Genomic DNA, 82,952 nt, shown 5'->3' on the forward strand with positions numbered 1-82,952 from the left:
GTTCAATTCCTTCTACACCGTGAAGCCCGAGGAACGCTCGGTCGAGCTGATGTTTGGCCAGTATTCGGCCACCGGCAATCCGGGCCTCAACTTCGCGCCCTGGCCGGTCGTGACCTTCGAAAAGGTGCAGGTGACGCGCGAACAGGTGACCGATATCGGCACCGGGCGCGGCGGCGATATGGATACCGGGCTGATGCTGACGGGTGACCAGAACATCGTCGATGTGGAATTCCAGGTGGTCTGGAACATCAACGACCCGGCGAAATATCTCTTTAACCTCGCCGACCCCGAGGAAACGATCCGCGCCGTGGCAGAATCCGCGATGCGCGACATCATCGCGCGCTCGAACCTTGCACCGATCCTCAACCGCGACCGCGGCGTGATCGCGGCAGACCTGCGCGCGGGCGTGCAAGCCACGCTCGACAGCTATGATGCGGGCATCAACGTGGTTCGGGTGAACTTCAACCGTGCCGACCCGCCGCGCGAAGTGATCGACAGCTTCCGCGAAGTGCAGGCCGCGCAACAAGAGCGTGACCGGCTCGAGAAAGAGGCCGATGCCTATGCGAACCGCGTGACCGCGGGCGCGCGCGGTGAAGCGGCGCAGCTGCGTGAACAGGCTGAAGCCTATCGCGCGGAAACCGTCAATACCGCCGAGGGTGAAGCGGCACGCTTCAACTCTGTCTATGCGGAATACATCAAGGCACCCGACGTGACCAAACGCCGGATGTTCCTCGAAACCATGGAGAAGGTGCTTGCCGGGGTGGACAAGGTGATCGTCGACCAAAGCAGCGGTGGCTCGGGTGTTGTGCCCTACCTGCCGCTCGACCAGCTGCGCAGACCGACCACGACGACCGAGGGGGCGAACTGATGTCCAAGATTACCTTCCTTCTGCCTGTGGCCGTGATCGCGGGGGCGCTGGCGCTTTCGTCGATCTTCGTGGTGGACGAGCGCGAAAAGGCGCTGGTGCTGCAATTCGGTCAGGTCAAGCAGATCAAGACCGAGCCGGGGCTGGGCTTCAAGGTCCCCTTCATTCAGGAGGTCGTGCGCTATGATGACCGCATCCTGAGCCTGCCGACCCGCCCGCTCGAAGTGACGCCGCTCGACGATCGTCGTCTGGTGGTCGATGCCTTCGCGCGCTGGCGGATCGTCGATCTGGTGAACTTCCGCGAGGCGGTGGGCGTTGGCGGCGAGGCGACGGCGAAGTCGCGTCTCGACAGCATCATCAATGCGGCCATCCGCGAGGTTCTGGGTTCCGTGCCTTCGACCTCGGTGCTCTCGGCCGACCGGACACCGCTGATGAACCAGATCCGCGATCTGGCCAAGCGTGAGGCGGCAAGCCTTGGCATCGACGTGATCGACGTGCGTCTGACCCGCACCGACCTGCCCGACCAGAACCTGGCCGCGACCTATGCCCGGATGCGGGCAGAGCGGGAACGCGAGGCGGCGGATGAGCGGGCGCGCGGCGGCGAGGCGGCACAGCGCGTGCGGGCTACCGCAGACCGGACCGTGGTGGAACTCACCTCGGAGGCGCGCAAGCAGGCCGAGATCATTCGCGGTGAGGCCGATGCCGAAGCGAACCGGATTTATGCCGAAGCCTATAACCGCGATGCCGGGTTCTTCGCCTTTACCCGTGCGCTCCAGTTCTACGCAGAGAGCATGAAGCCGAACAGTTCGTCGCTGGTGACGCAGCCCGACAGCGTCTATTTCGACTATAACCGCTTCCTGCAAAGCATCGGCGACACGGCTCAATGAGCTGGGTTCTGACCGGGCTTGCACTGGTGCTTGTGATCGAGGGGCTGGCGCTTGCGCTGGCCCCTTCGCGTATCGAGGAGGCGCTGGACCTGTTGCGCGCGATGCGGCCCGAGCAACGCCGATTGCTGGGGCTTGCGGGCGTCGCCGCCGGTGTCGCGCTTTTGTGGGTCTTGCGGATCTGGGGCGCGGCTTGAATACCTATCGCGCAAGGCTCACACTGAATTGAGCGCGCGCGATGGTCTTTCATTTGCACGCAACGCGCCCTAGGTATTTATCCAATGACAGAAGATCGGGCCGCGCCCGACCGCAGGAAACGGGAGCATATGATGAAAAAATTTGACCTGTCCCAGCTCACCCCGCGCCGTGCGGGCGGCGCTCTGAGCGTGGCGCTGCTGGCGGCGACGCTGGCCATCGCGCCGATCGCGCCGGAGCCCGCCTTCGCGCGCGCCGCCCCTGAAAGCTTTGCCGATCTCGCCGAGAAGATCAGCCCCTCGGTCGTGAACATCACCACCTCGACCACCGTCGCGGCCCCCGCCGCCCCCGGTCCGATGTTCCCCGAAGGCTCCCCCTTTGACGATCTGTTCCGCGATTTCGGCTTCCCGAATGGCCCGCAAGGCCAGCAGCGCGGCCCGCGCCGCTCGAACGCGCTTGGATCGGGCTTCGTAATCTCCGAGGACGGCTATATCGTCACCAACAACCACGTCATCGAAGGCGCGGACGAGATCGAGATCGAGTTCTTCTCGGGCGAGCGTCTTGCCGCCAAGCTGATCGGCACCGACCCCAAAACCGATGTGGCGCTGCTCAAGGTCGAGAGCGACAAGCCCCTGCCCTTCGTCAAGTTCGGCGATAGCGACAAGGCCCGCGTGGGCGATTGGGTGATGGCGATGGGCAACCCGCTCGGCCAAGGCTTCTCGGTCAGCGCGGGCATCGTCTCGGCGCGCAACCGCGAGCTGTCGGGCACCTATGACGACTACCTGCAAACCGACGCGGCGATCAACCGCGGCAACTCGGGCGGGCCTCTGTTCAACATGGATGGCGAGGTGGTCGGCGTGAACACCGCGATCCTCTCGCCCAACGGCGGCTCGATCGGGATTGGCTTCTCGATGGCCTCGAATGTCGTGCAAAAGGTCGTCGGGCAGCTTCTGGAATTCGGCGAGACGCGGCGCGGCTGGCTCGGCGTGAAGATTCAGGACATCACCCCGGACATGGCCGAGGCGCTTGGTCTTGCCTCTGCCGAGGGTGCGATGATTTCCGAAGTGCCCGAAGGCCCCGCCAAGGAAGCGGGCATTGAGGCGGGAGACATCATCATCAGCTTTGATGGCGGCGAGGTGAAATCGACCCGCGATCTGGTGCGCCGTGTGGCCGATGCGCCGGTCGGGTCCGCCGTGCGGGTGACCGTGCTGCGTGATGGCAAGCAAGAGACGCTTCTCGTCACGCTGGGCCGGCGCGAACTGGCCGAGGGCGAAGCCGTTCCGGCCGCCGTGCAAAAGCCGCAAGAGACCGAAAAGGATCTGCTCGGGCTGACCGTGACGCCGCTCACCGACAGCCTCTCGACCGAGATGGGGCTGCCGTCCGGCACCGAAGGTCTGGTCGTCAAGTCGATCGACGAGGCCAGCTCCGCCTTCGAGAAGGGGCTGCGCGCAGGCGACCTGATCACCGAAGCCGGGCAGAAGCCGGTCGCCTCGATCACCGATCTGGAGGACCGGATCGCCGAGGCGGAGGATGCCGGGCGCAAATCGGTTCTTCTGCTGATCCGTCGCGGCGGCGAGCCGCGCTTCGTGGCGCTGCCGATCGAGTGATGTCCAGCCAATCGGAGTGTGAAAGGGCGCCTCTCGGGGCGCCCTTTGCTATTCTTCGGTCCAGATCAGAAGGCCCATCTCCTGCGCGGCACGGCGCGCGAGCACATCGCTTTCGAGGCCGCGCGGCGCTTGGTAGGCGCGGATCGCGCTGCGGGTGGCCTTGGTCATCTCACCATTGACCGGCCCGCGATAGAGTTGCCGGGCTTTCAACGCGCGTTGCAGCATGGCGATGAAGCCCGGCGTCAGTTCCGCGGCGCAGAGCGTCTCGAAGGCCAGTTCTTCGCCCGGATCGGTGACGGTCTGGAATTCCTGTTCCTGATAGACCGCGGGCTCGAGTTCGGTGCCAGTGGCCGGGTCAATCACGGCGGGCCGGATCTCGACCGAGCGCAGAACGGTGCCGAATTGCACGGGCTTCACCTCGATCGCGGCGTAACATCCCGGCGCGCCCTCGGGTGGGGCCGCACCGGTCACGCGGGCGAGCGTCGCCTCGGGCGCAATAGCCGGCATCGGCGGCTGCGCGGCGCAAGCGGCGATCACAAGGGCTGTGCCCAGAAGCGGTATAACAAGCGGTTTCACGCGGGAAGGCCCCTTTCGGTTCGGCCCCCTTGTAGCGGCTTTCACCTGCGCCGGGAAGGTGCCGGAACCATGCGCGCGAAGCTGTGCGCAATTGCCCGCCCGCCCCTCTGGTCAAGCGCGCGCGCTTGTCCTAAACCCTTGGGCCAAGCGAGTTCTGCAAGCAAAGAGACGAGCCATGGCGAAGATTACCTATATCGAACACAACGGCACCAAGCACGAGGTCGAGGTCAAACCCGGCATGACCGTGATGGAAGGCGCGCGCGACAATGGCGTGCCGGGGATCGACGCCGATTGCGGCGGCGCCTGTGCCTGTTCGACCTGCCACGTCTATGTCGCCAAGGAGTGGGTCGAGAAGCTGCCCGCCAAGGACCCGATGGAAGAGGACATGCTCGATTTCGCATGGAACCCCGACCCCGAGACCTCGCGCCTGACCTGCCAGATCAAGGTGACCGAAGCGCTGGACGGTCTGGTTGTCAACATTCCCGAAAAGCAGATCTGATGTGGGGCCGCGCGGCGCTCCTCGGGCTGGGGATGCTTGCCGCGACGGCGGGCACAGGTGCTGCGCAAAGCGCGCAAGAGGCGCGATATGTCGAACCGACCGACCGCTATGGCCATGATGCGCTTGGGCCGGGCCATGAATGGGAGGCGCTTGAGGTCACGGTCGCAGGTGGTGCGAAGGCTCTGCGCTTCGAGGCCGGGCCGGAGCATGTCTTCGAGGATATTGCGCCCCGGCTGTGGGATGTGGATGGCGACGGGCAGACCGAAATCGTCACCGTGCAATCGCATCTCGAACGCGGCGCGCGGCTTTTGATCCTGAAGCCGACCGCGAGCGGGCTCACCCCGCTGAGCGCCAGCCCCTATATCGGCGCACGGCATCGCTGGCTTGCCCCCGTGGGGATGGCGGATATCGACGCCGATGGCGTGCAGGATCTGATACTGGTGGATCGCCCGCATCTGGCCAAGGAGCTTGTCTTCTATGCCTTCGCCCCCGGAGCCCTGCGTGAAATGGCGCGGGTGCCGGGCTACACCAACCACCGTTTTGGCGAGGACCGGATCATCGGCGGCATCCGCGATTGCGGCACCGGCCCCGAGGCCATCGTTGCCTCTGGCGACTGGCACGAACGTGTCGCCTTCGGTTTCGATTCGCGCGCAGGCGCGCTCTACCGTCAGGTGATCGGCCCCGGCACCGCCTCCGAGGACTTCGCGCGCGCCCTGTCCTGCCGCTAGGCGCGCCGTTTTTCACGCAGCCCCGGTCGCATCCGCGCAGGCGGCAAACCGCGCGCCGAAGGATTGTGCGCAAGAACGGGGCAGGCTAGAGGTCGCCCCAAGGATAAAGGGACCCACCGATGACGAGCTATGTGCTGACTGTGCAATGCCCCTCGACCCGCGGAATCGTCGCGGCCATTGCGAATTATCTGGCCGATCAGGGCTGCAACATCACGGATTCGCACCAGTATGACGATCCGCTGACCAAGCAGTTCTTCATGCGGATCACCTTCAGCTCGGAAACGGGCGCCACGCTTGACGCGCTGCGCGAGGGTTTCGAGCCGGTCGCGCAGGCGATGGCGATGGACTGGGCGATCCATGACGGCAGCCACAAGACCAAGGTCCTGCTGATGGTGTCGAATTTCGGCCATTGCCTGAACGACCTGCTCTATCGCTGGCGGATCGGCGGTCTGCCGGTCGAGATCGTGGGCGTGGTGTCGAACCACATGACCTATCAAAAGGTCGTCGTGAACAACGATATCCCGTTCCACTGCATCAAGGTTACCAAAGAGAACAAGCCGCAGGCCGAGGCGCAACTGATGCAGGTGGTCGAGGACTCGGGCGCGGAGCTGGTGGTGCTGGCACGCTATATGCAGGTTCTCTCGGACGCGATCTGCGCCAAGATGTCGGGTCGGATCATCAATATTCATCACTCCTTCCTGCCGAGCTTCAAGGGTGCGAACCCCTACAAGCAAGCCTATGAACGCGGCGTAAAGCTGATCGGCGCGACGGCGCATTATGTGACAGCCGATCTCGACGAAGGGCCGATCATCGAGCAGGACACGGTGCGCATCACCCATGCGCAAAGCCCCGAGGACTATGTGAGCCTTGGCCGCGATGTCGAGGCTCAGGTGCTCGCCCGTGCGATCCACGCGCATATCCATCACCGGGTCTTCCTGAACGGGAACAAGACGGTTGTCTTCCCGGCCAGCCCCGGTGGCTATGCGTCGGAGCGGATGGGCTGAGGCGCACAGGGGGCGCTGCCCCCTCTGGCGCGTTGCGCCATTCACCCCCGGGATATTTCGGGCAGACTGACAGGGCGCGTCTGTACGATGCGCCCATGTCGTTTTCAGGATGGACGGCACGCGGGAGCGGGTCTAGCGGTGGGATATGAATCGTCAGGATCGCATATTGGCCGGCATCGCGCTGATGCTTGGGTTCTGCATCATCGCCCCGCTGATCGACGTGGCCTCCAAATTGGCGGCCCAGGAGGTCGCCGTGGGAACGGTGACGCTTGGGCGTTTTGTGGTACAGGCCGCGCTGATGGCGCCGGTGCTGGCGCTGATGGGGCTGTCCTTTGGCCTGCCGCGCAACCGACGGGCACTTGCTTTGAGTGTCGCGCGCGCCGCCTTTTCGATCCTCGCAACCTTCTGTTTCGTGGCCGCGGTGCAAGTGATGCCGATTGCCGATGCGCTGGCCATCGCCTTTGTCGAGCCTTTCGTGATCCTGCTGATCGGGCGGTTCGTGATGAGGGAAGAAGTGGGGCCTCGGCGCCTTGGCGCGGCGGTCGTCGGCTTTATCGGCGCGCTTTTCGTAATCCAGCCCTCCTTCGCGACTTTCGGCGTGGTGGCGCTTTTTCCGCTTGGAACAGCGGTAACCTTCGCCGCCTATATGCTGGTGACGCGGGCCCTGTCGAACTATGTCCACCCGGTGCAGATGCAGTTTCAGACCGCGTTGATCGCCGCCGTGCTCTGCGTGCCATTGCTCGGTCTGGGCGGCGCTTTGGGCATGGATGAGCTGCGCTTCGATCTGCCCGAGGGGATCTTCTGGATCTGGGTCTTCTGCGTGGGGCTGGCGGCGACGATCAGCCATATGGCGATCAGCTATGCGCTGAGCTTCGCGCCCTCATCGACGCTGGCGCCTCTGCATTATTTCGAGATGCTGACGGCAACGCTGTTCGGGTATCTGTTCTTCGAGGATTTCCCCGATTTCGCCACCTGGATCGGAATTGCGATCATCACCGGCTCGGGGCTCTACATCATTCACCGGGAACGTGCGACCGAAGCGACAGCGCGTCGAGCACGGCATGCAGATGCGGCTTCGGAAGCAGCACGAGCGCCGATCCGGTCAGGCTCAGGCGCAGCGGGCCGCTGATCTCGTTCGAGGTGCTGACCCGCCCGTCCGGCGCAAGCGAGAGCCCGTCAATGGGCCAGCGCAGCCCCTCGGAGCGCCCGGTGACGGTTCCGAAGGGGAAGATCGAGAATCGCTCGCCCGGCGGCAGGTTGAGGGTGATCTCGGGCGGCGCGCGGAAGATCAGATCCTCCTCGCCGATCAGAATCACCCGCTGTGTGGCGCGCTGCGCGACATAGGAAAGCGTGGCGAGCGTGTGATCGAGCCGCAACCCGGTGAACCCAAGCGCCAGATAGAAGGGCGCGGTCACATGGATCAGGCATTTGCCGAAATCGGTGCTGTCCTGCTCGGGGATATGGTGGACGCGCGGGCCGAATTCGGCGCGCGCCGCCTCTGACAGGCTATCGAGATCGCCGATTACGGCCTCGGGCGTCAGGCCCAGTTCCCGCGCCCGATCCCCGCCCCCATCGGCGGCAACAAGGGTCGGCGCGATTGTCAACGCATCGGCAACATCGGCGGGCCGACTCGCCCCGCCGCCCAACAAGGTCACCCCGTGATTTGAATGGACAATTCCCCCTGACATGGGATGATTGATGCCGATTAAGGCAAAGAAACACAATCGGAACCGGGAAAATTCCTTCTAATTGCCCTTTTTCGTTCACGCGAAAGCACCAGTTGACCGGGATGGTGGACGGAACTTGGTTTAAGAGAAAGCGAGCGTTCCAATGGTTGGTGCGAACAGCAAGATTCTCACGGTATCTTATGGGACCTTCTCGTGCACGCTTGAGGGGTTCGACGAGCCGTTCAACACGATGAAGGCAATCGCGGAGTATTTCCGCGATCTCGCAGCGGATGACCGCTATTTCGGGGCCGAGCCCCCGACCCCGGATGCAGAGATGCTCCACAAGATTGCCGAGCGCGAGATTCAGCGCCGGGTCGAAGCGAAGATGGAGACCAATGGTCTCATTCTGCGCCCCGCCGACCGCGTGCCCGCCGAGATGCCCGCGCCCCAGGCCGAAACGCCCGCCGAGGCCGAGGTTGTGACGCCTCCGATGGCCGAGCCGGCCGCGCAAGCCCCGGCCTCTGCCGAGCCCGCCCCGCGCACCGAGACCGCCGCCATCGCCGCGCCGGCCGGTCCCGAGAGCGTCGCGGAAAAACTACAGCGGATTCGCTCTGCCGTGGCACAGGCGCGCGCGTCTGCGGCCCGTCAGGACGACTATCTCGAGGACCAGCCCGAGCGTGAGCCGGTGGCGACATTCTCGTCATTCGAGGACGCGACGCCCGGCGTCGAATCCGAGGATTTCGGCTATGAACTCGACATTTCCGGCCCGCTGAACGCGGCGGAGCTGGAGTCGCATGAGCCGGTCGCGGAGGAGGTCGCCGCAGAAGAACCGTCCCAAGAAAGCCCCACCGAAGAGGTCGTCGCAGCGGCGCCGGAGGTTGACACGGAGGCCGAGGACGAGGCCCGCCGGGCCCGCATCGCCGAGCGGATGAAACGCCGTGCGGCACGCGCCGCGGCCCTGGCCGCTGCCGCGGCCGAGGAAGTTCGCAGCCAGACGACCGCGCCCGAGCTTGAGGAAGACCCCGCAGAGGTCGAAGCGGAAGCGCCCGTAACGGTCGCGGAAGCCGCTGCCGAGGACGTCGAACAAGACGCTGCGCTCGAAGCCGAAGCCGAAGCCGAAGCCGAAGCCGAGACCTTCGAAATCGACAGCCTGATGTCCAGCCTTGCCGAATCGCACGAGCTAGAAGCGCCGGTTGAAGACGTCGCGCCCGAGGGTCTCAGCGAGGTCACCGAGGACACGATCGCCGCCGCGCTTGCGGATTTCGAGCAGCAGGACGAAGCCGAGGATAAACCGCGCATCCGTGCCCGCGTGATCAAGGTCCGCCGCAGCGAACCAGCCGACGCCACGACCACCACCCCGGAGATCGAAGACGCCGAAACCATCGCGGATGAAAATGTCGCGCATGATGATCTGGCCTCGGCAGAGCCGGTGGCGGAGGAGGAAGCGACGCTCTCGCCCGAGGCCGAAGCCGACCTGATGCGCGAACTCGCCGCCCTTGAGGAAGACACCCACACGCAAGACGCGCCGGACATCGAAGACGCGGCCTATGCCGACATGCCCCTGCCGGTCCAACACGACGATGCGGCGGAGGCCGCAGAGCTCGACGATGGGCAGATGGATGTCGATGCCGTTGAGGCGGAGACCGTGATCGAGGAAGCCGAGGTCGAAATGGCTGAGATCGAGGCGCCCGAGGTTGCCGAGATCGCCGCCCTCGAAGATATGGCAGAGCCCGTTCTCGAGACTGCGGAGCCCGCTTTCGAGGCAGAGACCGAAAGCGCGGTTCAAGAGAGCGAAGCCCCAGAGGCGGAGCCCCCCGTCGAAGAGGCGTTCGAGGCAACCGACGCAACGCCCGAAGAGGCCGCGCAGGAAGACAGGCCGAAACGAGCCGAGCATGAGCGCGAGCTGACCCGTCTCATGGACAAGGCCGACTCGCAGCTTTCGGTGCCGGAAAACCGGCGTCGCCTCTCCGCGATCTCGCACCTCAAGGCCGCCGTCGCAGCAACCGTCGCGGATCGCCGTGCGCTCGGTCAGGATACGGCCAAGGGCGCGCAGGACGAGGACAAATCCGAAGCCTATCGCGAGGATCTTACCCATGCGGTGCGCCCGCGCCGCCCGGTGTCGAAACATGCGCAAACCGCGCGCCCCGAGATCGCGCCGGCCCGCCCGACGCCGCTGGTTCTGGTGTCAGAGCAGCGCGTGGACCGCGATGCGACCGACACCTCCGAGGCCGTGCGCCCCGCCGCCGTGCGCCCGCGCCGGATTTCAGCCGCGCAGGTGATGCAGGTCGAAGCGGATGAGGATGAGGCCGAGACCGACGCAGCGCCGCTGAGCGCCGAGGACGCGACGAGCTTCGCCGAATTTGCAGAAGGCCTTGGGACGCAAGGCCTGTCGGATCTGCTCGAAGCCGCGGCGGCTTACACCGCTGGCGTCGAGGGCCGTCCGCATTTCTCGCCGCCCCAGATCATGCGCAAACTGACCAGCGTCGATGGCGGCGAAGAGTTCACGCGCGAAGATCGCCTGCGGGTGTTCGGCAAGCTGCTGCGCCAAGGCAAGATCACCAAGGTGAAGCGCGGCCAGTATGCGATCACCGAAGCCTCGCGCTACTGGAACGAAGCCAAACGCGCGGGCTAAACTGGACCGACGCCCATCGCAAAATGCAAAACGGAGGGGATTTCCCCTCCGTTTTCAATTGGTTCAGCGCTGTTCGTGATCCTGTGGCGCATCCGGATCGGGTCGCCCCACGCCGGTGAAGATCGGCTTGAGCGGCAGCGCCCAGAGGAAACCCAGCCCGATATAGACGAAGATCTCCGCCCAGATCGGCAACCGCCCGAAGCGCGCGTCGAACCAGTTCACCAGCGTTACGGCGGCGGCGATATAGAGCGGCAGGCCGACGACCAGTGCGAGGATCGACAGCCGCCGCTTCGCCTTGTAGCCGAGCGCCATCAGTCCGCGAACGGGTCGGTCACGAGGATCGTGTCGTCCCGCTCCGGGCTGGTCGAGAGAAGCGCGACCGGGCATTCGATCAGCTCTTCCACGCGCTTAACGTATTTGATCGCGTTCGCAGGCAGATCGGCCCAGCTCCGCGCGCCCTCGGTCGACTCGGACCAGCCGGGCATCTCTTCGTAGATCGGCTTGCAGCGGGCTTGGCTGTCGGCCGCGGTCGGCAGGTAGTCGAGCCGTTCCCCGTCGAGATCGTAGCCCACGCAGATCTTGAGCGTCTCGAACCCGTCGAGAACGTCGAGCTTGGTCAGCGAAATCCCGGTCACGCCCGAGGTTGCGCAGGTCTGGCGCACGAGCGCCGCATCGAACCAGCCGCAACGGCGCTTGCGCCCGGTGACGGTGCCGAACTCATGGCCACGCTCGCCGAGGCGCTGGCCATCTGCGTCATGCAGTTCGGTCGGGAACGGGCCTTCACCGACACGGGTGGTGTAGGCCTTGACGATGCCCAGAACGTAATTGATCGCCCCCGGCCCGATGCCAACGCCGGTTGCAGCCTGTCCAGCGATCACGTTGGACGAGGTCACGAACGGATAGGTGCCGAAATCGATGTCGAGCAGCGCACCTTGAGCGCCTTCGAACAGGATGCGTTTGCCGGCTTTGCGCTTTTCGTTGAGCACCTTCCAGACCGGGGCGGCATAGGGCAGGATTTCACGGGCGATGTCCTTGAGATCGGCGATCAGGCGATCCCGGTCCACCGGCTCGATCCCCAGCCCTTTGCGCAGCGGGTCATGGTGTTGCAGCGCGCGGTCGACACGCGCGATCAGCGTCGCATCGTCTGCGAGGTCAGCAACGCGCACGGAACGGCGGCCCACCTTGTCTTCATAGGCGGGGCCGATGCCGCGCCCGGTGGTGCCGATCTTAGTCCCCTTGGAGGCGGCCTCTTCGCGCGCGCGATCGAGTTCGCCGTGGATCGGCAGAATGAGCGGGGTGTTTTCCGCGATCATCAGCGTCTCGGGCGTGATCTCGACGCCCTGCTCACGGATCGAGGCGATTTCGCGGATCAGATGCCACGGGTCGAGCACAACACCATTGCCAATGACAGAGAGCTTGCCCCCGCGCACCACACCCGAAGGCAGCGCGTTCAGCTTGTAGACCTTGCCGTCGATCACGAGCGTATGGCCCGCATTATGACCGCCCTGGAACCGCGCGATCACGTCCGCACGTTCGGACAGCCAGTCCACGATCTTGCCCTTCCCCTCGTCACCCCATTGGGCGCCGACGACGACGACATTGGCCATTGCTCTCTCCTTGGAGGTTGGAAAAACCGCGTCACCTATAGCGAGGCACGGGCGCATGCGAAACCGGTTTTTCACCCGCATCCCCGCCCGAGGGAGGAATCCGGGGGTAAAGCCGGGGCCTGATCGCGGTTCCGGACCAGAAAGCGGCGCAAACAGCCTTGCGCCCTGAGCCTCATACGCCTAGATAGGCGCGTCGATTGAAAGAAGGCTCGGTCCCCGATGGAAAACGTCATCCTCTCGATCCACCTGATTCTGGCTCTGCTGCTGATCGGTGTGGTGCTGCTGCAACGCTCCGAAGGGGGCGCGCTCGGCATGGGCGGTGGCGGCGGTGGCGTGATGAGCGGTCGTGCGGCGGCCAACGCGCTGACCAAGATGACCTGGGGCCTTGCGATCGCCTTCCTGATTACCTCGGTGACGCTGACCATCATCGCCGCGCGCAATGCCGAAGAGGGTTCGGTCGTCGACCGGATCACCGCGCCCGAGACCGCGCCTGTCGAAGCGCCGGCCGTGCCCGCGCCGCTCGACGTCGCCCCCCCGCCTGCGGCGGATGCACCGGTGACCCCGCCCAGCGCGGAATAAGCGCGCGCCACAACCCTTTGGGGGCGGCGCGGCATTTTACCCAATAGCTTGCGGTCTGGTTGCGGGCGGACTGCGAATCGTGTAAGCATTAAATCCCGTGATGCAGGTCCTGCTGGACCGCGCAAAACTTCGAATATTGACGTGATCACGGGGGCTTCCATGGCAAGATATGTTTTCATCACGGGTGGCGTGGTGTCCTCGCTCGGCAAGGGTCTGGCTTCGGCCGCACTCGGGGCGCTGCTGCAAGCGCGCGGCTATACCGTGCGCCTGCGCAAACTCGACCCCTATCTCAACGTCGACCCCGGCACGATGTCGCCCTTCGAGCATGGTGAGGTCTTCGTCACCGATGATGGCGCCGAGACCGATCTCGACCTTGGCCACTACGAGCGCTTCACCGGTGTCTCCGCGCGCAAGACCGACTCGGTCTCGTCGGGCCGCATCTATTCGAACGTGCTCGAAAAGGAACGTCGCGGCGAGTATCTCGGCAAGACCATTCAGGTGATCCCGCACGTCACCAATGAAATCAAGGACTTCATCAATGTCGGCGACGACGAGGTCGATTTCATGCTCTGTGAAATCGGCGGCACCGTGGGCGACATCGAAGGCCTGCCCTTCTTCGAAGCGATCCGCCAGTTCGCACAGGACAAACCCCGCGGTCAGTGCATCTTCATGCACCTCACGCTGCTCCCCTATTTGGCGGCGAGCGGCGAACTCAAGACCAAGCCCACGCAGCACTCGGTCAAGGAGCTGCGCTCGATCGGCCTTCAGCCGGACGTCCTGGTCTGCCGCTCGGAGCATGTGATCCCCGAGAAGGAACGCGCCAAGATCGCGCTCTTCTGTAACGTGCGCCCCGAGGCGGTGATCCCCGCCTATGACCTGAAATCCATCTATGAGGCACCGCTGGCCTATCACCGCGTGGGTCTCGATCAAGCCGTGCTCGACGCCTTCGGCATCGCCCCCGCGCCGAAGCCTGACCTGTCGCGTTGGGAAGACGTGATGGACCGCCTCGAGAACGCCGAAGGCGAGGTCCGCGTGGCCATCGTCGGCAAATATGTTCAGCTTGAGGACGCCTACAAGTCGATCGCCGAGGCGCTGACCCATGGCGGCATGGCGAACCGCGTGCGCGTCAGGGCCGAATGGATCGACGCCGAAATCTTTGAGCGCGAAGATCCCGCCCCGCATCTCGAGCGCTTTCACGCGATCTTGGTGCCCGGCGGCTTCGGTGAGCGCGGCACCGAAGGCAAGATCCGCGCCGCGCAATTCGCGCGTGAAAAGGGCGTGCCCTATCTGGGCATCTGCCTTGGCATGCAGATGGCGGTGATCGAAGCCGCGCGTAACCTCGCTGGCGTGACCGACGCAGGCTCCGAAGAGTTCGACCACGAGGCCGGAGCCAAGCGCTTCACCCCCGTTGTCTACCACCTGAAGGAATGGGTGCAGGGCAATCACCGGGTCGAACGCAAGCTCGACGACGACAAGGGTGGCACGATGCGCCTTGGCGCCTATTCCGCGGCGCTCAAAGAGGGCTCGAATGTCGCGAAGGTCTACGGCACCACCGAGATCGAAGAGCGTCACCGTCACCGTTATGAGGTGGACGTAAAATATCGCGAGCCGCTGGAAAGCTGCGGGCTGGTCTTCTCGGGCATGTCGCCCGATGGCCGCCTCCCCGAGATCGTCGAACACAAGGACCACCCCTGGTTCATCGGCGTGCAGTTCCACCCGGAACTCAAATCCAAACCCTTCGCGCCGCACCCGCTGTTTGCCGGCTTCGTGAAAGCCGCGCTCGCGCAAAGCCGTCTGGTCTGACGGGATGAGGCGAAGGGGGCGCTGCCCCCTCTTTGCCCAAGGGCAAATTCACCCCCGGGATATTTCGGGCGATTGGAAACCGCAAAGGTTTCCTTAACCAGAATCGGTTTAGTTGACAGAACGGGACAGGCGGGGACGCCGATGGCCGTGCGATTGGAAACACCCGGCTTGCCCTCCCCTCTGAGGCCCGAGCCGGGTGTTTTTCGTTTCCAATCGCGTCAAATACCCCGGGGGTGAATGGCCGCCAGGCCAGAGGGGGCAGCGCCCCCAAGTTGCGCTCCAATCCCGGCTGACCTCACGCGCCCCATTGACGCGCCGCGCCGGAAAGCTAGCCTGAGCGCAACTCAGACAAGGAGGCGCAACATGCGCGACGCGAATTCAAACAGCTGGGAAGCCCGGGCCGAGGAGTACTCGCTTTACGGCTTTACCGATCTCCCCTCGATCCATCAGCGCGGCACGGTCGTCGTGACCCATGGCGAGGGGCCCTATATCTTCGACACGCGCGGGCGCAAATATCTCGATGCGAATTCAGGTCTGTGGAACATGGTCGCGGGCTTCGATCATCCCGGGCTTATTCAGGCCGCCCAGGATCAATATGCCCGTTTCCCCGGCTATCACGCCTTCTTTGGTCGGATGTCCGATCAGACTGTCATGCTCTCCGAGAAACTTGTCGAAGTGTCCCCCTTCGAGAGCGGAAAGGTGTTCTACACCAATTCCGGTTCCGAAGCGAATGACACGATGGTCAAGATCCTGTGGTTCCTGCATGGCGCCGAGGGCAAACCGCAAAAGCGCAAGATCCTGACCCGTTGGAATGCCTATCACGGGGTGACGGCAGTTTCCGCCTCGATGACCGGCAAGCCTTATAACTCGGTCTTCGGTCTGCCTTTGCCGGGCTTCATCCACCTCACCTGCCCCCATTACTGGCGTTTTGGCGCCGAGGGAGAGACCGAGGAACAGTTCACCGCACGCCTTGCAGCAGAGCTTGAAGCCACGATCATCAAGGAAGGCGCGGACACGATCGCGGGCTTCTTCGCAGAGCCGGTGATGGGCGCGGGCGGTGTTATCCCGCCCTCCAAGGGATATTTCCAGGCCATCGCACCGATCTTGAAGAAATACGACATCCCGCTGATCGCCGATGAAGTGATCTGCGGTTTCGGGCGCACCGGGAACACCTGGGGCTCGCAGACCTATGACTTCATGCCGGACGCGATTATCTCGTCGAAGAACCTCACGGCGGGGTTCTTCCCGATGGGCGCGGTGATCCTCGGCCCCGAACTCTCGACCCGTGTGCAGAACGCCGTCGAGGCGATCGAGGAATTCCCGCATGGCTTTACCGCCTCGGGCCACCCGGTCGGCTGCGCCATCGCACTCAAGGCGATTGATGTTGTGATGAACGAGGGCTTGGCCGAAAACGTGCAACGCCTCGCCCCTCGGCTCGAAGCGGGGCTCGCCCAGATCGCACAGAATCCCAATATCGGGGAACTGCGCGGCGTGGGCTTCATGTGGGCGCTCGAAGCGGTCAAGGACCGGGCCACGAAGACACCCTTCGACAGTGCGCTTTCAGTCTCGGAGCGGATCGCCAATACCTGCACCGATCTGGGCCTGATCTGTCGCCCGCTCGGGCAATCCATCGTGCTCTGCCCGCCCTTCATCCTGACCGAGGGGCAGATGGACGAGATGTTGGAGAAACTCGACGCGGCCCTGAAAAAGGTCTTCGCCGAGGTTGCCTGACGCAAGTGTCAGAGGGGCGCTCCGGTGCCCCTCTCATTCTGCCCCCAATATCCCGGGGGTCCGGGGGCAGCGCCCCCGGCCACGGGTTGAGGCCTGGGCGTCGAGCGCTTACTCTGCCCTCGAAGGAGGACCCCCATGACCGAATACCTGACCACCAGCGAAGGCCGCCGTATCGCGTTCAACCGCAGCCCGGGAAGCGGGCCGGGCATCGTCTTTCTTGGCGGGTTCAAGTCGGACATGGAAGGGACCAAGGCGCTCGCGCTTGAGGCATGGGCGCAGGCTCAGGGGCGGGCGTTCCTGCGTTTCGATTATTCGGGGCATGGTGCCTCGGAGGGCGCTTTCACCGATGGCGCTATCGGTGATTGGTTCGAGGATGCGCGCGATGCGATCATGTCCCTGACCGAGGGGCCGCAGATCCTTGTTGGCTCATCGATGGGCGGTTGGATTTCGCTGCTGATGTGCCGCGACTACCCGGAGAAAGTCGCGGGCCTCGTCACCATTGCCGCCGCGCCCGATTTTACCGAGGACGGCTACTGGGCAAGCTTTGACAAGGACACCCGCCGGCAACTCGAACAGGAGGGACAGGTCGCCGTGCCCTCCGATTACGGCGAGCCCTACATCATCACGCGCCGCCTCATCAACGAAGGGCGCAACCGGCTGGTCTTGCGTAGCCCGCTGCCCCTGCCCTTCCCCACCCGGTTCCTGCAAGGGACGGCGGATGAGGCGGTCTCGACGGAAACCGCGCTCCGGCTGCTGGATCATGCCGAGGGGGCGGATATGCGCCTCACGCTGGTCAAAGGGGCCGATCACCGTTTTTCGGACCCCGATTGCCTCGCCCTGATCGGGGCGGCCGTGGAGGATGTGCTGGCACGTCCGCGGGCAGCGGCGGGTTGACGCCAAGGTGATCGCAAAGCGCTTGCACTGACCGATCAGTCGGGCAGACTGACCCAAAGAGCGCATAAGCGCCCAAAAGTGAACGCCCGGCACGAGGTCAACGAGCAATGTCCAAAGACCCCTTGGTCTTTCTTCCCGGTTTCATGTGCGATGGACGGCTGTTCTGGCACGCCCTGCTTGAGTTTTCGGCCAAGCGCACGGTGATTGTAGCCCGGCTCAACGGGGCGACGATCGAGGACATGGCCACCGCGGTTCTGGCCGAGGCCCCGCCGAAATTCGCGCTGATCGGGCATTGGCTGGGCGGGCTGGTCGCCATGGAGGTGATGCGGCGCGCGCCTGAGCGTGTCTCGCAGATCGCGCTGATCGACGTGAACCCGCTCTCGGAGACGCCGCAAATCGCCGGGCTGCGCGAGCAGCGGATCGTGCGCGCGCGTGCAGGGCGGCTGGACGATGTGATGCTCGAAGAAATCCCTTCCGGCACGCTCGCCCCCGGAGACGGTCAGCAGCAGGTTCAGGCCGTCATGCTGGAAATGGCCCAAGCACTTGGCGCGGAGGCGTTCGAAGCGCAAAGCCGGGCGCTGATGCGGCGCCCCGATCAACAGCGGGCGCTGCGCTCGACCAAGATTCGGGCCATGCTGATCGCGGGCGAGTTCGATACGATCTGTCCGCCCCGTCGGCACGAATTCCTTGCAGAGCTGATGCCCCATGCGGAATTCCGCCTGATCCTGAGCGCGGGGCATCTCTGCCCTCTGGAACAGCCCGAAAAAGTCACCAATGCGCTGTGCGACTGGCTCGAGGCCCCTTTGCTCCTGAAATGAAAAAGGCGCCCGCGCGGCGCCTTTCTCTGATCTGTCGTAGCGGGTCGTTCAGGCTTTGGCTGCCCGGATCGGGGTCACCTTGCTCGCCCCTTTCGGCGCGCCTTTGCCATGCGCCTTGACCGGGCCGTTGGCATGTTCGTCGATGAATTCGAGCACCAGCGGGCGGATATTGTTGCGCCAGGACGAGCCGGCGAAAATGCCGTAATGGCCCGCGCCGGGCTCCAGATGCTCGGCCTTCATCTCGTCGGGCAGCCCGGTGCACAGATCGAGCGCCGCCACACATTGCCCCGGTGCCGAGATGTCGTCATTCGCGCCCTCCACTGTCTTGACCGCGACGGTGGTGATCTTGCCGATATCGACCGGCTTGCCCTCGATGGTAAAGCGGTTCTGCGCGATCTCGAGACCTTTGAAGATGCGCTCGACGGTCGAGAGGTAGAACTCGGCGGTCATATCCATCACCGCGAGATATTCGTCGTAGAAGCGGTTGTGGTGGTCATGCTCGGAGCCATCACCCTTGGCCTCGGCCAGGATCTTGTCCTGAAACGCCTGCGCGTGCTTCTCCGCGTTCATCGAGATGAAGGACGCAAGCTGCATCAGGCCCGGATAGACCATCCGTCCCGCCCCGCTATACTTGAAGCCGACACGCTGGATCACAAGCTGCTCAAGCTGACCCATGGTCACGCGACGCCCGAAATCGGTCACTTCGGTGGCCGCGGCATCCGGGTCGATCGGCCCGCCGATCAGCGTCAGCGTGCGCGGCTGAGCGTCCGGCTCTTGCTCGGCCAGATAGGCGGTGGCCGCGAGCGTGAGCGGCGCCGGTTGGCAGACCGCGATCACGTTGATGTCGGGCCCGAGATGTTTCATGAATTCGACAAGATAGAGCGTGTAGTCTTCGATATCGAACTTGCCGGCAGAGACGGGGATATCGCGCGCATTATGCCAATCGGTGACATAGACATCCGCATCGGGCAGCAGCGATGCCACGGTCGAGCGCAGGAGCGTTGCGTAATGCCCCGACATCGGCGCGACCAGCATGATCCGGCGCGGCATCGGATCGCGGCCCGCGACCTTGAAGTGGATCAGTGCGCCAAAGGGTTTGTCGACCAGCGTCTCGACCTCGACAAGGTGGTCGCGGCCATCTTCACCCGCGATCGAACGGATGCCCCAATCGGGTTTGATCACCATCCGGGCAAAGGAACGCTCGGTCACACGCCCCCATGCGGACATGACCTTGAACATCGGATGCGGCGTGAGCCCCCAGATCGGATAGGAGGCCATCGCACGCGCAGAGGCACCCATCCATTCGTTCGTGTTCCTGATGGTCTCCATCAGGTCATAGCTCATCATGCCCTTCATGACACGGCCTCTCCTTGGGGTGCTCCCATGAACCTAACAAAAATCGCCGCTTTACGCTCCCTTTAAAGCGGCATTATGTTTCGTAATTGAGGATAGGGAGGAAATATCATTATGACAACTACCGACGAGGGCAAATCTGCTGCATCGCAGCAAATGCAGGAAAATCTCGACAAGATCGAGGCTTTGACGCAACGCCTCGTGGAAGCCATGTCGCACCGCCGCCCGCACACCCCCGCGCTCGATGCGCCGGGCGCCGATCTCTATCTCAGCGCGAGCGCGGCCTTCATGAAGGAATTGGCGGATCGCCCCTCGAAGATTCTCGAAGCGCAGGTGAATTACTGGGCCGATGCGATCAAGCATTACGTCGAGGCGAGCGAGGCGCTGGCCAAGGGGAAATTCCAGCCGCCCGAGAATACCGGCCCCAAGGATCGCCGCTTCAAGAACCCGCTCTGGGACAGCCACCCCTATTTCAACTTCATCAAGCAGCAATACCTGATCTCGGCCAAGGCGGTCGAAGACTCGCTGACCAAGCTCGAGGGGCTCGATGAGGTGAACCGGCGCCGGGTCGAGTATTTCACCCGCCAGATCATCGACCTGATGGCACCGACGAATTTCCTTGCCACCAACCCCGATGCGCTGGAGCGCGCGATCGAGACCGAGGGCGCGAGTCTCGTGCGCGGGCTTGAAAACCTCGTGCGCGATGTCGAGGCGAATAACGGCAACCTGCTGATTACCCTGTCCGACAAGGACGCCTTCAAGATCGGTGAGAATATCGGCACCGCAGAAGGATCGGTCGTCTATCGCAACCGGATGATGGAGCTGATTCAGTACAAGCCCACCACCGAAACCGTTCACAAGACCCCGCTCATCATCTTCCCGCCCTGGATCAACAAGTTCTACATCCTCGATCTCAAGCCCGAGAACTCGCTCATTCGCTGGATCGTCGATCAGGGCTTCACGCTGTTCGTCGTGGCGTGGAAAAACCCCGATGCGAGCTATGCCGATGTCGGCCTCGATACCTATGTCGAGGAGGGTTATCTGACCGCGATCGAACAGGTGAAGCAGATCACCGGCGAAAAAAAGGTCAACACGGTGGGCTATTGCATTGCGGGCACCACGCTGAGCCTCACGCTGGCGCTTCTGGAGAAGCGTAAGGACAAGTCGATCAACTCGGCCACGTTCTTCACCACGCTGACCGACTTTTCCGATCAGGGCGAGTTTACCGCCTTCCTGCAAGACGATTTCGTCGACGGGATCGAGGCGCAGTGCAAGACGGACGGGATACTCAGCGCCTATTTCATGACGCGCACCTTCAGTTTCCTGCGCGCCAATGACCTGATCTATCAGCCCGCGATCCGCAGCTACATGCTGGGCGAGGCCCCGCCCGCCTTCGATCTGCTGTTCTGGAATGGCGACTCGACGAACCTTCCGGGCCGGATGGCGATCGAGTATCTGCGCGGGCTGTGTCAGGCCGACCGCTTCACCAAGGAGGGGTTCGACCTGATGGGCGAGACGCTGCATATTTCCGATGTGAAAGTGCCGCTGACCGCGATTGCCTGCGAGACCGACCATATCGCGCCGTGGATTGCCTCCTTCAACGGGGTGGCGCAGATGGGGTCCGCGGACAAGACCTTCATCCTCTCGGAATCGGGCCATATCGCGGGGATCGTGAACCCGCCTTCGAAAAAGAAATACGGCCACTACACGAGCGAGGCCGAAATCAGCAGCCCCAATGAATGGAAAGCCAAGGCGAGCTATCACGAAGGCAGCTGGTGGCCGCGTTGGGGCGAGTGGCTGGCGTCCAAATCGGGCCGCAAGGTCAAGGCGCGCGAACCGGGCGATGCGGATCATCCCGTGCTCGCCCCCGCGCCCGGCACCTATGTCAGCGAAAAGGTGAAGGTCTGAGAGTTGCTGCGGCGCAGCATTGCTTTTTGAAGAGGCGCGGGATTAGTTCCGCGCCTTTATTTATTAATAATCCGAACGTGACACTGCGATGAAATTTTCCGCACCGCAGCGAAAACACTTGAAATGCTGCAATGCAGCATGTATATCTCCTTACGTAAGCGAACGGGCCCCGCATCTCCTCCCATCCATGGGCCCACATGACCGGAGCTAAGACCAATGGCTAAGACCCAAGACTTCACCAAGATCATGCAAGACATGATGGCGTCCTTCCCGATGGACACCGCGAAATTCCAGGAAGGCTTCAAATCGCAAGCCGCACTCGGCGAGAAAATGTCGAAAGTCGCTCTCGACGCCGCTGAGAAATCGACCGAAATCTCGGCCAAATGGGCCAAGGACACCATCGCGAAAGTCGGCAGCCTGTCGAAAACCAAGGAAGAGCCGGGCGAATACGCCAAGGCCGTGAGCGATTTCGCTTCGGCATCGGCTGAAATGGCTGCTGAGAACCTCGCTGCATTCGCAGAAGTTGCGAAAAAAGTGCAGATGGAAACCGTCGAGCTGATGCTGGCCGCCGGCAAGGACTTCTCGGAAGACGCGACCGCTGCGGTCAAGAAAGCGACCGACGAAGTGACTGCGGCCGCAAAGAAAGCGACCTCCGCTAAGTAATCGGAACTTGTTTCCTCCCGAACCCGGCCTTCTCCTCCCTGCCGGGAACGGTTCCTGAAGGGCGAGCGACAGCTCGCCCTTTTTTCCTTTCAAGGTCCCGAAACGGGATGTGCACGGGGCGAGACCACCCTTTCCCCGCCGGAAGCGCGCGATAAAGTTTGTTGCTTTTGCGGCATGGCCGCATAAAAATCGCTGCACTGCATAAATAATGAGCCCCGGGGAGGTCCGAATGGCCGAGGATGCTAAACCGCTGCTGATCAAGCGCTATGCCAGCCGCCGTCTGTATAATACGGAAACGAGCGACTACGTGACGCTTGAGGATATCGCGGCCTTCATCCGCGAAGGGCGCGAGGTTCAGATCGTCGATCTGAAATCGGGCGATGACCTGACCCGCCAGTACCTGCTGCAAATCATCGCCGAACACGAAAGCCGCGGCGAAAACGTGCTGCCGGTCGATGTGCTGACCGATCTGGTGCGCAGCTATACGACCTCGGCGCAATCTGTGGTGCCGCAATTCCTCGCAGCGAGCTTCGAGATGCTGCGCGAGGGGCAATCGCAGATGATGGAAAAGATGTCTTCCTTCCCGAACCCGATGGCTTCCATGCCTGGCTTCGAAGCGCTCCAGCGCCAGCAACAGGCGTTTCTCGAGTCGATGATGACCGGCTGGAAACCCGGCTCATCGGGTCCAGAGATGGAGACCGAGAGCGCGCCAGCCAAGGACGACAAGGCGGAGTTGGAGAAGATCAAGAAACAACTGGCCGAGCTTCAGACCAAGCTGTCCAAGCTCTGACCACCCTGCCCCGGTCATTTCGACACAGGCGCGCCCTTGCGGCGCGTCTTTTCGTTCGGGGCCGTTGACAGTAGCCCCGCTTGGGCGCAAAACGCAGGCCTCATAACCCGCAACCGGGCGTTCCGTGGGCGCCAAACCGACGAGGAGGACAGCCATGTCCCAGATCTCTCTCACCTTCCCCGATGGCAATTCGCGCGACTACGCGGCTGGCGTGACGCCCGCCGAAGTGGCGGCCTCCATCGCCCCCTCTCTCGCCAAGAAGGCGATCTCGGCGCAGGTCAATGGTGCGCATTGGGATCTGGCATGGCCGATCACCGAAGACGCGCAGATCGCCATCAATACGATGCAGGACGATGGGCCGGCGCTCGAACTGATCCGCCACGACCTCGCCCATATCATGGCCCGCGCCGTGCAGGAGATCTGGCCGGACGTGAAGGTCACCATCGGCCCGGTCCGCGATCACGGCTGGTTCTACGACTTCGACCGTGCAGAGCCGTTTACCCCCGAGGACCTCGGCACCATCGAGAAGAAAATGCGCGAGATCATCAACGCGCGCGATGCCGTCAAGACCGAGGTCTGGAGCCGCAAACACGCGATCGACCACTATCTGGCGACGAACGAGCCCTACAAGGTCGAGCTGATCAACCGCATCCCGCCCGGCGAAGACATCCGCATGTATTGGCATGGCAACTGGCAGGACCTCTGCCGCGGCCCGCACCTGCAGCATACCGGGCAGGTCCCGGCGGATGCGTTCAAGCTCACCCATGTCGCGGGCGCCTACTGGCTGGGCGACGCGACCCGCCCGATGCTGCAACGCATCTACGGCGTGGCCTTCAAATCCAAGAAGGACCTCGCCGCGCATATGACCATGCTCGAAGAGGCCGCCAAGCGCGACCACCGGAAACTCGGCCGTGAGATGGACCTGTTCCACATGCAGGAAGAGGCCCCCGGTCAGGTCTTCTGGCACCCGAATGGCTGGCGCATCTACACCACGCTGCAAGACTACATGCGCCGCCAGCAGGACCGCGACGGCTATGTCGAGGTGAACACACCGCAGGTGGTGAATCGCAAGCTGTGGGAGGCCTCGGGTCACTGGGAGAACTACCAGGAGAACATGTTCATCGTCGAAGTCGACGAGGATCATGCCCGCGAGAAAACCGTCAACGCGCTGAAACCGATGAACTGCCCCTGCCACGTGCAGGTGTTCAACGTGGGTCTCAAATCCTACCGCGACCTGCCGCTGCGCATGGCCGAGTTCGGCTCGTGCAACCGCTACGAGCCATCGGGCGCGCTCCATGGCATCATGCGCGTGCGCGGCTTCACCCAGGATGACGCCCACATCTTCTGCACCGACGAGCAGATCGAGTCCGAGACCAAAAAATTCATCGAGTTTCTTGCGATGATCTACGCCGATCTGGGCTTCGAGAACTGGACCATCAAGCTCTCGACCCGGCCCGAGAAACGGATCGGTTCTGACGAAAGCTGGGACCGTGTCGAGAAGGCGCTTGGCGATGCGTGCAACGCCGCAGGCTACGAGTACGAGATCCAGGAAGGCGAAGGTGCCTTCTACGGACCAAAGCTGGAATTCACGCTGACCGACGCGATCGGGCGTGAATGGCAATGCGGCACGCTTCAGGTGGACCCGAACCTGCCCGAGCGGCTGGATGCGACCTATATCGGACAAGACGGCGCCAAACACCGCCCCGTCATGCTGCACCGGGCGGTGCTGGGCTCGTTCGAACGCTTCATCGGTATCCTGATCGAGAGCCATGCGGGCAAGCTGCCGTTCTGGCTTGCGCCCCGGCAGGTGGTCGTGGCCTCCATCGTGTCGGATGCGGACGCGTATGTGCTTGAAGCGACCGAGGCGCTCCGTGCCGCTGGCATCCGTGCTGAAGCCGATACCCGCAACGAGAAGATCAATTACAAGGTGCGCGAGCACAGCCTCGGCAAGGTTCCGGTCATCCTCGCCATCGGGATGAAAGAGGTCGAGGAGCGCACGGTTTCCGTCCGTCGTCTGGGCGAGAACCGCACCGAGACCGTCTCGCTCGATGCGCTGATCGCGACTTTGAAAGACGAGGCCACCCCGCCCGATCTGCGTTAACCCCGCCGGATTCGGGATGGTTTGATCAAACAAAAGGCGCCCAGAGCTGACCCAAAGTCAGTTTTGGGCGGATTTCCGCTTTGTGCTCATGGCCTTAGACGCGTCATCAGAATTTCAATTGCATTTTGGCTAGGCTCGGGCATCCTAAAGTTGCGTGACCGCAGACTTTCTACCGCCTCCCTTCATGGGGCAGCCGGACGACCTGAAAGATTTGGCTGCACGGCCCGTTGGCAATGACGCCCGGGATTTTATGAAGGAGAACGGTATGGCCACTGGCACCGTAAAATGGTTCAACACCACCAAAGGTTATGGCTTCATCGCGCCCGATGATGGCGGCAAGGACGTGTTCGTCCATATTTCCGCGGTGGAGCGCGCAGGCCTGCAAGGCCTCAACGACAACCAGAAGATCAGCTACGAGCTGCAAGCCGGGCGCGACGGGCGTTCATCGGCCTCGGACCTCAAGCTGCTCTGAGAGAATGACCTTAGCGAAACGGCCCGCGTGAGATCGCTCATGCGGGCCGTTTTCTTTTAGACCCGCCGTTCGGGCGGTTGGGGCGTGCGGACGCTCTGTAAAGAGTATTTCCAGTCTGACGAAAGCGGATCAGAGCCAGACAGCTTGCGCATCCGCTTTCCAGCCGAGGGTCAGCCTGTCACCCTCCTCGATCACCGGGCGTTTCATCAGTGTGGGATGGGTGGCGATCAGCGCGGCGGTCGGCTGGGTGCGCTCCGCATCGGAAAGCCCGCGCCATGCGGTCGAAGATTTGTTCACAAGTTTGTCGCCAAAAGCTGCCTCGAAGCGCGCGATCTGCGCGGGCGTGAGGGGTGTTTCGCGCACGTCATGGAATTCGGGGGCTTTACCCGCCGCTTCAAGGGCCTTGCGCGCCTTGCGCACCGTGTCACAGGTCGGAATGCCGTAAACGATCATGCGTCCTCCAGTCGACCGCCGTCGAGACGCAGGATGCGATCCATCCGGGCGGCCAGTTCCATGTTATGGGTGGCGATCAGAGCAGACAAACCGGTGTCGCGCACCAGCTCCATCAGCGCGCCGAACACCGTGTCCGAGGTGGCCGGATCGAGATTCCCGGTCGGCTCGTCAGCCAGCAAGAGTTTCGGCCCGTTCGCCAGCGCGCGGCAAAAGGCAACGCGCTGCTGTTCCCCGCCCGAAAGCGCCGAGGGGCGGTGATCGGCCCGCGCCGCCAAACCCACACGCTCGAGCAAATGCTTCGCCCGCACCTCCGCCGCCTTGCGGGGCGTGCCATTGGCAAGCTGCGGCAAGGTGATGTTCTCAAGTGCCGTGAATTCGGGGAGCAGGTGGTGGAACTGATACACAAAGCCCAGATCGGCGCGGCGCGCTGCGGTGCGGCGGCGGTCGCTTGCCCCCGAGAGGTCTTGCCCGCCCAGCACAACGCGCCCGGAATCGGGCGTGTCGAGCAGCCCCGCGATATGCAGGAGCGTCGATTTTCCAGCCCCCGAGGGCGCGACAAGCGCGACGACCTCGCCGCGGGGAATCGTCAAATTCGCACCTTTCAGGACCGCAATCTCGTTTGGCTTGCCTCGGTTATAGCACTTTTCGATCATTTCGAGGGTCAGCACATCACTCATAGCGCAGCGCCTCCACCGGATTCATGCGGGCCGCGCGGCGCGCCGGAAAGATCGTCACGATAAACGACAGCCCAAGCGAAAGCAGCACCGCCTTGGCGATGTCCTTGCCCTGAAGCTTTGCGGGCAGTTCGTAAATGCCCCGGATCGAAGGGTCCCACGCCCCCCCGCCATTGAGCCAGTTCACAAAGCTCATCACCTGATCGATATAGATCGCAAAAAGGCAGCCCAGCGTCACCCCCGCGATGGTGCCGATCACGCCGGTGAAGGCGCCGCACAGGAAAAACACGCGTAGCACCGATCCTTCGGTGAGGCCCATCGTGCGCAGGATACCGATATCCCGCCCCTTATTCTTGACCAGCATGATCAGCCCCGAGGTGATGTTCATCGCCGCGATCAGCACAAGGATCGAGAGGATCACGAACATCACGTTATCCTCGATATCAAGCGCCCGCAGGAACGAACCCGAGGCGTCGCGCCAACTCCAGAGCATCGTCCCCATGCCTCCCGCGGCACTCAGCGCCCCGGCCCACTCCGCGACATCCTCGGGACGCTCGACATAGACCTCGATCTCGTCGGCGCCGGCCTCGCGGTTGAAGTAGCTCTGCGCTTCGGCGAAGGGCATGTATATGCGAGTCCGGTCAATATCCCAACGCCCCGCGGTAAAGATATAGGTGACGGTATAAGCGTTGACCCGGGGGCTTGTGCCAAACGCGGTCTTCGCGCCATTGGGCGAGATCAGCTTGACCTTGTCGCCCAGCCCCACGCCCAGCTCGCGTGCAAGACCAGAGCCAAGCGCGATTCCTTCTGCGAACTGATCGAGGCTCCCAAGGCTGGTCCCGGGGTTCGCAACGCGCGGGATCGTGCGCAAATCCTCTTCCGCGATCCCGTAGACCTCCGCCACGTTCGAGCGCTCGCCAAAGGTCACCATCACCTGCCCGCGCACCAACGGCGCGGCGCGCGTGACGCCCTCGACAGCGGCGATCCGCTCGGCCCGTTCGGCGTAGTCACGCATCAGGTTCGAATAGATGCCCGAACCTTCGACCACCTCGAGCGGCGCCGAATAGACGGTGACATGGGCGTTGGAGCCAAGGATCGTATCAACGAACTCACCGCGAAACCCGGCGCGCACGGCCAGCGTGACGATGAGTGCCGCCACGCCCAGCGTGATCCCGATCAGTGAAATCCACGTCATCACCGAGACCCCGCCCTCGGCGCGGCGGGCGCGCAGATAGCGCCACGCAATCATGAATTCGAAGGCAGAAAACGGGGCGGTGCTTTGGGCCATGACACTCTTCCTAAGGCCCCGGCAAGCTGGCCCGCGGGCCGCCAAAGGTCAAGCCCGCGCGGCATCACGGCTGCGTTGGATCAGTCCTCGAGAAGGTGCTCGTAACGCGCGTCCGTCAGTGTCTCGAGGAAGGCCACGATCGCGTCGATGGCGAAGTCGTCGAGCGCGGGGCCATGTTCGAGATCAGAGAGCGAAATATTCTCGGCGATTTCGGGTGGGCCAAAGGGCTGGCCGGTCTCGGGGTTGATCTGGCTCTCATCAAGGCGCGAGTTGTATTTGTTATAGAAAACGATCACGCTGCGGAGGTCCTCGAACACGCCATTATGCATGTAAGGTCCTGTCACTGCGACATTTCTCAGGGTTGGCACCTTGAACTTTCCGGCCTGCGTGGGGTCGGAAATGTCTGGATTGTCCAACAATCCGCGATCCCGGTGAAGGTCCCCCACGCCATTGGCCGCGCGGGCGGCAGGGTTCGCCGGGACGCCGATATTGTGATACTCATAGTTAGAAAATGTCTCATCCGGGGCAATGGGACCAGGCTGCAACTGGTGGCAAATGTTGCAATTTGTAAACTGCTCCGAGAAGAACAGCAGGCGCCCCAACTCCTCCTGATCGGTGAAACGCGCCTCCCCGCGCAGGAAGCGGTCATATTTGGAATCGAAGGGCGCGAAGAGATCGGTCTCTTCGAATGCGCCGATCGCCCGCGCCATCGTGTCAAAGGCCAGATCGGCATCCCCGAGCGCCGCATCGCCTGCAAGCGCCTGCAAGGTGGCGCGATAGCGTGGCTTTTCCCAAAGCCGCTCAGCCACGGCGCGTGCATCGGGCATGCCCATCTCGATGGGATTGAGCGGCGGGCCTTTGGCCTGATCGGCGAGCGTCGCCGCACGCCCATCATGGAACTGTCCCCCTTTGTAGATACCTTCTCCGGCCGCATGAAAAGCCGGCGAGAACCGCGCATAAGTGGCCGTGGGCGCGTTGCGATCTCCGAGGGAAACACCGTCATCCCCTAGCGACACCGCCCGTCCCGCCGGACCCTCGCGCGGATCGGTGAAGGCGAAATCCGGATCGTGGCAACTTGCGCAGGACTGGGTCCGATTGGCCGACAGGTCCGTGTCAAAGAACAGGGCTTCGCCCCAAGCCTCAAGGCTCTCGAAGGGCGCGCTTGTACCATCGTCGCCCCATGCCACGCCGGATGCGAGGCCGAGGCTCAGCCCCGTGAGGATCAGGACGGATTTGACGGGGTGCATCGTGGTCTCCTGTGCTCGCAGCTTTGACGCAGGCTAGGGGGCTCGGTCACATGCAGCCTTGACCGAAGTCAATATCCGAGTTTTTTACTCAGGTCCACTGATCAGCCCATCAAAACACCAACAGAAAAAGGGGCGCACATGGCGCCCCTTTGGCACTGTCTTCAGATCGGATCAGACCGAGGCGTAAATCTCGACGATCCGCGCTACGGCGGCTTCGGCCGACATCTCTTCGCTCTCGCCGGTGCGGCGGCTCGTCAGTTCCACGAGGTTGTTGGCCAGACCGCGCGGGCCGACGGTGATCCGCCACGGCAGACCGATCAGGTCCATGGTCGCGAATTTCGCGCCTGCACGCTCTTCGCGGTCGTCGTAGAGCGGCTCCAGCCCCTTGGCGCTCAGCGCAGCGTAAAGCGCCTCACAGGCGCTGTCGCAGGCCGCATCGCCCTGCTTGAGATTGACGATACCGCAATGAAACGGCGTCACCCCTTCGGGCCAGATGATGCCCTTGTCGTCGTGGTTCGCCTCGATCAGCGCGCCGACCAGACGCGAGACGCCGATCCCGTGCGAGCCCATCTCGACCGGCACTTTCTTGCCATCGGGCGTGTTCACGGTCGCGCCCATCGCTTCGGAATATTTCGTGCCGAAATAGAAGATCTGGCCGACCTCGATCCCGCGCGCAACGCGACGACGCTCTTCGGGGATCGCGTTGAACAGGGCTTCGTCATGGGTCTCGTCGGTGCGGGCATAGCGCGAGGTGAACTCTTCAAGGACGCCCTGGCATTGCGCACGGTCGTCATAGTCGATCTCACGGTCGCCAAAGGTCAGATCGGTCACTTCGCTGTCATAAAACACCTCCGACTCGCCGGTTTCGGCCAGCACGAGGAATTCATGGGTGTAGTCGCCCCCGATCGGGCCGCCATCGGCGCGCATCGGGATCGCCTGAAGCCCCATGCGCTCATAGGTGCGCAGGTAGCTGACGAGGTGGCGGTTATAGGCGTGAAGCGCGTCCTCGCGGGTGAGGTCGAACGTGTAGCCGTCCTTCATGTAGAACTCGCGCCCGCGCATCACGCCGAACCGCGGACGCACCTCGTCGCGGAATTTCCACTGCACGTGATAGAGGGTCAGCGGCAGTTGTTTGTAGCTCTCGACATGGGCGCGGAAGATGTCGGTGATCATCTCTTCGTTGGTCGGGCCGTAGAGCATGTCGCGGCCGTGGCGGTCGCGGATGCGCAGCATTTCTTCGCCGTAATCGTCATAGCGCCCGGACTCGCGCCACAGGTCCGCCGGTTGCAGCGTCGGCATCAGAAGCGGAATGTGACCGGCGCGGATTTGTTCTTCATGGACGATCTGTTCGATGCGCTTGAGCACCTTGAACCCCATCGGCAGCCACGAATAGATGCCCGCCTGCTGCTGTTTGATCATACCTGCGCGCAGCATCAGCCGGTGGCTGACGATCTGGGCCTCGGCGGGGTTTTCCTTGAGCACGGGAAGGAAGTAGCGGGAAAGGCGCATCGGGCGGTCCTGCATTGGGGTTTTACACTGCCGAAGGGCCTAGAGGAAATGGCCGCGCGGGGCAAGATGCCTGCGCGGCGTGCTACGGCGCTTAGGGCGTGATCAGCGGGTCTCGAACGGAAGTTTCAGCCCGACCTGCGCGACGGGAGCAGAGAAGCCGCCATCCTTGAGCGCCCGGATCTGGCCCAGCCCCATCGACAGGCGCAGGTCGTCATGGATCGCATAGTCCAATTCGGCGCGCAGGCCTCCGACCGGGCCGCCCGCGGTGTTGACGCCGCCGCCGCCCGCTGCGCCCAGATGCGCCTCCGCCGACAGGGTCCAGCGGTCGCTCAGCGGCATCTCATAGCCCAAACCCAGCATCCCGATCGCATAGCCCGCAACCTCACCGCCCAGCGCGGTCTGCGCATTGCCGGTCAGGTAGAGCCGTTCGCCCAGAAACATATCGGCAGAGCTTTCCTGCATGATCGGATTGCCAGCCCCCGGCGCGCCGGGTTTGCGGAAATCGCTGCCTGCATCCTGCATGGAAATGCCAAAGCTATACGCCCATTTCTGCGGGCCGGGTGTCGTCGCACGGGCTTCGCGCTGGAAGACGCGGGTCAGACGGAGCTGCGCGGTCTTGGCCGAAAAATCGCCGTCGGGTGCGGTGGTGGCCCCCAGCATCAGGTCAAGATCGGCCCATTGCGTGAGCGGCACCGAAATGCCAGCGCCCGCACTGACCATCGGCCCCGCGCCCGTATCCACCAGCCCGCCGCCGCCGAACCCAATCACGCCCTCGGCAAAGCCGGTAACCGGGCCAAGCTGCACCCGCTGGCGCAGACCGCCCAGCACCTGCATATAGCCCTCGGCCCCGTCCGCGGCCCCATCCCCGGCAAGCGTCAGCTCCGTCATCGGGCCAAGCGCAAAGGCCACCTCGGCCCCCGCAAGCGCCATATCCGCCTGCGCAGCGCCATTGCGGTTCGTCCCCGAGGTTGCCAGCCCCGTCGCCCGGATCGACACGCCCCGCAGCGGCAACGGCTCAGCCGCACCGCCCCGCCCCAACCCATAGGTCAGGCCGAAATTCAAGGCCGGATCGTCGATCTCCGCGCCCGCGATCTTGATCCACGAAGCGCCAAGTTCCGCCCCGAGTTTTGGCGTCACCGCGTAGTTCAGCGCGACATTGGCCCGCGTCATAAGCCCGTCGCCAAGGACCTGCGCAGCCCCACCGCCGCCGCCGACAAAGCCCGACAGGTTGAGCGACAGCGCGCCCGAAAGCGGCACCGACCTGACCATCTCGAAGCCCCAGAAGAACGCGCCCCCCGCATCCCCGCTGGCCGCTGAATAGATCGACTGGCCAAAGCTCAGACCCGGCGCGATCTCACGCCCGACATGGAACCGATGCAGCCCCTCGATCTCGGTTTGCGGGTCCTGGATCAGATCGAAGCCGGTGCCAAATTCGAAGCTGCCCGCCGGGGTCGCCCCGAGCACGGCAACAAGTGAAACAGAGGCGAGACAGCGAAGCGGGACGCGGCTGGGCATATCGGGACCTGTGAACTGCTGTAGCGGCGGTTTGCCGCCTATTCTTTCGGTCATTCTGGGTCACAGAGGCCAGAGGTCAACACAATCGCATGAATTGGCCGCCTCGCGCAGGCAATTCGCGTGCATCCGTTGCAATCCTGCCCCGGAATTTCAGCGCAGACCTTGAAACGGGGGCTTCGATGGGCAATCTGGGACAAGTCTTTGACAGGAGTGACGAATGGCTTTGCCGGTGCGACAGCAGGTAACCTATTGGGGCGTGGCGGCGGCGGGGCTTGGGTTTGCGCTCTGGGGGTTGGGCGATGTGATCCTGCCCTTTCTCGTCGGTGGCGCGATCGCCTATTTCCTCGACCCCGTCGCTGACCGTCTTGAACGGCTGGGGCTGAGCCGGGTTGCCGCAACCGCGACCATCGCCACCATCGCGACGCTTGCCTTCGTCATCCTTGCGCTGGCCATTGTGCCGATGCTCGTGCGTCAGCTTGGCCAACTGGTCGAAACCGCGCCGGAAATCGCGCGGCGCCTTCAGAGTTTCCTGACCACGAGTTTCCCCTCCTTGATGGAGCAGGGCTCCGTCATCAATGAAACGCTTGCATCGGTGGGCGAGGCGGTGAAGGCGCGCGGCGGTGAATTGGCCCAAACGGTATTGTCCTCGGCGATGGGTGTGGTGAACGCGGTCGTGTTCATCGTCGTTGTGCCCGTCGTGGCGTTCTACATGCTGCTCGACTGGGACCGGATGGTCGCCAAGATCGACGGCTGGCTGCCGCGCGATCATGCGGGCACGGTGCGGATGCTCGCACAGCGGATCGACCGGGTGCTGTCGGGCTTTGTGCGCGGGCAGATCTCGGTCTGTCTGATCCTCGCGACCTTCTATGCGGGGGCGCTGATGGCGGCGGGGCTGAATTTCGGGCTGATCGCGGGGGTGATCGCGGGCGGGCTGACCTTCATCCCCTATGTCGGCGCTCTGGTGGGGGGCGCGCTGGCGATCGGGCTGGCGCTGTTCCAGTTCTGGGGCGACTGGATGTCGATCGGTATCGTCGCGGCGATTTTCGCCGCCGGGCAATTCCTTGAGGGCAATGTCATCACCCCGCGCCTTGTAGGCAATTCGGTCGGGCTGCACCCGCTCTGGCTCATTTTCGCGCTCTCGGCGTTCGGCACGCTCTTTGGCTTCGTTGGTATGCTTGTCGCGGTGCCGGTTGCGGCGGTGATTGGCGTGCTCACGCGCTTCGCGCTGGATCACTATCTTGCGGGGCGGCTTTACATGGGGCTTTCGGGGCGCGATGAAGCGGGTCCAGAGGTGCTTGCCGCCTCCGAACCCGATGCCGAAACCCCGAAAGAAACCTGAGAGCCGATGACCCGCCAGCTTGCCTTCGACCTGCCCCTGCGCCAATCGCAGGGCCGCGAAGATTTCTTCGTGGCCCCCGCCAATGCGCTGGCACTGGCTACGCTGGACGCGCCGGAAAGCTGGCCGCAGGGGCGGATGCTTTTGATCGGTCCCGAGGGGGCCGGCAAGTCGCATTTGGCGCAGATCTGGTCCGACGATCACCAAGCGCGGATCGTGGCGGCCCGTGATCTATCGGAGGCCGGCATCCCCGCCCTCGCCACCGGCGCGGTGGTGGTCGAGGATGCGCAGAAGATCGACGGTAACCGCTCGCTTGAGGACGCGCTGTTTCACCTGCACAACCTGCTTCAGGCCGAGCGCCGCGCTTTGCTGATCACCGCCTCACGCCCGCCCCGCGACTGGGGACTGTCGCTGCCCGATCTGCAAAGCCGGATGGACGCGATGGCGAGCGTGCGGATCACGCCCCCCGATGACAGCCTGCTCGCCGCCGTTCTCGTCAAGCTGTTCAACGACCGCCAGTTGACCGTGTCGCCGCAACTCATCGACTGGCTGGTGACGCGGATGGACCGCTCCATGGGCACCGCGCGCAAGCTGGTGGCCGCGCTCGATGCGCGCGCACTGGCCGAAGGGCGCAAGATCACCCGCGCGCTCGCCGCGGAGGTTCTGGACAGTCTGTAACGCAGGGCGCAAGATAGTGTCACAGCGCCATTACAAAACAGCATCATAAGCGCGGACATGACCAAGGCAGATTTTCTCAAGACCCCCTTCGCCGCCCCTGTCGAGATGCCCAAAGAGGTGATCTCGGGGCCGGGCCGTTTCTTCAACCGCGAATTGTCGTGGCTGGCCTTCAACTGGCGCGTGCTGGAAGAGGCGATGAACCCGCGCGTCCCGCTTCTGGAGCGGCTGCGCTTCGTGTCGATCTCGGCGACGAACCTCGATGAGTTTTATACCGTGCGCGTGGCCGGGTTGCGGGAATTGGTGCGCGAGGGCAACACGACGCCCAGCCATGACGGCCTGACCCCTTCCGAGCAACTCGTGCTGATCGATCAGGATGCGCGCCGCCTGATGAGCGCGCAGCAGACGAGCTGGAACAAGCTGCGCAAGCTGATGGAGGGAGAAGGCATCCACCTGCTGACCCGCTCGAAGCTGACCAAGCGCGACAAGACCTATCTGTCCGAGCACTTCCTCGACAAGGTGTTCCCGGTGCTCTCGCCGCTGGCGATCGACCCGGCGCACCCGTTCCCCTTCATCCCGAACACGGGCTTCTGCCTCGCGCTCGAACTGGAACGCGAGACTGACAAGCGCCGGCTTCAGGCGCTCTTGCCGATCCCGCAACAGATCGACCGTTTCGTGCGACTGCCGGGCGGGGCGCGGTTCCTGCCGCTCGAGGAATTGCTGCTGCTGCATCTCGGCTCGCTGTTTCCGGGCTACCGTGATGCGGGCCACTGCGCTTTCCGCGTGCTGCGCGACAGCGATCTCGAGGTCGAGGATGAGGCCGAAGACCTCGTGCGCGAGTTCGAAACCGCGCTGAAACGGCGTCGCCGCGGGCAGGTGATCCGGCTCAAGATCACTGCGGGCGCACCGGATTCGCTGCGCCGCCTGATCATGGACGAGCTGCATGTCTCGACCGATGAGGTGGTTGAGGTGCGCGGTCTTCTGGGGATTGCCGATCTCAAGGAACTGGTGCTTTCGGAACGCTCCGATCTGCTCTGGCCGTCCTTCACCCCGCGCGTGCCGGAGCGGGTGCAGGACCATGATGGCGATATGTTCGCGGCCATCCGCCAGAAGGACATGCTGCTCCATCACCCCTATGAGACCTTCGACATGGTGGTGCGCTTCCTCAATCAGGCCGCCGCCGATCCCAACGTGCTCGCGATCAAGCAGACGCTCTATCGCACCTCCAAGGATAGCCCGATTGTCACGGCACTCTGCGAAGCGGCGGAGATGGGCAAATCGGTGACCGCTCTGGTCGAACTCAAGGCCCGTTTCGACGAAGCCGCCAATATCCGGCAGTCGCGGCGGCTCGAACGTTCGGGCGCGCATGTCGTTTACGGGTTCATGAATTACAAGACCCACGCCAAAATCTCGACCGTGGTCCGGCGCGAGGGCGATCAGCTTGTCACCTACACCCATTACGGCACCGGCAACTATCACCCGATCACCGCGCGGATTTACACCGATCTGAGCTTCTTTACCTGCGACGCGGCGCTCGGGCGCGATGCCACCAAGGTGTTCAACTATCTCTCGGGCTATGTGCAGCCCGAGGGGCTGGAAAACCTTGCAATCTCGCCGACGACGCTGAAGCCGCGCCTTCTCGACCTGATCGCGCGCGAGGCGGAATTCGCCCGCCAAGGCCGCCCGGCCGAGATCTGGGCCAAGATGAACTCGCTCATCGAACCCGAGGTGATCGACGCGCTCTATGCGGCCAGTCAGGCAGGCGTGAAGATCAGCCTCGTGATCCGCGGCATCTGCGGCATCCGACCCGGCATCAAGGGCCTGTCGGAAAATATCCGCGTCAAATCCATCGTCGGCCGCTTCCTCGAGCATTCGCGGATCGTCTGCTTCGGCAACGGGCACGGGCTCCCGTCGAAAAAGGCGCGGGTGTTCTTCAGCTCGGCGGACTGGATGGGGCGCAACCTGAATCGGCGCGTGGAAACGCTGGTCGAGGCGCATAACGACACCGTCAAGGCACAGATCGTCAGCCAGATCATGGCGGCCAATATGGCCGATGAGGCGCAAAGCTGGATCTTGCAGCCCGATGGCCGCTTCCTGCGCGATCTGCCCGAGGACAAGGGCGATTTCTTCAATTGCCACCGGTTCTTTATGGAATATCCCTCGCTCTCGGGACGTGGGTCCGCGGGGGCAAAAGATGTTCCCAAGCTTGCCCATAGCCAAGACTGACCGTAGCCTGCGGGCGGGCCACGCGGTCCGATTCACTGCCAAGGGTCCCCGATGACACCGAAATCCAAGACGTCGCGCAGTTATTCCCCCGCTGACGATTGGGACCCGTTCGGGGTGCCGCTATTCGACGATCCGGGCGCGCGCGCGCTTAGTCGCGTGGGCGTGGTCGATGTCGGATCGAACTCTGTGCGGATGGTGGTATTTGATGGCGCCGCCCGCAGCCCGGCCTATTTCTACAACGAGAAAGTCATGGCGGGGCTGGGTCAGGGGTTGGCCGAGACAGGGATGCTCAACCCGCAAGGGCGCGAGCGCGCCTTTGCCGCGCTCAAGCGTTTCTCGCTCCTGGCCAAGGGGATGGAGATCGGCCCGCTGACCTGCGTTGCCACCGCTGCCGTGCGCGACGCCGCGGACGGCCCGCAATTCCGCAAGCTGGTGGAAAAGGAAACCGGGCTGCATCTGCATGTGATCGACGGGCTCGAAGAGGCGCGGCTGTCGGCGCAGGGCGTGCTCTTGGGCTGGCCCGAGGCCGAAGGTCTGATCTGCGACATTGGCGGGAACTCAATGGAGTTGGCCGAGGTGCGCGGCGGCAAGGTCTGGCGGCGGGTCACTTCGCAGCTTGGGCCGTTCCGGCTTCAGCAGATCCCGAAAAAGGACCTGCTCGCGCATATCAAGGCGACGATGGCCGATCTTGCGCAGCAAATGGGCACGGATCACGACCGGATTTACCTTGTGGGTGGCTCGTGGCGGGCGATCGCACGGCTCGACATGGAGCGACGCAAATACCCGCTTCTGGTGCTGCACGAATACCGGATGACCCCGGAGAGCACGCTCAAGACGCTCGACTGGATCGAGAAAAACGATCTGAGCGATCTGCGCGGGCGCACCGGCACATCGAGCGCACGGATGGAGCTGGTGCCATGGGCGTCGATGGTGCTGCGAGAACTGGTCACGAGTTTCGCACCCAAGGAAATCGACGTCTCCTCCTACGGTATCCGCGAAGGATTACTTTACGAACAGATGCCCGAACGGCTTCGCCGCCGCGACCCGCTGATCGAGGCCTGCCGCCATGCGGAACGCACCATGTCGCGCCTGCCGGGCTTCGGCAAACGGCTACACCATTTCATTGCACCGATCTTCGGCACCGTGCCCGGCGAACAGTTCCGTCTGATCCGCGCAGCCTGCCTGCTGCATGATACGACCTGGCGCACCCATCCCGATTACCGCGCCGAGGCCTGCTTCGACAATGTGACCCGTGCTAATATGGCCGCGCTGAGCCACCCCGAGCGGGTGTTCCTTGGGCTGGCGCTCTTGCATCGCTACAAGAATTCACGCTCCGGGTCGCGTTTCACACCCCTCTTCGATCTGCTCAGCGACGAGCAAATCCGTGACGCAGAAATACTTGGCAAGGCGATGCGCTTCGGCGCGATGTTCGCGCTGCACTCGCCGCAGGATGCGGGTGAACTGGTCTTTGATGGCGACAAATCGGTGTTGGAACTGCGCCTGACCGAGAAAGGTGCGGGACTTTTCGGCGAGGTGGCCGAAGCGCGGTTCGGGTCGCTCGCCTCCTCGCTGAAGGCCAAGCCCAAGGTCAAAATGCCCTAAAGCTCGATTTGACCGTTCTCGTCCGGGACCGGCCCGCCCGGCAACGGCGCGGGTGGCGGCGCATCCGGGCGACGGCGAATGATGATATCGCCATTGGGCAGCCGCTCGGGCGCCTCATAATTGCGGACATCGTCGAAGAGCGCGATCAACTGATCTATCGCCGGGCCAAGCTCTTTCGCAGCGCCTTCAAGGCCCTTCTGCATCTGGTCGATGGTCGGCTCCATCTCGTCCATGAAGCCGCGCAGGATCAACTCGATCCCCCGCTCCAGAAGGCTCATCCCTTCCTCGACATCACCCGCCGGAGGCTCCAACCGATCTTGCGCAGCCAGCGGCGCGGCAAGGCTCAGGGCAATCAAACTGGGCGCAATGATCCGTTTCATGGGGCCAATATAGACGCTCCGGCACGCAATTACAGCCAGTTCAGAGCGAAATATCGACGCTCACCGGAAAGTGGTCGGAGGCCTGCAACAACGCTTCGCGCAGTTCGGGCGTTCGATAACAGGCCGGATCGTCGAACGGATGCCAGATCCGCCAATCGGGCGCATCGGCGCACAGATCGGGTGAGAGCATGATGTAATCCAGCATCGCCGAGAAATACTGCTTCTCCTCTGGTAAATAGAACCGCGCCGAGGAGGGCATCGCCGCAGTCGGATGCGGCCGGTTGATCCGGGCATGCGGATCGCGCAAGCGCCGCGCATGCGGGCCGCCCTCCCCCGCGACGATCTCGACCCCGGAACGCCCAAACAGTTTTTCATACTCGTCGAGACCCGGACCGTCGTTGAAATCACCCAGAACGATCAGGCTCTCGCCCCGATCGAGATGCCCCTCCACGCGTCTCCGGAGCCAGATACATTGCGCCAGCTGCTTGCGCCGGTTCTCGATTGCGATCCGGCTCGCCGCCTCGGGGCTGGTCGCGCCATGCGGCGCTTTCGACTTGATATGCACGCCGATCAGCCGCAACAGGCGCCCTGCCGCCGTTTCCAGCGCCACTTCGAGCGGCGGCTTCGAAAAGGTCACAAGGTCAAGCGTCGCGTCGATATCGAGATCAATCTTCAAACTGGCATCGAAGCGCGGTGCAAGCGGGGCCTCGTCAATCGGATCATGACGCGCACTCACCTTATCAGGGTCGTAGAGCAGCGCGATTTCCTGCTGCGTATCGTTCGAATAGCCAACCAGTGCCTTATTCTGCCGCAACCCGAAATGCGCCGCGAAACTTTCCAGCATCGGCACAGTCTGGCGCCGCGAATTGTTGTCGGGCGCTTCGATCACCATGATCACATCGGCATCCAGTGCAGTCAGCACTATGGCAATCGCACCCAATTGCTGTGAGCGGGTCACATTGTAGCGCGCCGACCACTCGTCATCGTCGAGCATCTGCCCGTTACGATTGAACAGATTGGCGAACCACTCGATATTATAGGTTGCGATGCGCATTCATGCCGCTTCCTTGCTGATCGCATCCCACGCCTTGTTGAGCGCAATCACCCGCTCCTCAGCAAGCCGGACCGCTTCTTGCGGCAGGCCGCGCGCGATCGCGCGGTCGGGATGCGCCTCGCGCACCAGCGCGCGCCAGCGCTTGCGCGCCTCCGCGAGCGGAACACCGGGTTCGAGTTCAAGGACGGTCCACGGGTCAGGCTCCGCCTCGGGCACGAAGCTCGCGCGGATCGCGCGAAAGCAACACGCCTCCAGCCCGAAGATCGCCGCGACCTCATGGAGGAATGCGTCCTCTGCCTCGTGATAATCGCCATCCGCAACGGCAATCGCAAACAGCCCCTCGAGCAGATCCTTGAGCACCGGATTGCCCGGCCCGAACATCGCCGCGATCTTGCGCGCATAGGCGTCAAAACCGGCCACATCGGTGCGCGCCATGTTGAACACACGTGCGGCATTCGCCTCTTCGCCGGGCGGGATCTGGAACACGCGGCGAAACGCCGCCACCTCGTCGCGCGTCACCTGCCCGTCAGCCTTGGCCATCTTCGCGCCGAGTGCGATCACCGCGATTGTGAAGGCGACCGTGCGTTCGGGCGGCGCGCGCAGCTGATCGAACACAGCCGTCAGCCCCTCGCCTCGACCAAGGGCCGAGAGCGCCTGCGCAATGCGTGACCAAAGGGAAACCGGCTTGTCCATGACGTCAACTTTAACGCCCCCGCAACCCGAATGCACCCGCAAAGCAAAAGGGCAAGGTCGCCCCTGCCCTTTCAGTCTGCCAAAAATATCCCGGGGGTTAGGGGGCAGAGCCCCCGGCCTCGCCTCAGGCCCGCGCCGCGCGTACGATGTCGAGAATCTCGCGCGCCGCTGCCGGGATGTTGGTGCCCGGCCCGAAGATCGCCTTGACGCCAGCCGCCTTGAGGAAATCGTAATCCTGCTGCGGGATCACGCCGCCGCAGATCACGATGATATCCTCGGCGCCCTTCTCCTTCAGCGCTTCGATCAGCTTCGGCGCCAGCGTCTTGTGACCTGCTGCCTGGCTCGAGATGCCGACGACATGCACGTCATTGTCGATCGCGTCCTGCGCGGCCTCTTCGGGGGTCTGGAACAGCGGCCCGACATCGACGTCAAAGCCGATATCGGCGAAGGCGGTCGCGATCACCTTGGCGCCGCGATCATGCCCGTCCTGCCCCATCTTGACGACAAGCATCCGCGGACGGCGGCCTTCGGCCTCGGCGAAGGCGTCGACGTCCTTCTGGATCTGCGCAAAGCCCTGATCGCCCTCATAGGCCGCACCGTAGACACCGGCGAGCGTCTTGACCTCGGCGCGGTGGCGGCCGAACTCTTTTTCCATAGCCATCGAGATTTCTCCAACAGACGCCCGGGCGCGCGCGGCTTCGACCGCCGCCTCGAGCAGGTTGCCACCCTCTTTCGCGCGGCGCGTCATCTCTGCCAGTGCAGCCTGACATTTCGCCTCGTCGCGGGTCGCGCGCATCTTCTCGAGGCGCGCGATCTGCGCCTCACGCACCTTGACGTTGTCGATGTCGAGAATGTCGATCGGGTCCTCTTTCGCGAGGCGATACTTGTTCACGCCCACGATAACTTCCTCGCCGCGGTCGATCATCGCCTGACGGCGCGCCGCCGACTCCTCGATGCGCAGCTTGGGCATGCCCGAGGCCACAGCCTTGGTCATCCCGCCCATTTCCTCGACCTCTTCGATCAGCTTCCACGCCTCTTCGACGAGCTTCGCGGTCAGGCTTTCGACATAGTAGGAGCCTGCCAGCGGATCGACGACATTGGTGATCCCGGTCTCTTCCTGCAAGATGAGCTGTGTGTTGCGTGCAATCCGCGCCGAGAACTCGGTCGGCAGCGCGATCGCCTCATCCAGCGCGTTGGTATGGAGCGACTGGGTCCCGCCCAGCGCCGCCGCCATCGCCTCATAGGCGGTGCGGACCACGTTGTTATAGGGGTCCTGCTCCTGCAAGCTCACGCCCGAGGTCTGGCAGTGAGTGCGCAGCATCATGGAGCCCGGCTTCTGCGGATTGAATTCGGACATGATCCGGTGCCAGAGCAGACGCGCGGCGCGCAGTTTCGCGACCTCCATGAAGAAGTTCATGCCGATGGCGAAGAAGAACGACAGACGCCCGGCGAACTTGTCGACATCCATGCCCGCATTGATCGCGGTGCGGACATATTCGCGCCCATCCGCCAGCGTATAGGCCAGCTCCTGGACGAGGTTCGCACCGGCTTCCTGCATGTGGTAGCCCGAGATCGAGATCGAGTTGAATTTCGGCATCTCGTTCGAGGTGTATTCGATGATATCCGCGATGATCCGCATCGAGGGCTCGGGCGGATAGATATAGGTATTGCGGACCATGAACTCCTTGAGGATGTCGTTCTGGATCGTCCCCGAGAGCACCGAGCGGTCATGGCCCTGCTCTTCCCCGGTCACGATGAAGTTGGCGAGGATCGGGATCACGGCGCCGTTCATCGTCATCGAGACCGAGATTTGATCGAGCGGAATGCCATCGAACAGGATCTTCATGTCCTCGACGCTGTCGATGGCCACACCTGCCTTGCCGACATCGCCGACAACGCGCGGATGGTCACTGTCATAGCCGCGGTGGGTGGCGAGGTCGAAGGCGACCGAGACACCCTGCTGACCGGCGGCCAGAGCCTTGCGGTAAAACGCGTTCGACTCCTCGGCGGTCGAGAAGCCCGCATATTGGCGGATGGTCCACGGGCGGCCCGCATACATCGTCGCGCGCGGGCCACGGGTGAAGGGCGCAACGCCCGGCATCGACCCCAGATGCTCCATCCCGTCGAGGTCGTCCTCGGTATAGAGCGGCTTGACCTCGATCCCTTCCAGCGTGTGCCAGGTCAGGCTGTCGAGCGGCTTGCCCCGGAGTTCTTTCTCCGCGAGCTTAGCCCATTCCTCTTTTTTGTTCGTCATGGAACAGTCCTTCTTCCTCTGCCGCCGCCCCCGGATGTGCCCCCGAGGTTTCGGCGTTTTCGACATAGTTGAGACCCGGCGCGGCATTGCGAAGCCGGGCGATGTCATCGTGGTAGCGTGCGAGCATCGTCGCGCGCTGCGAGGGCGAGAAAGGCATGTAGCGCCCCTCCTCACCCGGTTCAGAGCCGTCAGGCCGCGCGCCTTGGCACGGCTGGCTGGCATTTCGGATGCGCCCCGGCTCATAGAGCCCGGACGGAAGATTTATCCCCGGCGCCATGGCACGCAGTTGCGCGGGATGGTTGCCCGCGAGCGCCTCGAAGCTCCAGACCCGGATCGGGCGCGTGCCGAACGCGGCCTGCGCAGCGGCGGCCACCTCGGTCCAGCCGCGCGGATGCTGAACCAGACGGTCGAGGCCGCGAGGGCCGGGCTGCGCAAGCCCTCGCGCCCGCCCCACTGCCAGCACAGACGCCCACCACAGGTCATAGCGCCGGATCGAGAGCGCGAGCCCGGTCAAATGCGGGCCGAAGGCCCAGGCGAGCCGATCAAACCGCGCCCGTGCGTCGGGATAGAGCGTCTCTTGGTCAAGGCAATAGAGCATCGAGCCGAGCGTGTTCTCTTCGGAGATCACGAGCCGTTCGACACCCTCATCGGCCAAACGGTCGATTTCGTGCCGGATGCGGGCTGCACCGGTGCGCGCAAAAGCCTCATCCTCGGGCCCGACCAGATCGGGGCGCTTCACCAGCCCCGCGAACAGACCTGATCGCGTGCGCTCCGGCCCCCAGACCGCCGTGCCCGCGCGCGCCAGCGCATCCTCGTTCTGCAAGAGCCAAGCCTGCAACGATGTCGTGCCCGTGCGGTGTGCGCCCAGATGCAAGATCACGTCCACGATACTGCCCATCCATTGCGAGGGCAGTGCCGCTGCCGTCGCCTGTTCAACCGGATGCCAGTCTGCGCGCCGAGGTCTGGAGAACTGCTTAAAGCGCGAATTTTGCGAAAATTTGTGGTGCCGCGCATGGCGGCGGGGCCGATGCGCCCCTATATTCGAGCCCAAGGAGGACATGATGATCGCACGATTAGTCCTTGGAATCGCACTGATTTCATTCATCGGAACAGGCGCGGCGCTGCATGCGCAAGAGGCGCTCGATCCTGCATTGACAACCGAGGCGGACGCCTCCTCATTCGCCCCGATTTCGGGCGCTGATGCGGATTTGAGCCAATTTGTCTGGAAAAACCGGCCTGTCGTGGTCTTTGCAGACAGCCCATTCGACCCGGCATTCATTGAACAGATGCGGCTCCTGGAAGCACGCTGGCCGGAGCTTGAGATCCGCGACGTCGTGGTCATCACCGACACCGACCCGGCTGCGGCTTCGTCCGTGCGCAAGACGCTACGCCCGCGCGGGTTCTCGCTCGTGCTGATGACCAAGGACGGGATGGTGTCGATCCGCAAGCCGCTTCCTTGGGACGGGCGCGAGATCATGCGCGCCATCGACAAGATGCCGATCCGCCGCGAGGAAATCCGCAACGGGGCGCCGGTCACCGTCAGGTCGCGCTGAGCCATCATTGCGTGGCCTCGCTTTGCGGGGCAGGCTCGATTGTCAGGCTCGCCTCGGACGGAAGGGTCTCGGCAAAGGCGCGCATCTTTTCTTGCAAGGGCTCGGCCTGCGCCGGATCGGTCGCATAGAAGGCCACTTTCCAATCGCCCAACGCGTTGCGCGGCGGGGCCATGGTCAACTCCCCCAGACGCACCCAGTCCGCGCCCACCGCAGACGCAAACCAGCTGTCATAAATCATCGCCAGCTGGACGCCCTTGGCGCGCGCGAGCGGTCCGGCCCAACCGGGCGCGGTCTGCGCCGCCATCCGCGCCTCCAGCGCCTCGGGCGAGCCGAGACCGTAGAGATCAAGGACATAGTTCGGATTCTGCCACGCGACATAGCCCAGATCGTTCACCGCGACCGGCACCTGCGCGTAATCTTTGGCGAAACGCGCCATCTGCGCCTGTTGCAGCCCGATCGCGCGCGGCCACCAGACATAGTTGCCAACCAGCTTCGGCCAGAAGGCCCATGCCGCGAAACCAAGCGCCGCGATCACCAGCACATGGGCCGCGCGCGGTTGCGCGATCCGGTCATGACCCGCGACCAGCACCAACCCCGAAACCTGCGCGGCGATGATGTAGTGCTCATAGCGGTGCATCCAGCCGATCTGCCCCGCGATCAGATGCGCAAGCCCCGCGACACCCAGCACGATAAGCAGCGCTCCGCGCCCATTCTCCCGCATGGGACGCAGGATCGGGGCAAGGAAGCAGATCAGCGTCAGAAGGACCAGCAGCGCGCCAGCCGGTTCGATCACATTGCCAAGCAAGGTCCGAATGAACCGGCCCAGCCCGCTCGCCTCGGGGCCGGCAAGGCTCACCTTGGCGATAACGGAACCCGGCAGCGGCGCAAGACCCTGCGACATCAGGAAACCCGAGAAGGCCAGCACCGGCGCAAGCGTCGCAACGCCCAATGCAAGACCCGCACGGATACGCCCTTTGAAGATCAGCACAAGGCAGGCAAGCCCCGAAAGCGCCAGCCCCTCAAGCCGGAACAGCGGCGCGAAAAGCATCCCGAGGATTAGTAGCGCGCCGATCTGGCCGCTGCGCAGAAAGGTCCAGAGCCCCAGCACGGTGGCCAGCGCGGCGGCCGCGTGAAAGCTGTTCTCCATGCCCGTGAACCCCACGCCCGGCATGTTGAGCGCCAGCGGCCCGATCACGGCAAGAAACACCGCAACCACCCCTTGCAGCCCCGAGCGCGCGATCGCAACGCCCCAAAGCACCGCGCTCAGCACAACGGCGATCGCATTGAGCACAAGCGGCATGTAGCGCTGCATCTCGCTGCCCGCGAAGGGCGTCAGCAGCGCCGGGTAGAGAATGGAAGACGCGGCCGAGGCTGGCTCGCCCGCGTTGATGCCATAACCGCCCTCAGTCAGGCTCTCGGCCATCGCAAGGTGGATATAGACGTCATCGAGTGGGTATTCGAACTCCCAACCCGCAAGCGCCGCCGCCCCCGCTTGAAGCCCCACGAAACCCACGATCGCGCTTAGCGCGGCGATCAGAGCCAGCGGGACGGAAAAGGTTGGCGACGGCTGCATGGGTTATTCGAACTCCATGATGATGTCGTCGACCTTCAGCGAAGCCCCCGCCTCGGCATTGATGGACTTGACCACGCCCTTGCGCTCGGCGCGCAGGATGTTCTCCATCTTCATCGCTTCGACGGTCGCAAGCGCCTGACCTTCCTGCACTTCCTGACCTTCCTCGACCGAGATCTTCACGACGAGACCCGGCATCGGGCAGAGCAGGAACTTGGAGGTATCCGGCGGCAGTTTGACCGGCATCAGCAGCGCCAGCTCATGCTGACGGGGCGTGCGGACATTGACCTTGAGGTCCGCGCCGCGCACGCGGATGCGGAAGCCCATCGGGATCTTGCCGACCTTGAGCACCAACGGCTCGCCGGAGACATCCAGACGCGCGAGCGAGTCGCCCGGCGTCCAGTCGCTCTCGACGCGCAGTTCGGCACCATCCTCGAAGCGGATGGTCGAGCCGGATTTGTCGGCGGCGACATGGACCCTGAAGCTCTGATCCTGAAGCGAGACAACCCAATCCTCACCGACATGACGCTCGTGATTGCCAAGCGTGCCCGAGATGCGCGTACGACGGATTTCGGCAACCCGGTTCATCGCGGCGGCAGCGGCGGCCACGCGCTTGAGCATGAAGTCGCCCAGTTGCACGCCCTCGAAACCTTCGGGATATTCCTCGGCGATGAAGGCGGTGGTCATGTCGCCCGCGGCGAATTTCGGATGGTCCATCACGGCCGAGCAGAACGGCAGGTTGTGGCCGATGCCCTCCACCTCGAACGTGTCGAGCGCGAGACGCATCTCTTCGATGGCATGCGCGCGATCTTCGCCCCAGGTGCAGAGCTTGGCGATCATCGGGTCGTAATACATCGAGATTTCGCCGCCCTCATAGACGCCGGTGTCGTTACGCACGATGCCGCCGCCCTTGGTCAGGCCTTCAACCGGCGGCCGGTATTGGGTCAGACGGCCGATCGAGGGCAGGAAGTTGCGATAGGGGTCTTCGGCGTAAAGGCGGCTTTCCATCGCCCAGCCGTTGATCTTGAGATCGCTCTGCGCGAAGGGCAGCTTCTCGTCGTTGGCCACGCGGATCATCTGCTCGACGAGATCGACGCCGGTGATCAGCTCGGTCACCGGGTGTTCCACCTGAAGGCGGGTGTTCATCTCGAGGAAGTAGAAATTTTTGTTGCCATCGACGATGAATTCCACGGTGCCCGCCGAGCAATAATCCACGGCTTTCGCCAGTGCGACGGCTTGCTCACCCATTGCCTTGCGGGTCTCGGGGTCGAGGAACGGGGACGGCGCCTCTTCGATGACCTTCTGGTTCCGGCGCTGGATCGAGCATTCACGCTCGTGCAGGTAGACGGCGTTGCCGTGCTTGTCGGCCAGGACCTGAATCTCGATGTGGCGCGGCTGGGTCACGAATTTCTCGATGAAGATACGGTCATCGCCGAAAGAGTTGGCGGCCTCGTTCTTGGACGACTGGAAGCCCTCCCGCGCCTCATCGTCGTTCCAGGCGATCCGCATGCCCTTACCGCCGCCGCCAGCCGAGGCCTTGATCATCACCGGATAGCCGATCTGCTGCGAGATTTTCACCGCCTCGTCGGCATCCCCGATCAGACCCATATAGCCCGGAACAGTCGAAACACCGGCCTCTTGGGCCAGTTTCTTCGACGTAATCTTGTCGCCCATCGCCTCAATCGCCGAGGCCGGCGGACCGATGAAGGCAACACCCTCTTTTTCAAGAGCTTCTGCGAACTTCATGTTCTCCGACAGGAAGCCATAACCCGGGTGAACCGCTTCGGCGCCGGTCTGACGGATCGCATCCATGATCTTGTCGATCACGATATAGGACTGGTTCGCGGGCGGCGGGCCGATATGAACCGCCTCATCCGCCATCTGGACGTGCAGCGCGTGCGCGTCGGCATCCGAATAGACGGCCACCGTCTTGATGCCCATCTTGCGAGCCGACTTGATCACGCGGCAGGCGATCTCGCCGCGGTTTGCGATCAGAATTTTCTTGAACATGTCAGTCCCTTCCCATCGGGCGCCGGGGGTGAACCCCTGCCCCGCTCTTCGTGATTTCCGTTCGGTTGGCGAAATAGAAAACGCCACCGGAGGGAAGCCCCCCGGTGGCGCATGGCGACAGGTGACCCGCGAAGGTCACCGAATGGATGTTGCGATCAGTAGCGCGGCGTGCAGCCGGGCACGTTGAGATCGTCGCAATAGGTGCCGGCCAGCGCGCCGATGGCTGCGCCTGCAACCATGTTCTCGTCGGTCGCATCCGCGATGAGCGCACCGGCAGCGGCGCCTGCGAGGGCGCGCTCACCGTCGGTTTGCATGCAGCCCGCAAGGGTTGCCGACGCGAGAAGGGCGAGGATGAACGGGGATTTGCGCATGAGTATCTGCCTCCAGAAGGGTTGTTTATTGCGCCCGAATCTACCGCAACCCCGCAAAAAGCCAATTCAAATCCGCTTGTCCCGCAGCCCGTGGCGCAGGTTTCGGCGAAGCCCCGCCGATCGGCGGCGGGAAAATTCGGTCTGACCCGAAGGCCAGACCGAGAAGTAAGGGAAGGGGTAGGGATTTGACGCAAGCCAGAGCCAAGATGAGGCACAGCCCCGACTGCCCCACCATGCTGCGCCCCAAAGGCCCCGGACGCAAAGGCAAATCGCCCGCCCTCAGCAAGATGCGCGACATGCTGCCGATCAAGGGAATTGAGCGGCAAGATCATGCCCAATCCTCCTCGTCGTCGTCAGCAACCCAATCGAACGCGTCCGGGTTGTCGAACACGTCGGGGAAGGAGACACGCGCACGGCTCGCATCGATCCGCAGCAGTGCGTCATAGGAAGCCGGGTCGAAGGGGTCCTCGGCAGGCACAACCTCGCGCCCGAACAGCCAGCTCAGCCGCCCGGCATCGAGATTGCCGCGCTCGAACGGCTCTTCGCCGAAATGCGCCCACAGCGCCGCCATGAAGCCCGCATCCGCGCGCCGGTCCGCCGGTGCGCGATCCTTGAAGCGCTCACGACGGATGATCTTGGTCGCCCCGTTCTTGTTCGCGCGGCGAATGACGAATTGATAGTCGGTTCCGGACAGACGCCCCGGAAAGCCGCGATGCTTCAGCATGACGCGCCCCCCATCACGGGCGAACGCGTCATGCGTTCGCGGTTACACGCCGTTCGGCGCAGTCGTTTGGCCGCCGGTCGGGTTACGCTGACCGCCGGTCGGATCGCGATTGTCGGTATTCTCGTGGTAGGGAAGACAGACAGGCACACTGGCGACATTCGCGCTGCTGACATTGGAGCCGGAGACATAGCGCGTCCCGGGACCGCAATAATCGGAGCACAGCGGCAGAGTCGAGGGGAAGGCACTGGTGACCGGCTGATCTTCCTCGCGGCACTGACCGACGAGCGTATCGCCATATTTGCCGGTATAGACCGGCTCGGGCGTGACAGGCTCAGGCGCGGGCGCCTGACAGGCCGCGACAAGACCGAGAGCACCAAATACTGCAACGAGTTGAATACGCATGAGTAGCTCCTCCTTTGGTCCGGGACTCGGACATCGAAAGGATAGCACAGATCGCGTTCAGAGAGGATGTGGCCCTTTGCAGCGGCATCGCGCGCCGCAAGGCCAGAGGCCGAAGGGGCGCAACGCAGGCCGCGCCCCTCGGCTGTGCCGGTCGTCCCATGCCCCGCGACGGATCGCGCGGTCAGGACGCGCGGCGTCTTACTTGTATTTGCCGGTGTAGGTCGGCTCGACCGAGACGGGCTCGACGGGCATCGGTTCGGGCTTGGGTGCGCAAGCCGCGACGAAAGCGACGAGGGCAACGGCGATGAAGGCTTTCTTCGACATAGGTTTCTCCTGTCCCAGCAGAGGCGGTTCGGGTCTGCGCCCGCCGCCATCCGCACAGATTCGTTGATGGACGGCTCATGCCGCCCGACGCCCAGAGTAGCGCGGCTCGCGGTTGCACAGAAGGAAAAACGCACGCGGGTCAACGCCATAGGCAGAGCCATGCCGAAACCGCAGGCGACCGGCGCAGAGGCGCCCTGCCCGGCTTCGATCCGATCTGCGATGGCGCCTGCGCGCATCAGTAGAACTCCCAAGTACAGGCCCCGTCCGCGATGGAGAAAGCCTCAAAATATTGCACCGCATCCGGCGCCGTTTCGCCGAAGGGCAAGATCCGGTCGGACAGGCTGATCATGATCTGGATCGGTGCCGGTCCGGGGGTTGCGATGCGCGGGACCACATAGGTCTCGCACAGCGCGGCGATGTCGAGCAGCGCCACATCCGAGGACAGGGGCGCGGCCCCGCCGATCTGCGGCGCGAGGAAACGGAAGCGGTAGGTCAAACCGCCCGACCCCTCTTCGAAATGGATGATGTCGATCCACCAGACCTTCTGCCCCGATGGCACCGGCACCGCCTTGCCGAACGTGCCCGCCGGGCCATCTCCCTGCTCCGTATCGTCGGGATGCATGAAGAGGCTGTAATCCGGCACGACAGGCAGTTCGCGCAGCTCTTGCGCGCAGACCGGCAGCGCGACGGCAAGGGCCGCGAATACGCCCCCTGCCAGTCTGTGTCGCGCTCTCCCGATCCCCGCGCTCACAACATCCTCAGAGCGGGATATTGTCGTGTTTTTTCCAAGGGTTGGAAAGTTTCTTGGAGCGCAGCGAAGCAAAGGCGCGCGCCACGCGGCGGCGCGTCGAGCGGGGCTGGATCACCTCGTCGATAAAGCCCTTCTCGGCGGCCACGAACGGGTTGGCAAAGCGGTCTTCGTAGTTCTTGGTGCGCGCCGCAATCTTCTCGGGTTCGCCCAGTTCCGAACGATAGAGGATCTCGACCGCCCCCTTGGCGCCCATCACCGCGATCTCTGCGGTCGGCCAGGCGTAGTTGAAATCACCGCGCAGGTGTTTCGACGCCATAACGTCATAGGCGCCGCCATAGGCCTTGCGGGTGATGACGGTGACTTTCGGCACCGTCGCCTCACCATAGGCAAACAGCAGCTTCGCGCCGTGCTTGATGACGCCGCCATATTCCTGACCGGTGCCCGGCAGGAAGCCCGGCACGTCCACAAGCGTCAGGATCGGAATTTCGAACGCGTCGCAGAAGCGCACGAACCGCGCGGCCTTGCGGCTCGAGTCGATGTCGAGACAGCCCGCGAGCACCATCGGCTGGTTCGCCACCACACCCACCGTCTGCCCCTCGAGGCGCACGAAGCCGGTGATGATATTGCCCGCGTAATCCTTCTGGATCTCGAAGAAATCGCCTTCGTCGGCGATCTTCACGATAAGTTCCTTCATGTCATAGGGCATGTTCGGGTTGGCCGGGATCAGTGTATCGAGCGAATCCTCGACGCGGTCGACCGAATCGAAGAACGGGCGCACCGGCGCCTTTTCGCGGTTCGACAGCGGCAGGAAATCGATCAGACGACGGGTTTCCGCAATCGCCTCGACGTCATTTTCATAGGCGCCATCGGCCACCGAGGATTTCTTGGTGTGAGTCGACGCCCCACCCAGCTCTTCGGCGGTAACCACTTCGTTCGTCACGGTTTTGACGACGTCGGGGCCGGTCACGAACATGTAGGAGGTGTCTTTCACCATGAAGATGAAGTCGGTCATGGCAGGCGAATAGACCGCGCCCCCCGCACAGGGGCCCAAGATCAGCGAAATCTGCGGGATAACGCCCGAGGCCATGATGTTGCGCTGGAACACTTCGGCGTAACCGGCGAGCGAGGCCACACCCTCTTGGATACGTGCGCCGCCGGAGTCGTTCATACCGATCACCGGTGCGCCATTCTGCATCGCCATATCCATGATCTTGCAGATTTTTTCGGCGTGGGTTTCCGACAGAGAACCACCAAAGACAGTGAAGTCCTGCGAGAAGACATAGACCATGCGGCCATTGACCGTGCCCCAGCCGGTGACGACGCCGTCGCCGGCCGGCTTGTCATCCTGCATGCCGAAATCGGTGCAGCGATGGGCCTTGAACATGTCGAACTCTTCAAAGCTGCCCTCGTCGAGCAAAAGTTCGATCCGCTCGCGCGCGGTCAGTTTGCCCTTGGCATGCTGCGCATCGATGCGGCGCTGACCGCCCCCAAGACGCGCCTCGGCGCGGCGGTCTTCAAGCTGGCTCAGAATGTCTTTCATGTGTCCCCTCCGAAGATTTGGGGCACACTATACGCGCGCAACATTATTCCAAAGCGGATTCCGGTAAATTTGCAAAAAATTGGCACAGTAAAAAATGCGAATTGCAAATTTGCGAATGCGGTCATCGAAAGGATCGCATCTTCGGCACCCCGCTTAGACAAGGGATGACAAGATTGCACTTTGCTGGCAGGCCTCCGCTAACAAACCGCCAGAGCCCCCGACAATGCGCAGAACGCGCACCGTGACAACACAGCGCAAGCGGAGAATTTGACCTCCCGTTTTTGCAAAGCTAAATAAGGATTTGCAAAAATGACCGCTGCGGCGGTTGAAAGAGCCGAAAAGAGGGGCAGATGGCGACTCAGAAGCTCTACGCAGGGGTCAAACTGCGTGAAACCCGGGCCCGACTCGGCCTGACCCAAAAGGCCTTTGCCGAGCGGCTCGGGGTTTCGCTGCCCTATCTCAACCAGATGGAGAACAACCATCGCCCCGTATCGGCAGCGGTGGTGTTGGCGCTGGCCGGCGAGTTCGGGCTCGATGTGACAGAGTTGTCTGCGGGCGATGCCGAACGGCTTGTCTCCGACATGCGCGAGGCGCTGGCCGATCCTATCTTTGCTGATGCGACGCCGCCGCTGGCCGATCTGCGGCTCGCGGCCTCGAACGCACCGGCTCTGGCCCGGGCCTTTCTCGAAATGCACCGCGCCTATCGTCAGGCCCATGAACGGCTGGCCTCTCTGGATGAGGCGCTCGGGCGCGAGGGCGCGCAGACGGTGGTTTCACCTTGGGAAGAAGTGCGCGATTTCTTTCACTATTGCGACAATTACATTGATGCCGTCGATCGCGCCGCCGAGCACTTTATTTGCCCTAATGGCAAGATGTTGGAGCCTATTCCTCGAGCGATTGAGGCCCTGCGCGCTCGAGGCATTGATGTGCAGTTTTCCAACATTTCCGAGTTGCGCCAGCTTGACAACAAGGTGCTGACGCTTTCCGCACAGGCAGGCCGCCCGACACAGGCGTTTCAGCTCTTGCATCAGGTCGCGCTGATCACCCAGAACGACCTGCTGGATGCAACGCTCGACCTTGCGCGCTTCCAATCCGAGACCGCACGCGAGATCGCCAAGATCGGTCTGGCCAATTATTTCGCCGGCGCCGCGCTTCTGCCCTATCGCGCCTTTCTCGAGGCCGCGCAGGAAACACGCCACGACCTCGAACGACTCGCGGACATCTTCGGTGCTTCGATCGAGCAGGTCGCGCACCGGCTCTCGACCCTGCAACGTCCCGGCGCGAAGGGCATCCCCTTCTTCTTCGTTCGCGTCGACCAGGCCGGCACCATCACCAAGCGCCACTCCGCCACGCGGCTGCAATTTGCCCGTTTCGGCGGCGCCTGCCCGCTCTGGAATGTCCACCAAGCCTTTGAAACCCCAACACGTTTTCTGCGCCAACTGGCCGAAACGCCCGACGGGGTGCGCTATCTCTGTCTTGCCCGTGACGTGTCGAAACCGGGTGGCAGCTTCACGGCGCCCGTGCGCCGCTATGCGATCTGTCTGGGCTGCGAGATCAGCCACGCGCGCGGCTTGATCTATGCCGACGATATGGAACTGAATAATCCCAAGGCCTACCAACCGATCGGGATTTCCTGCCGGATCTGCGAACGCAAGGATTGCCACCAGCGCTCGGTGCCGCCGCTGGAACGCCGTCTGTCCGTCAATCCGGGCCGGCGCGGCCTGTTGCCCTACGAGATCGACTAAAAAACCCCGGGCGCAATGCCCGGGGCCGTATCTTTCGCTCGTCCAGCCCTCAGGCTGCGAGCATGCGTGCGATTTCATCCTTGAGCGCGGCGCGCTTCTTGCGCAGCTCAGTCTCGGCAAGGCTTTCCATCGGCTCCACATTGGTTTCCGCACGGTGGACCTGATCGTTGATCACGTCGTATTCCTCCAGCAGGCGGGCAAAATGCGCGTTCGAGATTTTCAGATCGTGCAGCTTGTCCAGTTGGGTCGGAAATTCTTCCTGCAGTGTGTGCGGGGTATTGGACATTCGGGTCTCCCTTTTCCTGTGATGATTGCATCATACAGGGTTCTGCGACGGGCGACCTTGACCGGCGTCAAATTGCGGCGCAATCAGCGCCCCGCGCGCCGCCATCCTGCCGCCAGCGCCTCGGCTTCCGAGCAGAACCAGCGCTCGCCATGGCGCTCGGAGATACGCGTCGCGGCATAGGCGCGAGATCCGGGCAGGTGATAAAGCCGTCCGTTCTTCGAAATGTTGCCCTTGATGGCACAAGTCGCCGGGGCCGCTTGCGGTGCCGGTGCCTGCGCGGCACGATAATCTGCCGGGCGGATCGCCTCGCCCGACCAGATGCCGCGCCCGGCGGCGCGCGCACGGTTCTCGGCCGCGACATAGTCCATCGAATACTTGCGATACGCAAAAGCAGCGCCCGACTCGACCATCGCGGCGCCAAGATCGCGGCCACCTGCGCTGCATTTTGCCACCAGCCGGTCGTATCGGTCCCGCCCGATCCCCTCGCAGCGCACCGTGCCACGGCTCAACTCTGCCAAGGCCTTGCGCGCCGCTTCGCCACAGGCCCAGGACTTGCCCTTCGCGGACACGCAGCCCTGCCCGCGCTCGGGCGCGTCGATGCCGTGAAGCCGCACACGCTCACCCAGCACGCCGATTTCCAGCGTATCGCCGTCAATGATGCGCGCAGTGCCCGTCAGCACCGGAGCCGCCGCGACAGGGGTGGCCAACACCGCAAGAACGAGGAGTGAACAAATCCTTAACATGCCCCAGATATTGTGGTTTCGAGGCGCGAGATCAAGGCTTTTTGTATGTTAAGCTTACCGCTGCGCGGCCTGCCAATTCACGGACATCCAAGGCTCGACATTGGCCGAGGGTAAGGGATCGCGCCCCAGAACATGGTCCGCCATCTTCTCCCCGACCATGATCGACGGCCCGTTCAGGTTGCCGTTGGTGATGCGCGGGAAGACCGAGCTATCGGCCACCCGCAGCCCGTCAACCCCGATCACACGGCCCTGCGGATCGACCACGGCCATCGGATCGTCCGCCGCGCCCATCCGCGCCGTGCCGCAGGGGTGATAGGCGCTTTCGGCATGCTCGCGCAGGAAGGCGTCGATCTCGGCATCGCTCTGGACCGCCGCCCCCGGCTGAATCTCGTGCTTCACATGGGCCTGCATCGGCTCTTGCGCGAAAATCTCCCGCGTGAGGCGGATCACCTTGCGGAACTCGGTCCAGTCATCGGGGTGGCTCATATAGTTGAAACGGATCTCGGGCGCGGCGGCCGGGTCACCCGAACGCAGCCGCACGGTCCCCCGCGACTTCGAGCGCATCGGCCCCGTATGAACCTGGAACCCATGACCTTCCGCGGCGACCTTGCCGTCATAGCGCACCGCGATCGGCAGGAAGTGATACTGGATGTCGGGGTAGTCCACCCCCTTGTCCGAGCGGATGAATCCACAGGCCTCAAACTGGTTGGATGCCCCCAGCCCCGTCTTGGTAAAGAGCCACTGCGCCCCGATCGACGCCTTGCCGATGAGGTTCCAGTATTTATACAGCGTGATCGGCTGCTTGGCCGCGAATTGCATATAAATTTCAAGGTGATCTTGCAGGTTCGCGCCAACGCCCGACCGGTCCGCCACAACCTCGATGCCATGCTCCGCCAGATGCGCCCCCGGCCCGATCCCCGACAGCATCAGCAGTTTCGGCGTGTTGAGCGAGGACGCCGCGAGGATCACCTCGGCCCGTGCGCGCACCAGTTCCGACTGCCCGCCCCGGCGCACCGAAACCCCACGCGCCCGGCCATCCTCAATCACCACACGCTGCGCAAGTCCCCGCAGGATCGTGACGTTGCCGCCTTTCAGCGCAGGTCGCAGATAGGCATTCGCCGTGGACCAGCGCCGCCCCTTGTAGATCGTGGCCTCCATCGGGCCAAAGCCCTCCTGACGCGCGCCGTTATAGTCGGGCGTGTAGCCATAGCCTGCCGCCTTGCCCGCCTCGATAAAGGCCTGAAAGAGCGGGTTCTTGCGCGGGCCGCGGGTGATGTGCATCGGGCCATCGGTGCCGCGCCACGCAGGGTCCGCGCCATCGCGCCCGCCGTGCCACGTCTCCATGCGCCGGAAATAGGGCAGCACATCGGCATAGGACCAGCCCGCTGCCCCCATATCCGACCAATGGTCGAAATCGCGCGCATGGCCGCGCACATAGACCATACCGTTGATCGAGGACGACCCCCCGATCACCTTCCCCCGTGGCGTCACCAGCCGACGCCCGTTCAATTCCGGTTCGGGCTCGGTCGCATAGCCCCAATCGTAGATCCCCATATTCATCGGGTAGGAGAGTGCCGCCGGCATCTGGATGAACGGCCCGGCATCGGTGCCGCCATGCTCGATCACGATCACCTTGCGGCCAGCTTCCGCCAGCCGATAGGCCATGGCCGATCCGCCCGACCCCGCCCCTACGATCACATAATCCGCTTCCACGACCGCCTCTTCATTCTGCTCTAAATATCCCGGGGGTCCGGGGGCAGCGCCCCCGGCCTCATCAGTAGGGGCTGTCCACGGGGTTGAGCCCCACATAGACCGACTTCACCTGCGTGTAATGCTCGATCGCCGCGCGCGAATTCTCGCGCCCCAGCCCCGAGGCTTTCACCGCGCCAAAGGGCATCTGAACGGGCGTCAGGTTATAGGCGTTGATCCAGCAGGTGCCCGCCTGCAACCGTCCGATCACCCGATGCCCGCGCGCGAGATCGCCCGTGAAGACGCCCGCCGCCAGCCCGAACTGGGTGCCATTTGCGCGTGCGACGACCTCGTCCTCGGTCTCGAAATCGAGCACCGACATGACGGGGCCGAAAATCTCCTCGCGCGCGATGGTCATATCGTCCGTCACATCGGCAAAGACGGTCGGCTGCACGAACAGCGCGCCCTCGTTACCCGATGCGCCCCCGCAGATCAGCCGCGCGCCCTCGCGCTTGGCGGTCTCGATATAGGCCATGACCTTCGCGTGCTGCGCCGCCGAGATCAGCGGGCCGAACTGGCTGTCCTCGGCCAGCGGATCGCCCGCGAGGATCGCACCGGTGCGCTCGGCCAGCCGCTTGAGGAAGGCCGCTTTGATGCCCTTCTGAACAAAGACCCGCGTTCCGTTCGAGCAAATCTGCCCCGAGGAATAGAAGTTCCCCAGCATGGCCGCGCCAACCGCATCCTCGATGCTCGCATCATCGAACACGATCAGGGGCGATTTGCCGCCAAGCTCCATCGTGACATGCTTCATGCCCGCGGCGGCCGCCTGATAGACCTTGGCGCCGGTCGGCACCGACCCCGTCAGGGACACCTTGGCAATGCGCGGATCGGTAGCCAGCGCCGCCCCCACCGGACCATAGCCCTGCACCACGTTGAAAATCCCCGCAGGCAGCCCAGCCTCGACGAAAATCTCGGCCAGTTTCAGTGCCCCCAGCGGCGTCATCTCGGAGGGTTTGAACACCATCGCATTGCCCGTCGAAAGCGCGGGCGCGGCCTTCCAGCAGGCGATCTGGCTGGGGTAGTTCCACGCGCCGATACCGGCGCAAACGCCCAGAGGCTCGCGGATCGTGTAGGCAAAGTCACCGCCCAGCGGAATCGTCTCGCCCGTGAGGGTCGGCGCAAGTCCGGCGAAATACTCCAGCGCATCGGCCCCCGAGGGCCAGTCCGCCACGCGCGTTTCCTGAATCGGCTTGCCGGTGTCGAGCGTCTCGAGCTGCGCAAGCTCCTCCGCCCGCGCGCGAATGATCGCAACGGCGCGTTGGAGGATGCGCGCGCGCTCGACCGGGGCCTGCGCCGCCCACTCGGCCTGCGCCGCTTCCGCCGAGGCGATCGCCGCCTCGATCACGGCGGGCGTTGCCGCATGAAGCCGCGCGATCACCTCGCCCGTGTAGGGATAGGTGACCTCGATCACCTCGCCCGCCTCGTCCTCCAGCCAGTCGCCATTGACGAAATGGCTCGCCTTGGGTTGTGCCTTCATGTGCGGTTCTCCAGTTCGCGGTCGAGATATTCCTGAACGATGCGGCGCGCGTAGTCTCGGTCTGGCGCGCCATCGACGAGCGAGGCGCGGATATAGACCCCGTCGATCAGCGCGCCGAGGCCGCGGGCGACCTCTTCGGCGCGCGGGCCGACCAGCGGGCGCAACTCATGCAGGAGGTTGGATTTCAGACGCCGCTGATAGACCGTCAGCAAACGCCGCGCCTCTGGCGATTTTTGCGCCAAGACGTAGAAGTTCAGCCATGCCGAGATCGCCTCGCGCCGGAACGAGCCCGCCGCGAAGGAGCCCAGCACGATCGCCCGAAGCCGCGCCTCGGGGCCGCTCGCTGCCGCCAAAGCGCCACGCACCTCGGCCCCGTAAATCGTCAGGATCGAGCGCATCGCCGCCAGGAAAATCTGCGACTTGGAGCCGAAGTAATGGTGCGCAAGCGCAGAGGACATGCCAGCGCGGCGCGCGATCTGCGCGACCGTCACCTCAAGCGACCCGGCTTCGCCCACGGTCTCAATCGTCGCTTTCACCAAGGCGGCCCGTCTTATAGGCTCTGCACCGAGCTTCGGCATGGTTTTGTGACCTTTCTGTAAAAAAGTCCTTGCCTTTCGGAGCTACAGGTAAGTTTATTGACTCGTCAATCAACAAAAAGCCTGCGACACAAACAACCGGGAGACCAACATGACCCTTCGTTCCACTCTTTTGGCGAGCGCCGCCCTTGTTTCGCTGGCCGCGGGCGCCCAAGCCGAGGGCTGCGACACAGTGACCTTCTCGGATGTTGGCTGGACCGACATCACCGCGACAACGGCAGTCGCGACCACGATCCTCGACGCGCTCGGCTATGATACCGACATCAAGGTGCTCTCCGTACCGGTGACCTATTCGGCGCTTTCGGGCGGCGATATCGACATTTTCCTCGGCAACTGGATGCCCACGATGGAGGCCGACATTGCCCCCTATCGTGAGGACGGCACGGTAGACACCGTGCGCACCAACCTCGTCGGCGCGAAATACACGCTGGCCGCGAACAAGGCTGCCGCCGATCTGGGCATCAGGGATTTCGCTGACATCGCAGCGCACAAGGACGCGCTCGACGGCAAGATCTTCGGCATCGAGCCGGGCAATGACGGCAACCGCCTGATCATGGACATGATCGCCGCCAACGCGTTTGGCCTCGACGGGTTCGAAGTGGTCGAAAGCTCCGAGCAGGGGATGCTGGCGCAGGTCGAGCGCGCGGACAAGGATGGCGCGCCGGTGGTCTTCCTCGGCTGGGAACCGCACCCGATGAACGCCAATTTCGAGATGACCTACCTCGCCGGTGGCGACGATTTCTTCGGCCCGAATTTCGGCGGTGCCGAGGTCGCAACCAACGTGCGCGCGGGCTATGTCACCGAGTGCCCGAATGTCGGCAAGTTCCTTCAGAACCTCGAATTCTCGCTCGCTCTGGAAAACGAGATCATGGGGGCGATCCTCAACGATGGCGAAGAGCCGGGCGAGGCCGCCAAGACTTGGCTCGCCGCGCATCCCGATGTGATCGCGCCGTGGCTTGACGGGGTGACCACCAAGGAGGGCGGCGATGCGGCTGCGGCCGTGGCAGCCGCGCTGAACTAACCCTGCTTGCCCCCCGTGCGACGATTTCGTGCGGGGGGCTGATCCAGAAGGGGCACCGATCCCGCCGCCGCGCCGTGCATGACGCCCCTGTCCGGAACGCAGTGACAGAGGGGCGATATTTCCGGGCTCCGGCACTCTGCACTCTGCGCGAACAACCAATCCAGGGACAGCTTACGCAATGGCACGTCGCCGCTTCGATCTCGATCTACTCACCGACTGGATCACCGATAACAAGATTCCCGTCGGCAAAGCCGCGAAAGCGGTCTTCGACTGGTTCAAAACGCATGCGAGCGGCTTCTTCGACGCGCTTTCCGATATGCTCGAAGGGCTGATCGACGCCATTCTCTGGGTGTTGCAAACCCCGCATCCCTTGCTGGTCATCGGCGCCTTCTCGACGCTGACCTACACGTTGCAACGCAGTAAAAAGACGGCTGTCATGGTGATGCTGGGCTTCGCCTTCATCCTCAACCAAGGCTATTGGGAGGAAACCACCGAGAGCCTCACGCTGGTGCTTTCGGCCTGCGTGGTCTGTATGGCGGTCGGTGTGCCGATCGGCATCGCGGCCGCGCACAGACCGCGCCTCTACCGGGTGATGCAGCCGATCCTCGACCTGATGCAGACACTCCCGACCTTTGTCTATCTTATCCCGGCCATCGTGTTTTTCGGGATCGGCATGGTGCCCGGCCTGATCGCCACGGTGATCTTCGTGCTGCCCGCGCCGATCCGCCTCACCCATCTGGGCGTCAACTCGACGCCGCAAGCGCTGCTCGAAGCCGCCAAGGCCTTTGGCGCGACGCCGCGTCAGGTGCTCTGGAAGGTCGAACTGCCCTATGCCACGCCGCAGATCATGGCCGGGCTGAACCAGACGATCATGCTGTCGCTGTCGATGGTGGTGATCGCGGCGCTTGTCGGCGCCGATGGGCTGGGCGTTCCGGTGGTGCGCGCGCTGAACTCGGTCAATACGGCGCTCGGCTTTGAATCGGGCTTCATCATCGTCGTCGTCGCGATCATCCTCGACCGGATGCTGCGCATGGAGGGCCGGAAATGACCGCGACCACCGATCCCAAGGAGACTGCCGGCATCGCGGTCAAATTCGACAATGTCTCCATCGTCTTCGGTGCCGACCCCAAAGCCGCCCTGCCGCTGATGGATCAGGGCCGCTCGCGCGAACAGATCCAAACGGAAACCGGGCAGGTTCTGGGGGTGCATGATTGCTCGCTCGATGTCGCCGAGGGCGAGATCCTCGTGCTCATGGGCCTGTCGGGGTCCGGCAAATCAACGCTGCTGCGGGCCGTCAACGGGCTGAACCCGGTCTGTCGCGGTGCAGTCCATGTCTGCGACGGAAACGGTTTGGTCGATGTCACCCATGCCGACCCGGCCACGCTGCGCCGTATCCGGCTGCACCGCGTCGCCATGGTGTTCCAGCAATTCGGCCTGCTGCCCTGGCGCACGGTGCGCGAGAATGTGGGCCTCGGCCTTGAACTCGGCGGGCTGCCCAAGGCCGAACGCCGCGCCCGCGTCGATCAGCAACTCGCGCTGGTGGGGCTTTCGGATTGGGCGGAACGTAAGGTCGGAGAGCTCTCGGGCGGCATGCAGCAGCGTGTGGGGCTGGCGCGCGCCTTTGCCACCGAGGCCCCGATCCTGCTCATGGACGAGCCCTTCTCGGCCCTCGATCCGCTGATCCGCGCCAAGCTTCAGGATGAGCTTCTGGAACTCCAGCAAACCCTGAAACGCACGATCATCTTTGTCAGCCACGACCTCGATGAGGCGTTCAAGCTTGGCAATCGCATCGCGTTGATGGAGGGCGGGCGCATCGTTCAGCTTGGCACCGCGCGCGAGATCATCGCCAATCCCGCCGACGATTACGTCGCGGATTTCGTGGCCCATATGAACCCGCTGGGCGTTCTCACCGCCGAGGACCTCGCCGAACCTGGCGCGGCTGATGGAGCGGCGGTGCCGCCGGAGACGCCGGTCCGAGATGTCATGGAGCGGCTGCGTCACGCCCCGGCGGTGGCGCTGACAGATGGGCGCCGGATCACCCGCGAAGGCGTCATTGCCAAGCTGATAGACCCGCAAAGTCCGGGCTGATCGCGCCTTCATCAAACCGGAAATACGCCCGCCGGAGGTTTCGTCCCGATCACCTGCGCCGCGCGCGGATCAGACCCGCGTTGTCCCCGCCACGGGCGTTGCAGCGCGGCGCTTGAGCTGCGCCTCGCGCCAGCTCATGTAGCTGATCGCGGCAATAATCATCGCCCCGCCCAGAATGACGAACGGGTCCACCCGCTCACCAAACAGCACCCAACCCGCCGCGCTGGCCCAGACCAGTTGCGTGAAGACCACCGGCTGCGTGACCGTCACCGGCGCGCATTGGAAGGCCCGCGTCATAAAGTAATGCGCCGCCGTCGCAAAGGCTGCCGTCGCGCCCAGCCACAGCGTCTCGGACAGCGTCATCGGCTCCCAGACCGCGATCGCAAACGGCGCGAGGCAGAGCGTTACCGCCACCGTCATCGCCGCCACCACGACCGACGCCGGCACCTGACCCGACAGCCGCTTGGCCACCAGATAGGCAGCCCCGAAGAAGAATGCCGCGCCCAATTGCGCGATATGGCCCGGCAGGACCTCGCGCAGGCCGGGGCGCAGGATCACCAGTGCGCCGATCAGCGCAACGAGGATCGCGACACCGCGCCGCCACGCAAATCCTTCGCCCAAGAGCAGCGCACCGCCCAGCGTCACCACGATCGGGTTGAGATAGCCGATCGCCGTCACATCCGCGATCGGCGTGCGCGCCATCGCAAAGAACCACAACCCGACCGCAACCGCCTGCAACGCCCCGCGCAGCCCGAACAGCGCCCAGACCCGCCCCGGATAGCGGGTTTGCGCCAGATGCCAGAGCGCGGGCAGCACGAACAGCACACCCCATAGAAACCGCACGAACGAACTCTGCGCCGCCGGAAGGCTGGTGCCCAGATAATGCACGATCACGTTCACCGCCGTGAAGCACAGCGTCGTGCCGAGCATCCAGGCGATGCCAAGAAGGGGCCGATCTGGGGGGGGAACGTCAGACATGGCCTCAGTTAGCCGTCAAATCCGTGCGACGTTCAAGCGCGTGATTGTATCCCGCACAGGCTCAGAACGCACCAAAGGCAAGCCGGGCCGCAATCGAGGCCATAATCACCGCGATGATCCCATCGAGAATCTGCCACGCCACGGGGCGCGCGAACAGCGGCGCAAGCAGCCGTGCGCCATAGGCCAGAGAAAAGAAGAACACGAAGGAGGCCGTCATCGCGCCCCCCCCGAATTCCATTGCTGACCCAGGATATTGCGCGGCCACCGCCCCCAAAAGGACCACCGTATCGAGCCAGACATGCGGGTTCGCCCACGTCAGCGCCGCCACCGTCAGCAACACGGCACCCAGCGTCTCGGCCTTGCCCTCGCCAGCGAGCAACACCTCGCCGCCCCGCCACGCCGAACGCGCGGCACGCAGCGCATACCAGCTCAGGAAGGCGACGCCGCCCCAGCGCAAGACCGGCTCCAGCCAAGGCATTGCCTCCGTCGCCGCCGAAAAGCCCGACACCCCCAACGCGATCAACAGCGCATCCGAGAGCGCGCAAAACAGCGCGACCGCAAAGACATGCTCGCGCCGAAGCCCTTGGCGCAGCACAAACGCATTCTGCGCCCCAATCGCCACAATCAGCCCGAGCCCCAGCTTGAATCCGGTCCAGAATATCATCCGCCACTCCCCTCGCGCCCTCGCATCCGCAGCGCGGATCGGGCAGAAGATGGTGATGCAGGAAAGGCGGACCCCGATGCAAGACGAAACTCCGGCCAATCTCCGACTTCATGGCGCTGCGGTGCTTGGCTCCGATGGGCTGGAGCCACGCGATCTCGGGCTTGCGGGGGGGCGCATCCATGCAGCGGCGGATGGGCGGATGATCGATCTGCGCGGGTTCTGGGTGCTGCCCGGCCTCGTCGATCTGCACGGCGATGGGTTCGAGCGCCACCTCGCACCGCGCCGCGGTATGGTGCGCGACCTGACCGCAAGCCTGCCCCAGGTCGAAATGGAACTTGCCAGCTGTGGCATCACCACCGCCTGGCTCGCGCAGTTCTGGTCGTGGGAGGGCGGGATGCGCGCGCCCGAATTCGCAACGCGGCTTGCCCATGCGCTCCAAGACACAAGCGCGGAGCGGCGCATCGACCTGCGGATGCAACTGCGCCTTGAGACCCACATGACCGGTGACGCCCCCGCCATTGAAGCTCTGATCCTGGAAACCGGCATCGACTACCTCGTCTTCAACGACCACCTGCCCCATGACCGGCTCGAGACCGGGCGCACACCGCCACGCCTCGCCGGGTCTGCGCTCAAGGCCGGGCGCGCACCCGAGGCGCATCACGCGCTGATGCAGGCGCTGCACGAACAGGCGCCAGAGGTGCCCGCTTTCCTCGCACGCCTCGCTACGACGCTTTCCCGGCTCGGCCTGCATCTCGGTTCACATGACGACCCCGATGCCCAAACTCGCGCAAGCTTCGCGCAGCTTGGTGCGACGATCTCTGAATTCCCAACCTCGAAGGACGCCGCTCGTGCGGCCCACGCGTCAGGCCAACCCGTGATCATGGGCGCACCGAACGTGCTGCGTGGCGGCAGCCACAACCGCGGCGGCATCGCGGCCGAAGACCTGATCGCCGAGGGCCTCGTCGATGCGCTCGCCTCTGATTACCACTACCCCGCCATGATCGGCGCGGCCCTTGCCTTGGTGGAGCGCGGCACGCTCCCCCTGTCAGCGGCATGGGCGCTGATCTCCGCCGGTCCCGCCGCGATCATGGGCCTCAAAGACCGGGGGAGCCTCACCGAAGGCAAGCGGGCAGATGTTATAATCTTTGATCCCGCAACCAAACAGGTCATCGGTTGCTTCGCCCAAGGCCGCCCGGTCTGGATCGCTGGCCCTCTCGCAGACCGGCTCATGTAAAAGGGGCCCCGAAAGGCCCCCTCCAATCGCATCAAATATCCCGGGGGTGAATGGCGCAAGGCGCCAGAGGGGGCAGCGCCCCCTGCACCCTCCCCGATCAGAGCTGCGCTGCGACCTCGTCCGGCACGTCGAAATTGTGGGTGACGGTCTGCACATCGTCATCCTCTTCGAGCATGTCGATCAGCTTCATCAGCTTCTGCGCGGTCTCAAGGTCGACCTCGGTGCGCGCATGCGGGCGCCAGACCAGCTTCGACTCGGTCGATTCCCCAAGCTCTTTCTCCAGCGCGTCGGACACCTCGGCGAGGTCCTCCATCGCGCAATAGACGAAATGGCCCTCGTCATCGGACTCGACATCTTCTGCGCCCGCTTCGAGCGCCGCCATCATCACCGTGTCGGCATCCGCCGCCCCGGCCGCATAGGAAATCTCGCCCAGACGGTCGAAGCCGTGGCTCACCGAACCGGTCTGGCCAAGGTTGCCGCCGCATTTGGTAAAGTAGCTGCGCACGTTCGACGCGGTGCGGTTGAGGTTGTCGGTCAGCGCCTCGACGATCACCGCGATACCGTTCGGACCGTAGCCTTCGTAGCGGATCTCGGTGTAATCATCGCCCTCGCCCGCCTGCGATTTCTTGATCGCGCGGTCGATCACGTCCTTGGGCATGGATTGCGACTTGGCCGCTTTCACCGCCAGACGCAGACGCGGGTTCTTCTCGGGGTCGGGATCGCCCATCTTTGCTGCGACCGTGATCTCTTTCGAGAGCTTCGAGAACAGTTTCGAGCGCGCTGCATCCTGCCGTCCCTTGCGGTGCTGGATGTTGGCCCATTTTGAATGGCCTGCCATGAGGGTCTCCGTCGGATTTCCAAGAATTTGCGCCTCTATATGCCAGCGGCGGGGGGCGGGGCAAGTCAGCCCGTGTGCAAAGGCCAGATCATCGGGATCACGAAGGAGGCGGTCAGCGCCAGAAGCAGGTTCATCGGCACGCCAACGCGCAGATAGTCACTGAATTTGTAGCCGCCCGGACCGTAGACCAGCGTGTTGGTCTGGTAGCCGATGGGCGTCGCGAACGCCGCCGAAGCCGAGAACATCACGGCCACGACAAGCGGGCGCGGATCGACGCCGATCTGGCGGGCGAGCTCGATGGCGATGGGCGTCATGATCACCGCAATCGCATTGTTGGTGACCAACTCCGTCATCACCGAGCCGATCAGATAGACCGCCAGGACGATGAAATAAGGCGGTAGCTCGCTCAGATGCGGCGCGATGGGCGAGACGATGAGCGACACGGCCCCCGACATATCGAGCGCCATACCAACCACCAGCATGGCGAAGATCAGCGCGAGCAACCGGCCCTCGACGAAGGAAAACGCTTCGTCCGGGTCGACCGCGCGCGCCAGAAGGATCACAGCGACCGCCAACGTCGCCAAAAGCAGGATCGGGGCCATGTCGAAAGCGGCAAGGATCACGACAGCCGCCAGCGCACCGACCACGACCGGCGCCTTGGCGCGGCGGAAAGCCCGCGCGGTCGGCTTCGAGACATCGACGAGGTCCATATCCGACGCCAGACGGGCGATATCCTCGGGCGCCCCTTCGACAAGCAGCGTATCGCCCACCACCACGACCAGATCGTCGAGTTGGCGTCCGATATTCTGGTTCCGGCGATGCGCCGCCAGCACATAGACACCGTAGCGACGGCGCAGGCGCAACTCACCGAGCGAGCGCCCGATCATCCGGCAACCGGGCGAGATCAGCACCTCGACGGTCTCGGTCTGCACCGAGCTGAGCTTGTCCACCATCCGCAGATCGGGGTTCGACTGCATGCCCAGAAGCTCGGACATCTCGGTGCGCAGGACCACGCGGTCCCCGGCTTCAAGCACCGCATTGGCCAGATCGCGCCGCAAGCTGGCATCGCCGCGCAGCACGTCGATCACCCGCACGCCCTCGCGGCGGAAGAGATCGACCTCCAGCACGCGCGTGCCGATCAGGCCGGAATCCTCGGGCAAGGCGACCTCGGTAAAGAACTTGAGCTTGCGCTTGTCGCCCAGAAGCGCGCCCATCGAGCTGCGCGACGGCAGAAGCTTGCGCCCGATCAGCGCCATGAACAGCCCGCCGACTGCGACCTGGACGAGACCGAAGCCCGTGATCTCGAACATGCTGAAGGCCTCTAGCCCCTGCTGACGCGCGACCCCATCGACCAGCAGGTTGGTCGAGGTCCCGATGAGCGTCAGTGTCCCCCCGAGGATCGCCGCATAGCTCAGCGGGATAAGCAGTTTCGAAGGCGCAATCCCCAGACGCCGCGCAACGGTCATCATCACCGGGATCATCATCACCACGACCGGCGTGTTGTTCAGGAATGCCGAGGAGGCGGCCACCAGCGCGAAAATCCCGATCACCACCACCACGGGCCGGTGATCGAGATGCGCCTCGGCATGGCGCGTCACCCAATCGAGCGCGCCTGTGCGCACCATGCCGCCCATGATCAGGAACATCATCACGATGGTCCAGGGGGCCGCATTCGACAGCACGGTCGTCGCATCCTTGTAGGGAACGATCCCGAGGAACAGCAGCAGTGCGGCCCCGCCAATCGCGACCACTTCCGTCGCAAAGACCTCGCGGGCAAACAGCACGAGCATGACCAGAACGGTCGTGATCGTGATCAGCGCCTGGGCCTGCATCGACAATCCCAGATCAAGCATTCCCGTGCTCCTTGCCCAACGCCAGATGTGGGCCACTCGTCTGAAGCCGACCGCCGATGCGAACGTGGTGGGCCAGCTTCGCCAAGCCGCTGCGATCGTCGGTCTCGATATAGAACCCCGACAGGGTTGCCTCGCCGGCGGCGGGCGTAAAGCGGTCGCGCGCCATGCCGGTGATGAAACGCCGCATCGGCTCGGCTTTCTCCATGCCGATGACCGAATTGTAATCACCGCACATGCCCGCGTCCGTCAGATAGGCGGTGCCCTTTTCGAGGATCTGCGCGTCGCCCGTCGGCACATGGGTATGGGTGCCAACCACCATCGAGGCACGCCCGTCGCACCAATGGCCCATCGCCATTTTCTCGCTCGTCGCCTCGCAATGGACATCAACGAGAACCGCCTGCGCCAGCCCCCCCAGCGGGTGGGCACGCAAAACCTGATCCATTGCCGAGAACGGGTCGTCGAAGGCGCGCTTCATGAACACCTGCCCAAGCACCTGCGTCACGAGCACCTTGCGCCCACGCCGATCCTCGAACAGGCGCGCGCCGCGACCGGGCGCGTCCTTGGCGTAGTTCAGCGGGCGGATGATGCGCGGCTCGGAATCCGCAAAACGCAGCATGTCTTTCTGGTCGAACGCGTGATCGCCCAGAGTGACCACATCGGCCCCCGCATCGAGCAGGAGCTTCGCATGATCGCCGGTCAGGCCCATACCGTTCGAGGCGTTCTCGCCGTTCACCACGACGAAATCGAGCCCCCATTCGGTGCGAAGCTTTGGCAAGCGCTCGGCCACTGCCGCACGCCCTGCCCGCCCCATCACATCGCCGAGGAACAATATCTTCATGAGGCTGACTTAGCCGGGGCGTGCGGATGCACGCAAGCAGAAAGCAGGGGCAATGCCCCTTGGCCTGCGGCCTCACCCCGGAGTATCTCGGGTTTGATGAAAGCTGCGGCGAACGCGAAAGCCTGCTCAGACTTGCAAGATGCCATGATCCGTCACGATCAGGTCGAGCGGCTGGTCCGTGGGTTCGAGCAGCAGGTCGTGCCGCTCTTGCGCGGCATAGGCAAAGCCGATCGCGGTCACCGGGCCGCGGGCGCGGAGTGCCTCGAGCGTGCGGTCGTAGAAGCCACCGCCATAGCCCAGCCGGTAGCCCCGCCGGTCGAACGCCAGAAGCGGCACGATCAGGACCTCCGGGGTGAGCGGAGTTTCGTCGGCGGGGATTGGCGCGCCGAAGGCACCGGGAATCATCGCGCAGCCCGCGCTCCAGCGCCGAAAGGCGAGCGGCTGGCCTGCCGCCTCGACAACCGGCACGCAGAGCGGCCCGTCATGCACAGCCATCGCCGGGTGCGGGTCGATCTCGGTGCGGATCGGCATGTAACCCGACAGGACCTTGCCCGAGAAATGCCCGATCATCGTGGCCAGATAATCCTGTGCCCGCTCATCGCGCCCGTCACGCGCCGCATGGGCCAATTTGCGAATGCCAAAGGCTTGCTTGCGCTGATCGTCCTTGGTCATAGCAATACCGCTCCCGCAAGACCGAGGAAGGCAAAGAAGCCCACCACATCGGTCACCGTCGTCACAAAGGTCCCCGAGGCAAGCGCGGGGTCGGCACCCAGTTTCTCAAGCCCAAGCGGCACCACGATCCCAGCCACCGCCGCCACAAAGAGATTGACCACCATGGCGACGCCGATCACGAGGCCGAGCACCGCCGTGTCGAACCAGACCCAAGCGACACATCCCATAATCACGGCAAACGCCGCCCCATTCACAAGACCCACCAGCGCTTCGCGTCGCACCACCCGCCAGACGTTGCTTTCGGTAAGGTTCTTGGTGGCAAGCGCGCGCACCGCAACCGTCAGCGTCTGCGTCCCCGCGTTGCCGCCCATCGAGGCGACGATCGGCATAAGAACCGCGAGCGCCACAAGACGCTCGATCGTGCCTTCGAAGAGCGCAATGACGCCCGAGGCAAGGATCGCCGTCAGCAGGTTCACGAAGAGCCACGGCAGGCGCTGGCGCACGGTCTCAACCACGGTATCCGAGATCGCCGATTCCTCACCCACACCGGCCAGACGCAGGATGTCTTCCTCGTGCTCTTCGTCGAGCACGGACATGGCGTCGTCGATGGTGATCACGCCAACCAGCCGCTCGTCCTCGTCCACGACAGGGGCCGAGATCAGGTGATACTGGTTGAAGGCATAGGCCACGTCGGCCTCTTCCTGATAGACCGAGATCGTGCGGAAGCTCTCCTCCGCGATATCGCGCATCGGGGTCGTACGCGGCGCGGACAAGAGCCGGCCGAGCGTCACATAGGCGACCGGGTGATGGCCCGGATCGACCAGAATGATGTGGTAGAACTGATCGGGCAGCCAGTCGGCCTTGCGGATATAGTCGATCGCCTCGCCTACGGTCCAATGCTCGGGCGCGGTCACGACCTCGCGCTGCATCAGACGACCCGCCGAATATTCCGGATAGGTCAGCGACTTCTCGACCGCCGCCCGGTCCGCCTCTTCGAGCGCTTCGAGAATGGCTTCCTGCTGCGGCTCTTCGAGATCCTCGATCAGGTCGACCACGTCATCCGAATCGAGTTCACGCACGGCCTCGGTCAGAACGTCCCGTGGCAGCGCCTGAATGACCTCTTCGCGGATCGCGTCGTCGATCTCGGTGAGGATCTCACCGTCGATCTCGCGGCCCCAAAGACGGATGATCTCGCGGCGCTCTGCCCCGCTGACCTGCTCGAGAAGGTCGGCGATATCGGCTGCGTGCAAAGGCTCCATCAGGCGCGACAGCTCTGCCGCGTCCTGTGCCTCTACCGCCTCAAGGATCGCGTCAACGACATCGGCGTCGAGACGGTAATCCTCTTCCTCGCGTTCGACCTCTTCCGCGCGCAGCTCCGCCATCGCCACCCCTTCCTGTTGCGGGCGCAGCTTAACCGGGCGCGGCGGGGAAAAACAGGCCCGAGGGGCAAATTTCCGCGGCCAAACGGCAGCAATTTACCTTTGCGATCACGCGCCTTAGCATGGCGCTTTCGGAGGGCAGCATGCACGATCTTCTACTGGGCCAGACCCTGAGTTTTTCCGGCGATCCGATGCGCGAGGGGCCGCAGGCCGCGCGCCATCAACGCAAGGGGGGCGTGGTCATTGCCGAAGGCCGGATCGTGGCGCTCGGATCGGCAGACGAGATGCGCGCCGCCTACCCGCAGGCGCGTCTGCACGATTACGGCGAGCGGCTGATCTCGCCCGGTTTCATCGACGCACATGTGCATTTTCCGCAAACGGCGATCATCGCAAGCTGGGGCAAGCGGCTGATCGACTGGCTCAACCACTACACCTTCCCCGAGGAATCGCGGTTCGGGGAGGCGGATTACGCCACCAAGATCGCGGCGCGCTATGTCGATCTGGCCCTGAGCCATGGCACCACCGCGATGTGCAGCTATTGCACCATCCACCCCGAAAGCGTGGACGCCTTCTTCACCGAGGCGCAGGCACGCGGAATGCGGGCGTTCGGCGGCAAGACCTGCATGGACCGCAACGCGCCCGACACGCTGCGCGACACGGCGCAGACCGCCTATGACCAGAGCAAGGCACTGCTTGAACGCTGGCACGGGGTCGACCGGCTGTCCTATGTCATCACGCCGCGCTTCACCCCGACCTCGAGCCCGGAGCAGCTCTCGGCCCTTGGGGCGCTCTGGGGCGAGCATCCGGATTGCCTGATGCAAACGCATCTGAGCGAGCAGGTCGATGAAATCGCGTGGGTCCGCGAGTTATACCCACAGGCGCGCGACTATCTGGACACGTACGAAATGCACGGGCTTCTGGGCGCGCGCGGGGTTTACGGCCATGCGATCCACCTTGAACAGCGCGAGCGGGATCGGCTCTGCGAACTGGGGGCGGGGATCGCGCATTGCCCGACCTCGAACACCTTCATCGGTTCGGGCCTCTTCGACATGGAGGGACTGTCGCTTGGCGGGGCGCGGGTCGGGCTTGCGACGGATACCGGGGGCGGCTCGAGCTTTTCGATGCTGCGCACCATGGCGGCGGCTTACGAGATCGCGCAACTGCGCCACAACCCGCTCCACCCGGCCCAACTGTGGTGGCTGGCCACGCAAGGCGCGGCGCGTGCGCTCCATGCCGAGCACCAGATCGGCAATCTCGCACCGGGCCTTGAGGCCGATCTCGCGGTGATTGACCTGCACTCGACGCCAGCCATCGCGCAACGCGCGGCGCAGGCCGAGGAATTCTGGGAGGCTCTGTTCCCGACGATCATGATGGGCGATGACCGCGCCATCGCGGGCATGTGGATCGGCGGGCGGAAATTACGCTGATCCCCCCTCATTCTGCCCCCAATATCCCGGGGTGAATTTTCCGCAGGAAAAGAGGGGCAGCGCCCCTACCCGGCGAGCACCGCCAGCGCCGCGGCATGGATCTCGGGATTGGCGGCGGCGAGAACGCGGCCTCCCAGATGCGCCGGACCACCCTGCCAATCGGTGACGACGCCGCCCGCAGCCTCGATCACTGCAATCGGCGCCTGCACGTCATAGGGTTGCAATCCCGCTTCGACCACGAGGTCAATCTGACCCGCCGCGACCAACGCATAGGCGTAGCAATCCATCCCGTAACGCGTCAGCCGCACCTCGCGCGCGAGCCGGGCAAAGGCCGCGCCTTCTTCGGGGGTGCCCACCTCGGGGAAGGTCGAAAACAGGATCGCGTCGCTCAGCGCCGCGGTCGTACGGCTGCGCAGATCGCGCGGCCCCAGCGGCCCGTCGCACCGCGCGAGCCCCAGACCGCCCACGAAACGCTCTCCGATATAGGGTTGGTCGATGACACCGAAGATCGGCGCTGCGGGTCTCCCCTCTGCGCCCTGCTCCGCCAGACCGATCAAGACCCCCCAAGTCGGCGTGCCAGACATGTAACCGCGCGTGCCGTCGATCGGGTCGAGCACCCATGTCAGACCGCTGGTTCCGGTGATGACCCCGTATTCCTCTCCATAGATCCCATCGTCGGGACGCCGACGCGCGAGAATGTCGCGCATCACGCGCTCGGCTGCGCGGTCGGCCTCGGTTACCGGATCGAATCCCCCGTCGATCTTGTTATCCGCACCGATCCCGTCGGTCGGGCGGAAATGACGCAAGGTCTCGGCGCGCGCGGCCTGTGCGAGATCATGGGCGACCGCAATCAGTTGGGCCTGTTCATCGGGGGTAAAAGTCTTGCGCATCTCGGCTCTCCAAATGACAAGGGGAGCGGTAACCGCCCCCCGTCAGCGGGTCAAGCCGCCCGCCTTCTGCCGCTGCGCTCAGGCCGCGTCGGACAGCACCTTGGCCAATTCGAACAACCGGCGGCGCTGTGCTTCCGGGATCGCGTAGTAGGAGCGCAGCAGAGCCAGCGCCTCCTTATCGGAGAGCAGATCGCCCGACACTTCGGATTGCGACGCATTCTCACCCCCGAGCCCCTCGAAGAAGAAGGAAACAGGCACATCCACCGCATCGGCAATATCCCACAGACGCGAAGCCGAGACGCGGTTCATGCCGGTCTCATATTTCTGAATCTGCTGGAACTTGATCCCGACGTGATCGGCGAGTTGTTGCTGGGTCATACCGATCATCCAGCGGCGGTGACGGATCCGCTTGCCCACATGCACATCGACAGGGTGTTTCATGAATACTACCTCAAAAATTGTCACGGCCCAGCTTAGCAGCCCGTCCAAGCGCAAATCCCGACCAATCGTAGAAACCTGTCCAAAAAGACAGGTTCAAAGAGGTGCATATGTCGGCTCGCATGGTAAATAAAGCCGCATTACGCTTAACGTGCCGTGATGCAGGACTACTCGCCTTCCGCGTGTTTTGCATTTTGCAATGCAAATTGCAACTTCCGCAACGTCAAGTCATCCATATTGCAATCCATGCAAAAAAGATGATTCGGAGGTGTTTATAATGGTTAACGCTGGACCTCTCCCGCGAAGCGTTTAAATTCAAATGCCAGAAGAAGTTAACGGTTGGGACAGGATCATGCGCGCCTTTCAGATCGCCGCAGCGGGTGCACCCCCGCAACTCGTGGAGATCGCCCCCGGACAGCCGGGGCCGGGCCAGTTGCGGATCTCTATCGCGGCCTGCGGGTTGAATTTCGCGGACCTGCTTATGATCGAGGGCAAGTATCAGGACACCCCCGAAGCGCCCTTTGTGATGGGCATGGAACTGGCCGGAACCGTCCTTGAGGCGGGCTCAGGAACAACGATCCGCCCCGGTACGCGCGTCGCGGTTTTCGCGGGACAAGGTGGGCTCGCCCAAGAGGGTATTTTCGACGAGAGCCGTTGCACGCCGATGCCCGACTCGATGAGCTTTTCCGAGGCAGCGGCGTTCCAGATCGCTTACGGCACCTCGCACGTGGCATTGGCGGATCGCGCGGCGTTAAAGCCCGGCGAAACCCTTGTCGTGCTTGGCGCGGCTGGGGGCGTTGGACTCACGGCGGTCGAGATCGGCAAGCGGATGGGCGCAAAGGTCATCGCCTGCGCGCGCGGTGCCGACAAGCTGCGCGTTGCCCAAGAGGCGGGCGCCGACGTGCTGATCGACACCGAGACGCCCGATCTCAAGTCAGCGCTGCGGGCCGAAGGCGGCGCGGATGTGGTCTATGATGCGATCGGGGGCGATGCCGGGAGCGCCGCGTTCCGCGCGCTCAATCCGGGCGGGCGGTTTCTCGTGATCGGCTTCGCCAGCGGCGCGCATCCCGAGATCCGTCTCAATCATGCGCTGGTCAAGAATATCGCCATTCACGGGCTGTATTGGGGGGGCTATCTCAAGCTGGACCCCGAACGGCTCAAGGCTTCGATGACGCAATTGTTCAACTGGTTCGAGCAGGGCGGATTGCGCCCGCATATCTCGGCCGAATTCCCGCTCGAACAGGCCGCAGAGGCGCTCGAGATGCTGCGCGCCCGGCGCTCGACCGGCAAGGTCGTCGTGCGCGTGGAATAATTCAGCGGCCCTCACACAAAATTCGGCGGGCGATGCTTGAAAACATGCGCGCGCCTGCCAATATCGAAGCCAAATGCGGGGTCGTCAGGGCGGCGCCGCACCTTAGGGACAACACGGAGAGAGAGATGGCTCAATACGATACGCTGCATCGCACGCAGGCTGGCACCCGCAGTGCCATGATCGACGAGGGTCTGCGCGCCCATATGAACAAGGTCTATGGCCTGATGTCCGTCGGCATGCTGATCACCGGCGCCGTGGCCTATGCGGTCGGCACGAATGAGCAGCTTCTGATGGCAATCTTCGGTTCGGGCCTGAAATGGGTTGTCATGTTCGCGCCCCTCGCCGTGGTCTTCGCCTTCGGCGCCATGCTCCACAAGATGTCGGCCAACACCGCGCGGGCCGTATTCCTCGGCTATTCGGCGCTCATGGGCCTGTCGATCAGCTTCATCTTCGCGGCCTATACCGGCATTTCGATCGCGCAAACCTTCCTCGTGACGGCTATCGCCTTCGCGGGTCTGTCGCTCTACGGCTACACCACCAAGCGCAACCTGTCGGCGATGGGGTCGTTCCTGATGATGGGTCTGATCGGCCTGATCGTCGCCTCGATCGTGAACATCTTCCTCGCGTCCAGCGCGATGGCCTTCGCGATCTCGGTGATCGGCGTGCTGATCTTCGCGGGCCTCACCGCCTATGACACGCAGAACATCAAGAACACCTATCTGCAACTCGCGCAGACCGATCAGGAATTCCTCGGCAAGGCCGCCATCCTCGGCGCGCTGCAGCTCTACCTCGACTTCCTGAACATGTTCATGTTCCTGCTGCAATTCCTCGGCAATCGCGAGTAATCGCTGCCAGAGACTGAAATGAGAAGCCCCGCCAAACGGCGGGGCTTCTGCTTTGGGGCTCAGCGCATCAGCGCCGCGACGTCGAGCATCCGGTTCGAGAAGCCCCACTCGTTGTCATACCAACCGAAGATCCGCACGAGACCCGCCGCCGCAACGCGCGTTTCGGGCAGGGCCATGATGACGCTTTCCGGGCGGGCGCGCAGGTCGGCACTCACCAGCGGCTGATCGGTCACCCCGATCACGCCCCCTGCCCCGCGGAGAGCGTCGTTGATCTCGCCCTCACTTGCCGGGCGATCCAGCAGGAGTGCGAGGTCCACCGCCGAGACGGAGGCCGTCGGCACCCGCACCGCCTGTGCGATGATCCGACCCGCGAGTTCGGGGAGCACCTGATCGAGCAGTTTGCCCGCCGAGGTCGTGGTCGGCACCATCGAGAGCGCCGCCGCGCGCGAGCGGGCGAAATCGGCCGCCGGCGCATCCACCGTAGGCTGGCTGCCGGTGTAGCAATGGATCGTCGTCATGGTGCCGCCCCGCAGCCCCCAGCGGTCATTCACAAAGCGCATCAGCGGCGCGAGCGCGTTGGTCGTGCAACTGGCATTTGAGACCACCGCCTGATCGCTCAGCCCGGCCTCGTTCGCGCCCAGCACCACGGTGTAATCCGCGGCTTCGGACGGGCCGGAAATCAGCACCCGGCGCGCGCCGGCGCGCAGCCCCGCCTCGGCCAGATCCCGCCCGCCCGCGCGACCGGTGCATTCCATCACCAGATCAGTATCCGACAGATCGAGGGCCGCCAGATCCGGCTCACGCGAGAGGCGCAAGCGGTGCCCGTCGATGACCAGCACACCGGCTTCCAGCGCGACCGCGCCCTTCCACGGGCCGAACACGCTGTCATATTCGAAGAGATAGGCGCACATCTCGGGCGCAGCGATGTCGTTGATCCCGACGATCTCGATCTGCGGCCAAAGCCGCCCGCCCCGCCGCCGATCCTCGGCCCAGGCCCGCAGAACGGATCGCCCGATCCGTCCAAATCCATTGATGAAAACGCGCATGCGCCCTCCGCTGCTTTGCCCCTAACTAGCGCGGCGCGCAGCGGCCCGCAAAGCCGCATTTGATACGGATACAATGGCCGCGCTCAGCGCAGACCCCAGTCGAGACGGATATCGTGCGCGTAACGGAACTCGGGTGGCAGCGTGGGCGCAGTCGCCTCGTCAATCTCGGCATGCACATTGACGGGCGGCGTGACGGTCGCGTCGCGGCCAAAGACGAAGCTCTGTTCCTCGACCAGCACCCGGTAGGCCTTGTTGAGCCGGAGCGCACGTTCGCGCGAGGGCGCGATGAGCTCATAGACCGTCTTGCCCGCAACGGCATCCGCGCGCAGCGCGCCGCCTTCGTCGAACCAACGGGCCCGCATCTCATCATTCGAGCGGAACTCATCCCCGCCGCCGGCCCGCGCAAGGTAAAGCGCGATCTCGCCCGCCTCTTGACCGAGGTTCGGCGCATCATGCTGCGCATGCAGGTCGATATAGCCCCAGCCCGCCGCCCCCGTCATCTTGCGCGGGAAGGCCCATGTCTGGTCGATATTCGCCCCCGCAGAGGTATGACAGCCCCGGCAGAAGAAGAGTTCCTCATTGGTTTGCGGGCGTAGGTGTCCGCCGCGATCCTCGATGAAGGCAAGCAGGGTCCAGCCTTGCCCGTTATCCATCCCGCGATCCCCCAGATCGACAAAACGCGGCAGGTTTTCGTCCGTTTTCTCCTGCCGTTCATTGCCATAGCGCGAGGCGATCTGCGGGATCGACAGCTCGCGCGATTTCACCATGTAGCGCAGTTCTTTCATGCGCCGGGCGGGCGCGATCTCATCCCCGCTCACACCGACATAGCGCACCGAATGGAGAAACTCCGTCCCCTCGGGATAAATCATCCGCGTGACGGGATGGTCCGAGGCCGCCCCCAGATAGGTCTCGCGGCGCACGATTTCGCGGGCCTCGCCCAGCACCCCGTCGCCATCCAGATCGGCGCCGACGATGCGCTCATCCACGGGCGGCAGGGTGATCCGGTCGAGATCCTGAAATGCGAGTTCCAGCAAGGCGAGATTGGCAAAATAGACGTCGCGGCTCTCCGTTCCGTCGGCGGCAGTGTAGAATTTCGGCGCGAGACGGATCAGCACATCATCCGTCGAGCCATTGGTCGGCCAGAAGGTCGAGGGTTGCGGCTTGTAGTTGAAGGCCACCCACCATGACCCATCGCGGGCCAGCCCTTCGGCATCGAAGGCCGCCGCGCCCTCGGCATAGCCTTCGAGATCAGGCACCCAGCCCGCGAAGCCTTGGGCCGCCAGACGTCCGGCCAGATCCGAATAATTGTCCTGACCGATCCAGTCGAGAATGGCCTCATCCGCAATCGCCGCGACCTCGGCGGAGCGGTCAATGAAGAGGTTTGCGTAGTGATTCGTGAGCCCCGCCTCCGAGAAGGCATATTCGGCCTGAAGCCCGCCATCTTGCATGAAATTGGGGCGCGTGCGGTCGCTGTTCGACTGGTGGCAGACATAGCAGGGATTATGGCGCCCCTCGATCTTGGTGTAGCACATGGGCGGCACCGGAGCTTCGGCATTATAGCGCCGTCCCGCCTCCGCCAGATCGGTCGAAGCCGGGCGCAGTGCCATCAGCGCGGCGGTATCGAGCGCCGAGAGGTCCTGCGCGGTCAACGGCAAGGGGATCGCACAAAACAAAAGACCGGAGAGGGTCAGCGAACGCATGGGAAGCTCCTTGAAAAACGGCGGGGCAGTCCTCGACCGCCCCGCCTTTGGTCAGACCGGATCAGGCGATCACATGGTCACGCGCGCGGGCGTCCACAGCCACATCGCGTTGTTCTCGTGGTTGCCAGTATCCTCGCCGATCAGCACCGAGCCGTTGCCCAGCACCACGATATTATCTGGGTTCGAAATGCCCTCGATATCGCAGGAATTCGCTTCGGCGTTCTTGTCATAGGCACCGCCCGCGACGACCGGGATCATGGTCGAGACGTTGAAGTTGCTGTCGAGTTTGAACTCGTAGACCACACCGCATTTGTTCTCGCCCACGCGGATGTCACCCGCGTCATCGGACATGCCCTTGGCGACTTCGGACATCGCCATATACATGAACGGGACCGACCCATCGGCTGCCGCCTCGAGGTTGATGTTCACGCCTTCCATCTTGCGGAATTCGGCGGTCGCGCCTTTGGCCTTGGCAGCCTTGCGGCTTTCGAGGAAGGCCACGCGGTTGTCGGCAGCCTCGCCATGGGCCCACGCCGCGACCTGCTCATCCGAGATATAGGAGCTGGCGCCCGCCGCGAAATCGTCTTGCGAGATGCCGTCATATTCGGCGATCCAGCCGGCGATCTCGGCATTGGTGCCATGGGCCAGTTCGATCCATGCGATCTGGAAGCCCGCCTCGGCGGCAGGCGTGCCCGGCTCGGCCATCTGGGTCATCTTGGCGGCGTAAAGCGTGCCCGACGACAGATCACCCGCGCGATCCGCGACGAACTTGTAGAAGACCACGTCGGTGCCGTCATCCGAAAGGTAGACCGTGCGCTGATCGGGCATCACGACCGCGTTCTCGTGGCTGAAGCGGCCCAACGCGAAGAGCTTGGTCGGCATCGGCTTCTTGCCCGCCGGGTTGGCGATTTCCACGATGTAGCCATAGCGGTAGGGGTTCGGGTAATGGCCCAGATACCCTTCGAGCGCGGCCACGTCGCCGATCTCTTCATATTCGGGATTGTTCCAGTCGGCGGTCTCGTCGAAATAGAGTTCTTCCGAGGTGAGCGGCGTGTTCCACGGGCTCAGCGTGCCAAAGCAGTTGACCCAGGTGCCCTCGACGCCCGAGAAATCGAGCATCATTGCATCGGCCTGATCGACCGCCCAGAGCCCATCCTCCGAGCGCGTCATGCGCACCCGCGACATCCCGCCGGGGCGGTCTTCCCAGTTGGTGAAGAGGTAGCCCTCATTGGCGCCGGTGCGCACGAAGGCGTTGAAGTCGGGATCATTGGAAACCTTGATCTCGCCCCCAGCACCGGTGATCTTGCCGATCTTGTCGAAATCGCCCTCCTGCACGAGCACCTGATAGGCCCCGAAAGCAGTCTTGACGATCTTCTTCTCGTCGCCCTCGGGCGCGGTCATGGCACCCGCCGTAAAATCCGCATTGGCGACGACGCCCACGGTTGCCTTGGCGAATTCCGTATCCAGATCGTCCGCCGGGTGCTGGACGTTGAAGAACAGGTCGTCCCCTTCGAGGAACATCCCGGTGATCTCGCCCCCGAGCGGCACGGTCGCGACACGGTTCAGCGTGTCGGCGAAAGCGGGCGTGGTGAGCGCGGTGGACAAGGCGAGCAGAGTGACAAATGCCGGTTTCATGGCGAGCTCCGATTGAGTTGGCTATCGGAGCGCAGCGATACCGGCGAGGCGTGACGGTTTGACAACGCCCGCGTGAGCGTTTTGTGACAGCGCGGTCGGCCCCCGGCGACTGTCAGACTGCGCCAAATGAAAAAGGCGCCCGATGGGCGCCCTCACTTCAAAAGTGATAACGTTTAGTGGGTCCAGTTCGACCGGCGTCCGGAGGCGAAGTTCTCGCCATAGCCGCCGGGGCGGATATTGGCTGCGCGCTTATGGCCCTCAGTCACGACATAATCGAGCCCGTGCTCTTTGGCGTAGGCTTCGGCGGCCTCGCGCGAGTCGAACTTAAGACGCACCTGCGATTGCGTGTCGCCCGAGCTGGTCCAGCCCATCAGCGGATCGACCTCACGCGCGTCGGCATGGGCAAAGTCCAGATACCAGATCTTGGTCTTGGCCTGACCGGATTGCATCGCATTGCGGGCCGGTTGGTAGATACGCGCGCGCATGGGGGTCCCTCCAGAAAACACAGCCTTTTCTAGTCATTCGACGCGAAAGCGCAAGCCCCAAGGGGCGTTTCCATGTCATCATGGCGAGAATTGACTGCCGACCGGCTTGGGGAGCGAGGGGTGGGGTGGTGCGCCGGTCGGCAGCCCTATTGCTGCTTGCCAGAACAATTTAGGAACAACAACCGGATTGCGCAATGCAAATATCGCGCATCCACATGATTTTAAATGTAAAATTCAACACACCACTTCATCGTTCATTAACCTTTCCCGCAAGCCCTTGAAAGAGAACGAAAAGAGATCAACTATAGGGCCAGCGAAAGGTGCCGCGATGCCTCATAATAATGCCAACCTGCCGACGGACCGCCCCGACGTTCTGACCCGCCCCAAGCTTGAGGGTGGGAAACGTTTTGTTATGAAGACCGAATTCGCGGCGGCGGGCGATCAGCCGACGGCGATTGCAGAGCTTTCGGCGGGAATCGACGGTGGCGAGCGCGATCAGGTGCTTCTCGGGGCGACGGGCACCGGCAAGACGTTCACCATGGCGAAGGTCATCGAGGAAACCCAACGCCCCGCCATCATCCTTGCGCCCAACAAAACGCTGGCTGCACAATTATACGGCGAATTCAAGGGCTTCTTCCCCGATAACTCGGTTGAGTATTTCGTCTCCTATTACGATTACTACCAACCCGAGGCCTATGTCGCACGCACCGACACCTATATCGAGAAAGAATCGCAGATCAACGAACAGATCGACCGGATGCGCCACTCGGCAACGCGGGCGCTTCTGGAGCGTGACGATGTGATCATCGTGGCGTCGGTCTCGTGCATTTACGGCATCGGCTCGGTCGAGACCTATTCGGCGATGACGCAGGACCTCCGGGTGGGAGACCTGATCGAGCAGCGCAAATTCCTGCAAGAACTGGTCGCGCAGCAATACAAACGACTCGACGCCGCCTTCCAGCGCGGATCATTCCGGGTCAAGGGCGACACGGTGGACCTGTGGCCCGCCCACCTCGAGGATCGCGCCTGGCGTTTCAGTTTCTTCGGCGAAGAGCTTGAGGCGATTACCGAATTTGACCCGCTGACAGGCAAGAAGACCGACGATTTCGAGGTCGTCCGCATCTACGCGAACTCGCACTACGTCACCCCCCGCCCGACGCTGCAACAGGCGATCAAGGGCATCCGGGCAGAGTTGCAGCACCGGCTTAAACAGCTCAACGACGAGGGCAAGTTGCTTGAAGCACAGCGCCTTGAGCAACGCACGAATTTCGATCTCGAGATGCTGGAGGCCACCGGCGTGTGCAACGGGATCGAGAACTATTCGCGCTATCTGACGGGACGCGCGCCCGGCGAGCCGCCGCCCACCCTGTTCGAATTCATCCCCGACAATGCCATCGTTTTCGCCGACGAATCCCACGTCACCGTTCCGCAGATCGGCGGCATGTATCGAGGCGACTATCGGCGCAAATCGGTGCTGGCCGAGCATGGCTTCCGCCTGCCGTCTTGCACCGACAACCGGCCGCTCAAATTCGAGGAATGGGACGCGATGCGCCCGCAATCGGTCTTTGTATCGGCAACGCCTGCCGCGTGGGAGATGGAGCAGGCGGGCGGCGTCTTCACCGAACAGGTGATCCGCCCCACCGGCCTTCTGGACCCCGAGGTGGAGATCCGCCCGGTCGAGACGCAGGTGGACGATCTGCTCGACGAGATTCGCAAGGTCACCGCCAAAGGGCTGCGCGTGCTCTGCACGACGCTGACCAAACGCATGTCCGAGGACCTGACCGAATACCTCCACGAACAGGGCGTGCGCGTGCGCTATATGCACTCGGATATCGACACGATCGAACGGATCGAAATCCTACGCGACCTGCGCTTGGGCGCCTTTGACGTGCTGGTGGGCATCAACCTGCTGCGCGAGGGGCTCGACATCCCGGAATGCGGGCTTGTGGCCATTCTGGACGCGGATAAGGAGGGCTTCCTGCGCTCGGAAACCTCGCTGATCCAGACCATCGGGCGCGCGGCCCGTAACGCGGACGGGCGGGTCATCATGTATGCCGACAGGATCACCGGCTCGATGGAGCGCGCCATCGGCGAAACCAACCGTCGCCGCGCCAAGCAGATCGCTTATAACGAGGAACACGGCATCACCCCGCAGACCGTGCGCAAGAATGTCGAGGACGTTCTGGCCGGCCTCTATGCGGGCGACACCGATATGGCGCGTGTCACCGCTCAGGTTGAATTTGTGAAACCCGGCGCCAATCTGGAGGCCCATCTGGGCGAGCTTCGGTCGAAAATGCGCAAAGCTGCCGAGGATCTGGAATTCGAGGAAGCGGCCCGCCTGCGTGATGAGATCAAGCGGCTGGAGGCGGTGGACCTTGCGATCCATGACGACCCGCTGGCGCGTCAATCCGCAGTCGAGGCCGCCGCCGAAGAGGCCGTGCGCGTGAAGGGGCGCTCGACCGCCGGACGGCCCGGGCAACGCGGGGGGATCAAGCGCAGGAAGGGCAGATGAGGCGGCACCTGGCAGTGGCTGCGCTTGCGATGGCTTGCGCGCTTTGCGGTCTCACCCCGGGCAAAGCGGCCTCGCAAGATTTGAACTGCGCCAGCCCCCCCTTCGAGGCGCCGCCCGAAATCCGACAGATGGTCAGCGCGCTGGCACCCGCCTTCGAACAATTCCCGGCCATCGGCGCCTCGCTTTTTCAGGACTTGCGCGCACTGTGCCTTGCGCCGAACCTCCATGACTCACATGGGTATTTCGAAGCTGACGAACGCCGGATCGTCATCGACGCGCGCTTGCCACCGGCGCTGCGCAGCACTGTCCTGATCCACGAGCTGCGCCACCTCCAGCAGCAGGATTTCGGAACCTGCCCCGCGCCGGACCTGTCGATGACGCAAAACGCCCGCGCCATCTACGCGATGGAGGCCGATGCGAGCGCGATCAGCCATGTCGTGGCATGGCAGCTTCGCGAGAGCGGGCAAACCGGGATGTGGGACGCATTGGCCTCTTACCCGCTACAGGCCGACATTGCAGAGGCATTCGCGCGCGAAATGGCACGATCGGGCGATCCCAGAGCTGCGGCAAGCGTCGCCTTCGCGCAATGGTATGCACGCGCTGAACGGCGTGAACTTTATTATATCGCGGCCTGCTCCGACTATCTGGAACGTAATGACCGGACTCATCGCCTGCCAAGCTATGCCAGGCTTACGCCAAATTTCTTCGCCCGGCTGTGCAAGATGCCCGACGGGCACGCCTATAGCTGTGCCGATGCCGGCTGACCCCTTACCCCTTGGGATCACTCACCGTCAGCCCCAGCATCCGCCAGACCTGCATGCCGCCGCGATAGTAGAAGATCTTCTCGGCCGGGAAGCCGAGTTCGATCATCTCGCGCGCGGCGGTGGGCGACTGGCCGGGTAGCGTCCGTCAAGGTGGTGTAATTTCCCAGATGGCCTGAGGTCATGATCAGGCGGCTTTCGTGGTTATGCTGA

At 63.7% G+C, this 82,952-nt stretch carries 76 protein-coding genes (1 of these 76 cut by a window edge); 34 read left to right on the plus strand and 42 right to left on the minus strand.

The genetic code is table 11. From position 1 onward, the window contains the following. From hflK to P0X85_RS06710, 4 genes are all read left to right on the plus strand, one after another. Positions 1 to 868, plus strand: partial view of an FtsH protease activity modulator HflK gene (gene hflK / locus P0X85_RS06695; protein WP_275810441.1) — the 3' portion only. It extends 275 nt beyond the left edge of the window; only the last 868 of its 1,143 coding nucleotides appear in the window; its start codon lies beyond the left edge, outside the window; it ends in the stop codon at positions 866 to 868. Further along, on the plus strand, positions 868 to 1,752 hold the full coding sequence (gene hflC, locus P0X85_RS06700) for a protease modulator HflC (RefSeq protein WP_275810444.1): 885 nt from the start codon (positions 868 to 870) through the stop codon (positions 1,750 to 1,752). The genes hflK and hflC overlap by 1 nt, the downstream gene beginning before the upstream one ends. After that, the gene (locus tag P0X85_RS06705; RefSeq protein ID WP_275810447.1) at positions 1,749 to 1,946 is read left to right on the plus strand and encodes a DUF2065 domain-containing protein; all 198 of its coding nucleotides are present in this window, start codon (positions 1,749 to 1,751) and stop codon (positions 1,944 to 1,946) included. Before hflC ends, P0X85_RS06705 begins: the two co-directional genes overlap by 4 nt. A gap of 132 nt (positions 1,947 to 2,078) precedes the next feature. Next, entirely contained in the window at positions 2,079 to 3,551 is a 1,473-nt protein-coding gene (locus tag P0X85_RS06710) for a DegQ family serine endoprotease (protein WP_275810450.1), read from the plus strand. A 48-nt stretch (positions 3,552 to 3,599) separates the two neighbouring features. Here the strand turns inward: P0X85_RS06710 and P0X85_RS06715 are convergent, their stop codons facing one another. Next, on the minus strand, positions 3,600 to 4,127 hold the full coding sequence (locus P0X85_RS06715) for a peptidoglycan-binding domain-containing protein (RefSeq protein ID WP_275810453.1): 528 nt from the start codon (positions 4,125 to 4,127) through the stop codon (positions 3,600 to 3,602). Between the two features lie 175 nt (positions 4,128 to 4,302). Between P0X85_RS06715 and P0X85_RS06720 the strand changes: the two genes are divergently transcribed. The 4 genes from P0X85_RS06720 (at position 4,303) to P0X85_RS06735 (ending at position 7,487) form a co-directional block, all read left to right on the plus strand. Next, a complete protein-coding gene (locus tag P0X85_RS06720) occupies positions 4,303 to 4,626 on the plus strand; it encodes a 2Fe-2S iron-sulfur cluster-binding protein (RefSeq protein WP_275810456.1) in 324 nt (107 codons plus the stop codon). Continuing rightward, complete coding sequence (locus tag P0X85_RS06725) at positions 4,626 to 5,354, plus strand: FG-GAP repeat domain-containing protein (RefSeq protein ID WP_275810459.1); 729 nt, start codon at positions 4,626 to 4,628, stop codon at positions 5,352 to 5,354. Before P0X85_RS06720 ends, P0X85_RS06725 begins: the two co-directional genes overlap by 1 nt. Before the next feature lie 119 nt (positions 5,355 to 5,473). Continuing rightward, positions 5,474 to 6,358: a formyltetrahydrofolate deformylase gene (gene purU / locus P0X85_RS06730; RefSeq protein ID WP_275810462.1), complete on the plus strand. Its 885-nt coding sequence runs from the start codon at positions 5,474 to 5,476 to the stop codon at positions 6,356 to 6,358. A gap of 145 nt (positions 6,359 to 6,503) precedes the next feature. Then, the gene (locus P0X85_RS06735) at positions 6,504 to 7,487 is read left to right on the plus strand and encodes a DMT family transporter (RefSeq protein ID WP_275810464.1); all 984 of its coding nucleotides are present in this window, start codon (positions 6,504 to 6,506) and stop codon (positions 7,485 to 7,487) included. Here P0X85_RS06735 and P0X85_RS06740 read toward each other — a convergent pair. Continuing rightward, a complete protein-coding gene (locus P0X85_RS06740; protein WP_275810467.1) occupies positions 7,372 to 8,013 on the minus strand; it encodes a thiamine diphosphokinase in 642 nt (213 codons plus the stop codon). The two genes, P0X85_RS06735 and P0X85_RS06740, sit on opposite strands and share 116 nt — an antisense overlap. Before the next feature lie 175 nt (positions 8,014 to 8,188). On the opposite strand from P0X85_RS06740, the gene P0X85_RS06745 reads away from it, so the two are divergent. Then, a complete protein-coding gene (locus P0X85_RS06745) occupies positions 8,189 to 10,657 on the plus strand; it encodes a hypothetical protein (RefSeq protein ID WP_275810470.1) in 2,469 nt (822 codons plus the stop codon). A gap of 63 nt (positions 10,658 to 10,720) precedes the next feature. On the opposite strand, the gene P0X85_RS06750 is transcribed toward P0X85_RS06745, so the two are convergent. Next, positions 10,721 to 10,969, minus strand: coding sequence for a DUF2842 domain-containing protein (locus tag P0X85_RS06750; RefSeq protein WP_275810473.1), 249 nt, complete (start codon positions 10,967 to 10,969; stop codon positions 10,721 to 10,723). Continuing rightward, positions 10,969 to 12,264 (minus strand): adenylosuccinate synthase, encoded by a 1,296-nt coding sequence (locus tag P0X85_RS06755; RefSeq protein WP_275810476.1) that lies wholly within the window; start codon positions 12,262 to 12,264, stop codon positions 10,969 to 10,971. Before P0X85_RS06755 ends, P0X85_RS06750 begins: the two co-directional genes overlap by 1 nt. Before the next feature lie 219 nt (positions 12,265 to 12,483). Here P0X85_RS06755 and secG point away from each other — a divergent pair, with 219 nt between their 5' ends. From secG to P0X85_RS06780, 5 genes are all read left to right on the plus strand, one after another. After that, a complete protein-coding gene (secG, locus tag P0X85_RS06760; RefSeq protein ID WP_275810479.1) occupies positions 12,484 to 12,843 on the plus strand; it encodes a preprotein translocase subunit SecG in 360 nt (119 codons plus the stop codon). A gap of 159 nt (positions 12,844 to 13,002) precedes the next feature. Beyond that, complete coding sequence (locus tag P0X85_RS06765; protein ID WP_275810482.1) at positions 13,003 to 14,646, plus strand: CTP synthase; 1,644 nt, start codon at positions 13,003 to 13,005, stop codon at positions 14,644 to 14,646. A gap of 363 nt (positions 14,647 to 15,009) precedes the next feature. Beyond that, on the plus strand, positions 15,010 to 16,377 hold the full coding sequence (locus P0X85_RS06770; protein ID WP_275810485.1) for an aminotransferase: 1,368 nt from the start codon (positions 15,010 to 15,012) through the stop codon (positions 16,375 to 16,377). Positions 16,378 to 16,512: 135 nt separating this feature from the next. Further along, entirely contained in the window at positions 16,513 to 17,271 is a 759-nt protein-coding gene (locus P0X85_RS06775; RefSeq protein ID WP_275810487.1) for an alpha/beta hydrolase, read from the plus strand. Positions 17,272 to 17,378: 107 nt separating this feature from the next. Beyond that, a complete protein-coding gene (locus tag P0X85_RS06780) occupies positions 17,379 to 18,089 on the plus strand; it encodes an alpha/beta fold hydrolase (RefSeq protein ID WP_275810490.1) in 711 nt (236 codons plus the stop codon). Positions 18,090 to 18,137: 48 nt separating this feature from the next. Here P0X85_RS06780 and phaZ read toward each other — a convergent pair whose 3' ends face one another. Beyond that, a complete protein-coding gene (phaZ, locus tag P0X85_RS06785) occupies positions 18,138 to 19,445 on the minus strand; it encodes a polyhydroxyalkanoate depolymerase (RefSeq protein WP_275810493.1) in 1,308 nt (435 codons plus the stop codon). A gap of 111 nt (positions 19,446 to 19,556) precedes the next feature. Here phaZ and phaC point away from each other — a divergent pair, with 111 nt between their 5' ends. The 5 genes from phaC (at position 19,557) to P0X85_RS06810 (ending at position 25,376) form a co-directional block, all read left to right on the plus strand. After that, the gene (gene phaC, locus P0X85_RS06790; protein WP_275810496.1) at positions 19,557 to 21,350 is read left to right on the plus strand and encodes a class I poly(R)-hydroxyalkanoic acid synthase; all 1,794 of its coding nucleotides are present in this window, start codon (positions 19,557 to 19,559) and stop codon (positions 21,348 to 21,350) included. Between the two features lie 216 nt (positions 21,351 to 21,566). Then, entirely contained in the window at positions 21,567 to 22,013 is a 447-nt protein-coding gene (locus P0X85_RS06795) for a Phasin (protein WP_275810499.1), read from the plus strand. 229 nt (positions 22,014 to 22,242) lie between these two features. Next, positions 22,243 to 22,803, plus strand: a complete 561-nt coding sequence (gene phaR, locus P0X85_RS06800) for a polyhydroxyalkanoate synthesis repressor PhaR (protein ID WP_275810500.1) — start codon at positions 22,243 to 22,245, stop codon at positions 22,801 to 22,803. Between the two features lie 154 nt (positions 22,804 to 22,957). Then, entirely contained in the window at positions 22,958 to 24,904 is a 1,947-nt protein-coding gene (thrS, locus tag P0X85_RS06805; protein WP_275810501.1) for a threonine--tRNA ligase, read from the plus strand. Positions 24,905 to 25,169: 265 nt separating this feature from the next. Then, the gene (locus P0X85_RS06810; RefSeq protein WP_275810502.1) at positions 25,170 to 25,376 is read left to right on the plus strand and encodes a cold-shock protein; all 207 of its coding nucleotides are present in this window, start codon (positions 25,170 to 25,172) and stop codon (positions 25,374 to 25,376) included. Between the two features lie 129 nt (positions 25,377 to 25,505). On the opposite strand, the gene P0X85_RS06815 is transcribed toward P0X85_RS06810, so the two are convergent. The 6 genes from P0X85_RS06815 to P0X85_RS06840 form a co-directional block, all read right to left on the minus strand. Next, complete coding sequence (locus P0X85_RS06815) at positions 25,506 to 25,829, minus strand: ArsC/Spx/MgsR family protein (protein ID WP_275810503.1); 324 nt, start codon at positions 25,827 to 25,829, stop codon at positions 25,506 to 25,508. Beyond that, a complete protein-coding gene (locus tag P0X85_RS06820) occupies positions 25,826 to 26,506 on the minus strand; it encodes an ABC transporter ATP-binding protein (protein WP_275810504.1) in 681 nt (226 codons plus the stop codon). The genes P0X85_RS06815 and P0X85_RS06820 overlap by 4 nt, the downstream gene beginning before the upstream one ends. Then, positions 26,499 to 27,791, minus strand: a complete 1,293-nt coding sequence (locus P0X85_RS06825; protein ID WP_275810505.1) for a lipoprotein-releasing ABC transporter permease subunit — start codon at positions 27,789 to 27,791, stop codon at positions 26,499 to 26,501. The genes P0X85_RS06820 and P0X85_RS06825 overlap by 8 nt, the downstream gene beginning before the upstream one ends. 80 nt (positions 27,792 to 27,871) lie before the next feature. Further along, the gene (locus P0X85_RS06830) at positions 27,872 to 29,038 is read right to left on the minus strand and encodes a cytochrome-c peroxidase (protein WP_275810506.1); all 1,167 of its coding nucleotides are present in this window, start codon (positions 29,036 to 29,038) and stop codon (positions 27,872 to 27,874) included. 171 nt (positions 29,039 to 29,209) lie between these two features. Beyond that, positions 29,210 to 30,547: a proline--tRNA ligase gene (proS, locus tag P0X85_RS06835; RefSeq protein ID WP_275810507.1), complete on the minus strand. Its 1,338-nt coding sequence runs from the start codon at positions 30,545 to 30,547 to the stop codon at positions 29,210 to 29,212. Positions 30,548 to 30,649: 102 nt separating this feature from the next. After that, positions 30,650 to 32,116, minus strand: coding sequence for a hypothetical protein (locus P0X85_RS06840; RefSeq protein WP_275810508.1), 1,467 nt, complete (start codon positions 32,114 to 32,116; stop codon positions 30,650 to 30,652). A gap of 163 nt (positions 32,117 to 32,279) precedes the next feature. Between P0X85_RS06840 and P0X85_RS06845 the strand changes: the two genes are divergently transcribed. The 4 genes from P0X85_RS06845 to P0X85_RS06860 are packed head-to-tail and all read left to right on the plus strand — an operon-like array spanning position 32,280 to position 37,901. Further along, a complete protein-coding gene (locus P0X85_RS06845; RefSeq protein WP_275810509.1) occupies positions 32,280 to 33,401 on the plus strand; it encodes an AI-2E family transporter in 1,122 nt (373 codons plus the stop codon). A 6-nt stretch (positions 33,402 to 33,407) separates the two neighbouring features. Then, positions 33,408 to 34,076: an HdaA/DnaA family protein gene (locus P0X85_RS06850; RefSeq protein ID WP_275810510.1), complete on the plus strand. Its 669-nt coding sequence runs from the start codon at positions 33,408 to 33,410 to the stop codon at positions 34,074 to 34,076. Between the two features lie 57 nt (positions 34,077 to 34,133). Continuing rightward, positions 34,134 to 36,299: an RNA degradosome polyphosphate kinase gene (locus P0X85_RS06855; RefSeq protein WP_275810511.1), complete on the plus strand. Its 2,166-nt coding sequence runs from the start codon at positions 34,134 to 34,136 to the stop codon at positions 36,297 to 36,299. Positions 36,300 to 36,350: 51 nt separating this feature from the next. Then, the gene (locus tag P0X85_RS06860; protein WP_275810513.1) at positions 36,351 to 37,901 is read left to right on the plus strand and encodes a Ppx/GppA family phosphatase; all 1,551 of its coding nucleotides are present in this window, start codon (positions 36,351 to 36,353) and stop codon (positions 37,899 to 37,901) included. Here P0X85_RS06860 and P0X85_RS06865 read toward each other — a convergent pair. The 5 genes from P0X85_RS06865 to P0X85_RS06885 form a co-directional block, all read right to left on the minus strand. Further along, positions 37,898 to 38,281: an AAA+ family ATPase gene (locus P0X85_RS06865; RefSeq protein WP_275810516.1), complete on the minus strand. Its 384-nt coding sequence runs from the start codon at positions 38,279 to 38,281 to the stop codon at positions 37,898 to 37,900. The two genes, P0X85_RS06860 and P0X85_RS06865, sit on opposite strands and share 4 nt — an antisense overlap. Positions 38,282 to 38,321: 40 nt before the next feature. Beyond that, positions 38,322 to 39,335, minus strand: a complete 1,014-nt coding sequence (locus P0X85_RS06870) for an endonuclease/exonuclease/phosphatase family protein (protein ID WP_275810518.1) — start codon at positions 39,333 to 39,335, stop codon at positions 38,322 to 38,324. Then, the gene (locus tag P0X85_RS06875) at positions 39,336 to 40,028 is read right to left on the minus strand and encodes a molecular chaperone DjiA (RefSeq protein ID WP_275810520.1); all 693 of its coding nucleotides are present in this window, start codon (positions 40,026 to 40,028) and stop codon (positions 39,336 to 39,338) included. It abuts the gene before it with no gap. 124 nt (positions 40,029 to 40,152) lie between these two features. Further along, entirely contained in the window at positions 40,153 to 42,282 is a 2,130-nt protein-coding gene (gene scpA, locus P0X85_RS06880; protein WP_275810522.1) for a methylmalonyl-CoA mutase, read from the minus strand. Continuing rightward, a complete protein-coding gene (locus tag P0X85_RS06885) occupies positions 42,254 to 43,168 on the minus strand; it encodes a hypothetical protein (protein ID WP_275810524.1) in 915 nt (304 codons plus the stop codon). The genes scpA and P0X85_RS06885 overlap by 29 nt, the downstream gene beginning before the upstream one ends. A gap of 175 nt (positions 43,169 to 43,343) precedes the next feature. Between P0X85_RS06885 and P0X85_RS06890 the strand changes: the two genes are divergently transcribed. Further along, entirely contained in the window at positions 43,344 to 43,835 is a 492-nt protein-coding gene (locus P0X85_RS06890; RefSeq protein ID WP_275810526.1) for a DUF4174 domain-containing protein, read from the plus strand. Positions 43,836 to 43,839: 4 nt separating this feature from the next. Here P0X85_RS06890 and P0X85_RS06895 read toward each other — a convergent pair whose 3' ends face one another. The 8 genes from P0X85_RS06895 to P0X85_RS06930 all read right to left on the minus strand — a co-directional run bounded on the left by P0X85_RS06895 (position 43,840) and on the right by P0X85_RS06930 (position 51,527). Next, positions 43,840 to 45,408, minus strand: coding sequence for a hypothetical protein (locus P0X85_RS06895; RefSeq protein ID WP_275810529.1), 1,569 nt, complete (start codon positions 45,406 to 45,408; stop codon positions 43,840 to 43,842). Positions 45,409 to 45,411: 3 nt separating this feature from the next. Then, a complete protein-coding gene (locus P0X85_RS06900) occupies positions 45,412 to 47,415 on the minus strand; it encodes an acetyl-CoA carboxylase biotin carboxylase subunit (protein ID WP_275810531.1) in 2,004 nt (667 codons plus the stop codon). Positions 47,416 to 47,570: 155 nt separating this feature from the next. Next, positions 47,571 to 47,786: a hypothetical protein gene (locus P0X85_RS06905; protein ID WP_275810533.1), complete on the minus strand. Its 216-nt coding sequence runs from the start codon at positions 47,784 to 47,786 to the stop codon at positions 47,571 to 47,573. Positions 47,787 to 48,114: 328 nt separating this feature from the next. Beyond that, the gene (locus P0X85_RS06910; RefSeq protein ID WP_275810535.1) at positions 48,115 to 48,510 is read right to left on the minus strand and encodes a hypothetical protein; all 396 of its coding nucleotides are present in this window, start codon (positions 48,508 to 48,510) and stop codon (positions 48,115 to 48,117) included. Positions 48,511 to 48,552: 42 nt separating this feature from the next. Continuing rightward, positions 48,553 to 48,912: a hypothetical protein gene (locus P0X85_RS06915; RefSeq protein WP_275810537.1), complete on the minus strand. Its 360-nt coding sequence runs from the start codon at positions 48,910 to 48,912 to the stop codon at positions 48,553 to 48,555. A gap of 198 nt (positions 48,913 to 49,110) precedes the next feature. Continuing rightward, the gene (locus tag P0X85_RS06920) at positions 49,111 to 49,236 is read right to left on the minus strand and encodes a hypothetical protein (protein WP_275810540.1); all 126 of its coding nucleotides are present in this window, start codon (positions 49,234 to 49,236) and stop codon (positions 49,111 to 49,113) included. 235 nt (positions 49,237 to 49,471) lie between these two features. Then, positions 49,472 to 49,987, minus strand: coding sequence for a DUF6497 family protein (locus P0X85_RS06925; protein ID WP_275810543.1), 516 nt, complete (start codon positions 49,985 to 49,987; stop codon positions 49,472 to 49,474). Between the two features lie 7 nt (positions 49,988 to 49,994). After that, positions 49,995 to 51,527 (minus strand): acyl-CoA carboxylase subunit beta, encoded by a 1,533-nt coding sequence (locus P0X85_RS06930; protein ID WP_275810546.1) that lies wholly within the window; start codon positions 51,525 to 51,527, stop codon positions 49,995 to 49,997. A gap of 350 nt (positions 51,528 to 51,877) precedes the next feature. Here P0X85_RS06930 and P0X85_RS06935 point away from each other — a divergent pair, with 350 nt between their 5' ends. Further along, a complete protein-coding gene (locus P0X85_RS06935) occupies positions 51,878 to 53,272 on the plus strand; it encodes a helix-turn-helix domain-containing protein (RefSeq protein ID WP_275810549.1) in 1,395 nt (464 codons plus the stop codon). A gap of 49 nt (positions 53,273 to 53,321) precedes the next feature. Here the strand turns inward: P0X85_RS06935 and P0X85_RS06940 are convergent, their stop codons facing one another. The 5 genes from P0X85_RS06940 to betI all read right to left on the minus strand — a co-directional run bounded on the left by P0X85_RS06940 (position 53,322) and on the right by betI (position 58,105). Further along, positions 53,322 to 53,558 carry an HP1242/YdcH family protein gene (locus P0X85_RS06940; RefSeq protein WP_275810552.1) on the minus strand — a complete coding sequence of 79 codons (237 nt, stop codon included), beginning with the start codon at positions 53,556 to 53,558 and terminating at the stop codon, positions 53,322 to 53,324. An 83-nt stretch (positions 53,559 to 53,641) separates the two neighbouring features. Further along, a complete protein-coding gene (locus P0X85_RS06945; RefSeq protein ID WP_275810555.1) occupies positions 53,642 to 54,301 on the minus strand; it encodes a thermonuclease family protein in 660 nt (219 codons plus the stop codon). A gap of 54 nt (positions 54,302 to 54,355) precedes the next feature. Next, positions 54,356 to 56,014: a choline dehydrogenase gene (gene betA / locus P0X85_RS06950; protein ID WP_275810558.1), complete on the minus strand. Its 1,659-nt coding sequence runs from the start codon at positions 56,012 to 56,014 to the stop codon at positions 54,356 to 54,358. A 61-nt stretch (positions 56,015 to 56,075) separates the two neighbouring features. Next, positions 56,076 to 57,527, minus strand: coding sequence for a betaine-aldehyde dehydrogenase (gene betB, locus P0X85_RS06955; protein WP_275810561.1), 1,452 nt, complete (start codon positions 57,525 to 57,527; stop codon positions 56,076 to 56,078). After that, positions 57,524 to 58,105, minus strand: a complete 582-nt coding sequence (gene betI / locus P0X85_RS06960; RefSeq protein ID WP_275810564.1) for a transcriptional regulator BetI — start codon at positions 58,103 to 58,105, stop codon at positions 57,524 to 57,526. Before betI ends, betB begins: the two co-directional genes overlap by 4 nt. Before the next feature lie 109 nt (positions 58,106 to 58,214). On the opposite strand from betI, the gene choX reads away from it, so the two are divergent. From choX to choV, 3 genes are all read left to right on the plus strand, one after another. Continuing rightward, entirely contained in the window at positions 58,215 to 59,144 is a 930-nt protein-coding gene (gene choX / locus P0X85_RS06965) for a choline ABC transporter substrate-binding protein (RefSeq protein WP_275810567.1), read from the plus strand. 178 nt (positions 59,145 to 59,322) lie between these two features. Then, a complete protein-coding gene (gene choW / locus P0X85_RS06970) occupies positions 59,323 to 60,192 on the plus strand; it encodes a choline ABC transporter permease subunit (RefSeq protein ID WP_275810570.1) in 870 nt (289 codons plus the stop codon). Then, positions 60,189 to 61,232 carry a choline ABC transporter ATP-binding protein gene (gene choV / locus P0X85_RS06975; protein WP_275810573.1) on the plus strand — a complete coding sequence of 348 codons (1,044 nt, stop codon included), beginning with the start codon at positions 60,189 to 60,191 and terminating at the stop codon, positions 61,230 to 61,232. Before choW ends, choV begins: the two co-directional genes overlap by 4 nt. Positions 61,233 to 61,301: 69 nt before the next feature. Here the strand turns inward: choV and P0X85_RS06980 are convergent, their stop codons facing one another. Continuing rightward, the gene (locus tag P0X85_RS06980) at positions 61,302 to 62,210 is read right to left on the minus strand and encodes a DMT family transporter (RefSeq protein WP_275810576.1); all 909 of its coding nucleotides are present in this window, start codon (positions 62,208 to 62,210) and stop codon (positions 61,302 to 61,304) included. A 61-nt stretch (positions 62,211 to 62,271) separates the two neighbouring features. Then, positions 62,272 to 62,874: a LysE/ArgO family amino acid transporter gene (locus P0X85_RS06985; protein ID WP_275810579.1), complete on the minus strand. Its 603-nt coding sequence runs from the start codon at positions 62,872 to 62,874 to the stop codon at positions 62,272 to 62,274. Positions 62,875 to 62,950: 76 nt separating this feature from the next. Here P0X85_RS06985 and P0X85_RS06990 point away from each other — a divergent pair, with 76 nt between their 5' ends. Continuing rightward, the gene (locus P0X85_RS06990; protein ID WP_275810582.1) at positions 62,951 to 64,108 is read left to right on the plus strand and encodes an alpha-D-ribose 1-methylphosphonate 5-triphosphate diphosphatase; all 1,158 of its coding nucleotides are present in this window, start codon (positions 62,951 to 62,953) and stop codon (positions 64,106 to 64,108) included. Between the two features lie 97 nt (positions 64,109 to 64,205). Here the strand turns inward: P0X85_RS06990 and P0X85_RS06995 are convergent, their stop codons facing one another. The 5 genes from P0X85_RS06995 to mgtE form a co-directional block, all read right to left on the minus strand. Then, positions 64,206 to 64,946, minus strand: a complete 741-nt coding sequence (locus P0X85_RS06995) for a YebC/PmpR family DNA-binding transcriptional regulator (protein WP_275810585.1) — start codon at positions 64,944 to 64,946, stop codon at positions 64,206 to 64,208. Positions 64,947 to 65,011: 65 nt separating this feature from the next. Then, positions 65,012 to 66,799 carry an SLC13 family permease gene (locus P0X85_RS07000; protein ID WP_275810588.1) on the minus strand — a complete coding sequence of 596 codons (1,788 nt, stop codon included), beginning with the start codon at positions 66,797 to 66,799 and terminating at the stop codon, positions 65,012 to 65,014. Continuing rightward, positions 66,792 to 67,637, minus strand: a complete 846-nt coding sequence (locus P0X85_RS07005) for a TIGR00282 family metallophosphoesterase (protein WP_275810591.1) — start codon at positions 67,635 to 67,637, stop codon at positions 66,792 to 66,794. The genes P0X85_RS07000 and P0X85_RS07005 overlap by 8 nt, the downstream gene beginning before the upstream one ends. Before the next feature lie 126 nt (positions 67,638 to 67,763). After that, on the minus strand, positions 67,764 to 68,309 hold the full coding sequence (locus tag P0X85_RS07010) for a 5-formyltetrahydrofolate cyclo-ligase (protein ID WP_275810596.1): 546 nt from the start codon (positions 68,307 to 68,309) through the stop codon (positions 67,764 to 67,766). After that, positions 68,306 to 69,691 (minus strand): magnesium transporter, encoded by a 1,386-nt coding sequence (gene mgtE / locus P0X85_RS07015; protein ID WP_275810601.1) that lies wholly within the window; start codon positions 69,689 to 69,691, stop codon positions 68,306 to 68,308. The genes P0X85_RS07010 and mgtE overlap by 4 nt, the downstream gene beginning before the upstream one ends. Before the next feature lie 140 nt (positions 69,692 to 69,831). Here mgtE and guaD point away from each other — a divergent pair, with 140 nt between their 5' ends. After that, the gene (gene guaD, locus P0X85_RS07020) at positions 69,832 to 71,115 is read left to right on the plus strand and encodes a guanine deaminase (RefSeq protein ID WP_275810604.1); all 1,284 of its coding nucleotides are present in this window, start codon (positions 69,832 to 69,834) and stop codon (positions 71,113 to 71,115) included. Positions 71,116 to 71,180: 65 nt separating this feature from the next. Here guaD and hisN read toward each other — a convergent pair whose 3' ends face one another. Continuing rightward, complete coding sequence (gene hisN / locus P0X85_RS07025) at positions 71,181 to 72,005, minus strand: histidinol-phosphatase (RefSeq protein WP_275810607.1); 825 nt, start codon at positions 72,003 to 72,005, stop codon at positions 71,181 to 71,183. A gap of 78 nt (positions 72,006 to 72,083) precedes the next feature. Next, on the minus strand, positions 72,084 to 72,446 hold the full coding sequence (locus P0X85_RS07030) for a helix-turn-helix domain-containing protein (protein ID WP_275810610.1): 363 nt from the start codon (positions 72,444 to 72,446) through the stop codon (positions 72,084 to 72,086). Between the two features lie 349 nt (positions 72,447 to 72,795). Here P0X85_RS07030 and P0X85_RS07035 point away from each other — a divergent pair, with 349 nt between their 5' ends. Together P0X85_RS07035 and P0X85_RS07040 are read left to right on the plus strand one after the other, a co-directional pair. Then, a complete protein-coding gene (locus tag P0X85_RS07035) occupies positions 72,796 to 73,755 on the plus strand; it encodes an NADPH:quinone oxidoreductase family protein (protein WP_275810613.1) in 960 nt (319 codons plus the stop codon). A gap of 125 nt (positions 73,756 to 73,880) precedes the next feature. Continuing rightward, positions 73,881 to 74,600, plus strand: a complete 720-nt coding sequence (locus tag P0X85_RS07040) for a Bax inhibitor-1/YccA family protein (protein WP_275810616.1) — start codon at positions 73,881 to 73,883, stop codon at positions 74,598 to 74,600. A 59-nt stretch (positions 74,601 to 74,659) separates the two neighbouring features. Here P0X85_RS07040 and P0X85_RS07045 read toward each other — a convergent pair whose 3' ends face one another. The 4 genes from P0X85_RS07045 to P0X85_RS07060 form a co-directional block, all read right to left on the minus strand. Further along, positions 74,660 to 75,646, minus strand: coding sequence for a type I glyceraldehyde-3-phosphate dehydrogenase (locus P0X85_RS07045; RefSeq protein ID WP_275810619.1), 987 nt, complete (start codon positions 75,644 to 75,646; stop codon positions 74,660 to 74,662). Positions 75,647 to 75,729: 83 nt separating this feature from the next. Then, positions 75,730 to 77,346 (minus strand): hypothetical protein, encoded by a 1,617-nt coding sequence (locus P0X85_RS07050; protein ID WP_275810622.1) that lies wholly within the window; start codon positions 77,344 to 77,346, stop codon positions 75,730 to 75,732. Between the two features lie 69 nt (positions 77,347 to 77,415). After that, on the minus strand, positions 77,416 to 78,981 hold the full coding sequence (locus P0X85_RS07055) for an alkaline phosphatase PhoX (protein ID WP_275810625.1): 1,566 nt from the start codon (positions 78,979 to 78,981) through the stop codon (positions 77,416 to 77,418). Positions 78,982 to 79,154: 173 nt separating this feature from the next. Continuing rightward, entirely contained in the window at positions 79,155 to 79,466 is a 312-nt protein-coding gene (locus tag P0X85_RS07060) for an ETC complex I subunit (RefSeq protein WP_275810628.1), read from the minus strand. Positions 79,467 to 79,794: 328 nt separating this feature from the next. Between P0X85_RS07060 and uvrB the strand changes: the two genes are divergently transcribed. Beyond that, positions 79,795 to 81,978 carry an excinuclease ABC subunit UvrB gene (gene uvrB, locus P0X85_RS07065; protein WP_275810631.1) on the plus strand — a complete coding sequence of 728 codons (2,184 nt, stop codon included), beginning with the start codon at positions 79,795 to 79,797 and terminating at the stop codon, positions 81,976 to 81,978. Then, positions 81,975 to 82,742: a DUF6782 family putative metallopeptidase gene (locus tag P0X85_RS07070; RefSeq protein ID WP_275810634.1), complete on the plus strand. Its 768-nt coding sequence runs from the start codon at positions 81,975 to 81,977 to the stop codon at positions 82,740 to 82,742. The genes uvrB and P0X85_RS07070 overlap by 4 nt, the downstream gene beginning before the upstream one ends. Positions 82,743 to 82,952: the final 210 nt, after the last annotated feature.

Source organism: Pseudothioclava nitratireducens, assembly GCF_029210495.1.
Taxonomy (GTDB): Bacteria; Pseudomonadota; Alphaproteobacteria; order Rhodobacterales; family Rhodobacteraceae; genus Pseudothioclava; species Pseudothioclava nitratireducens.

What these genes read in the sequence shown, in the direction of transcription:
- hflC (WP_275810444.1), top strand. Translation starts at nt 868, where the DNA reads ATGTCCAAGATTACCTTCCTTCTGCCTGTGGCCGTGATCGCGGGGGCG.
- P0X85_RS06705 (WP_275810447.1), top strand. Translation starts at nt 1,749, where the DNA reads ATGAGCTGGGTTCTGACCGGGCTTGCACTGGTGCTTGTGATCGAGGGG.
- P0X85_RS06710 (WP_275810450.1), top strand. Translation starts at nt 2,079, where the DNA reads ATGAAAAAATTTGACCTGTCCCAGCTCACCCCGCGCCGTGCGGGCGGC.
- P0X85_RS06720 (WP_275810456.1), top strand. Translation starts at nt 4,303, where the DNA reads ATGGCGAAGATTACCTATATCGAACACAACGGCACCAAGCACGAGGTC.
- P0X85_RS06725 (WP_275810459.1), top strand. Translation starts at nt 4,626, where the DNA reads ATGTGGGGCCGCGCGGCGCTCCTCGGGCTGGGGATGCTTGCCGCGACG.
- purU (WP_275810462.1), top strand. Translation starts at nt 5,474, where the DNA reads ATGACGAGCTATGTGCTGACTGTGCAATGCCCCTCGACCCGCGGAATC.
- P0X85_RS06735 (WP_275810464.1), top strand. Translation starts at nt 6,504, where the DNA reads ATGAATCGTCAGGATCGCATATTGGCCGGCATCGCGCTGATGCTTGGG.
- P0X85_RS06745 (WP_275810470.1), top strand. Translation starts at nt 8,189, where the DNA reads ATGGTTGGTGCGAACAGCAAGATTCTCACGGTATCTTATGGGACCTTC.
- P0X85_RS06750 (WP_275810473.1), bottom strand. Translation starts at nt 10,969, where the DNA reads ATGGCGCTCGGCTACAAGGCGAAGCGGCGGCTGTCGATCCTCGCACTG.
- P0X85_RS06755 (WP_275810476.1), bottom strand. Translation starts at nt 12,264, where the DNA reads ATGGCCAATGTCGTCGTCGTCGGCGCCCAATGGGGTGACGAGGGGAAG.
- secG (WP_275810479.1), top strand. Translation starts at nt 12,484, where the DNA reads ATGGAAAACGTCATCCTCTCGATCCACCTGATTCTGGCTCTGCTGCTG.
- P0X85_RS06765 (WP_275810482.1), top strand. Translation starts at nt 13,003, where the DNA reads ATGGCAAGATATGTTTTCATCACGGGTGGCGTGGTGTCCTCGCTCGGC.
- P0X85_RS06770 (WP_275810485.1), top strand. Translation starts at nt 15,010, where the DNA reads ATGCGCGACGCGAATTCAAACAGCTGGGAAGCCCGGGCCGAGGAGTAC.
- P0X85_RS06775 (WP_275810487.1), top strand. Translation starts at nt 16,513, where the DNA reads ATGACCGAATACCTGACCACCAGCGAAGGCCGCCGTATCGCGTTCAAC.
- P0X85_RS06780 (WP_275810490.1), top strand. Translation starts at nt 17,379, where the DNA reads ATGTCCAAAGACCCCTTGGTCTTTCTTCCCGGTTTCATGTGCGATGGA.
- phaZ (WP_275810493.1), bottom strand. Translation starts at nt 19,445, where the DNA reads ATGAAGGGCATGATGAGCTATGACCTGATGGAGACCATCAGGAACACG.
- phaC (WP_275810496.1), top strand. Translation starts at nt 19,557, where the DNA reads ATGACAACTACCGACGAGGGCAAATCTGCTGCATCGCAGCAAATGCAG.
- P0X85_RS06795 (WP_275810499.1), top strand. Translation starts at nt 21,567, where the DNA reads ATGGCTAAGACCCAAGACTTCACCAAGATCATGCAAGACATGATGGCG.
- phaR (WP_275810500.1), top strand. Translation starts at nt 22,243, where the DNA reads ATGGCCGAGGATGCTAAACCGCTGCTGATCAAGCGCTATGCCAGCCGC.
- thrS (WP_275810501.1), top strand. Translation starts at nt 22,958, where the DNA reads ATGTCCCAGATCTCTCTCACCTTCCCCGATGGCAATTCGCGCGACTAC.
- P0X85_RS06810 (WP_275810502.1), top strand. Translation starts at nt 25,170, where the DNA reads ATGGCCACTGGCACCGTAAAATGGTTCAACACCACCAAAGGTTATGGC.
- P0X85_RS06815 (WP_275810503.1), bottom strand. Translation starts at nt 25,829, where the DNA reads ATGATCGTTTACGGCATTCCGACCTGTGACACGGTGCGCAAGGCGCGC.
- P0X85_RS06820 (WP_275810504.1), bottom strand. Translation starts at nt 26,506, where the DNA reads ATGAGTGATGTGCTGACCCTCGAAATGATCGAAAAGTGCTATAACCGA.
- P0X85_RS06825 (WP_275810505.1), bottom strand. Translation starts at nt 27,791, where the DNA reads ATGGCCCAAAGCACCGCCCCGTTTTCTGCCTTCGAATTCATGATTGCG.
- P0X85_RS06830 (WP_275810506.1), bottom strand. Translation starts at nt 29,038, where the DNA reads ATGCACCCCGTCAAATCCGTCCTGATCCTCACGGGGCTGAGCCTCGGC.
- proS (WP_275810507.1), bottom strand. Translation starts at nt 30,547, where the DNA reads ATGCGCCTTTCCCGCTACTTCCTTCCCGTGCTCAAGGAAAACCCCGCC.
- P0X85_RS06840 (WP_275810508.1), bottom strand. Translation starts at nt 32,116, where the DNA reads ATGACCGAAAGAATAGGCGGCAAACCGCCGCTACAGCAGTTCACAGGT.
- P0X85_RS06845 (WP_275810509.1), top strand. Translation starts at nt 32,280, where the DNA reads ATGGCTTTGCCGGTGCGACAGCAGGTAACCTATTGGGGCGTGGCGGCG.
- P0X85_RS06850 (WP_275810510.1), top strand. Translation starts at nt 33,408, where the DNA reads ATGACCCGCCAGCTTGCCTTCGACCTGCCCCTGCGCCAATCGCAGGGC.
- P0X85_RS06855 (WP_275810511.1), top strand. Translation starts at nt 34,134, where the DNA reads ATGACCAAGGCAGATTTTCTCAAGACCCCCTTCGCCGCCCCTGTCGAG.
- P0X85_RS06860 (WP_275810513.1), top strand. Translation starts at nt 36,351, where the DNA reads ATGACACCGAAATCCAAGACGTCGCGCAGTTATTCCCCCGCTGACGAT.
- P0X85_RS06865 (WP_275810516.1), bottom strand. Translation starts at nt 38,281, where the DNA reads ATGAAACGGATCATTGCGCCCAGTTTGATTGCCCTGAGCCTTGCCGCG.
- P0X85_RS06870 (WP_275810518.1), bottom strand. Translation starts at nt 39,335, where the DNA reads ATGCGCATCGCAACCTATAATATCGAGTGGTTCGCCAATCTGTTCAAT.
- P0X85_RS06875 (WP_275810520.1), bottom strand. Translation starts at nt 40,028, where the DNA reads ATGGACAAGCCGGTTTCCCTTTGGTCACGCATTGCGCAGGCGCTCTCG.
- scpA (WP_275810522.1), bottom strand. Translation starts at nt 42,282, where the DNA reads ATGACGAACAAAAAAGAGGAATGGGCTAAGCTCGCGGAGAAAGAACTC.
- P0X85_RS06890 (WP_275810526.1), top strand. Translation starts at nt 43,344, where the DNA reads ATGATCGCACGATTAGTCCTTGGAATCGCACTGATTTCATTCATCGGA.
- P0X85_RS06895 (WP_275810529.1), bottom strand. Translation starts at nt 45,408, where the DNA reads ATGCAGCCGTCGCCAACCTTTTCCGTCCCGCTGGCTCTGATCGCCGCG.
- P0X85_RS06900 (WP_275810531.1), bottom strand. Translation starts at nt 47,415, where the DNA reads ATGTTCAAGAAAATTCTGATCGCAAACCGCGGCGAGATCGCCTGCCGC.
- P0X85_RS06905 (WP_275810533.1), bottom strand. Translation starts at nt 47,786, where the DNA reads ATGCGCAAATCCCCGTTCATCCTCGCCCTTCTCGCGTCGGCAACCCTT.
- P0X85_RS06910 (WP_275810535.1), bottom strand. Translation starts at nt 48,510, where the DNA reads ATGCTGAAGCATCGCGGCTTTCCGGGGCGTCTGTCCGGAACCGACTAT.
- P0X85_RS06915 (WP_275810537.1), bottom strand. Translation starts at nt 48,912, where the DNA reads ATGCGTATTCAACTCGTTGCAGTATTTGGTGCTCTCGGTCTTGTCGCG.
- P0X85_RS06920 (WP_275810540.1), bottom strand. Translation starts at nt 49,236, where the DNA reads ATGTCGAAGAAAGCCTTCATCGCCGTTGCCCTCGTCGCTTTCGTCGCG.
- P0X85_RS06930 (WP_275810546.1), bottom strand. Translation starts at nt 51,527, where the DNA reads ATGAAAGACATTCTGAGCCAGCTTGAAGACCGCCGCGCCGAGGCGCGT.
- P0X85_RS06935 (WP_275810549.1), top strand. Translation starts at nt 51,878, where the DNA reads ATGGCGACTCAGAAGCTCTACGCAGGGGTCAAACTGCGTGAAACCCGG.
- P0X85_RS06940 (WP_275810552.1), bottom strand. Translation starts at nt 53,558, where the DNA reads ATGTCCAATACCCCGCACACACTGCAGGAAGAATTTCCGACCCAACTG.
- P0X85_RS06945 (WP_275810555.1), bottom strand. Translation starts at nt 54,301, where the DNA reads ATGTTAAGGATTTGTTCACTCCTCGTTCTTGCGGTGTTGGCCACCCCT.
- betB (WP_275810561.1), bottom strand. Translation starts at nt 57,527, where the DNA reads ATGAAGGCACAACCCAAGGCGAGCCATTTCGTCAATGGCGACTGGCTG.
- betI (WP_275810564.1), bottom strand. Translation starts at nt 58,105, where the DNA reads ATGCCGAAGCTCGGTGCAGAGCCTATAAGACGGGCCGCCTTGGTGAAA.
- choX (WP_275810567.1), top strand. Translation starts at nt 58,215, where the DNA reads ATGACCCTTCGTTCCACTCTTTTGGCGAGCGCCGCCCTTGTTTCGCTG.
- choW (WP_275810570.1), top strand. Translation starts at nt 59,323, where the DNA reads ATGGCACGTCGCCGCTTCGATCTCGATCTACTCACCGACTGGATCACC.
- choV (WP_275810573.1), top strand. Translation starts at nt 60,189, where the DNA reads ATGACCGCGACCACCGATCCCAAGGAGACTGCCGGCATCGCGGTCAAA.
- P0X85_RS06980 (WP_275810576.1), bottom strand. Translation starts at nt 62,210, where the DNA reads ATGTCTGACGTTCCCCCCCCAGATCGGCCCCTTCTTGGCATCGCCTGG.
- P0X85_RS06985 (WP_275810579.1), bottom strand. Translation starts at nt 62,874, where the DNA reads ATGATATTCTGGACCGGATTCAAGCTGGGGCTCGGGCTGATTGTGGCG.
- P0X85_RS06990 (WP_275810582.1), top strand. Translation starts at nt 62,951, where the DNA reads ATGCAAGACGAAACTCCGGCCAATCTCCGACTTCATGGCGCTGCGGTG.
- P0X85_RS06995 (WP_275810585.1), bottom strand. Translation starts at nt 64,946, where the DNA reads ATGGCAGGCCATTCAAAATGGGCCAACATCCAGCACCGCAAGGGACGG.
- P0X85_RS07000 (WP_275810588.1), bottom strand. Translation starts at nt 66,799, where the DNA reads ATGCTTGATCTGGGATTGTCGATGCAGGCCCAGGCGCTGATCACGATC.
- P0X85_RS07005 (WP_275810591.1), bottom strand. Translation starts at nt 67,637, where the DNA reads ATGAAGATATTGTTCCTCGGCGATGTGATGGGGCGGGCAGGGCGTGCG.
- P0X85_RS07010 (WP_275810596.1), bottom strand. Translation starts at nt 68,309, where the DNA reads ATGACCAAGGACGATCAGCGCAAGCAAGCCTTTGGCATTCGCAAATTG.
- mgtE (WP_275810601.1), bottom strand. Translation starts at nt 69,691, where the DNA reads ATGGCGGAGCTGCGCGCGGAAGAGGTCGAACGCGAGGAAGAGGATTAC.
- guaD (WP_275810604.1), top strand. Translation starts at nt 69,832, where the DNA reads ATGCACGATCTTCTACTGGGCCAGACCCTGAGTTTTTCCGGCGATCCG.
- hisN (WP_275810607.1), bottom strand. Translation starts at nt 72,005, where the DNA reads ATGCGCAAGACTTTTACCCCCGATGAACAGGCCCAACTGATTGCGGTC.
- P0X85_RS07030 (WP_275810610.1), bottom strand. Translation starts at nt 72,446, where the DNA reads ATGAAACACCCTGTCGATGTGCATGTGGGCAAGCGGATCCGTCACCGC.
- P0X85_RS07035 (WP_275810613.1), top strand. Translation starts at nt 72,796, where the DNA reads ATGCGCGCCTTTCAGATCGCCGCAGCGGGTGCACCCCCGCAACTCGTG.
- P0X85_RS07040 (WP_275810616.1), top strand. Translation starts at nt 73,881, where the DNA reads ATGGCTCAATACGATACGCTGCATCGCACGCAGGCTGGCACCCGCAGT.
- P0X85_RS07045 (WP_275810619.1), bottom strand. Translation starts at nt 75,646, where the DNA reads ATGCGCGTTTTCATCAATGGATTTGGACGGATCGGGCGATCCGTTCTG.
- P0X85_RS07050 (WP_275810622.1), bottom strand. Translation starts at nt 77,346, where the DNA reads ATGCGTTCGCTGACCCTCTCCGGTCTTTTGTTTTGTGCGATCCCCTTG.
- P0X85_RS07055 (WP_275810625.1), bottom strand. Translation starts at nt 78,981, where the DNA reads ATGAAACCGGCATTTGTCACTCTGCTCGCCTTGTCCACCGCGCTCACC.
- P0X85_RS07060 (WP_275810628.1), bottom strand. Translation starts at nt 79,466, where the DNA reads ATGCGCGCGCGTATCTACCAACCGGCCCGCAATGCGATGCAATCCGGT.
- uvrB (WP_275810631.1), top strand. Translation starts at nt 79,795, where the DNA reads ATGCCTCATAATAATGCCAACCTGCCGACGGACCGCCCCGACGTTCTG.
- P0X85_RS07070 (WP_275810634.1), top strand. Translation starts at nt 81,975, where the DNA reads ATGAGGCGGCACCTGGCAGTGGCTGCGCTTGCGATGGCTTGCGCGCTT.